The following is a 113161-nucleotide window of genomic DNA, read 5'->3' as shown; positions in this document are numbered from 1 at the left end:
AGACCTTCGCCTCGCAGGCCGCGCTCGCCCTGCGGCTGGCCGAGGGCCAGCGCGACCAGCAGCGCCTGGCCGTCTTCCAGGACCGCGACCGGATCGCCCGCGACCTCCACGACCTGGTGATCCAGCGGCTGTTCGCCACCGGGATGATGCTGGAGAGCGCGGCCCGGCGGGCGGTCGTCCCCGAGGTCAGGTCCGGCATCGGCAAGGCGGTGGACGAGCTGGACGCCACCATCCAGGAGGTCCGCACCACCATCTACGCCCTGCAGCACGACAACCACGGCGACGCGCCGGACACCCTGCGCACCCGGGTGCTGCGGGAGGCCAGCCAGGCCGCGGCCGCACTCGGCTTCAAGCCCTCGGTGAGCTTCGTCGGGCCGGTGGAGAGCCTGGTCGGCGACCAGACGGGACGCCAACTGCTCGCCGCACTGCGGGAGATGCTCTCCAACACGGCGCGGCACGCGCGGGCCTCCCGGGTCGGCGTGGAGATCGACGCGACCGTCCACCTGGGCGACGACGGCCGGCCGATGGGCGGCGACCCGGAGTCGCTGGACCGCGACGGCCGGCCGGGCGTGCTGCTGACCGTGACCGACGACGGGGTGGGCATCCCGGAGGGCGGGCGGCGCAGCGGACTGCTCAACCTGACCCGGCGCGCCGAGGTGCTCGGTGGGGACGCCTGGCACGAGCGGGGGCCGTACCGGAAGGGCGCGCTGGTGCGCTGGACGGCCCGGCTCTGAGTCCGGCTCTGAGCCCGTCTCTGAGCCCGGTTCCGGGCTCGGTTCCGGGCTCGTCGGAGGGGCCTTCGGCAAAGACATGTGAAAGTTAAACGAGAGAGAACTTCCCGACCAACAGCGCAAGTTGTGAACGTTCTGGGCTTTCGTCGGCTCTGTGTGCACACATAGCTTTGCTCCGCTCGGAGGGGAAACCGCAAGGTAACCGGACGGAGGGGCTGTGGACGCTTCCGGCCGCGGTCACACCGCAGCAGGGGCACGTCGAGGGGGGTTCCGCGCCGAACGGGCCGCGGACGGGCGCTACCGCTGGCAGCTCAAGGCGCCCAACGGCCGGGTGGTCGCGATCACCCCGGCCGCGTTCGAGACGGCCGGCGAGGCCGAGCGCGGCTTCGACGGGCTGCGCGCCGGAGCGGACGAGCTGACCGCGCGCATCACCCACTTCCGGGACGGAATCGGCTGGGTGTGGGTCATCCCCGGCTCGCGCAACCTCCCCGAGGTGCGCTCCAGCCGGGCGTACGAGCGCTACGCGACCTGCCAGAACGCCTTCCGGCGTTTCGTGGTGCTGCTGTCCAAGCAGCCGCCGCGCGAACTGCACGAACCCGCGGGGCCGTTGAGACGCACCGATGGCCGCTGAGCGGCGCGGTCCGCGACTGCTGATCGTGCCGGCGGGCGACCGCTGCGTCGGCTGGGCGCTGCGCGCCGCCAACGGCCGACCGCTCGGCGTCGGCGTACGGACGTACCGCAGCGAGGAAGAACTCGCCGAGGCCGTACGTGAGTTGCTGATCGAGCGGGCCGCGCTGCGGTGCTCGGTCGGGCAGTCCGAGGGGCGCCAGTGGGTCTGGGCCGCCCACCTGCCGGTGCGCAGCACCCGGCCGGGGGCGACCGCCGCCGTTCCGGTCGCCCGCAGCGCGCGCGGGTACCTGCGGCGGGACCAGTGCCAGGCCGGGATCGAGGGCTTCCTGGCCGGACTGCAGTGGGTGGGGCAGGAGTTGCGCCGGTCCGGGCGCGACGGTCACCGGCCGCTGTAGCCGTTTCCCGAGAGCCGTGCCAGGCCCTCCGTTCGTGCGTTTCCGGTGAAGCGCAGGTTTCCGGCAACACCCCGAGCAGCCTCCTGGAGAAGAACGTCGACGCCGCTCGTACACCCGCTCCCGCCCCTGCCGCGTCCACGCTGACCAGTGCCTAAACCTCGCTGAACCGATGAGTCGACATTCCGCTGCCCGGCTCGACCGCCCTTCCGGCGGAACCGGCCCGCCGGACAGGATCGGCACTGCCGGACGGGCCGCAGCGGACGCGGCCACCGGCCCCGAACTCCCGACCGGAGTAAGGGTTTCACGCGATGGACGTCTCTCCCACCGGAGGAAGAGAAACATGCGTAGGACCGCTGCCAACCTGATTGCCGCCGCCGCGCTGGCGACCTCGGTCGCCACCGTCTTCGCCGGCACCGCCGTCGCCGACCCGGCGAGCCTGCCGAACGCCCAGGACATCGTGGGCGTGGGCTCCGACACCACCCAGGCCGTGCTGAACAAGCTCGCCGCCGACTACAACGCGACCGTGACCAACCCGAGCGCCCCGCACCTGTACAGCTGGGACGCCATCCCCGCCGGCACCATCACCACCAAGTCGGGCGCCACCCCGATCACCCGCCCGAACGGCTCCGGCGCCGGCATCACCGCGCTGAACGCCAACACCAGCGCCACCGTGGACTTCGCCCGCTCCTCGCGCGCCCCGCAGCCGACCGACCCGACCACCGACGACTTCGTCGCGCTGGCCAAGGACGCCGTCGCCTGGGCCGCCCCGTCCACCGGCAACGCCCCGGCGAACCTGACCACGCAGAACCTGAAGGACATCTACACCTGCACGGTCACCAACTGGAACCAGATCAACGCGTCGCTCCCCAACGCCACGATCAAGCCCTTCCTGCCGCAGACCGGCTCCGGCACCCGCTCGTTCTTCCTGACCACCATCGGTGGCGGCACCGCCGTCAACCCGGGCGCCTGCGTGAACAGCACCGTCCAGGAGAACGAGGGCAGCGACACCCAGCTCTCCGACGTCAACGCGCTGGTCCCCTACTCCGTGGCCCACTACATCGGCCAGGTCTACTTCGGCAAGGGCAGCGGCGCCGACGTCCAGGGCCCGCTGACCATCCGCTCCGTCGACGGCGTCGCGCCGGTCGACACCGTGAACAAGACCATCAGCTCCGCCTTCGCCGCCACCCCGTACTCCCGTGTGGTCTACAACGTCTTCCGGGACGCCGAGTGGACCGCCACCGACACCCACGGCACCACCCTGCGCGCCATCTTCGGCCGCGGCGGCTGGATCTGCACCAACGGTGCCGCCGACCTGAAGAGCTTCGGCTTCCTGCCGCTGTCCTCCTTCGCCTGCGGCAGCGTCACCCACTCCTGAGCCCCACTCCTGAGCCCCACCTGCACCACACCGGCGGCCGCGGGGCCTCACCCCGCGGCCGCCGGGCCGGCTCCGGCGCCCGACCGGCCAACCCCCGTCCCTCTCCCAACCCTCCACCTCTCCCAAGGAGTTCGGCATGTCCAGAATGCGCGCCCGGCTGGCCTCGTCCGGTGCCGCCGTCGTCCTCGCCGTGACCGCCGCGGGCGGTGCGGCCGTCGCCGACACCACCCCCGTCACGCCGGCGGCCGGCCAGGCCGTGATCACCACCGACGTGAACTTCCTGTCGAACGCCGCGCTCAACGGCATCGTGGTCATTCCGCTCCAGCCCGCCAGCCCGTCGTACGACCAGACCGCCGGGCTCACCGTGACCTTCCCGGTGAGCGGTGGCGCCGCGAACATCCCGGCCTTCTACGGCGACGTGCAGTTCGGTGGCGGCCTGCTCTTCCTGGACCTCACCACCGGCAGGAGCGTGACCTTCAAGCAGCTCGACTTCTCCGTCGCCGACGGCTGGTTCACCGCCGTGCCGAACGGCTCCGGCACGCCCGTGCCGCTGCTGGACCCGGCCGGCGACAACGTGGTCAACCGCAACGGCCTGACCCAGAACCTGACCTCCTCCAGCTTCCAGCTGGACGCGGAGGGCGCGAAGTACCTCGACGCCAAGCTCGGCACCGGCTACTTCACCACCGGCCAGCAGATCGGCTCGCTCGCGCTGTCCTACACCCCGGCGCACTGAGCCCGGGCGTGCTCACCGCAGGCGGCGGGTCCGCCCCGCCGCCTGCGGAGTTCCCAACTCCGGTACGGAGTCGCCGCGTTGTGGTCTCGTACACCTGGCCGACCGGATCCCGCCATGTCCGGCTGGCCGAATGGTACGCACGGAATCGTCCGTCCCCCGCGCGCCCGACGCCCTCGCGCCGCCTCCCTCGGCGGCCCGCACCTCCCGGAGGCCAGGCCATGAGAAACCGCGTACCCGACCCGAGAGAGCGAGGGCGGTGGCGCCGTCGACTACCGGCCCTGGCACTCGTCAAGGCCGTGGTGGCGGCGCTCGCCGTGGTTCCGATCGGGCTGGGTGCGGCGCCCCAGGCGCAGGCCGACTCGGCCGTGACGGTGCCGGGCCCGAAGGTCTGGATTCCGGCCACCAAGTCGTACGGCCCGGCGGGCAGCGTGACCGTCTCCCAGACGGCTGACCTCACCAACCAGGTCCTGCAGGTCTCCTGGAGCGGCTTCACCCCGACCGTCGCGCTGGGCTCCAAGGCCCCGGTCGCGGTGGCGGTCAAGGAGTCGAACTTCATCCTCTACGCGGTGCGGGTCTACCAGTGCCGAGGCACCGACCCCGCGGTCACGGACTGCTACGGCAGCACGCTCTACGGCGGCGAGCGGTCGAAGGGCTTCGAGCAGCCGCCCCGCCCCACGCACTTGGAGACGCCCGAGTGGCCCACCAACCAGGTGATCGCCGCGACCGGGCCGGACGGCTCCGGCAGCGCCTCGATCGAGGTGTGGAGCGCCAAGGAGAGCGCCACGCTCGGCTGCGACGCGACCCACCCCTGCTCCCTGGTGGTCGAGCCGAACTACGGCGGTGACCCGCTGGACCTCTTCCAGGCCCACGACGGCGGGGCCGACTGCGAGTTCCACGACCTGGACGACGACCCGGACGGCTACACCGCCGCCGACGGCATCATGAAGCCCGGCACCGCCTTCCAGAACTGGAAGACCGGCAACCGCACCAGCGAACAGTGCGCCTGGCAGCACCGGACCGTGGTGCCGCTCAGCTTCGCCCCCACGGCGGATGCCTGTGCGGCGGCCGACCAGGCCTTCGGCGCGGCCGGGCTGGAGATGGCCAACCGGGCCGTGCAGCAGTGGCGGGCCGGACTCTGCCTGGGCAGCTCGCCGATGACCGTCGGCTACGTCCCGGCCGGCGGCGAGCCGCAGGCCCGGGCGGCGTTCCTCGGCGGCAGCAGCACCACTGAGGTCGCGCTGACGGCGCTCCCGGACCGCTCACCGCCGCCACGCCCGTACGTCTACGCCCCCTTCGCCACCACCGGCATCTCGGTCACCTACCTGGTCGACGACCCGAAGACCGGCCGGCAGATCCGCGACATGAAGCTGAACGCCCGGCTGATGGCGAAACTGCTGACCCAGTCCTACGCGTCGCCGGGCGCGGCGATCCCCTCCGTGGCCGGCAACCCGGTCTGCCTCTTCACCGACCCGGAGTTCAGGCAGCTCAACCCGGAGACCGACGCCAACGGCATCCACTGGCCGACGAGTTGCGGCGGGATCCTGACCGTCTACCCCGGCGTTCCCGGCGGCACCACCGACCTCACCTACCTGCTGACCTCGTGGGTGGCCGCGGACCCGGACGCGTACCGCTTCCTCGACGGCGAGCCGGACCCGTGGGGCATGCACATCGACAGCCTCTACCTGAAGCCGAAGTTCGCCGGCTACCCGACGGACGCCTTCCAGACCCAGGACTTCACCGGCATCGACCAGGACAGCACCACCGTCGACCTGCGGCACTGGAAGCAGTACGAGTGGAACCCGTCCCTCGACGGCATCGGCCGGGTGCTGCGCAACATGATGCAGAGCCAGCCCAACTGCCAGGACCCGAACATCGACCCGGTCAGCAACGGCCACAAGCCCTGCGCCGTGCAGGCCGTCGGCCAGCGCGCGATGCTCGCCGTCATGGACACCGCCCAGGCGAAGGCGTTCTCGCTGCCCGAGGCGGCACTGCTCAACCCGGCCGGCTCCTACGTGTCGCCCTCCACGGCCGGCTTCCAGGCCGCCGTCGCCGACATGCCCACCGACCCGGCCACCGGCGTCCAGCAACTGCCGTACGGCACACCCGACACCGCGTTCTCGCGCGACCCGCGCGCCTACCCGCTGAGCGTCGTCCAGTACGCGATGGTCCCCACCGGCGGGCTGCCCGCCGCCAAGGCGGCCGCGATCGCGCAGTTCCTCAAGACGGTGACCACCGACGGCCAGACCTACGGCATCGCGCCCGGCCGGCTCGCCCAGGGCTATCTCGCCCTCACCGGCGCCCAGCGGCAGCAGGCCCAGGAGGCCGTGCAGCACGTCGCCGCGCAGGACGGCAAGCTGCCCGGCAACCAGACCGCGCCGACGAACCCGGGCACCGACCCGGGCAGCACGGCGGGCGGGACGGACGGCGGCGCCTCGGGCTCGGGCGGTACGGGCGGCAGTGTCGGCGGTAGCGGCGTGGACGGCAACGCCGCCGGCAGCGGCCTCGGTTCGGCCGACGGGCTGTCCGGCGGCGGGCTCTCCGGGAGCGGGCTCTCCGGCGCCGGTTCCACCGGTTCCACCGGTTCCACCGGAACGGGTACGGCCGGCGGTGCGGCCTCCGGCGGTGCGGCGACGGCCGGGGGCGCCAAGCCCGGCGCGACCGCCGGCCCCTCCGGCCCCCCGCTCGCCGCGGCCCCCGTCGGCACCCCGGTGCCCGACCGGCCCGGCACCGCCCGGCTGCTGCTGCCCGTCGCGCTGATCGCCGGCCTGGTGCTGCTGGTCGGCGGCCCGGCCGCGCTGTTCCTCGGCGGCACCCCGGCCGGGGCGAAGGTGCTGGCCGGTGCCCGCACCCGGTGGTCGCGGCTGCGCCGCAGGTAGCAGGCCGTGCTCGGTGGGGCCGTTCCCTCCCGGCCCCGCCGAGCACGGCCCGGCCGCGCCCGCTCCTTCCCGAGGCCCCGCTCCTTCCCGAGGACCCGTTCCCGAACACGCCCGTTCCGAGCACGGAGAGCACACCATGACATCCGCCGCCCAGCCCGCGGCACCGTACGCGGGGGCGCCACGCCCACCCGACCACGGGCCCGACCAGGACGTCCCGCGCACCATCACCGCCCCCGCGACCCCCGGCGACCGGGTCTTCCGCGGCGTGCTCAGGATGGCCGGCCTCTCGGTCTTCGCGATCATGGGACTGATCGCCTTCTTCCTGATCCTGCGCGGCACCGACGCGCTGCGCGCCGTCGGCTGGTCCTTCCTGACCGAGCAGAAGTGGCAGACCGCCGCGCACAACTTCGGCATCGCCGCCGTCCTGCCCAACGGCCTGCTGATCGCCGTGATCGCGCTGGTCATCGCCGTTCCGGTGGCGCTCGGCACCGCGATCTTCATCTCCGAGTACGCGCCGGTGCGGCTGCGCGCCGCGCTGATCTCGCTCGTCGACCTGATGGCGGCGATCCCCAGCATCGTGTACGGCCTCTGGGGCCTGTTCTTCCTCCAGCCACGGATCATCGGCTTCGTCCGCTGGCTGGCCAACCACCTGGGCGACACCGTCCCCTTCCTCAAGGTGCGGATCGGCGACATCGGCACCTCGTACACCTCGTCGACCTTCATCGCGGGCGTGGTGGTCTCCCTGATGATCATCCCGATCATCACCTCGCTCAGCCGGGAGGTCTTCTCCCAGGCCCCGCAGGGCGAGCGGGAGGGTGCGTACGCGCTGGGCTCGACCCGCTGGGGGATGGTCCGCACGGTGGTGCTGCCGTTCGGCAAGGGCGGGGTGATCGGCGCGGTGATGCTGGGCTTCGGCCGGGCGATGGGCGAGACCATCGCGGTCGCGCTGATCATCTCGCCGAATTTCAAGGCCATCACGCACATCCTGGAGAACGGCGCCAACTCGATCTCCGCGCTGATCGCGCTGCGCTTCGGCGAGTCCGACGCGCTGTCGCTCTCCGCGCTGATGGCCGCCGGCCTGGTGCTGTTCGCGCTCACCCTGCTGGTCAACGTGCTGGCCGGGATCGTCATCAGCCGCTCGCGCTCCGGCGCCGCCACGGCGGACTGAACCATGACCATCCGTCAATCGCCGCGTCAGGCGGTCCGATTCACGAATCGCGAAAGGGTCGCCCGATGACCACGCTCGACCTGCCGCCGGTCGCGGAGTCCGGGGCCGCCGACCAGCCCGCATCCGGCGCCACTGCCGCGTCCGTTGCTGCCGCCGCCGGTGCCCCGCGCCCCGAGCAGAAGCTCCGGATCGGCGGCATCACCCGCGACGACGTCCTCACCGTGGCGGGCTCCCTGGCCGGCTCGCTCGCACTGGACTGGGTGCTGTACGAGCGGGTGCTCCCGTTCAGCGGCGCCCTCGGCTTCCTGCTCTGCTGGTACCCGCTCTTCCTGGGCGGCTACTACGCGCTCGGCCGGCTCCAGTGGACCCCGATGATGGTGCGGGACCGGCTGATCGCCGTGGTCGCCTGGAGCGCCGGGCTGCTGGTGGTCGCACTGACCGTCGACCAGATCGGCTACGTCGCCGGTCGGGGCTGGGAAGCGGCCCAGCACCTCAATTTCTTCACCGAGGCGATGGAGCACACCGGCCCGCTCGACCCGCTCACCTCCGGCGGCGCGCTCAACGCCGCCGTCGGCTCGCTCGAACAGCTGGGCCTGGCCACGCTGTTCGCCGTCCCGCTGGGCATCGCGGCGGCCGTCTTCATGTCCGAGGTCGGCGGCCGGATGGCCCGCCCGGTGCGCACCCTGGTCGAGGCGATGACGGCGCTGCCGTCCATCGTGGCCGGCCTGTTCGTCTTCGGCATCGTGATCATCACCTTCGGCTTCGAGAAGAGCGGCTTCGCGGCCTCGCTCGCGCTCACCGTGATGATGATGCCGATCGTCACCCGGGCCGCCGAGGTGGTCATCCGGCTGGTGCCCGGCACCCTGCGGGAGGCCTCGTACGCCCTGGGCGGCAGCCAGTGGCGCACGGTGTGGAACGTGGTGCTGCCGACCGCCCGGCCCGGCCTGATGACCGCGGTGGTGCTCGGCATGGCGCGCGGCGTCGGCGAGACCTCGCCGGTGCTGCTCACCGCCGGCTTCACCCCGCAGTTCAACGGCAACCCCTTCGACGGGCACCAGGTGTCGCTGCCGCTGTACATCTGGAACTACGTCAAGCAGCCGTACGAGGGCATGATCGCGCGCGGCTTCGCGGCCGGCCTGACCCTGATGGGCGTCGTGCTGGTCCTCTTCGTCACCGCCCGGCTGCTCGGCGGCCGCCGGCCCGGGCAGCTGACCCGGGCGCAGAAGCGCCGGATCGACCGGGACGCCCGCCGCCTGGAGGCGGCCGCCGTCGACGCGGCCACCCGCCCGTACGTCCTCCGACCGCGGGCCCAGCACTGATGTCCCGCTCAACCACCCTCCGTACCAGAGGAGTTCCCATGTTCCGGGAGGCCGCAAGGCGCTCCATGGCCCGGCTGCTGGCAGGGGCGCTGTCCCTCTCGCTCGCCACGGCCTCCCTGCTGCTCGGGCAGGCCCCGGCCCAGGCGGCCTCCGTGTCGCTGAGCGCGGACGGCTCCAGCTGGGCCGGCCCGGCCATCGACCAGTGGCGGCAGGACGTGTCCCCGCAGGGCATCCAGATCAGCTTCAACCCGGTCGGCTCGGCGGCCGGCCGCACCCAGTGGTCCAACGGGCAGGACGACTTCACCGCCTCCGACGTGCCGTTCCGGTCCACGCCGGACACCGGCCTCGGCCAGAACGGCCACGCGAGCGGCGGTGGCGACCGGGAGAACCCGGTCTACGGCTTCTCCTACGTCCCGATCACCGCGGGCGGCACCACCTTCATGTACAACCTGGTCGTCGGCGGCAAGCAGGTCCGCGACCTGCGGCTCTCCCCGCAGACCATCGTGGACATCTTCACCGGCAAGATCACCAACTGGAACGACCCGAAGGTCACCGCCGACTACGGCAGGGCCCTGCCCAATCTGCAGATCACCCCGGTCGTCCGCTCCGACGGCTCCGGCGCCACCGCGCAGTTCACCCGCTGGATGGAGCACACCCACAAGGACCAGTGGGACGCCTACTGCACCTCGGTCAACGGCGTGAGCTGCGGCGACTACACCGAGTTCTTCCCGCCGTCCGGCCGGATGGTCGCCCAGAACGGCTCCGACGTCGTCGCCGGGTACATCAAGTCCCCGGGCAACCTGGGCACCATCGGCTACGACGAGTACGCCTTCGCCAAGCGCAGCAACTGGCCGGTCGTGAAGGTGCTCAACCAGGCCGGCTACTACGCGCTGCCGACCGCCTCCAACGTCGCCGTCGCGCTCACCGCCGCCCGGATCCGCGGCGTGGACGACAGCACCCCGCCCGACGACCCCAACTACCTGCAGCAGAACCTCGACGGCGTCTACACCATGAACGACCCGCGCGCCTACCCGATCTCCAGCTACAGCTACCTGATCGTGCCGCGCGCCGGCGCCGCCCAGCCCCCGCCGCCGCGCTTCAACAACGACAAGGGCTCCGCACTCAGCCGCTTCCTCTCCTACGTGCTGTGCGAGGGCCAGGGCAAGGCCGACGACCTCGGGTACTCGCCGATCCCGCGCGGCCTGGTCAAGGGCGGCCTGCTGCAGACCAGGAACATCCCCGGCAACGCCAGCCCGGTCAACCCGGACACCCTCTCCAACTGCGCCAACCCGACCTTCAACCCGGCCGGCGAACTGACCGTCCTCAAGAACGCCCCGATGCCCAGCGAGTGCGACAAGCAGGGCGCGCCGCTCAACTGCGTCGTCCAGGGCGGCAAGGCCACCCAGGCCGGTTCGGGCGGCTCTGGCACCGGCAATGGCGCCGGCTCCGGCGGCGCGGGCGGTGGCGGAGGTACGGCGGGCAGCAGCGGCAGCGCCGGGGGCAGTGGCTCCGGCGGCAACGGATCCTCGACCGGCGGCGCCGGTACGGGCGGCGCCGCGGGCGCAGCGGGCGGCGACCCGAACGCCACCGGCGGTGCGGCCGCCGGCGACCCGAACGCGCCCGGCGGCGCCGGGGACGGCACCGAGGAGGTCATCGACCCGCAGACCGGCCAGGTCGTCGCCCGCGGCCGCGGCGGCGCCACCGAGGTCGCGGCCACCGTGGTCGAGGTCAGCGGCAAACCCGAGGACTGGACGCTGGCCACCCTCACCGCGGTGGAACTGCTCGCCGTGGTGCTCGTCCCCCCGCTGCTCGGCCGGCGCCTGCTGCGCCGCCGCAACGGCTCGGGCGGCGCCTCGTGAGCGCCCCGGTGCTGGCGAAGCCGACGCCACAGTCGGCCGTGCAGCTTCCGCAGGCCGCTGCACAGCAGGTCGCTGCCGTCGAGGGCGCTGCCGAGGCCCCGGCCCGTGCCGCCGTTCCGGCCGGGCGGCGGCGGTTCCTCCAGGGCGCCTGGGCGGCCAGCCTGGCCGCCGCCCTCGTCCTGGGCTTCGTCGGCTACCTGTTCACGCTCTCGCACGTCCAGCAGCGGCACTACCAGTCGGCCGCGTACAAGACCTTCCGCGACCAGCTGGCCCGGGCCGTCGCCCCGACCGGCGCGGCCGCCGACGGCGACCCGGTCGCCCTGCTGGACATCCCGGCCATCGGCCTGCACCAGGCCGTGGTCGTCGAGGGCACCACCGGCCGGGACCTGATGCGCGGCCCCGGCCACCGCCGGGACACCGCGCTGCCCGGCCAGGGCGGCGTCGCCGTGGTCTTCGGCCGCGGCGCCACCTTCGGCGCCCCGTTCGCCGAGCTCTCCCGGCTGCGGGTCGGCGACCGGATCGAAGCCACCACCGGGCAGGGCAGGTTCACCTACACCGTCAACGCGTACGGCGACGGCGACCACCCGATCAGCGACCCGGCCCGCAACCGGCTGGTCCTGGTCACCGGCGACTCCGACTGGATCCCCGGCAGCACCGTGCTGATCGGCGCCCGGCTGGAGGGCGACCCCCAGCAGAACCCCGGCGGCCGGCCCGCGACCGTCCCGTACGACAAGGCGCTGGCCGCCGACAAGGGCGCGCTGGCCACGCTGCAGCTGTGGTCGCTCGCCCTGCTCGGCGCGGTGCTCGGCGCGCTGCTGCTGTCCCGCCACTGGCGGCGCTCGGCCGCGTACCTGAGCCTCGCGCCGGTGGTCGGCGCGCTGCTCTGGGCGGTCTACGAGAACGCCGCCGCCCTGCTGCCCAACCTCTACTGACGCGCGCCCGGAGGACCGTACCGATGACCGACGCACCACAGACCGACCTGGCCGACCCGGCCGCCGACACCCTCACCCTGCCCCCGGTCGCCCCGACCGCCTCCGAGCCCGGTGGACCCCAGCCGGGTGGGCCGCAGCCCGACGCGCACCCCGACGGCGGGCCGCTGGCCGGGCTGGAGACCCGCGACGTCTCCGCCTGGTTCGGCAGCCGCAAGGTGCTGGAACGGGTCTCGCTGGCGATGCCGGCCGGCGAGGTCACCGCACTGATCGGCCCGTCCGGCTGCGGCAAGTCCACCTACCTGCGGGTCCTCAACCGGATGCACGAGATGGTGCGCGGCGCCGCCCTCGCCGGCGAGGTGCTGCTGGACGGGGACGACGTCTACCGGCCCGGGCGGCGCCCCGCCGAGGTGCGGCGCCGGATCGGCATGGTGTTCCAGCGGCCCAACCCCTTCCCGACGATGTCCATCCAGGACAACGTCTCCAGCGGGCTCAAGCTGGCCGGGATCAAGGTCTCCAAGGAGGAGCGCCGGCACCTGGTGGAGACCAGCCTGCGCCGGGCCGGCCTCTGGGACGAGGTGTCCACCCGGCTGCACACCCCGGGCGGCGCGCTCTCCGGCGGCCAGCAGCAACGCCTGTGCATCGCACGGTCGTTGGCCGTCTCGCCGGACATCCTGCTGATGGACGAACCCTGCTCCGCGCTCGACCCGACCTCCACCCGGCGGGTCGAGGAGACCATCGCCGAACTGCGCGGGCGGCTCACCATCGTGATCGTCACCCACAACATGCAGCAGGCCCAGCGGGTCTCGCAGAGCTGCGCGTTCTTCCTGGCCACCCACGACACCCCGGGCCGGATCGTCGAGGCCGGGCCGACCGGGCAGATCTTCGGCAGCCCGCACGACCAGCGGACCTCCGACTACGTCAACGGCCGCTTCGGCTAGGGAGCTTGGGTCTCCCCGGTCACGCCAGGCCGAGCAGGTCCTCCACCACCGCCGCGACGCCGTCCTGCTCGTTGCTCACCGTGTGCAGCGACACCGCCGCCAGCACCTGCGGGTGCGCGTTGGCGACGGCGTACGCGGTGCCGGCCCAGGCCAGCATCTCCAGGTCGTTCGGCATGTCGCCGAAGGCCACCACCTCGCTGCGGTCGATCCCGTGCCCGGCGCACCAGCGGGCCAGCGTGCTGGCCTTGGTGACGCCGGGCGCGCTGATCTCCAGCAGCGGGATCGGCGCCGAGCGGGTGATCTCGGCCAGGTGCCCGGCCGCCTCCCGGGCCTCGACGAGGAACTTGTCCGGGTCCAGGTCCGGGTGCTTGGCCAGCAGCTTGAACAGGCCCCGCACCGGCCCGCCGGCCCCCAGCAGCTCCTCCGCCGAGCCGACCGCGTGCTCCAGGTCGTCGCCCCACATCGGCACCGCGTAGCCGGTCTCGCGGGCCCAGCCGTCCGGGTACTCGAAGGCGAACGCGGTGCCGGGCAGCTTGGCCCGCAGCGCCTCGACCACCGCCAGGGTGGTCTCCGCCGGCAGCGGGAAGGACTCCAGCAGCTCGCCGCGCCGCACGTCCACCACCGCGCCGCCGTTCGAGCAGATCGCCACCCCGTGACCGCCGATGTGCGGGCTCACCTGCTGCATCCACCGCGGCGGCCGCCCGGTCACGAACACCACCTGCACCCCGGCCGCCTCGGCCGCCGCCAGGGCCGCGGCGGTGCGGTCGGTCACGGTGCCGCCGGAGCAGAGCAGGGTGCCGTCCAGGTCGGTGGCGATCAGGCGGGGAGCGGTACGGGGTTCGGTCACCGGTCCATCTTCGCCCATCGCCGCCCCCGGGTCACCGGTCGGTCGTCCGGGGCTCGATCCGGCCCTTCCTGCACCCATTCCGGCCGATCGACCCCCGCCCCGGGTGTCCGGCCCCACCCCGCCGGGCAGGAATTCCCACGGCAACCCCGTCGGCAGGAAGAGCCATGCCCACACGCCAGCTCCGCGACCAGCCGCCCGCGACCACCCACCCCGACCCCCAGGCCCCGGCCGCCCCCGACACCTCCCGCGACCCGGTGCTGCTCGGCGACGTCCTCTTCCACACCCTCGCCGACCTCGCCCGCCGCACCGACCCCCCGACCCTCCCCGCCCTCCCCACCCAACGCACCCGCCCCCACCCGTGACGCCCCTACGCCGGCCTGTGGCCGGAAGCGGTGGTGGGCGGAGTGGGGCGGTAGCCCAGTTGGGCGGCGAGGACGGCGAGTTGGGTGCGGTTGGCGGTGCCGGTCTTGGTGCGCAGGTGCCGCAGGTAGGTGTCGACGGTGTGCTGGCTTATGCCCAGTCGGCGGGCGATGCCCCGGTAGGTCTCACCTCCCGACAGGAGGACCAGTACCTGCTGTTCCCTCGGGGTGAAGGCGTGTGGCGCCTCGGTGGTGCGGGCCATGAGCGGACTCCTGGGGTCGGGTAGGACCGGGTCGGGTCGTGCGGACGTGGCGGGCGGGGCCGGGCCGGGTCAGCCGCCCCAGGAAGTGTCCTTGCGGTGAGGGCGCTCGGGGCGGTGCCGGCCGTCCTGGCCGTCGGGAGCGGGCTCGGCGGCGACGGTGGTGGCGGTCCCTGCCGCGGCCGCCCGGTTGACGGTGGATCCCGCGTCCGGAGCCGGCGCGGCCGCGGCAGCGGGGGCGGCCGGGCAGAGGAGGAGCAGCCCGGCGGCCACTGCGAGTCGGACGGGAAGGGACGGTCGCGCCATGGTGGTTCTCCTGTTCTCTCCCGGACCTGTCGTCCGGGGGTCGCCGGCTGTGGACGAACAACAGCCTGCCCCCGGCCCGGCCCCGTACGGCGCCACGCTCCCCGTCAGCAAACCCCCTGACAGCAAGAAGCCAGGCCGCATAAGGGGCGCTTCGTGACAGAGGAGGCACCGCCGCGCGCGGCCTGCCCCACGGGCACCGCCCGGCGCGCCTCCGTGCCGCGCGCCCCCCGGTGCCGCAGGCTGATCGACTGAACCGGACGGCTCTCCAAGGGGCCTGACAGATCGGTGGGGGGCAAGGCCATTGGGACCGAACGAGACGCTGGACGACGTCCAGGAACTGCAGGACTCCGACATAGCCGTCTACGGCTGGGTCCTGGAGCACGAGACCGCCGACACGGCCGCCATCGCCGCGGCCACCGGGGTCAGCCGGGAGGCCGTCGTCGCCGGCATCGGCCGCCTGCTGCGCGTCCGGCTGCTCCAGGGCAGCCCGGACGGCCCGTACGGGATCACCGCGGTGCCGCCCGACACCGCCGCGGCCCAGCTCAGCGCCCCCGTGGAGGCGCGGATCCGCGACTGCCGACGGCAATTGGACGTCATCGAACGGGAGTTGAACCGCTTCACACCGTCCTACGACCGGCACCGCTCCCGGTTCGGGGCGGTGGAAGTCCTGGCCAACGTCCACCTCGTGCGCAGCGCCCTCAACCGGGCGTCGGAGCGCTGCCGCCAGGAGGTCCTGACCAGCCAGCCGGGCGGCGGCTCCCGGGCCCCCGAGGCGATGGAGGAGGCCCTGGGCCGCGACCGGGCGATGCTGGAACGCGGCATCCGGCTCCGCACCCTCTACCACCACACCGCCCGCTTCAACGGGCCCAGCCAGGCGTACGTCGCCGCGGCCTCCGCCCTGGGCGGGGAGTACCGCACGGCGCACGAGCTGTTCGGCCGGCTGATCGTCTTCGACCGCGAGATCGCGTTCATCCCGGCCCAGGACGACAGTTGGGGGGCGGTGGTGATCCGCGAGCCGTCCACCGTGGCCTACTTGTGCGAGATCTTCGAGCAGACCTGGGACCGGGCCACGCCGTTCACCACCGCGGCCGGCCGCCAACTCGAAGAGGTCTCGCGGGAGATCGACGAGACGATCGTCCGGCTGCTCGCCGCCGGCCTGAAGGACGAGGCGGTGGCCCGCCGCCTGGGCATGTCGCTGCGCACCGCCCGTCGGCACATCGCCGACATCATGGACGAACTGGGCGCCGGGAGCCGGTTCCAGGCCGGTTTCCGGGCCGCCGCCCGGGGGCCGCTGGACAGGGAGCCGCCGGACGGGGCTCCGTTGGGCGGGACGTCGACCGAGCTGGCCGCCGCTCCCTGAAGACCCCCACCCGACCAGGTCCGGGAACGGATAATCGTGACTGCCCCCGGCCGGCCGGAACAGGAATGCTCGGGGCGGACGCGACGCAGCCCCGGACGGTCCGGGCCGCGCCGACACCACACGCACCGGGGGGCCCATGAACACCGCGCCATCGGCGACCGGCGACATCCCGCCCCACGTGCGGGAACTCGCCGGGTTCCTCGACGTACTGGGCCGCGGTGACGGCCCCGGCATCCTGTGGCCCGAGGAGGAACGCCCGGCCGACGGCCGCCCGGACGCCGTCGCCGCCCTCACGGCGGAGGCCCGCGCGCTCGAACGGCTGACCGGCACACCGGTCACCATCGAGACCCACCGCGCGGACGAGGGGGGAAACCGGCCGATGTCGGCCGGGTCCGCGGGCCGTCTCCTGGTGCGCCACACCGCCGGGGCCGGGTCCTGGACGCTGCTCACCGGAACCGGCAGGGCCGCACAGGACAGCTTCCGCTGCCGCCTGCGGTCCGACGAGGTGCTGTACGTGCCGCCCGGCTGGCGGTGGCACGCCCACCTCACCCCGCATGCACGGCTGACGCTGACCAGGCTCGGTCCGCCCGCAGCCCACCGGTGAGCCGGCGGCCGTCGTCCCGGGCGGCGAACAGCTCCTGACGGTCGAACCGGGCCTGGGTGAGGACGCCGCGCAGCCGGGCGTCCTGGGGCGCCTCGGTGGCGACCAGCAGCTCGACGCCGATGCCGAACGCCCAGCGCGCCAGCAGTTCGACGCCCCGCGTCGCGAGCGCCGCAGCCGGCCCGCCCGGGGCGAGGACGGCCCGCAGCTCGGCGCGACCGGCCCCGGGGGCCCGGTACTCCAGGGTCAGTTCGGCCGCCACCTGGCCCGCGGCGCCCACCACGAGCACGTCGGCGCGCTCGCCGGCCAGCCAGCGGGCCGGTGCCCGGGCGCAGTGCCGGGCGAGGTCGTCCCGGTCCTGCGGCGCGCCCGGTGCGCCGACCGGGGTGTGTCCGTGCAGCGCGGCGAGGGCGGCGACGTCGTCCGGGCCGACCGGGCGCAGGGTGACCATCGTGTCGGTCAGTTCGCCGTTCGGCAGGTCCGGCAGCCGCCGGGGGGTGGGGGCGTCGTCGGTCGGCAGCCGGGACCAGAGTGCGGCGGCGTGCCGCTCGGTGCCGGCTCCCGGCAGGACGGCGCGGAGCTCCCCCTCCCGGCGGAAGCCGGCGGCCAGCGCCACCCGCTGGCTGCGGACGTTCTCGTCCCGGATGAACAGCTCGACCCGGTGGAGGCCCCGGGCGAAGCACAGCTCGGTCAGGGCCCGGGCGAGCGTCGTCGCCACGCCGCGGCCCCGGGCGGCCGGGGCGACCCAGAAGCCCAGTTCGGCGCTGGAGCGGCGGCGGGTGAGGTGGACGACGGCACCGGCCAGCAACTCGTCGCCGTCCGGGTCGGCGACGGCGTAACCGAGCCGGTCGGGGTTCTGCCGGGCCCGGGACGCAGCCGAGGCCAGCAGGGCCCGCATGGTCTCGGCGGTGGCGGCGCCCGGGGTGCCGGACATGAAGCGCACGGTGTCGGGGTCGTTGCCGTTGGCCACGAGGACCGGCACGTCCGAGTCCCGGTAGGGACGCAGACGCAGCCCGCGGGCGTCGAAGGTGCTGGGGAAGTCCACGGTTGCTCCGATTCGTCTTCGTCTTCGGGTTCGGCTTTGGGTTCGGCTAGGAGAGGGGGTGCCGGGCCAGGCACTCGGGGGTGCCGTCGGTGACGCGCCAGAGCGCGATCCGTTGCCCGCCGCACCGGGGCCCAGGGAAGGTGCAGCGGTCGGCCGCGTCGCCCACCCGGCCGAGGGGGGTGGCCAGTTGCCACTGCCGGGCGGCCTCGCGGGCGCTGCGCAGTCGGCTGGTGAGCGCCGCCAGGGAGGTGCGCCAGTCGTCCGCGAGCAGCTGGGCCAGGTGTCGTTCGAGCGGGGCGGCGAGGTCGGCGGCGCGCCACACGACCATGTCGACGCGCTCGGCCCGGCCTTCGACGGTGGTGCGGCCGAGCGGCCGCAGGCCGTCGCCGGCCAGGTGGCCCACGATCGGACCCCGGCCGTCCAGCAGCGCGTCGAGGGCGAGCGACGGGGTGCCGCGCGGGCGCAGCAGGGTCACCGCCACCAGGCCGTCCAGTCCGTGCAGGCCGTCCAGGTCGCCGTGCTCGCGGAGCCCGTCGGGCACGGCGACGGCACCGCCGGAGGCCCGGGACGGCCCGCCGGCCGGCCGGTGGCGGTCGAGGGCCGCCCGCACGCCGTCGGCCGCGTCGGGCGGACCGGCGAGGAAGAGCCGGGCGTTGGCGCCCGAGTACCCCCGCTCGACCACCCCGTGCACGTCCGTCGGGGTGATCCGGCCGACGGACCGCGTGGTGGTGCGGCCGATGGCGTCCAGCCCCGGTTCGTCGGCCGCGGCGGCGGCGAGCACGGGCCCGAGCCGCAGGACGGGCCGGTGGTCCATGCGGCGGGTCTCCAGGAGCACCGCGTTCCGTTCGCCCTCGAAGACGTCCGGGGTGGTGCGGGGGCGGTGCCCGGACGCGATGCCGAGGAGGCGGCGCACCAGCCGTCCCGGGTCGTCCGGGTCGCCCGTGCCACGGAAGGTGGTCCGGTCGATGCCGGTCACCGCGTCCAGGGGGATGCCGCCGAGGTCGTCGGAGCCGTCGGGGCCGTCGGGGCCGTCGGGGCCGTCGGCCGAAGGGTCGGCGAGCACCTGGAGGTGCTCGGCCAGGTGGGCGGTGCCCTCCCGGCCCGCCGGGTCGTCGCGGGAGCCGCAGCCCACCACGAGGGCGGCGCCGATCGAGCGGGCCCACGGCAGGGCCTCCCACTCGACGCGGAGCCCGCCGGCGTCGAAGGACTCGACGGAGTCCGACGCGGGCCCCGGTACCGCCGGGGCCGCTTCCGTACCGTTCACCGGATCTCCTCGTAGGCTGCGGCGAGTTGCCGGCGGTGGTGCTCCTCGAAGGGGCCGACCGCCGCGACCGCTGGGGGCAGCGGGGTGAAGGACAGGCCCGGCAGGACGTCGAGGTCCGCCACCGCCGCCAGCCGCTCCCGGATGCCGCGCTGTCCGAGCGCGTGTCGGCGGAGTTCGTCGGCGGGGCCGTACGGGCCGTCGAGTTCGGCGAGCAGCCCGGCCCGGCACCGCCACCGCGCCGAGCGGGTCTCCTCGGAGCCGGCGCCGTCCGCCAGCCGGCGGAGGGCCGCCGTCAGTACGCGCAGCGCCGCCGCGGCGTGCTGCGGCGCCACCGTGGCGGTGGCGCTGATCGAGGTCAGGCCGTGCTGCCGGGCGCAGGCGGCGGTGAATCCGTAGGCCAGGTGGTGGCGGTGGCGCAGCTCGCGGTGGAGCCGCCCGTCGGTGCCGTTGCCCAGCACCTCCACCAGGAGGTCGAGGACCCCGGGCGGCGGGGCCTGCACGGGCAGGCGGACCGCGACCCGGGCATCGCTGTCGGCACGGACGGCGAGGTCGAGCCCGCCGTGCCACCGGGGTGCGTCGCCGTCGGCGAGCCGCACCGGCCCGGGCGACGGCCGGTGGCCGCCGTCCGGGGCCGTGGTGGCGTCGTACACCTGCGCCCGGGACACCAGCAGGTCGACCGACCGGGCCAGGTCGGCGGGCGTCACGCCGGCCGCGGTGCCACGGGTGGTGGCGCCCCCGGCGCCCCCGGCCCGCTCGTCCCCGACGGACCCCCAGGAAGCCCGTTCCAACTGACGCCTGACCAGGGCCAGCAGGGGCGCACCGTGTCCCGCGTCGGCCGCCGCCAGCCGGGCCCGCAGGCGGGCGAGCAGGTCCTCCCCGGCCGGACCGGCGGGCAGCCGGGTACCGCGCAGGTCGTGGACGACCGAGGCCAGGTCGGCGGGCCGGGGTGACCAGTACGCGAAGGACGAGCTGTGGTCGTCCAGGTGGTGCCGGGTGCGCCAGCCTTCGGCGGCGGCGCGCGCCGCGGCACCGCCGCACCGCGGTTCGTTCAGCACGGCGGCCAGCAGTGCGGCCAGGCCCGCCCGGCCCGGCGGGTCGTCGAGATGCCCCGCCGGAAGGTCCACGATGACCGCACCACCGGGACGGACGGCGGCCGCGGCACGAGCCCGGGCCGTACTCACCGGGCACCTCCCCCGGTCGGCAGCGCCACCCGGCCGGGGGAGCCCGCCGTCCGGGACGGCCCGTCGGCCCGCAGTGCCCGCCAGGCCCACGGGATCGCGGCCGCGGTCGCCAGCACACCGCCACCGGCGACCACCGCGAGCACCGGCAGCCACTGGGTCAGCAGGGCCGCGGCCCCGATGCCGGCGAGCTGCCACGTCGCCTTCCAGGCACGGCGGACGGCGGTGACGCGCCCGCGCAAGTGCCGCGCGGGGCGCTGCTGGCAGTGCAGGGTCGGGCCGATGACGATCAGGTACGCGTGCACGCCCAGCAGCAGTCCGGCGAGGACCACGCACCACACGGCGCCGTCGGCCGCGAGCCAGGCCACCGCCAGGGCCACCGGCGCGGTGCCGAGGACCGCGACCACGAACAGGGTTGCGGCCGGCACCTCGCGGCGGATCCGGGCGAGCACCAGGGTCACCGAGAGGCTGCCCAGGCCGGCGCCGAGCCCGAACAGCCCGGGGGCCTGCTTGAGCGCGGTCGCGCCGAAGTGCATCAGGACGAGTTCGCTCGCTGCGCCGAAGCACAGGTTCCAGGGCGCCTCGGCGGCCACGGTTGCCCGCAGCACCGGGTCGGTGCGGACCGCGGTCAGCCCCTGCCACAGCTGGGTGCGGACCTGCCCGAGCCCGGGTGCGTCCGCGTGGGCGGCGCTGCCGGGGGCCTTGGGCAGCATGCACGCGGCCGCCACCAGGTAGGAGAGCGCGTTGATCCACACGACCACGGTGATCGAGGAGTGCGTCAGCAGCGTGGTGCCGAGCAGCGGTCCGATGGTCACGGACGCTCCGGCCGAGACGTTGAGCAGGGAATTCGCGGCGAGCAGCCGGCCGGCGGGCACCACGTCGGGGAGCATGCCCAGGAATGCGGGGACGCTCAGTGCGGAGAGCACCTGGAGCAGGACGAGGTGCGGGTAGACCCAGCCCAGCCGGTGCGGGTCGATGCCCAGCGCCAGCGACGCGGCCACCGCGAAGGCGGCGAGGTCGACGGCGATCACCAGGCGGCGGCGGTCGAAGCGGTCGGCGAGCACCCCCGCGAAGGGGGCGCAGACGATTTGCGGCACGAAGTTCATTCCGAGGGCGAGGAGCCCGGCGACGGTCGAGCCGGAGACCTGCCGGATCCACAGCGGGAGCGCCAGGTACTGGACGTAGCCGCCCAGCAGGGACAGCGACCGCCCGGTCCAGATCAGCGCGAAGGCGCCGCCCAGCCGCGCGGGGACGGCGGCGCTACCCATCGGCCCGGCCGTCCCGGTCGGCCCGGTCGGCCTCGCGGCCGTCCCGGTCGGCTTCCCGAGCGAGCTGGGACTTGCTGCTGCGGTCCCGGGGCACGCCGAGCCGTACGTCCAACTCCCGTGCCAGCCGGTCGAGTCCGGCCAGCACGGCCGGGAGCGAAGAGTTGACCTCGATCTCGACGCAGTCATAGCGGCGGCGTTCGGCGCGGGGGGTGGTCGGGGCGCCGAACTCGACGTGGTCCAGGCTGCAGCAGACCTCGGTGCCGTCGGTGGTCCGCCCGTACCACTTGTACCTGCGCTGGACGGCTACACCGGCCGGTTGCAGCGCCCCGGTGACCAGGCCGAGCCTCCGCACGTGGGCGACGGGCAGCAGCGAGCCGTCGTGGAGGCGGGCGCCGACCTGCCGGTGCGGTACCCGCTGGCGCAGTTCGAGGCCGTCGCGCCAACCCCGGCGGTGGATCGTCTGCTTGCACACGACGACGCAAGTATCGGACGGGGCGCCACTGTTGACGACGATGCTCAGCGAGTGGCCGGCGCGGGCGAGGCTGCCGGAGGCGTCGTCCAGGTACAGCACCGACTGCAGGTAGTCCTGCGGCTCGGCGGCCGCGGCGACGAGCCCGGCGAACACCGCCGTCCGGGCGAAGGCAGCCGGGTCCGCGGCGGCGGCCGGCGGGAGCTGCCACTTGCACTCGTGCTCCACACCGATGTGGATGTCGTCGCTGTGGATGCCGCCGATGCGGATGTCGTCGTCGCAGGGGGCGGTGGCCGCGGCTGCCGTCTCCATCGGGTGACTCACCTTTCAACAGGTCGGGGGTGCCGTCGGTGGCGGCATGGTGAACACGTCGACGTCGGCGGGGCTGGGCAGCTCCAGGGCGCTCACCACCGCCCGGCGGGCCTCCACCGCGCAGGCGCGCGGCGGCCGGAAGTGCCCGGACTTCAGGTTGGCGGTGACGAAGACCTGCTCCGGCGAGCCCGTCACCACCAGTTCCCCGGCCGCCCTGACCCTGAGCCGGTCGGGGACGAGCATGGGGTGCACGACGCGGGGCTCCCCGACCGGGCGGCCCGGCGCCCAGCCGAACATCACGTCCGCCAGCCGGTGGGGCTGCGGCCACACCCACAGGGCACCCTCGTCGTCGACCGCATAGAGGTAGGAGGCCCCGGTGGTGAGCAGCGCGAGCGCCTGGTCCCGGTCGCGGAGCCGAACGGCGCGCCGGCCCAGGGCCTGCAGGGCGGGCCGGTACCGCGCCTCGAAGAAGCGGCGGTCGAACTCGATCACCGTGGGGTCCACGGACACCGTCCGGTGGCACTGCTGCGGCGGTGCGGGGGCCGCGGCCGCGTCGAAGCGGCGCTGGATGGCGGGCAGCAGCTCGGCTATCCGGCTCCGCACGGGGGCGCAGCCGAGGTCCCGGGCGAGCAGGGTCCGCATCGAGACCAGTTCCTCGTACAGCAGGAAGGTGATGGCCTGCGAGTCGGGCCCGTAGCGGGCCGAGGCGGTCTCGCGCACCCGGGCGAAGCGCTCCACCACCGGATGGGGGTCCGACCGGACCGGCATCGTTCGCACCTCTCTCTGATCGCCTGTCACCTGACGCCCGGTGCCGATCACTTGGCGCCGTTCACTTGGTGCCGATCGCTTGGCTCCGGTCGCCCGGCCTTCGTGGCTCGGCCGGGAGCCCGGAGGCGGCGCGACACGGGCCGCGCCGCCCCCGGAGCCGCGATCACATGTAGTCGGAGAAGGTGGCCTGGGTCATCGACAGGGCCTCGGTCCCGTACTCGGTGGCGTCGAGCTCCACCAGGTCCTGCACGATCGCGTCGACGCGCAGCAGCTCGTTGTTGGTGATCTCGCTCATGGCGTTCTCCCTCGGTCTCGGTTCGTTCGCCGGCAGCGTTCCTGCCGACACCAGGAACTCTGCCGAACGGCCGGACCGCGGCCCAGTCACGTCTTCGCGGGGGCGCGCTCCGGGTCACGGACCCGCGTGACCGCTGCCACGGGATGCCGGGAAGCCCGGGAAGCCCGGGGTACCACGGCAGTCCCGGGCAGCACAGCACTGCGGGGCCGCAGGCAGGAGTGCCTGCGGCCCCGCACAGGAGTCCGGATCAGGAAGGGTCGCCGTACTGCAGACCGCGCCCGTTGGTGCCGATGTAGACCCGGCCGTAGGTGTCGGGATCGCCGGTGACGATGCCCGCACCGGCGAAGTTGCCCCACTGGTGGGCGTCGTCGTTGATGCGCAGCCAGGTGGCGCCCGCGTCGGTGGAGCGGAAGACGCCGGCGACGCCCTTGACGGTGCCGATCAGGTACAGGGCCTGGTAGGAGGCGCCCGGCGCGGCCTTGCCGAAGCCGACGGCGGAGGCGGACTGCACCGACCCGAGGGTGGTGAAGCTGCGGCCGCCGTCGGTGGAGTGGAGCAGCCCCTTGCCGCCGCCGGCGATCCACAGGTCACCCGCGACACCGGGGACGGCGCTGAGCTTGCCGGCGGGCAGGTTGCCGGCGCGGGCTGCGAAGTTCGCGCCGCCGTCGGTGCTGGCGTAGAGCGTGCCGCCGACCAGCGAGTAGAAGGTGCCGGCGGAGGACCGGTCGGCGACGACCACGGCGTCGGTGCCCAGGCCGTTGACCCTCGACCAGCTCGCCCCCCGGTCGGTGGAGCGGTACGGGGCCTGGCCGGCCTCGGTCCAGACGATGCCGGAGCCGTCCGCCGCGATGGCGATGTGGCCGCTGTCGGCGCTGGGGACCGGCTCCGTCTTGAAGCCGTTCCAGGTGTGGCCGCCGTCGGTGGAGAGGGCGCCGTCCTGCTCGCCGCCCCTGCCGACCCGGACCACCAGCGAGGGGTTGGCCTGGGCGAAGTCGACGGAAGTGCTGTTGTAGATCGTCGGGTTGACCAGCCGCCCGGACGGCTCCTTCTTCAGGTCGTCGTACACGAATCCGCCCTGGTCGCCCATCGAGGTGATGAGGGCCGTGGCGCCGGGCGGGGAGACCGCGTCGTACAGCGCGGTCTCCTCCAGTCCGCGGGCTCCGATGGTCCAGTGACTGGTGCCGCCGTTGTCGGTGGCGTTGGCGTCCTTGCTGGCCCAGATGCCGTTGCCGGTGCCGTACAGCACGTGCCCGGAGTCGAACGGGTCGATGCTCAGGGCGGTCATCCAGTGCCCGATGCCGGTACCGAGGTACGGGGCGATGGAGGCGTCCCGCACCGACTTGTCGGCCTGGGTCTTCCAGGTCGCTCCGCCGTCGGTGGAGCGGTAGACCTCGTCCGCGGGCCACCAGCGGTCGAGGGTGGTGACCATCACCGTGGACGGCTTCTGCGGGTCGACGGCCAGACCGGCGAACCCGTAGTTGCCCTGGGACGGGGAGACGTTCTTCCACGTCCCGCCGTTCGTCGCGTACTTCCAGACCGCTCCCGCCGTCACGCCGTTGGGCCCGGGGTTGTTGGTGTACGTCACGTACAGCGAGCCGTCTGCGGAGAGCACGCCGTGCTGCGGCACGTAGCCGGTGGGCTGCCCGGAGACGGCCTGCCAGGTGGCGCCGCCGTCGGTGGAGCGGTAGAGGTTGGTGGACTTGTCGGCGACGCCGACGTAGACCGTGTTGCTGCCGGCCGGGCCGTAGGTCACGAAGGAGATGCCGGTGCCGAAGCTCGCCCCGTCCTTGACGGGGAACGAGGAGACCTGGTTCCAGGTCTTACCGGCGTCGGTGCTGCGCCACAGACCGTTCTTGCGGGTGCCCAGCAGCAGGGTGTCGTGGTTCGCGGGGTCGATCACCAGGCGTTCGCCCGCCCCGCGGCCGTCCTCGTTGCCGCCCAGCTTGAACGGCAGGTCGGTGCGCTGGAAGGTGCGGCCGCGGTCGGTGGAGCGCAGGATCGAGCCGTTCCCGGCCCAGTCGTTGGTGTAGGTGCCCGCCGCGAGGTAAAGCCGGTCGGGGTCGACGGGGTCGGTGGCCAGCGACTCGATGCCCAGCAGGTTCCAGTCCTTCCCGCCGACCCAGTCGGTCAGCGGGATCCACTGCTCGGCGCCGGTGTCCCAGCGGTAGGCGCCACCCATGTCGGTGCGCGCGTACAGCAGGCCCTTCTCCTTCTGGTTGAAGACCAGCCCGGTGACGTAACCACCGCCCGCCACCGGGGCGTTCTGCCACACGTACGAGCCGTTCCCGGAGGTCTGGGCCCCGCCCGACTTCACCAGCTTCCACTGCTGGTTGGCGCTGCCCTTGCCGGGCCACTGGATGACCTGCGTGCCCCGGTCCGCGGAGTACCCGAAGACGTCCAGCACCTGTCCGCTCCGGCGGGAGGTGAGGGTGACGGCGTCGGAACCGCTCACGGTGTCGATCCGCCACTGCTGGGAGCCCGAGGAGCGGTCCGTCTGCTGCTCGGCGGGAGCGCCCTGGCCGGTCGAGTCGCCGGTGATGCCCAGCACCTTGCCGCTGTTGCGGTTCACCAGCTCGTAGTAGCCGTCCCCGGTGGCCTTGAGCTTCCACTGCTGGTTGGCGGTGTCCTGGTCGGGCCACTGCTGGATGCGGGTGCCGTCGGCGGTGGCGCCGGCGTTGACGTCCAGCACCTGGCCGCTGCGTACGGAGACCAGCCGGTAGTAGGCGCCGTCGTCGATCGTCGCGGCCTGCGACTCCTCGTGCACGAAGAAGTACGACACGGCGGCGAGGGGCACACCGAGCAGCAGAGCGGTGGCGCCCGCACGACGGCGGTGACGCCCGCGTCGGCTGCCCTTCGGAGGAGTGCTCATGGGTAGACGTTCTCCTTGCGAACCGTTCACGGAAGAGGTGCGGGTCCGGCCGGCGGCACCGGCCGGATCCACCCCCTTGTGGTCACCGGATCCGCAAAGGTTGCCGCGAGCCGGGATTTCGTTTCCGGGTCGGCTCGACGAAACGTTCTTCCAGACCGCGGCAACCTTCCTGCGCGCGGCGGCAACTGACGGGCAACGAGGCCGATGTCGAGGCCCACCATGTCGGAGGGACAAGCCGTTGTCAGACCGGAACCGTGTTCATCGCCGCCGTCCGCCCACCCGCCGCGTCATCGCCGTCGCCGTGGCCCTCGCCGCGGTGGGCGCGGCCGTACCGCTGATCGCCCAGGCCGCGTTCACGTCGAACGCCGGCACGCCGACCACGCTGGGCGCGGCGGCGGCCGGCAGCGGCCGCTACTTCGGCACCGCGGTGGCCGCGGGCAGGCTCGGAGACTCGACCTACTCCACCATCCTCGACCGGGAGTTCAACACGATCACCCCGGAGAACGAGATGAAGTGGGACAGCACCGAACCGTCCCGGGGGTCGTTCAACTTCGGCCCCGGCGACACGATCGTCAACCACGCCGCCGCGCACAACCAGAAGATGCGCGGCCACACCCTGGTCTGGCACTCCCAACTGCCCGGCTGGGTCAAGTCCATCAACGACGCCGGCACCCTGCGCGGCGTGATGAACAACCACATCACCCAGGAAGCCACCCACTACAAGGGGAAGATCTACGCCTGGGACGTGGTCAACGAGGCCTTCGCCGACGACGGCAGCGGCCGCCACCGCAGCTCCGTCTTCCAGGACGTCCTGGGCGACGGCTTCATCGAGGAGGCGTTCCGCACCGCGCGCGCCGCCGACCCCGGTGCCAAGCTCTGCTACAACGACTACAACATCGAGAACTGGTCCGACGCCAAGACCCAGGGCGTCTACCGCATGGTCAAGGACTTCAAGTCCCGCGGCGTGCCCATCGACTGCGTCGGCTTCCAGAGCCACTTCGGCGCCGGCGGCGCCCCGGGGAGCTTCCGCACCACCCTGGCCGAGTTCGCCGCGCTCGGCGTGGACGTCCAGCTCACCGAACTCGACATCGCCCAGGCGTCCGCCGACGCGTACGCCAACGCCGTCCGGGCCTGCCTCGACACCCCGCGTTGCACCGGCATCACCGTGTGGGGCATCCGCGACAGCGACTCCTGGCGCACCGGCGAGAACCCGCTGCTGTTCGACAACAACGGCAACCGGAAGCCCGCCCACAACGCGGTGCTCACCACCCTGAACGCGAGCAGCGGCGGCACCCCGAACGGGGACATCACCTCCGGCGCGGTCTACACGCTCACCGGCACCGCCACCGGCCGCGTCCTCGACGAACCCGCCGGCCAGAACGGCAACGGCACCCCGCTCCAGGTCTGGGACGCCAACGGTGACGCCGCCAACCAGCAGTGGCGGGCGGCCCGCAACGGTGACGGCACCTACACGCTGACCAACGTCGCCAGCGGCCGGGTCCTGGACGAGCCGGGCAACCGGACCGGCAACGGGACGAAGATGCAGGTCTGGGACTCCAACGGCGGCGCCAACCAGCACTGGAAGGCCGCCCGCAACAGCGACGGCACCTACACCCTGACCAACGTCGCCAGCGGCCGGGTCCTGGAGACCCCCGGCGACCGGACCGCCAACGGCACGGCCGTCCAGATCTGGGACTCCTGGGGCGCCGCCAACCAGCACTGGAGCTTCAAGCCGTCCACGCCGACGGGCGGCAGCACCTGCGCCCTGCCGTCGACGTACCACTGGTCCTCGTCCGGCGCGCTGGCCCAGCCGGCCAACGGGTGGGCGTCGGTGAAGGACTTCACCGACGTGGTGTACAACGGCAAGCACCTGGTCTACGCCTCGAACGTGAACGGCTCCTCGTACGGCTCGATGATGTTCAGCCCGTTCACCAACTGGTCGGACATGGCCTCCGCCCCCCAGACCGGGATGAACCAGGCCGCGGTGGCGCCCACGCTGTTCTACTTCGCGCCCAAGAACATCTGGGTGCTCGCCTACCAGTGGGGCCAGTCGCCCTTCGTCTACCGCACCTCCAGCGACCCGACGAACCCCAACGGCTGGTCCGCGCCGCAGTCGCTGTTCACCGGCTCCATCCCCAACTCCGGTACCGGCCCGATCGACCAGACCCTGATCGGCGACGACCAGAACATGTACCTGTTCTTCGCCGGTGACAACGGCAGCATCTACCGGGCGAGCATGCCGATCGGGAACTTCCCGGGCAACTTCGGCTCCTCGTACACCACCGTCATGACCGACACCGTGAAGAACCTCTTCGAGGCACCGCAGGTCTACAAGGTCAAGGACCGGAACCAGTACCTGATGATCGTCGAGGCCCGCGGCGCCAACGAGCAGCGCTACTTCCGCTCCTTCACCGCCACCAGCCTGGGCGGCACCTGGACCCCGCAGGCCGCGAGCGAGAACACCCCCTTCGCCGGCAAGGCCAACAGCGGCGCCACCTGGACCGACGACATCAGCCACGGCGACCTCGTCCGCGACAACCCCGACCAGACCATGACCATCGACCCCTGCAACCTGCGCCTCCTCTACCAGGGCAAGTCCCCCGCTGCCACCGGCCCCTACGACCGACTCCCCTGGCGCCCGGGCCTGCTCACCCTCCAGCGCTGAGCAGTCCCCGATCCACCACCGGGAGCCGCGGCCGCCTCGGCGGCGTTCGGCCCCGTTCAGCCCCGCTCCGCCCGGTGCCGCCGGGCGGAGCGGGGCTGCCCGTTCAGGAGGAGAGGCGGTTCAGCGCTGCGGTGGCGATGCCTTCGACGTAGGTCGGGGCGTCGGTGGGCTGGCCGCTGAGCTCGACGATGGCGACCTTGGTGCCGCTGCGCAGGACCGCGACCCCGCCGGTGGCGGTGCCGTCGCCGTTGTAGGCCGGGTACCAGCGGGCATTGCCGCCGGTGACGGTCAGGGTGTGGGCCGCGCCGTAGTGCCAGTGGCCGGCGGGCTCGTCCTGGCAGTCCTGGACGAGCTCGACGAGCTGCTTCTCCCAGGTGTCGGCCGCGGTCCCGGTGGGGGCGCTCGCGGCCGACTCCATCAGCATGCCCTTGGTGTCGAAGGTCCAGTTCACGGACGCGTACGCGGTGGCCTGGCCCTTGGTCAGGTCGCGCATCGTCTCCTCGCCGGAGCACGCGGACAGCGCCTGGCCTCCGGTCAGCGCGACGGTCGCGCCGACCGGGTTCAGGCCCTGCCGGAAGTCCTCGCTCTGGACGAGGCGGGCGGAGCCGAGTGCGGGCGCGGCGGCCGCGGCCGGGTGGGCGGCGGTGGTCGACTGGGCGGCGGCCGCGGGGCGGTGTGCGGCGGTGTGCGCGGCCCCGTCGGCGGTGGCCGACTGGGCGCCGACGACGCTGACCGTGATCAGCGAGGCGGCGAAGCAGGCCGCGGCGGCGAGCCGGTTGCGGCGAACGGACTTCTGCTGGACGGTCTGGTTCTCGTTCATCTGGTCCCCCTGCTGGTCGGGACGCCTGTTGCGTCCTCGTACAACCGGGGAGATGCCGCCCACGGAGGGAAAGTTGGAGCCCCGACCCGCTGTTTCACAGCTGTGACAGAGCGGTCCTGACGACGCGGTCCATCGCGGCCGTGCCCAGGCAGGCGTGGACCTCCAGCACTCCGTAGTGGTTGCCGCTGCGCAGCACGGCGATGCCGCCGCAGGTCTCCTTGCCCTCGGGCGCTCTGCCGGTGGTGTTGAGCGATCCCTGGTAGTAGCCCATCCAGCTCGCGGTGACGTCCGGGGCGAGCTGCAGCGTCATGGTCCTTCCGTAGACCCAGTGCCCTGGAGGTTCCTCCTGGCAGGACACCGCCTCCAGCAGCAGGCGCTCGGCGAAGTTCTGCGCCAGGGACGGGCTCTGGGCCTCGGCGGCGACCTCGCGGGCGACCTGGTCGACGCTGTCGGCGGCCAGCGTGCGGTCGTCCGGGTCGGCGCGGGTGCTGGTCATCAGCCCGCGGAAGCGGGCACCGGGCCCGCCCAGGGTCTGAGTGAGGGTCTTCTCGCCGGTGCAGGCCGCGTTGGCGTAAGCCCCGTCGCCGTACCGGTCGATGACGTGGATCCGCTCGGTGCCGACGTCCGGGCTGAACGCCGCGGGTTCCAGAAGGTTCGCGATCGTCACCGGCCCGGTCGCACCGGTCGCACCGGCCGGCGCGGTCGGCGCGGCGGAGCCGGAGGCCGAGGACGCGCCCTGGGACGCCCCGCCGGCCGCGGCACCCGACTGCGCTGCCGCCTGCCCGGTGGCGCCGGTGGGCGCCGGCAGGACGAACCGGCCGGCCACCAGCCCGAGTGCGGCGGCCGCGACCAGGGCGGCGACGGCGGACCGGAGCCGGACGACGGTGTGGCCGCCGCCCGCCGCGGGACCGCGGTTCACAGGCCGGTGACCAGGCGCCCGCGCATGAATCGGCGGGCCTGGTGGATACGGTCCTTGACCGTGCCCAGCGGGGCGTCCAGCTGCTCGGCCACCTGGACGTAGGTCAGGTCCCCCAGGTCGCGCAGCACGAAGGACTCCACCAGGGCGGGGTGCTGCTGCTCCAGCGCGGCCAGCGCCTCCATCAGGTCGAGCCTGGTCCCGGCGATGACGCTGGTGGTGCGCGGGTCGACGGACTCGGGGAGGTCGGCGTGGCTGTCCTCGGCGCGCCGGCGCATCGAGCGGTAGGTGGACCGGGCGGCGTTCGAGGCGATCACCGTCACCCAGCCCAGGAAGGAGCCGTGACCGCCGTACCCGCCCAGGTGCGTGCTGATGGACAGCAGCGCGTCCTGCGCGGCCTCCTCCGCATCGGCGTGGTGGGGCAGGAAACGGGAGCAGCGGCGCAGCACCACCGGCCGCAGCTTGGCCAGCAGGTGCTCCAGCGCCCCCGGGTCGCCCGCCTGAGCAGCCGCCACGAGCCGTTCCAGCTCGGCTTCCTCGAACACCCGGATTCCCCCGTTTCGTCCCGCCTGGTACCCCACCCGCCGAACGGGAGTTCCACACTCCCGCCGACTCCGGCAGAATGCTGCCACATGCGCAAGCTCGGCCGTTACCTCCTCCTGGAGCGGCTCGGAGCCGGCTCCTTCGCGACGGTCTGGAAGGCCTACGATCCGGAGCTCGACACCGAGGTCGCGGTGAAGGTGCTGGCCGAGAACTGGGCCGCCAACGCCGATGTGCGCGAGCGGTTCCTGGCGGAGGCGAGGCTGCTGCGCCGGATCGCCAGCCCGCGGGTGGTCCGGGTGCACGACGTCGGCGTGCAGGAGGACCGGCCGTACTTCGTCATGGACTACGTCCGCGGCGGCACCCTGGCCGACCGGGTCGGGCAGTGCGACCGGCAGGAGGCGCTGCGGCTGGCGGCGGAGGCGGGCTACGCGGTCCAGGTCCTGCACGAGGCGGGCGTGGTGCACCGCGACGTCAAGCCGTCCAACCTGCTGCTCTCCACCGGCTCCGCGCCCGCCGCGGTGCTGGTGGCGGACCTGGGCAGCGCCAAGCAACTGGCCGACGCATCCGGGCTGACGGTGACCACGGGCACACCCGCGTACATGGCACCGGAACAGGCCTTCCAGACCGGCGGGTTCGACGGGAGGGCCGACGTGTACGCGCTGGCCGTCGTGGCCTACGAGCTGCTGACCGGGCAGAAGCCGTTCGGCTCGGGCGGACGCGCCACAGCCCTGATGACCGGCCAGCCGACCGCCACGACGCTGCCGGCGCTCCCGGCCGGAGCGGAGCTCCCACCGAACCTCGCCCTGCTGCTCCGGACCGCGATGTCCGTCGAGCCGGCGGACCGACCGCCCACCGCCCAGGCCTTCGCAGACGCGCTGCTGGCCCCGGTCCCGCAGTCCCAGCCCCCGGGGCCGGTCCGGGAAGGGCCCGGGTGGCTGACCCCGCGCGCGGTCTGGCTGGCGGCGGGCACGGTGTTCACGGCGACGACCCTGCTGAGCTGGCTGCAGCGCTGAATCCGACAGCGAGCCGCCTCCCGTAGGGTCGGTGGTATGCGTCTGAGCACGGTGATCCTCCCCATCCACCGGTGGAGCGAGGGACAGAAGATCTGGCGGCGGGCCGAGGACCTCGGGTTCCACGCCGCGTACACCTACGACCACCTGTCGTGGCGGTCGTTCCGGGACGAGCCCTGGTTCGGGGCGGTGCCCACGCTGACCGCCGCCGCGACGGCCACCGAGCGGCTGCGGCTGGGGACGCTCGTCACCTCGGTCAAGCCTCGTTCACCTATCGCGTGCTGATCTGATCGACTCGATCGGTCACCGCAGTGCGTCAGAAAGGGCTCATCTCGTCCAGGACGCGCTGAGCAAGCTCGGTGATCGCCTTCACCTTCGGGACATCGTTGGCCACGTCCTGGGCTTCGATCTCGGGTGCGTCCAGATCCGCGTACTCCGCCTGGTTCCGACGTCGGCGCATGCGGTCGAAGGGCCTGAGCGTCGCCCCAAGAGGTGGATCGAGCTGTGCACTGACCGCTTCCAGGACCGCGATGTGCCCCCCTCGGCTGGTCGGTCGCAACCCCTGGTTCTCCAAGACCGCGACCAGCGCCTTGCGCGCTGCGTCGTACAGCAGTTGGTAGGCGCCGATCGCATCGAAGGAAGCGACCGCCTCTGCTGCCTTGAGGTGGTTCGACGCTTGGGCCAGCAGGTTGTCCGCCTGCTCCCGGCTCGCGGGTACGCGCTCCAGCTCCTTGCGCGCCAACATGCTTTCGACTGCGGCGCGGCCCTGCTGCCACTTCATCCCTTGTGCTTCCTTTCGAACGCTTCGAGCTGAACTGTCGGCCGGCTTCTGACGCCCGTGAGGAACGGGTCCGTGCCCGGCTCGTGCCAGCGGGCCGACGAGATCCGGTGAACGTTGACGTCTCGGTCGAGCAGACGTTCCGCCTTGCGTGCAGCCTCGTACAGCTCGTCCTCGTCGGGGGTACCCACCACAAGGACATCGACGTCGTTGGGTACCCCGCCGCCCTCCCCGGTGTAACGGGCGGCCCAGGAGCCGTAGATGTGGGCTTCCTCTACGCCGGCGAGCGGTAGCAGCAGATCTCCGAGCACGGCGATCGGACCGTAGGTGAGGGCGAACAGCTCGGTCAGTGGGCCTGCCAGCCGCCCGGTGGCGTTGGCCCGCAGCAGCCGGAGGTTTCCGAGCCGTCGCTCTGTGATCAGTTCGGCCTCAACCAGCCGGTCCGCCTCGCGGCTGGCGGTTGCGGTCGAGACCCCGAAGCGTGCGGCAATGTCGGCAAGTGAGGTCTCTTCCTGCGGATGCAGATACAGCCAGGCCAGCATCTCCCCCTGGAACGGGGTGCGCAGGAGCGGCAGCAGTGCCGGCGGAGGAGTTTGCATAAGCCGCACAGTACCTTGCACCTTATGCAAATAGCCCCTGATGGGTCACTAATTCATCCCTACGAGTGATCGGAGGCCACGCGCCGTGCTCTGGTGAACTTCTGCCGTCCGGTGCCGGCGGCGAGCTCGCTGAGGCGCTCGCCGATCACGGAAACTCCCGGGCGGGGCTCCCGTGCGTAGTACCAGGACTTGCGCCGGAGCAGCAGCTCCTCGCCGTGCTCGTCCCAGGTGAATCCGGGCTTCCGCAGCAGTTTCCGGAACACCTCGTCGACGGTCTCCGGGTGGGCGGCGGCCAGGCGGCGGAGCGGCAGCGGTGCAATCGACTCCTCGCGCAGGTACACGCGCAGCAGGTCCTGGTGCTGCCTGCGGCCAGGGAGGGCCGGATCGGCGAAGAGGTCCCGCAGCATCCCGTAGTCCGGGTAGAAGTAGAGTCCGTCGACTTCGTCATAAATGGCACCGACCATTTCCGATTCCGCGAGTCCTCGCGGAAGTTCGAAGACCGGGAAATCAAGGCCGGGCAGCCGACTGCCCCGGGCCCGGACAGGCTGCCCGGCGACAGCCTGCCGGTGCCGGTAGTAGGCGTTGAGCCGGTCCTCGGCTTCGGCAGGGGGAAGGACCAGTTCGTCGCTGCCGAAGAACTCGATGAACGCGGCCCGGTCCTGGCGCATCGACTCCCATCCCTGCTCGATCTTCTCGGGGTTGCGGAAGACCAGTTCGGGTCGGCTGGTGGCCAGTTGGAGTGCGGCGCGGGCGATCTCGGTGGAACTGGACCTCGGGTACGACGACATCGCCCCGGAGACCAGCCACACCCCGTCCGCCGAGTGGACGGGAACCAGGCAGGCGAGGAGAAAGCCTCCCTTGGACACTCCGCGGAAGGCCGCCCGCCCGACGTTCGAGTACGTGCGGTACTCCAGGTCGTCGATCAGGTTCAGCAGGACGACGGCGTCCCCGTCCTTGCGCCGGACCTCGAAGATGCCCTCGACGGGGTCACGCCAGCCGAGCAGCATCTCCCGATCGGCGTCGTTCAAGTCCCGCCGTCCGGCGACGAACCGGTCCACCACGGTCGAACCGTCCGGCAGGCGGTGCCGCAGGATGAAGTTGTCGATGATCCGGATCGCATCGCCCTCCTCCAGCTGCCGCTCCGGGCCGGCGGCCTCCATCAGCAGCGGGGTCAGCCATCGGTCGAAGCGCGAGCTCTGAGCGAAGGCGACGAGTTCGTCCTTCAGCTCGGAGCATCGCTCGATCAGGCCCCGCAACGACGCCTCGTTCTCGGTCCGTACCACGACACCCATGCGGGTCCCTCTCGATCGTGAAGGTTCCGACGCTCAGTGCGCCCAGTAGTAGTGGTACGCCTCGACCCACTCCGCTCCGTCCGGAGCCGGATCCGGCAACGGAAGGTCCAGCAGCCCGATCGTCTGCCGGAACTCACCGTGGGTGCACAGGGCGACGATCCTTCCGTCCCGTGAGAGGTCGACGCCGCGCACGGTCACCTCGACGCCCAGCACCGACGTGCTGAACGGCATCGTCAGGTTCTCCTCGACGGCGGCGAACAGCGCCGACACCTCCTCGTGCTCGTCGTAGGTGTCGACCGTCGCCTCATCGACCAGCGCGGCCAGTTCTCGCTTGCTGAGCGTGCCCATGGCGCCACGCTAGCGGACCTGTTCACCGCTGGGTTGCGAGCGGTCCGAAGCCCCGCCGACTTGCGCGCGTATCGTCACAGCATGCGCTTGAGTACCGTTATCCTCCCCATCCACCGGTGGAGCGAGGGGCAGAAGATCTGGCGGCGGGCCGAGGACCTCGGTTTCCACGCCGCGTACACCTACGACCACCTGTCGTGGCGGTCGTTCCGGGACGAGCCCTGGTTCGGGGCGGTGCCCACGCTGACCGCCGCCGCGACGGCCACCGAGCGGCTGCGGCTGGGGACGCTCGTCACCTCGCCGAACTTCCGCCACCCGGTGACGCTGGCGAAGGAGCTGATCACGCTGGACGACGTGTCCGGCGGCCGGCTCACCCTGGGGATCGGGGCCGGCGGGATCGGCTTCGACGCGACGGCGATGGGGCAGCAGGCGTGGTCGCCCAAGGAGCGGGCGGACCGGTTCGGGGAGTTCCTGCCGCTGCTGGACGAGCTGCTGCGCCAGGACGCCACGACGCACGAGGGCACGTACTACTCGGCGGTCGAGGCCCGGAACATCCCCGGCTGCGTGCAGACCCCGCGGGTGCCGTTCTACGTCGCCGCCGCGGGCCCGCGCGGGATGCGGCTGGCCGCCGAGTACGGCCAGGGCTGGGTCACGTACGGAGACCCGAAGGGTCCGGCGGACGTGCCGGCCGAGCAGGCGCCCGGGGTGATCGCCGCGCAGATCGAGAAGCTGACGGCGGCCTGCGAGGTCAAGGGCCGGGACGTGGCCACACTGGAGAAGATGCTGCTCCAGGGCTCGACCGCGGAGAAGCCGCTGGCGTCGCTGGACGCCTTCGTGGACTGGGCGGGCACCTACCGGGAGCTGGGCATCACCGAGTTGGTGATCCACTGGCCGGTCCCCGACTCGATCTTCGCGAACGACCTCGCGGTCTTCGAGCGGATCGCCACCGAGGGCCTGGCCCAGCTGGGTTGATCGCCTCCCGCCGGGGTGCCCGGGGTCCGGGCGCTCCGGCGGCGTCGGGGCGAGGCGCTAGTCTGTCCGCCGCACCGCCAATCTGATCATGCGTTACAACGGGGGTTCCTTCGTCATGCCTGTTTCCAGGAGACTGCTCGCCACCGCCCTGGTCGCCGCCGCCGCGTTCGGTCTCGCGGCCTGCGGCCCGGACGACTCGTCGGACCAGGGTGCGGGAAGCGGGTCGAGCACCGCCACCGCCGCGCCGACCGCCGCCCCGACGGACGCCGCGCCCACCGCCGCCCCGGCCGGCACCGGCAAGCCCGTGCAGCCCGGCAGGACCGCGCCCAGCGCCACCCCGGCCGCCTCCGGCGAGCCCGAGGGCTTCTGCACCCACGGGCCGCTGCCCGCCGGGCAGAAGTGGATCTACCCGGTGAAGGGCACCAGCGCGACGACCCTGGTGTACAAGGACACCAAGGACGTCTGCGGCGTCGACGACGTCGGCTTCGACCCGGTGGGCGCCGACAAGACCGCCCCCATCGCGCCCACCGCCAAGGGCCACCTGAGCTCGGTGCTGGCCGCGCCGAAGGACGTCAACGTGACCGACCTGGTGAAGCACATCAACGAGTGCATCGCCACGCCGCACAACGAGAAGGGCTCGTACCCGTGCTCGCTCGGTGACTACAAGGTGGCGATCGACGCCTCCGGCAAGGTCACCGAGCTGTGGGAGCGCGCGCACAGCTGATCCGCCGCGCGGTTCACCACGTCCGGGCGCTGCCGACCCCTAGGGGCCGCAGCCCCGGACGTCATACCGCAGCAGCACGGGCCCTCGTCGTCCCGGCTCATGCCCCGTGCGGCGCAAGGCCGTTACGTTGAGGGCGTGTCCACAGCTGTCATCAAGACGGACGGCCTCACCAAGAGGTTCCCCCGGGTCACCGCCCTCGACCAGCTCACCGTCGAGGTGCGGCCCGGGGTGGTCGGGCTGGTCGGGTCCAACGGCGCGGGCAAGTCCACCCTGATCAAGATCCTGCTCGGGCTCGCCCCGGCGACCTCCGGCCGCGGCGAGGTGCTCGGCCTGGACGTCGCCACCCGGGGCTCCGAGATCCGCGAGCGGGTCGGCTACATGCCCGAGCACGACTGCCTGCCGCCGGACGTCTCCGCCACCGAGTTCGTGGTGCACATGGCCCGGATGGCGGGCCTGCCCGCCACCGCGGCCCGCGAGCGCACCGCGGACACCCTGCGGCACGTCGGCCTCTACGAGGAGCGGTACCGGCCGATGGGCGGGTACTCGACCGGCATGAAGCAGCGCGTCAAGCTCGCCCAAGCACTGGTCCACGACCCGAAGTTGGTGCTGCTGGACGAGCCGACCAACGGCCTCGACCCGGCCGGCCGGGACGAGATGCTGGCGCTGATCCGCCGGGTCCACTCCGACTTCGGCATCTCGGTGCTGGTCACCACCCACCTGCTCGGTGAGCTGGAGCGCACCTGCGACCACCTGGTCGTCATCGACGGCGGCAAGCTGCTGCGCTCCTCCTCCACCGCCTCCTTCACCGAGGCGACGGCCGTCCTCGCGGTCGAGGTCACCGACTTCCCGGAGGACCACGGCCGCGAGCAGCCCGGCGCGATCGGCCGCGAGCCCGGTGCGGCGGTCCGGGAGCGCCTTGCCGCGGCCGGCGTCGAGGCCCAGCCCGAGGGCTCCCACCTGCTGCTGGTCCGGCTCGCGGACGAGTCGACGTACGACACCGTCCGCGACACCGTCGCCGAACTGGGCCTCGGCCTGGTCCGGTTGGAACAGCGCCGGCACCGGGTCGCCGAACTCTTCACCGACGACAGCGACGACACCCACGACACCGACGACAGCCGCGACACCCAGCACAGCAGGGGAGGGACGGACGATGTCGCTGCCTCCTGAGACCGGGCCCGCCGACACCGGCGTCATCCACGACATCGGCTACCGCGGCTACGCCGGCCCCCGGCTCGGCCGCGCCTACGCGACCCGCTCGCTCTTCACCCAGAGCCTGCGCGCCGCCTACGGCCTCGGCCGCTCCGGCAAGTCCAAGGTGCTGCCGTTCCTGGTGCTGGGCGCGGTCACCGTGCCCGCCGTGCTCTTCGTGGCGATCGCGATCGCGATGAAGCGCGACGAACTGCCGGTCGAGTTCCCGGGCTACCTCTCCAGCCTCAGCCTGGTGGTCTCGGTGTTCCTCGCCTCCCAGGCGCCGGTGCTGCTCTCCCGGGACCTGCGGTACCAGACCGTGCCGCTCTACTTCTCCCGCCCGATCACCCGCACCGACTACGTCCGGGCCAAGTTCGCCGCCATGGTCTGCGCCCAACTGTTGCTGATGGCAGCCCCGTTGCTGGTGCTGTACGCGGGCGCGCTGCTCGGCGGGATGGATTTCGCGCACAACACCGGGCAGTTCCTGTACGGCCTGGCGGCGGCCGCACTGTACGCCGTGGTGCCCACCTCGGTGGCCCTGGTGATTGCGGCCGCCACCCCGCGCCGGGGCTTCGGGGTGGCCGCCATCATGGGCTACCTGGCGGTCAGCGCCGCGGTGGCCACCGTCGCGGTCGGCATCGGCAACCCGGGCACGACCGGCTCCGACAGCGCGCAGTGGACCTCGCTGATCTCGCCCACCGACCTGGTGGAGTCCCTGGTCAACGAGCTGTTCGGCCTCGGCGGCGGACTCGACCGCCGGCACGCGCCGGGCGGCCTCGGCCTGGCGGTGTTCGCGCTGGTCGCGGTCGCCATGGTGGTCGGCTCGTACCGGCTGCTGCTGAGCCGCTACAAGAAGGTTTGAGAGAGGGCGGCATGGCCACCATCAGCATCGACAAGGTCTCCCGCTGGTTCGGGAACGTGGTCGCGGTCAACGACGTCACCATGGCCATCGGCCCCGGCGTCACCGGTCTGCTCGGGCCCAACGGCGCGGGCAAGTCCACCCTCATCCACATGATGAGCGGCTTCCTTGCCCCGTCCGGCGGCGCGGTCACCCTGGACGGCACGCCGATCTGGCGCAACCAGCAGGTGTACCGGCAGATCGGCCTGGTCCCCGAACGGGAGTCGATGTACGACCACCTGACGGGCTGGGAGTTCGTGCTCGCCAACGCCGAACTGCACGGCCTGCCCCAGCCGGGCGCCGCCGCCCGCCGGGCCCTGGACCTGGTGGAGATGGCGCACGCCAAGGACCGCCGCACCGGGACGTACTCCAAGGGCATGAAGCAGCGGGTCAAGATGGCCTCCGCGCTGGTCCACGACCCGGCCGTGCTGCTGCTGGACGAGCCCTTCAACGGCATGGACCCGCGCCAGCGGCTCCAGTTGATGGAGCTGCTGCGCCGCTTCGGCGCGGACGGCCGCACCGTGCTGTTCTCCTCGCACATCCTGGAGGAGGTCGAGCAACTGGCCCGGCACATCGAGGTCGTGGTGGCCGGCCGGCACGCGGCCTCCGGCGACTTCCGCCGGATCCGTCGGCTGATGACCGACCGCCCGCACCGCTACCTGGTCCGCTCCAGCGACGACCGCCGGCTCGCCGCCGCACTGATCGCCGACGGTTCCACCACCGGCATCGAGGTGGACGAGCGGGAGCGGGCGCTGCGGATCGAGGCGGTGAACTTCCAGGGCTTCACCACCCTGCTGCCCAGGGTCGCCCGGGAGGCCGGGATCCGGCTGTACACCGTCTCCCCGGCCGACGAGTCGCTGGAGAGCGTCTTCTCGTACCTGGTCTCCGCGTGATGCCACCGATCATCCGGACCCAGGCCAACCGTGCCCAGGCCGACCGTGCCCAGGAAGGGGCCGACCGTCCATGAACCCCACCGTCGCCCGGCTGACCCTGCGCGGGCTGCTCGGCCGCCGCCGCGGCCTGCTGCTGCTGCTGGTGGTCCCCGCCCTGCTGCTGCTCGTCTCCGCCATCGCGAGCGGGTCGAGCGCCGACGCGCACGGCCTGACCGTCAAGATCCTCGGCCAGCTCGGCCTCGGCACCCTGGTCCCGCTGCTCGGCCTGGTGGTCGGCACCGGGGTCATCGCCACCGAGATCGACGACGGCTCGATCGTCTACCTGCTCGCCAAGCCGCTGCCGCGGTGGCAGATCGTCACCACCAAGCTGGCCGTCGCGATCGGTGTCACCTGGCTGTTCTCGGTCGTCCCGACGCTGCTGTCCGGGCTGCTGCTGTACGGCACCCGGGACGGCGTGGCGCTCGGCTACACCGTGGCGGTGCTGGTCGCCGGGGCCGCGTACAGCGCGCTGTTCCTGCTGCTCGGCGTGGTCACCCGGCACGCCGTGGTGGCCGGGCTGGCCTACGCCCTGATCTGGGAGTCGGTGGTCGGCAACTTCGTCGAGGGCGCCCGGACGCTGAGCGTCCAGCAGTGGGGCAAGGCGGTGGCCGAGGCGGTCGCCGGGGACACCGCGATCGGCGCCGACGTCTCGTTCGGGGCGGCCGTCCCGCTGCTGCTGGTGGTCACCGTCGGGGCGACGGTGCTCGCCTCGGTGAAGCTGGCCGGGCTGACCCTGGCCGGCGAGGAGTGAGCCGTGAACCCTCGGCGGGGGCTCAGAGCGTACGGTTGCGCCCCGCGCCCCAGCCGGCCGCGCCGACCACCAGGACCAGCACCAGCATCAGCGCCAGGGTGGCTTCCCACCCGCCGGTGAGCTGGTGCAGCGCGCCGGCGCCGACCGGGCCGGCCGCCGCGACCAGATAGCCGATCGCCTGCGACATCCCGCCCAGCTGGGCGGCGCCGGCCGCGCTGCCGGTGCGCAGCACGATGAACGCCAGGCCCAGGCCCAGCGAACCGCCCTGGGCCAGGCCGAGGACGGCCGCCGACGCCCACGCGGCGGAGACCGGCGCGACCAGCAGCATCGCGATGCCGAGCCCGTTCAGGACGGCCATGGTCACGGCCAGGGCGCGCTGGCTGGTCATCCGGCCCGCCATCAGCGGCACCAGGAAGGCACCGGCGACCTGCAGCAGGTTGGAGAAGGCGAAGACCAGTCCGGCCTGGCCGCGGTCCATGCCGTGGTCCGCCAGGATGGTCGGCATCCAGGCGACCAGGATGTAGACCAGCAGCGAGGAGATCCCCATGAAGAGGCTGATCTGCCAGGCCAGCGGGGACTTCCAGATGCCCTCGATCGGCTTGCCCGGCACGGCCGTCGCTGCTGCCGAGCCCGTCACCGCGCCCGCCGAGCCCGTCACCGCGCCCCGCTCCTGACGCGCCCGCAGCACCTGCGGCAGCCAGGCCACCGCCGCGACCACGGCGAGCAGCGACCAGGCGCCGAGCGAGGCCCGCCAGCCGCCGCCGAGCGCGTGCTCCAGCGGGACGGAGGTGCCGGCCGCGAGGGTGGCCCCGACCAGCATGGTGGTCGAGTAGACGCCGGTCATGGTGGCCGCGCGGTCCGGGAACTCCCGCTTGACCAGGCCCGGCATCGACACGTTCAGCACCGCGATGGCCACGCCGATCACCACGCAGCCCGCGTACAGCGCCGCCGCCGAGGGCAGCACCCGCAGCAGCACGCCCGCGCCGAGCACCAGCACCGCGCCCAGGACGACCCGCTCGGCGCCGAACCGGCGGGTCAGCCGGGGGGTGAGCGGGGCGCCGACGCCCTGGAACAGCACCGGCACGGTGGTGATCAGGCCGCTCGCGGTGGCGGAGAGGCCGAAGGTCCGCTGGATGTCGCCGACCATCGGGGAGACCGCGGCCAGGCAGGCGCGCATGTTCAGCGCGACCAGCACGATGCCGGTCAGCAGCAGGAGCGGATGGGCCAGCCGGGCGGCGGCGGGGAGCGGGGCGGGCGTGGTGACAACCGGCTGCTGGGCACGGGTGACGGCCATGGGTGTGCTGTTCTTTCCTGGATGTGCGTGGATGCGGGCGGGAAGGCGGAGGCTCGCGCCGTCCTACTTCCGGGCCGCGATGGCCGCGAGCAGCTGCTCGACGGCCGCGGTCGGGCCGGCGAGCAGCGCACGACACGCCGCCTCCGCCCGCTCCGGGTCACCGCTCTCGATCGCGTCGACCAGCGCCTCGTGGGTGGCGACGACCGCCTCGGGCATCTCGTGGTCGCCGAACGCGGACGTCATCGACTCGCGGACGGAGGCGCCGAAGTAGCGGTACACCTCGGCCAGTGCGGGGTTGTGCGCGGCCTCGACGACGGCGGTGTGGAACTCCAGGTCGTGCTCGACGGTGGCCTCGCGGCTCGCCCGCTCGGGGTGCGCAGCGAACACCTCGGCCTCACGGGCCAGCGCGGCCCGCATCCGCCGGATGTCCTCGGGGGTGTGCCGCAGCGCGGCCAGCCGGGCACCCTCGGTCTCCAGCGCCGCGCGGACCTCCAGGACGTCCCGGATCCCCGAGCGCTGGACGCCGCGCAGTACGGCCGCCGGGTCGCTGGTGGAGCGGACGAAGGTCCCCTCGCCCTGCCGGGAGACCAGCATCCCGGCGTGCACCAGCACCCGGATCGCCTCGCGGACGGTGTTCCGCCCGACCTGCAGCCGTTCGGCCAGCTCGTGTTCGGTCGGGATCTGCGATCCCACCGGCCAGGCCCCGTCGGCCAACTGCTCGCGCAGCTGGTCGATCGCGGTGTCCACCAGGGACCGCCGCCCGGCCGCCTGCAGGCTGCTGCCGTCACCGCTCATTCCGGGCCTCCCTCCGCACACCGCTTCACCGACCGGTCATCGGTCATCGGTCATCCTACAACCGCTTGCCCGGTCATCCTACAACCCTGGATGCGAACCGATCGTGAACATCCGGTACGGCGCGTCGCCCAGGGCCGTCGGGCCCGGTCAGCGGGCGGGGTAGAGGCGTTCCAGGACGGCTGCGACGCCGTCCTCGTCGTTGCTGGCGGTGACGGCGTCGGCGACGGCGAGGAGTTCCTCGTGGGCGTTGGCCATGGCGACGCCGTGGGCGGCCCAGCCGAACATCGGGACGTCGTTGGGCATGTCGCCGAAGGCGATGGTGTCGGCGGCGCGCAGCCCGAGGCGGCGGGCGGCGACGGCCAGGCCGGTGGCCTTGGACAGGCCCAGCGGCAGCAGCTCGACCACGCCGGCGCCGGCCATCACGACGCCGACCAGGTCGCCGGCGGCGCGGCGGGCCGCTTCGGCGAGGGCGTCGTCGGTCAGCGCGTGGTGCTGGATGTAGAGCTTGCCGAGCGGGGAGGCGAACAGCTCGCCGCGGTCGACCCGGACGACCGGCAGGTCGGAGCCGATCAGCAGTTCGTAGCCGGGGCCGGCCAGCACCTGGCCGTCGAGGCCGTCCTGGTTGGCGGCGACGGCGAGCGGGCCGGTCTCGGCCTCGATCTTCTCGATGGCGAGCGCCGCGAGCCGGCGGTCCAGGGTGAGGGAGGTGAGCAGCTTGTGCGCGCCGGCGTCGTAGACCTGGGCGCCCTGGCCGCAGACGGCTATCCCGGTGTAGCCGATCTCGTCGAAGACCGGGCGGGCCCAGACGGCCGAGCGGCCGGTGACGATGATGTGCAGCGCGCCCGCGCCGGTGGCTGCGGCCAGGGCGGCGCGGGTGCGCTCGGAGACGGTCTCCTCGCTGGTCAGCAGGGTGCCGTCGAGGTCGGTGGCGACCAGCCGGTAGGGCAGGCCGCCACCGCTTCGGGTGTCGTCCGGGGAGACGGGGCTGGGGCTGGTGGTGCTCATGGGCCGGTCGTCTCCCGGGAGTTGCGGGTGGAGCGGGTGGTGCGGTGGAACAGGTGGCGCGGCCGTACGGGTCGTACGGCCGCAACCGGTGTTACTTGACCGGTTCCAGGACGGTCCGTCCGCCGAGGAACGGCCGCAGCGCCTCGGGCACGACGACCGAGCCGTCGGCCTGCTGGTGGTTCTCCAGGATCGCCACGATGGTGCGCGGGATCGCGACCAGGGTGCCGTTCAGGGTGGCGAGCGGGCGGGTCTTGCCCTCCTCGCGCATCCGGATCGACAGCCGGCGGGCCTGGTACTCGGTGGTGTTGGAGGTCGAGGTGACCTCGCGGTACTTGCCCTGGGTGGGGATCCAGGCCTCGATGTCGAACTTGCGCGCGGCCGAGGCGCCGAGGTCGCCGGAGGCGACGTCGATCACCCGGTACGGCAGCTCCAGCGCGTTGAGGAAGTCCTTCTCCCACTGGAGCAGGCGGCGGTGCTCGTTCTCGGCGTCCTCGGGAGTGGTGTAGACGAACATCTCCACCTTCTCGAACTGGTGGACGCGGATGATGCCGCGGGTGTCCTTGCCGTAGGTGCCGGCCTCGCGGCGGAAGCAGGACGAGTAGCCGGCGTAGCGCAGCGGGAGCTTCTCGGCGTCGATGATCTCGTCCATGTGGTACGCCGCGAGCGGGACCTCGCTGGTGCCGACGAGGTAACGGTCGTCCTCGGCGAGGTGGTACACGTTCTCGGCGGCCTGGCCGAGGAACCCGGTGCCGTCCATGGCGGCCGGGCGGACCAGGGTCGGGGTGATCATCGGGGTGAAGCCGGCCGCGGTGGCCTGGGCGATCGCCATGTTGACCAGGGCGAGCTCCAGCAGCGCGCCGACGCCGGTCAGGTAGTAGGACCGGGCACCGGCGACCTTGGCGCCGCGCTCGGTGTCGATCGCGCCCAGGATCTGGCCCAGCTCGACGTGGTCGCGCGGCTCGAAGCCCTCGGCGGCGAAGTCGCGCGGGGTGCCGATCTCCTCCAGGGTGACGAAGTCCTCCTCGCCGCCGACCGGGGCGGCCGGGTCGATGAGGTTCGCCAGCGAGCGGAGCAGGCGGTCGGCCTCCTCCTTGGCGGCGCCCTGCTCGGCGTCCGCGGCCTTGACCTCGGCGGCCAGGTCCTTGGTGCGCTGCAGCAGGGCGGCCTTCTCGTCGCCCTTGGCCTGGGCGACCTGCTTGCCGAGCACCCGCTGCTCGCTGCGCAGTTCGTCGAAGCGGCTGCCCGAGGACCGGCGCCGCTCGTCGGCGGAGAGGAGGGCGTCGACCAGGTCGACGTCCTCGCCACGGACGCGCTGCGAGGCGCGCACTCGGTCAGGGTCCTCACGGAGCAGGCGAAGGTCAATCACAGGCCCAAGCGTACCGGGCGGGAGTTCCTCCACCGGTACCGGTTTTTCCCTGGGGATAACTCCCGTCGCCCTGTGGATAACTCCTGTGGGGAATCCGCCGGGGGCTGGTTATCCACAGGGTCGGGGCCAGGGCTGTGGATCGAAGGGGATGATCACCCTCCGCGTGACCGAACCAGGGAATTGAGGTTTCAAACCTCATTCGACCTTCCCGAGTGAGGGAATTGAAGCACTCGCACGGGTGGTTTGCTGGCAACCGGGTGACTCTGGTCCGATTAGTCATCTCTGCGACGCAAACCGATGATCCGACCAGTTCTGGGTAATGGCTATACCGGTTTGTCGACTCGTCCCCAGGCCTGTGGATAACTTCCGGCTGTGGACAGCGGGGAGGCCTGTGGACAGCGGCCCCCGGCGCCGGGCGGCCCTGTGGACGACGGGTGCGGTCACCCGACCCGGCATCCCATCCGTCTGATCAGCCCGGTCCGAAACGGTCGGAAAAGGTCAGAAAGACAACAGGTGTCGTCAGGTTGTCCCGCAGGGGAGGCGCGTACGGCTCAGATCTCCCCGCGACCGTCGAGCGCCCGCGAGAGCCAGTCCGCCGCCGAGGAGAAATCCTCGTCCGAGGTCCCCGGCCGCCGGTGGGTGGACACCTGGCGGTCGGCGCGCGGATAGGAGCCGAGGAAGCGCACCTGCGGACAGATCCGCTTCAGGCCCATCATCGCCTCGCCCACCCGGCGCTCGGACAGGTGGCCCTCGCAGTCGATCAGGAAGCAGTAGCTCCCCAGGCCCTCGCCGGTCGGGCGGGACTCGATCCGCATCAGGTTGATCCCGCGCACCGCGAACTCCTGCAGCAGCTCCAGCAGCGCACCCGGGTGGTCGTCCGGCAGCCAGACCACCATCGAGGTCTTGTCCGCGCCGGTCGGCGAGGAGACCCGGCCCGGGCGGCCCACCAGGACGAACCGGGTGGCCGCGCTCTTGGCGTCCGCGATGTCCTTGACCAGCGGGTCCAGCCCGTAGATCGGCGCCGCGAACTCGCCCGCGAACGCCCCGTCGTAGCGGCCCTCGGCGACCAGCCGGGCACCGTCGGCGTTGGAGGCGGCCGACTCCCAGGTCGCGTCCGGCAGGTTGGCCGCCAGCCAGCGGCGCACCTGCGGCTGGGCCACCGGGTGGCTGGTCACCGTCTTGATCCCGGAAAGCTCGGTGCCGGGGCGCACCAGCAGCGCGAAGGAGATCGGCAGCAGCACCTCGCGGTAGATCATCAGCGGCGTGCCGGCGGCCAGTTCGTCGTTGGTCGCGGTGACCGCGCCCTCCACCGAGTTCTCGATCGGCACGAACGCCCCGGCGGCCTCCCCGCCGCGCACCGCGTCCAGCGCCAGCGCCACCGAGGACAGCGGCACCAGCTCCCGGGTCGCCGCCTCGGGCAGGGTGTGCAGCGCCGCCTCGGTGAAGGTGCCGGCCGGGCCGAGATAGGTGTAGCGGGTGGCCGACATGACGCCTCCGGGTACTCGGTGCCGCACGAACAGGGTGCCGCTCGGACGGGTTCCGCGCGAACGGGTGGTGCCGAAACAGCCACCCTAACGATTCCGCGGCCCCGGCAGGAAAGCGTCCCAGTGGCCGGGACCGTGTGTGCTAGGGCGTGTCTTCAAACGCCGCAAACGCCCCGCACGCCGGAGGCGCCGGGGAACTACCCCTCCAGCAGCTGCTGCCCGAGGTAGCCGCCGGCCGGCGCGGACGGGGGTAGCGCGTACACCCCGCTCGCCTCGTGCCGCAGGAAGCGGGAGAGGCCGTCGCCCCGGGAGAGCTTGCGCTGCACCGGGGTGAAGCCCCGGCGCGGGTCGGCCTGGAAGGCGAGGAAGAGCAGCCCGGCGTCCGGCGAGCCGTCCGGCAGCAGCCCGTCGTGGTACGAGAAGCCGCGCCGCAGCATCGCCGCCCCGCCGTTGGCCGCCGGGGCGGCGACCCGGATGTGCGCGTCGGCGGGGACCGCCAGCGCACCGTCCGGGCCCTGCGCGGAGAGGTCGACGGGGGCGTGCTCGCCGGCCCCGGCGGGCGAGCCGAGCGGGGCGCCGTCCGACTTGCGCCGCCCGATCACCCGCTCCTGCCGGTCCACCGGCAGCGCCTCCCAGTGGTCCAGCAGCATCCGGATCCGCCGGAACACCAGGTAGGAACCGCCGGCCAGCCAGCCCGGCTGGTCCCCGCCGGCCGCGCAGAACACCTTGGCGGCGAAGCCGTCCTCGCCGGGCTTGGGGTTGTTGGTGCCGTCGACCTGGCCCATCAGATTGCGGCCGGTCACCGGCTGCGCGGCGGCGCCGGGGGTGCGGGCGAAGCCGGCCGACTGCCAGCGCAGCGCCGCCGTACCGGCCGCCAGCCGCTGCAGCACCCGCAGGGCGTGCACCGCCACCAGCGCGTCGTCGGCGCCGATCTGGACGAACAGGTCGCCGTCGCCGCGGGCGGGGTCGAGCGCGTCACCGGGGAAGGCGGGCAGCGGTTCGAGCCCGGGCGGGCGGCGGTCGGCCAGGGCGGCCTTGTCGAAGAGCGCGGCGCCGAAGCCGAGGGTGAGGGTGAGCGAGCAGGGCCCGGCGTCCAGGGCGATCTGGTTGTCGAACTCCTCGGCCGGCTCCCCGGCGGTCAGCCGCTCGGCCGCCTTCGTCCAGCGCTGCAGCAGGCCGCGCAGGCCGTCCCGGCCGGCGCCCTCGGCCAGGTCGAAGGCGGCCAGCTGGACCCTGGCCTGCTGCGGTTCGAGGATCCCGGCCTGGTGCTCGCCGCGGAACGGCACCCGGGCCGCGCCGAGCGCGCCGGCCGCGCCCGCCGCCCCGGCGGAGCGGTCGGAGCCGCCCAGGGCGACCGCCCCGGCGCCGACCAGCAGCCCGGCACCGGCGGTGCCGAGCAGCGCCCGCCGGGTGAAGCCCGTGCGGTCCGCCGACCCCTGCTCCACCGTCGTAACCTCGGTCGTCACGTCGTCCACCGCCGTCAGCCGATCTTGAACTGCTGGGTCGGCGTGGTCTGGTCGATGTCCGAGGAGCGGACCTGCACCGACACCACCCAGTTGCCCGCCAGCGGCAGCTGCGCGGTGCCGCTCCAGCGGCCGGTGCCCTCCGGGGTGAGCGCGACCGGCAGCGGGCCGAGGTCGCGGTCCGGCAGGGTGAAGGCGAGCTGCACCTCGGGGACGTCCACCGGCTGCCCGTCCGTGCCGTTCAGCGCGAGCTTCACCTCGTTCGGGCCGGTCCTGGCCGGGTTGAGAGTGACGGTCGCGGTGCCCCTGGCGTTCGGCGTCCGGCCCTTGGTGTCGTACGGGAGCTTGAGCTCGACGGTACGGCCCGGCTCGGTCTGCGGGGCCGCCGCGGCCGCGCCGGGGGCGGCAGCCGCCGCACCGGCCGAGACCTCGCTCGCCACCCGCCCGGGCGGGGAGTTGGTGAGCATCGTGGTGACCACCAGCACCGCCACCGCGACCAGTGCCTCCACCAGCACCGAGCGGCGCAGCCCGGCCCGGGTCGGGGTCAGCCCGCGCTCGCGCCCGGCGCTCTCCCGGGCGGCCTTCTGCCGGGCCAGCTGCGCCCGGCGGACCGGGTCCTCGCTGTGCGCCGCGACGGCGACCGGCTCCGGCACCTCGGTCCGCTCGACCTCCGCCGCCTCGGCCGGGGCCGAGCGCAGCCGGGCCAGCCAGGCCCGGGACATCCAGGCGACGCCGAGCATCACGACCACGCAGCCGCTCTTCACCAGCAGCAGCCGCCCGTACTCGGTGCCGGTCAGCGCGCCCCAGCTGCCCAGGCCCCGCCAGGACTGGTAGATCCCGGTGCCGGCCAGCACGGCCACCGAGCCGAAGGCGATCCTGGAGAAGCGGTCCACCACCTCGGCGCCGACGCCCTCGCGCAGCGCGACCAGCAGCGCGGCCAGGCCGCCCAGCCAGAGCGCCATCGCGATCAGGTGCAGGATGCCGAACGGCAGCGCCAGCCAGACCTGGATGCCCACCGAGGCGTGGTCGGCGCCGACCCAGGTCGCGGCGAGGGCGACCGCCAGGACCAGCCCGGCCACACCGAGCCCCAGCCTCGTCTCCCGCTGTGGCCGCTCGGCGGCCCGCCGCTCCAGCTCGCGCAGCTCGGCGGCCTCGGCGTCCTCGCTCTCGTCCTTGCCCTCGTCCGCGCCGGAACCCGCGGTGCCGCCCGCGGCCGCCAGGGGCTTCGCCGGAACCGGCCGCGGCGGCTGCCCCAACTGGCCGACCAGCAGCGACAGGAACACCCCGCCCGCCGCGAGCAGCAGCAGCCGGGCCGCCAGCGCGGTGCCGATCCGCTCGTCCAGCGTGGCGCGCACCAGCGTCAGGTCGAAGGCCTGCCCGACCCCGGAGCCGCGCTCGTACGGGCCGCGCAGCAGCAGCACCGCGACGGTGGAGACCAGCAGCGCCGTCCAGCCGGTCATCAGCAGTCGCTGCACCGGGCGCCGGGCGGTCCCGGCCGGCCAGCAGACCAGCACGAAGGCGGCGACGCCGGCCAGCAGCGCGAACGCGGCGTAGGCGACGGTGCGCCCGGTGCCGTACAGGGCGGCGACCAGGCCGTCGGCCTTGGCGCCCTGCAGGGCGGTGGCCGACACCGAGGTGTCCGAGGGCGCGCCGACGGAGAAGGTGAACGCGCCGCCGACCGGGTGCGAGTCCTCCGAGACGGCCCGCCAGGCCACCGTGTAGGTGCCGTTGGCGAGCCCGCTCCGCAGGCCGACCCGGGCGGTGTTGCCCCGGCCGTCGGCGTGCGCCGGGTTGCCGGTGTCCACGGCCTGGCCGGCCGGGTCGAGCACCCGGACGGAGTCGGAGGAGAGCGAGACGGCCTCGCTGAAGGTCAGCGTGACGGCCTGCGGGGCGGTGGCGACCACCGCGTTCTGCCGGGGATCGGTGGAGTCCAGGGTGGCGTGCGCGGAGGCCGGTCCGGCGCCCGCGAGCATCAGCGCGAGCAGCGCGCCGAGCATTCCGAGCACCCCGGCGATCCGGCGGTGGGAGGCCTTCTCCAGGCCGGCCGACTGCATGCTGGCGGTCCCCTTAACTCTGGCCGGGGCGGTAGGTGAGCTCCTTGACCGGCACCTTGACCGAGATGGTGCCGGACTTGGCGAAGGTGAGGTCGAGCTCCAGCTCGTCGCCGACCGCCGGGGTCTTCTCCCAGCCCATGATCATCAAGTGGGCGCCGCCGCGGGCGAACTGCAGCGACCCGTGTGCGGGAACGTCCAGGCTGGCGACCTGCTCCATGCTGGACGCGGTCGAGCGGTGCATGGTGACCGACTCGGCGCCCGGGCTGGTCACCTTGACCAGCTGGTCCTGCCCGCCGTCGTTGCGGACGGTCAGGTAGCCGGCCGCCATCCCGCCCGCCGGGGGCAGCGGGATGTAGGAGTCGGCGACGCTGAGCCTGGCCGGGCCGGCGGCGGCTGCGCCCTGGCCGCCCGTCCCGCAGGCGGCCAGTATCGCGCCGCCGCCCAGGGCGGTCGCGACCACGGCGCCCAGCAGCGCGCTGCGGCGGAACCGGCGCGTCCCGGTCGGCACCGCGACGCTCCCGTCGCTGACCTCGCTCCGCTCGCTCATGCCGCGACACCCTTGGCGAGCAGCGGCAGGTCGTGCTCGTAGGTCTTCTCCTCGGTGCCGCTCATGTAGAGCACGTGCGCCTTGTCGTCCGAGGGGAGGAAGGCCAGCACCTGCGCGCCGTGGGTGGAGGTGACCGTCCCGTCCGCGTTGACCACCGGGTCCTCGATCATGATGCCGAGCGACTTGGCCGCGGTCTTCACCTTGGCCAGGTCGCCGGTGAGGCCTATGAAGTCACTGCCCATCGAGTCCAGCCAGGTGCGCAGCACCTTCGGGGTGTCGCGCTGCGGGTCGGTGGAGACGAAGACGACGTTGATCTTCTGCCGCTCCTCCGCCGGGAGCGCCTTCATCGCGACGCCGATGTCGCCCATGGTGGTCGGGCAGACGTCCGGGCAGCTGGTGTAGCCGAAGAACAGCAGGGTGGCCTTGCCGTTGGTCTGCTGCCGCAGGTCGAAGGGCTGGCCGGAGGTGTCGGTCAGCTGGAGGTCCGGCTTCTCGAAGTTCTTGGCCAGCTTGGTGCCCTGGTACGGGGTGTCCTCCTTCTGCTGGGTGACCTTCGCGGCGGTGGACCCGCCGCCGGAGGAGCCGCAGGCGGACAGCGTCAGGGCGGCGGCCAGCGCGAGGGCGGCGGCGCCGGCCAGCCGGGTGGTGCGGGTGGTGCGGGGCATGGGGAGTTCCGATCGTGCGCGGTGGGACCGCCGGCGGGGCCGCACCGTCGGCTTCGGTGCGGCCCCGCCGGCGCGGGGGTCAGGAGGCGGAGCCGCCGTTCTTGCGGCGCAGGCCGAGCACGCCGACGGCGGTGCCGAGCACGCCGACCACGATGCCGATCACGCCGAGGGTGCGGGCGGTGGAGTCACTGCTCTTGCCGTCGGCGTCGGAGCCGGCGGCGTGGTCCGAGCTGTCCCCGTGGGCGCCCGCGGCGGGGGAGGCGGTGACGCCGTGGCTGTCGCCGTCGCCGTCGCCGTGGCCGTCGCCGCCCTCGGCCTTGGTGAGCTTCAGGACGGGCGCGGGCTTGGCCGGCTCGGGCTGGCCGTCCTTGGACTCGTCGATCCAGCGGACGACGTCACCGTTGTCGTAGGTCTGCAGGGCCTTGAAGACCAGGCTGTCCGAGTCGGTCGGCAGCGGGCCGAGCGAGACCCGGAACTCCTGGAACTGGCCGGGGGCGATCTTGGTGCCCGCGTCGGCGGTCCAGGTGATCTTGGAGACGGCCTCGTTGACGTCGCTGCCGTGCACCTTGATCGGCTTGTCCAGCTTCGACTTCTCGATCGCGGCGGTCCAGCCCGGCATCGGCAGGGTGCGGACGGAGGCCAGCGGGTGGTCCAGCGGGAGGTTGACCTCCAGCTTCACGGTGCTCGCGGTGTCGCTCTCGTTCGGCACCCGGAAGTCGACGGCCGTGTAGCCGCCCTGCGGGGCCGCACCCGGGTTCACGGTGACGTGCGCGAAGGCGGGGCCGGCCAGCGCCACCACGGAGGCGGCGGCGGTCAGGGCGACGGCGGCGAGACGGCGGGTGGGAAGGGAACGCATGATGCGGGTCTCCGATCGGAGCTCGGCGGCAGGCAGGGACCGGGCGACGGACGGTGCCGCGCCTCGGCGGTGCCCCGGTGGTGCCGCGCGTGGGGATGTGTGGGGGCAGAGCCTCGGGAACGCCCCCGGTGTGGTCGGGGAACGGCCCGGACGGTGCGCACACCCGCGCCCGGGTACGGCCCGCAGGCCGCCGGGAACGCGGATCAGTGCGCGAAGGCCCCGCACGGCGGCCCGCGCCGCACCACGCTGTGCCGCAGCACGGCACCCGCCGGGAACGGGCTCTCCCCGCCCCCGCGCCGAACCGGCGGGCCGGACCGGCCACGCCGAACAGACCGCGCAGCAGCGCGGCCACCAGTGCGAACGCCGACCGCAGCGGCGCCGCCCAGTGCTCCCGGGCCGCCGACGCGGCCACCCGCAGCAGCCGCCACAACGCCGCCTCGCCGCGCCGCAGCCACCAGCCCGCCACCAGCGCGGCGGCCAGGTGCCCGGCCAGCATCGACGGCGTCATGCCCAACACGCCGCCCTGCCACCAGGGCGCGGCGGCGTACGCGTGCGGATCCAGACCCGCGGAGGAGACCAGCTGCTCCGCGGACGGACTGCCGGGCAGGCCGACCAGCGTCCCCGGGTGGGCCTCGTTGCAGATCAGCCGGCCGGCCACCTGCGGCAGGGTCAGCGGACCGGAGCCGCCGTGCATGCCGGCCATGCCGGTCATGCCGGTCATGGAGCCGCCGAGGCCGTGGCCGTTGAAGCCGTGGAAGAGGCAGTGCAGCGCGAGCTGCCCCGCGCCCAGCGCCCCGGCGATGCCCGCCAGCGAACGCTCCCGTCCACCGCAGGCCGCCGCGAGGCCCAGCACCGCGACGAAACCCACCGCCAGCGCGGTCGGCGGCACGTCGCCGCCTCCGGCCAGGGCGTGCCCGGCCGCCGCGATCAGGGTGCAGACCAGCGCGAACGGGACCGCCCGGGCAAGCCGCAGGTCCCAGGCGGCGGCCCCCACCGGCTGGGCCGGTCCGGGGGCGCCCGGGAGCGGGGCGGCAGCGAGGGCAATCATGGCCGGGCCATCCTCTCATTGCGTACGCCGCGGACACGGGCAGGGTGGGAAATCCCTACGAATGCCCCTTTCGGCAGCGGCGTGCGGGTCCGGGTGCGCGCTGCCCGGCACAGACCCCGTCCCCCAGTCCATCCGCCGAACGGGCGGTACCGGCCCCCGCGCACGGTTCACCACCGAATCGCCCGGAGATACCTAGTTGTATGTGGAGCCGCAGCCAGGAGGGACCTCCCGTGGACATCTGGTGGACTCTGCACCTCAAGCGCGACCCGGCCAGCGTTCCGCTGGCCCGGCGCATCCTGCTCGGTGCCATGGCGACGGCGGGCGTCGACCCGCAGATCGCCGACGACCTCGGCGTCGCCCTCAGTGAGGCCTGCGCCAACGCCGTCGAGCACGGCGCCACCGGGCGGCCCGACGACGGCTTCCAGGTCACCGCCTCGATCAGCGGCGACCGGCTGCGGATCGAGGTCACCGACTCCGGCCCGGGCCTGCCCGCCGCCGCACCGGTCCGGCGCCCGGCCGCCGCGGCCCCCACCCGCCCCGCCGCGAGCGGCCACGGGCCCGGCCGCTCCCGCCGCGGCCGCGCCACCGTCCCGGCCCGCGTCCTCACCGCCCACCGGGCCCGCCGCGACGGCCACCCGTACGACACCCACGTCCTCCCCTGTCGCCCCACTGCCCCCACCCTGCGCCCGGTCGACCTCGACACCCTCCCCGACCTCACCGCCGAATCCGGCCGCGGCCTCTTCCTGATCCACGCCCTCACCGACCACGTCCAGCTCCGCAACCACCCCCTGCGGGGGGCGATCGTCAGCTTCGACAAGATCCTCAAGTGGCAGGACGGGGCGCTGCTGCAGGCGGCTTCGTAGGGCTTGCAGCTCTCTGACCTGTACGAATGGCCTCTTCCTGGGCCCAGGTCGCGGAGAACGCGAGGCCGGAATCAGGCCGCCAGGGCACACGTGGGGCACATGCCCTCGGATTTCGGCGCGCTGTGCCCCGCCTTCGCACCAGGAAGCACCCGGTCGATCGCCGAGCGGGTCCGCGACTCGCTCGTCGGCATCAGGTGGGTGTAGGTCCGGAGCGTGAAGCCAGGGTCGCTGTGGCCGAGGTAGGCCGCGAGCGCCTTGATCGGCTCGCCGGCATCCAACAGCACCGAGGCGTAGGCATGCCGCAGGGCGTGCATGCCGTCGTCCGGGGCCGCTTGGGAGTACTTCGCCCCCTTCTCGCGCGGCGGGATCACCCCGGACGCGACGAGCGCCAGCTTCCAGTCGCCCGCGTTGAAGACGCTGCGGTGGTACGGCTTGGAACTGTCGTCGGTGAAGAGCAGGTTCGTCTTGTGGTCGTCGCCATCGGCGAGACGCCAGGGGAGCGTGACCCGAGTCGGCGGGAACTTCTTCATGTGGGCCTTCAAGGCCCTCGCCAGCCCATCGGGCAGCGGGACCTGCCGGACCTTGCCGCCCTTCGGCAGCGCGAACACCATCGTCTTGGCCACGAAGCGCACCTGTCGACGTACCGTCACCATGTGGCGGCGGAAGTCGGTGCCGTCGACGGAGAGTGCGAAGACGTCATGCCGGTGAGCGACCGCGCTGCCGACACGTGGGAACCGCTGGCGATCGTCGCCGACCTGGCCGGCGGACACTGGCCTGCCACCGCACGCGCCGCGTGCGCGGCGATGTGCGCCCACGAGGCCGGTCTGGACGACGACGGGGACGGCGCCAAGATCCGGATCCTGCAGGACATCCGGACCGTGTTCGGCACCCTCGGCGATCCGCCCGCGCTCGCCACCGCCACACTCCTCGCCCAGCTGAGGGCGCTGGAGGAGGCGCCATGGGCGGAGTTCGGCGTCAGTGGTCTGACCGCCCGCGGACTGCAGCTCCTGCTCAAGGACTTCGGCGTCTCCTCGTCCAACATCCGCTTCCCCGACTCCCGGCAGGCCAAGGGCTTCGTCCGGAACGACTTCCTCGACCCGTGGCGTCGCTACTGCCCCGAGCCCGCACCGCCGCAGGCCGAAGGCGACAGCGCGGCCTGACCCAGCCCCGCTGAGCCCGTCCCACTCGTCCCACCCTCTGCGCTCTCGCGCCCGTCCGGCCTGCCCGGGGACGAGTGCGACGAGTGCAACCGGTCCGCCGTACCGCCGCCCTGGCCTCCGAGCAGGCCCGGGGCGGCACCCCGACCACCTCCCCACTGCACCGCCAGTACCTGAAGATTCGCCGCCGTAACCGCTGCCATCCGGTCTTCAGCGACGAGGAATGGGCCGACGTCCAGGCCGCCGCCTCCGCGAGCGACCTCAAGCCCGGCGGCTACGCCGCCGCCGTCACCGTGGCCGCAGCCCGCAGCGACAACCCCGAGGCCGCCGTCGCCGACATCCGCCGCCTGTTGGAGGAACTGATGGAGGCCGACCGGCAGGGCCGCCGCCATCGGCAACAACCTCAACCAGATCGCCCACAACCTGTGGGTCGGCTGCACACCTCCGCCCCACCTGCAGCATGTCTTCGACCGCCCACGCGCCGACGCTGACTCCAACGATGACCGTAGAGACCCCCCACCGGACGGGCGCCGAGCGCAGGTTCGACGGGGGACGGGGAGCCGTAGGGGCATGTCTTTCCTTTGAGACAGAGGTGCAGGCTCCGCTTCGGGGGAAGGTTCGTGTGGCCCTGTGGCCGGCCGGGTGCCCCGTGCCGGAATATCCCGTTATTGGGTCCGGTACGAAACCTCTTTTGAGGGGCGATGGCGGAATTATTCGAGCATGCGCGATCATGTGGAATCAAAGAGTCCCCCAAGAAAATCTGGACAATCGGAGCATGGTCGACCGGTTATTAACGTCCTGCAGATCAAAAAGTTCGTGCCAATCACTCCTCTGGCGTGTACGTTCGAATCATTCGCCGCACTTGAGGCAGGGGGCCTCAGATTTTTCGCGGCCAAGAGGGGGTTACAGCTCAATGCGTACACGCCGTTCCGTGGCTGCTGTCAGCGCCACGGCACTCGCACTCACGCTCGCCGGCCTGGTGGGCGCCACCGGCGCCCAGGCCGCTCCGCAGACGGGGTCGGCCGGCCAGGCGTCCCGGGGCGGCCGATGTCGTCCAGCGGGCCACTGGGACCGCGGACGTCGCCCGTAGCACCGCCGGCGCGGGGGGCGCCAAGGCTCAGGTCTCGAAGTCCGGTGGCACCGTCGTGGTGACGGCGCCGACCACGGCCTCCGGGAACGTCGCGGTCACCGCCGCGAACGGCAGCACGGTGACGGTCGCGCTGCCGGCCACGACCGGCGCGGCCGGTGTCACCACGGCCGAGGGCACCACCGTCTACCCGGGCGCGGCCCGGGGTACCGACCTGGCGGTCCAGGCCACCACCGACGGCGGCGCCCGTGCTCTCGTCACCCTGAAGGATTCCAGCGCCTCCACCGAGCAGCGCTTCGACCTCGGGCTGCCTGACAACACCCGCCTCGTCCCGGCCGAGGGCGGCTACGACATCGTGCAGACGGGTGCCTCCGGAGGCGCCTTTGCAATGGGCCACATCGACGCGCCGTGGGCCAAGGACGCCACCGGCAAGTCCCTGCACACCAGCTACCGTCTGGACGGCAACACCCTCGTCCAGTCCGTTGAGACCGACAAGAACACGGCATACCCCGTCGTCGCGGACCCCAAGTGGACCTGGGGCTGGGTCACCGGGACCGTGTACTTCGACAAGAACGAGACCGGCCACACGGCAGCGGATTCCGCGTTCGTGGCGGCTGTCTTCGCTTTCGCCCCGCCGCCGTTCGACGTTTACGGTGTCCTGAACGCCGCGAACATTTCGCGCGTAGCCTGGAACGCCCAGAACGACAACCAGTGCGTGGAAATCAAGATTCCGACCTTCCAGGCCTACGAGTACAGTGGCGGGTACTGCAACTAGCAGTCCAGAAGGGCGAAGGCTATGGGGATATCCGCGCACGTGATTGCACCGCCGCTCGTTGTGGTGGCGGTAGTTTTGCTTGCTGTGAAGTGGGCCCGGCGGCGACGGAACGGTAAGCCCGTTCCGCTGCTGCCGCGATCGCCGCAGGCCTGGGCGGTCGCGGCAGTCGTGATTGCCCTGGCGGTGGTCTCCGGGGCGATGGCCGGCCAGCTCTGGGCGGCGGTCGTACCCGCCGTCGCGCTCGGCGGGCTGGCGGGTGCCTTCGTGGACCTCCGCTACGGTTCCCCTCGCTGACGCTCATCCAAGGGTGTGGCCCAGACGCTTCGACCGTCCGGGCCACACCCTTGGCGCTTCACCAAGAGCCAGTGCCAGCCCTGCCCGGTCCGGGCCAAGTGCACCAGCTCCGCGACGCCCACCGAGGTCGCGGCCCAGCTCGCAGATCTCCTGCGCCCCTCCGCGGCTGCGGCGCAGGACGCGGAGGTCGAACCCGAGCGCACGGAAGCAGCCGCACAGGAGCAGGTCTCATTCGACGATCTCCCGAGTGGGTGCGCCGACGACGTGTCCGGCCTGATCCCGGAGCCCTTCGCCTGGGAGAACCACGTCAGCACTCTCCGCAAGGCCGCCGTGGTGAAGACCGTCTCGATCTCCTGCCACCCCGAGACGTGGGACTTCCTGGCCGCGCAGGTCGAAGGCACCGACCACTTCTCGAAGCCGGTCAACGACAGCAATGAGGACACGGTCTTGTCCGGCCGGAGCACCCTCGCCCTTCTCAACGCGCTCCGGGAAACCGTGTGCAGCGGCCTTGGCAAGGACACCGGCATCGAGACTTGGACCCTCGCCGTCACCAGCTACGAGCGCATCGCCGCCGTCATCAACAGCACCCGACCCGCCGACGGCGAGGTCGGCAACGACCGCCTGCAGCAGCCGCACATCGTCCTCGACGACCGCAGCAGTAGCGGTTCGCCCTCCGCCGGCTGACCTGCTGATTAGCAGCCCCCAGCCTCCCTGCAAGGCGCCGAAGCGGTGCGAAACGAGGGCACACCTGGGGCACATGAGGGTCAAAAGTGCCGCTGACCAGTGCGAACCACTGAAGGTAGTTTCGCCTGGTCAGCGGCACTTTTCTGGTTGAACCCGCAGGTCACGGGCTTGCGGGGGTCAAAAGATCCTCAAGTGGCAGGACGGGGCGCTGCTGCAGGCGTCGTGAGGGTCGGTGCGTCTTGAGCGGGGGCGGGCCGGGGTCCGGTTGCCGGGGGACGAGGGGGTCGGACGATGGGGGGATGATGCACCAGATGCGAGCCGAGTACGGCGCCGGCGGTGCGGCCGAGGGGGTGCGGCTGTGGCACGTGGTCCGGGGCGAGGAGAGCGCCGCGATGTGCGGGCGGGAGCTCGACCCGCAGGCGCAGCTGCGGTCCGCGGTGGACTGGGGCAAGACCCCGGAGCTGTGCTGCCACACCTGCGGGGCGTACTTCCTGCGCGAGGCGCCGTACCTGGCGGCCGAGCACCAGTGAGTCCGGTCCGCCGTGATCCGGTCTACCGTGATCGGCATGGAGGAACCTCTCGTCCGACCGACGTCGTTGACCCGTGAGGCCGCCGGGCTGCGGGCCGGGACGCCCGGGCTGCCCGAGTACGTCGACCGCCTCTGCGCGCTGGTCGAGCGGGTGGACCCGCTGATCCACGCGTTCGTTCCGGAGCCCGGGCGGCACGGCCGACTGCGGGCGCAGGCACGGGAGTTGGCCGCACGGTACCCGGCGCCGGCCGGGCGGCCGCCGCTGTACGGGGTGGCGGTGGGCGTCAAGGACATCGTGCACGTGGACGAGCTGCCCACGCACGGCGGTTCGGCGCTGCCGCCCGGCGTGCTGGCCGGGCCGCAGGCCGCGGTGGTGGACCGGCTGCGGGCGGCGGGGGCGCTGGTCGCGGGCAAGACGGTGACCGCCGAGTTCGCGGCGACCGCCCCCGGCCCGACTCGCAATCCGCACCACCCGGGGCACACCCCGGGCGGCTCCAGCAGCGGTTCCGCGGCGGCGGTCGCCGCGGGGCTGGTGCCGCTGGCCGTCGGCACCCAGACCGTCGGCTCGGTGATCCGCCCGGCCGCGTACTGCGGAGTGGTGGGCTTCCGGCCGACGTACGGGCGGATCCCGGTGGACGGGGTGATCCCGAACGCGCCGAGCCTCGACACCCTGGGGGTGTTCACCGCCGACCTGGCCGGCGCGGCCCTGGCGGCCTCGGTGCTGTGCGACGACTGGCGCCCGGTGGCGGAGGGCCCGGAGCCGGTGCTGGGGGTGCCGGACGGGCCGTACCTGGAGCGGGCGGAGCCGGCCGCACTGCGCGCCTTCGAGGAGCAGCTGGAGCGGCTGGCGGCGGCCGGGCTGGCGGTGCGCCGGGTCGGGCTGTTCCCCGACTTCGCCGAGCTCGTACGGCAGTTGCAGTTCGTCAACCGTTTCGAGCTGGCCCGCAGCCACGCCGACTGGTTCGCCCGCTTCGGCGGCCTCTACCGGCCGGAGACGGTGGCGAGCATCAGGGTCGGTCAGGCCGTCGCGGCCGAGGACCGGGCGGCGGCGCTGCGGTTCCGGGAGCGGCTGCGCGACCGCGTCGCGGCGGCGGGCGCGGCGGCCGGGGTGGACCTCTGGCTCGCGCCCTCGGCGACCGGTGGGGCGCCGGAGGGCCTGCACAGCACCGGGGACGGGGCGATGTCGCTGCCGTGGAGCTTCCTCGGGCGGCCGGCGTTGAGCCTGCCGGCCGGGCGTACCCGGGAGGGGCTGCCGTTGGGGCTCCAGGTGGTCGGTGCGGCGGGCGACGACGAGCGCCTGCTGGCCCAGGCCGCTGTGCTGGAGCGGGTATTGACCGGACGTTAGGGGGGCGCTCGTCGGCCGAGAGTGGATGATCGAGTTTCTCGGCGCGGGCCCGCGAGGCGCGGCCGGGCGAGTACTGTCGGTCGGATGGACCTCATCGAACTGCACGCACGCTCACTGAAGTTGGCGGGCGAGGTGGTGGACACCGTCCGGCCGGAGCAGCTGGACCTGGCGACCCCGTGCGCGGACTGGACGCTGCGGCAGCTGCTGGAGCACGAACTCGGGCAGCGTCACGGCTTCGCGGCGGCCGCCCGCGGGGCCGGACCGGACCTCGCGCTGTTCGCGCCTGCCCCGCTCGGCACGGACCCGGTCGGCGCCCTCGGCCGGGCCGGCGCCGAACTCACCGACGCGTTCCGGGAGGCGGCCGGGGCGGGTCGGGCGCTGTGGCTGCCGGAGATCCGCGACGGCGGCCCCTTCCCGCTCGACCGCGCGGTCGGCTTCCACCTGCTCGACACCCTGGTGCACGGCTGGGACGTCGCCACCGCGCTCGGCGACCCGGCGGGCATCGGCGCGGCCGTGGAGCGCGACGAGGCACTGATCGCCACGCTGGTGGCGGTGGCCGAGGCCGTCCCGGACACGCCGGAGGCCCGGGCTCCCGGCAGGGCCTTCCGCCCGGGCGTGCGGTCGGACGCCGTCGCGGGCCGGTTCGCGCGCGTCCTGGCGCTGCTCGGCCGCGACCCGGCCTGGACGTAGGTCAGGTCCGGTCGCGCTGCTCGTCGGGGAAGCGCGGGCCGCCGATCAGGAAGAGCAGGGCGGCGGTCGGAAAGCCGAGTGAGGCGGCCAGTACCACGATGAACTGCCAGAACATCTTCTGCTCCTCGTCAGTCGCGGGCCGCTGGGCCACCCGAAGGTGCTGCCAAACCTGACCCGCCCCGATTGGCCGAATTGTCCGGTCACCTTCCGACGGTATGGCCGAATCGGCCCGGCTGCCACCGGGCGCCGCGGAGCGGGCCCGCGCCACACCGGCGCACGGGGCTGGGCGCGGGCCTGGGACGGCGGCCACACTGTCGGGATGCAGCTACAGCTCGCAGGGGAAGCACGGCGGCCCGACCGCGAGAGCGAGGACTTCGCGGTGGCCTCGCCGGAGGCGCTGGTCCTGCTGGACGGCGCGAGTTCGCCGGCCGGCCTGGAGTCCGGGTGCCGGCACGGAACGGCTTGGTACGTACGGCGGTTGGGCGTGCACCTGCTCGCCCGGCTCACCGACCGGTCGGATCGCTCGATCGCCGAGTGCCTGGCCGACGCCATCGTGGAGACGGCCGCGCTGCACGGCGGCCGCTGCGACCTGGCCCACGCCAACACGCCCGCCGCGATGGTGGTCGCGGCCCGGCGGCACGGCGAGTCGCTGGAGTACCTGGTGCTCGGCGACTCGCTGCTGGTGCTGGAGTTCAAGGACGGCCCGCCGAAGGTCATCGGGGACAACCAGCGCTTCCCCGGCGGGGAGGAGCTGCGCCGCCAGGTGTGGGCGACCGTGCCCGGCTCGGCCGAGCGGGCGGCGCTGCACCTGGAGTACGCGCTGGCCGTCCGCGCCGCCCGCAACCGGGGCGCCGGGCCGTGGATCGCCGCCGCCAGCCCGCGCGCCGCCGAGCACGCCGAGACCGGCTTCGTCCGGCTGAACCGGCTGCACGCGCTGGCCGCCCTCACCGACGGCGCCTCGCGCTACACCGAGCGCTTCGGGCTGGGCAGTTGGGGCGACGTGCTGCGGCTGCTGGCGGAGTCGGGCCCGGCCGAACTGATCGCCCAGGTGCGGGCCGTGGAGCGGGCGGACGCCACCTGCGAGCGCTGGCCGCGGGGCAAGACGCACGACGACGCCTCGGCCCTCTACGCGCTGGTCTGAAGCCTGCCGCGGGGATGGGAAACGGCGGGGCAGCCGCAGGTGGGAACCTGCGGCCGCCCCGCCGGGTGGGGGACGGTTCTCAGTGGGCGTCGGTCGGGACGGTGCCGAGGCGGCCGGCCTGGAAGTCCTCCATGGCCTGCTGGAGTTCGCGGTGGCTGTTCATCACGAACGGTCCGTACCAGGCGACCGGCTCGCGGATCGGCTGTCCGCCGAGCAGGACGACCTCGAAGTTGGCGCTGCGGGAGTCCTGGTTCTCGTCGGCGCGGATGGTGATCGAGTCGCCGTCGCCGAACAGGACCGCCTGGCCCATGCCGAACGGGCGGCGCTCGGGGCCGGCCGAGCCCTTGCCCGCGAGACCGTAGGCGAGGGCGTTGAAGTCGGAGCGCCAGGGCAGGGTGACCTGGGCGCCGGGGCTGACCGAAGCGTGGATCATGGTGATCGGGGTGTGGGTGGCCCCGGGCCCCTGGTGGCCGTCGAGTTCGCCGGCGATCACCCGGAGCAGGGCGCCGCCGTCCTCGGTGCTGAGGAGCTTGACGCTGCCGCCGCGGATGTCCTGGTACTTCGGGGCGATCATCTTGTCCGAGGCGGGCAGGTTCACCCAGAGCTGGAGGCCGTGGAAGAGGCCGCCGGACATCACCAGCGACTCCGGCGGGGTCTCGATGTGCAGCAGGCCGGAGCCGGCCGTCATCCACTGGGTGTCGCCGTCGGTGATGACGCCGCCGCCGCCGTGCGAGTCCTGGTGCACGAAGGTGCCGTCGATGATGTAGGTGACGGTCTCGAAGCCGCGGTGCGGGTGCCAGGGGGTGCCCTTGGGCTCGCCGGCCGCGTAGTCCACCTCGCCCATCTGGTCCATCATGATGAACGGGTCGAGGTGCTTGGTGTTGATCTTGGCGAAGGCGCGGCGGACGGGGAAGCCCTCGCCCTCGTAGCCCTCGGGGGCGGTGACCACGGTGAGGACCGGCCGGGCGTTCGTGACGGCGGCGTCCGGGGTGGTGACGCGGGGGAGGGTCAGCGGGTTGTCGACGGTCACGGCGGGCATGTCGGCCTCCTTCGAGGGGGGTTCTGCGGCCTACGTCCCTCAGGTTAGTTCAATCCTCAACAACAAGCAAGTTGAAAATTGAACTATGTGTGGACGGAGGAGCGCGGGGCTCCTCGTCCAGGATGGGTCAGCCGTCGGTGGGCCGCTCGTCAGCCATCTGCGAAGCAATGGCCGACGGCCGCGCAACGGTCGTCAGCCATACATCCGGCGCATGGTGAAGTCGACCATCTGCTCGACGGCCTTGGCGTCGAACACCATCCGGTGCTCGCCCTCCATGTCCAGCGCGAAGCCGTAGCCGGTCGGCAGCAGGTCCAGGACCTCGGCGCCGGTGACGGTGAAGTGCTTGGAGTCCTTGCCGGCGTAGCGGCGCAGCTCCTTCAGGGAGCTGAACATCGGGATCACCGGCGTCGGGGTGTTGTGCAGCGCGAGGAAGCCGGGGCGGTCGCCGCGCGGGCAGTGCACCTTCGAGGTGATGAAGATCGCCTGGAAGTCCTCGACCGCCATCGAGCCGGTGGTGAAGGCGCGAACGGCGTCCGCCAGCGAGGGCGGGGACGGCTCCGGGTAGAGCGACTGCTGGTCGCCCTGCGGCTGCGCGCCGTAGGCGTCGGGTCCGGGCATGCCGTTCATGCCCGGCTGCGGTCCCGCCTGCTGCTGGTAGGGGTCGCCCGGGTATGCGTTCTGGTCATATCCGTACACACGGACAGGCTAGCGGGAGCGCACCCGCCCGCGCTGGCGCAGATCCTGACAAGGAGTGGCCGTCCCGGCTTGTGGGACGTGACCACGTTCATAGCGGATTAACCGTCGGGGGCTTGCCCAAGTTACCGCTGGGTAGCATCATTACGCCTACTGGTGGGTACGGGACGCCGGAACGCGGCGGTCTCCCGGAAGCGACGAACCGGAGATAACGGCCATGGGTCACTACAAGTCCAACCTGCGTGACGTGGAGTTCAACCTCTTCGAGGTGTTCGGCCGCGAGCAGGTCTACGGCACCGGACCGTTCGCGGACATGGACGTCGAGACCGCGAAGAACATCCTCAGCGAGATCTCGCGCCTCGCCGAGAACGACCTCGCAGCGTCCTTCGTCGATGCCGACCGCAACCCGCCGGTCTTCGACCCGGAGACCAACACCGCCCCGATCCCGGCGTCCTTCAAGAAGAGCTACCAGACCTTCATGGACGCCGAGTGGTGGCGCCTGGGCATCCCGGAGTCGATCGGTGGCCAGGTCACCCCGAACTCGCTGATCTGGGCCTTCGCCGAGCAGATCCTGGGCTCCAACCCGGCCATCTGGATGTACTCCTCCGGCCCGGCCTTCGCCGGCGTCATCGCCGAGGAGGGCACCGAGGAGCAGCTGGAGGTCGCCAAGCGGATGACCGACCGCCTGTGGGGCTCCACCATGGTCCTCACCGAGCCCGACGCGGGCTCCGACGTGGGCGCCGGCCGCACCAAGGCGATCCAGCAGGAGGACGGCTCCTGGCACATCGAGGGTGTGAAGCGCTTCATCACCTCGGGCGAGCACGACATGTCCGAGAACATCATCCACATGGTGCTGGCCCGCCCCGAGGGCGGTAAGCCGGGCACCAAGGGCCTGGGCCTGTTCATCGTCCCCAAGTTCGACTTCGACTGGGAGACCGGCGAGCTGGGCGAGCGCAACGGCGTCTACGCCACCAACGTCGAGCACAAGATGGGCCTCAAGGCCTCGAACACCTGCGAGATGACCTTCGGTGCCAAGCACCCGGCCAAGGGCTGGCTGCTGGGCGAGAAGGTCGACGGCATCCGCCAGATGTTCAAGATCATCGAGTTCGCCCGCATGATGGTCGGCACGAAGGCCATCGCCACCCTCTCCACCGGCTACCTGAACGCCCTGGAGTACGCCAAGGAGCGCGTGCAGGGCGCCGACATCTCGCAGTTCCTGGACAAGACCGCCCCGCGCGTCACCATCACCCACCACCCGGACGTGCGCCGCTCGCTGCTGACCCAGAAGGCCTACGCCGAGGGCATGCGCGCGCTGGTCCTGTTCACCGCGTCCACCCAGGACGACATGCTGGCCGCCAAGCTGCGCGGCGAGCGCGACGAGGCCGCCGAGCGCCTGAACGACCTGCTCCTGCCGATCGTCAAGGGCTACGGCTCGGAGAAGTCCTACGAGCAGCTCGCCCAGTCCCTGCAGACCTTCGGTGGCTCCGGCTACCTGCAGGAGTACCCGATCGAGCAGTACATCCGGGACGCCAAGATCGACACCCTGTACGAGGGCACCACCGCCATCCAGGGCCAGGACTTCTTCTTCCGCAAGATCGTCAAGGACGGCGGCCAGGCGCTCACCGCGCTGTCCGAGCAGATCCAGAAGTTCATCGGCTCCGCCGCCGGCGGCGACGCCCTGGCCGCCGAGCGCGACCTGCTCGCCAAGGCCGCCGGCGACCTGGAGGCCATCATCGGCAAGCTGCTGGCCGACCTCTCCTCGGTCGAGCAGGACGTCAAGAACATGTACAAGGTGGGCCTCAACACCACCCGCCTGCTGATGGTCTCCGGCGACGTCGTCGTCGGCTGGCTGCTGCTGCGCCAGGCCGCGGTGGCCCTGGCCAAGCTGGAGGCCGGCGCCTCCGAGAAGGACGTCCCGTTCTACCAGGGCAAGGTCGCGGCGGCCCGCTTCTTCGCCAAGAACGTCCTCCCGACCGTCGCCCCCCAGCGGGTGATCGCCGAGGGCATCGACAACGAGATCATGGAGCTGGCGGAGGAGGCCTTCTAAGGCACGCCTCCCACCCGTCACCCGCCACCACCCTTCCTGGGACGCGGCGGGTGACACCTCTCTGACCGCCTGACGAAAACCCTCACACCGAAGGGCCCGGCTGCCACCGGGCCCTTCGGTGTTTCCGCCTCCGTGCCCGCTGCTTTTCCGCCTCCGTGCCCGGCGCGTTCCCGGCTTCGTGCCCTTGCCGGTACCGAATGCCCTGTCCGTGTACGGGCATATGCTCAACGTGCGAAGCCGACTCCCCCTCCGGCTTCGGCCCTCCCTCGACTCAGGAGCAGTATGTCGACCGCCGCCCGCCAGGCATTCTTCGACCGGACGCACAGCGACGATCTGATCGCGTTCCTCGGCACCTCGCCGTCCCCGTACCACGCGGTCGCGAGCGCCGCGGAGCGGCTGGAGAAGGCGGGCTTCCGGCAGGTCGCCGAGACGGACGCCTGGGACGGCTCCGCCGGCGGGCGCTACCTGATCCGCGGCGGTGCGCTGATCGCCTGGTACCTGCCGGAGGGTGCGGGCCCGGAGACCCCGTTCCGGATCGTCGGCACCCACACCGACTCGCCCAACCTGCGCGTCAAGCCGCTGCCGGACACCGGCTCGGCGGGCTGGCGGCAGGTCGCGGTGGAGATCTACGGCGGCGTCCCGCTGAACACCTGGCTGGACCGCGACCTCGGCATCTCCGGCAGACTCGCGCTCAAGGACGGCACCGTCCGCCTGGTCCAGCTGGACGAGCCGCTGCTGCGCGTGCCGCAGCTCGCCATCCACCTGGACCGCCAGGTCAACGAGGGCATGAAGCTCGACAAGCAGCGCCACCTCACCCCGATCTGGGGCCTCGGCCCGGTCGACGAGGGCGCGCTGATCTCCTACGTCGCCGAGCGGGCCGGGGTGGCCGCCGCCGACGTGGTCGGCTGGGACCTCATGACGCACGACGTCCAGCCCGCCTCCTACCTGGGCCGGGACCGCGAGCTGCTGGCCGGCCCGCGCCTGGACAACCTGCTCTCGGTGCACGCGGCCACCGCCGCGCTCGCCGCCGTCGCCACCGCCGACGGTGCCGCCGAGCTGCCGTACATCCCGGTGCTGGCCGCCTTCGACCACGAGGAGACCGGCAGCGAGTCCGACACCGGCGCGCAGAGCCCGCTGCTCGGCAACGTCCTGGACCGTTCGATCCACTCGCGCGGCGGCACCCCGGAGGACCGCGCCCGGGCGCTCGCCGGCACCGTCTGCCTCTCCTCGGACATGGGCCACGCCGTCCACCCGAACTACAGCGAGCGGCACGAGCCGGGGCACCACCCGATGCCGAACGGCGGGCCGATCCTCAAGGTCAACGTCAACAACCGCTACGCGACCGACGGTGTCGGCCGGGCGGTGTTCGCGGCCGCCTGCGAGAAGGCGGGGGTGCCGTGGCAGTCCTTCGTCTCCAACAACGCGATGCCCTGCGGTACGACGATCGGCCCGATCACGGCGGCGCGGCTGGGCATCAAGACGGTGGACTGCGGCATCGCGGCGCTGTCCATGCACTCGGCGCGCGAGCTGTGCGGCGCGGAGGACCCGTACCTGCTGGCGAGCGCGATCAAGGCCTTCCTGGAGGGCTGAGCCCCCTCCCTCGCATGCGCCGGGGCCCGGCGGACGATTCGGTCGTCCGCCGGGCCCCGGCGTCTGTGGGAGGGGACTCCCCGGGCTGCTCGCTACTCCATCCCGGCCAGCACCAGCGGGAGGCGGCGGGCGCCGTCGGCGACCAGCTTCACCGGCACGCCCCAGTCCTGCTGGTGGACGTGGCAGGCCGGGAACTCGATCTCCGGGGCGTCGTCGCAGGAGGCGGCCATCGCCGAGACGTGCAGCACGCCCTCGGTGACCTCGTCGGAGAGCACCAGCTCGCGCGAGAGGTCGCTGTCCGCGCCCGCGCCGGAGACCAACAGCTCGGGCGGGGTCGAGCTGACCAGCAGCCGCGTGGACGGCCCGTAGCGCTCGTCCAGCTTCTGGCCGCTCGGCGCCGAGAAGACCACGTCCAGCCGGAAGGCGCCCGGCGCGACCTCGGTGGCCGCGCGCTGGGTGCGGTGCGCCACCGCGTCGACCCGCACCGCCTCCTCCGGCAGCCGCAGCCTGGTCAGCCGGTGCCGGGCCGACTCGACCACCACGATGTCGCCGTCCACCAGCACCGCCCCGGAGGGCTCGCGCAGGTCGGTGGCCAGCGTGCTGACCTCGCCGGTCGCCGGGTCGTAGCGGCGCAGCGCGTGGTTGTAGGTGTCGCTGACGGCCACCGAGCCGTCCGGCAGCACGGTGACGCCCAGCGGGTGCTGGAGCAGGGCCTGGTCGGCGGCGCCGTCGCGGTGGCCGAAGTCGAACAGGCCGGTGCCGACGGCGGTTTCGACCCTCCCTGTTTCACGTGAAACCAGGCGCAGCGCGGAGGTCTCGGAGTCGGCGACCCAGAGCTTCCCGCCGTCCGCCGAGACCGCGAGGCCGGAGGGCTGGGCGAACCAGGCCTCGGCGGCGGGCCCGTCCACCAGGCCCTCGTTGGTGGTGCCCGCCGCGACGCCGACCGTGCCGGTGGCCGGGTCGTACGCCCACAGCTGGTGCACGCCCGCCATCGCGATCCACACCCGGCCGTCGAACCAGGCGACGTCCCACGGCGAGGACAGGTCCACCTCGCGGGCCGGGCCCTCGGTGGCCGAGCCCTGCCACCACTGGCGGCCCGTGCCGGCCAGCGTGGTGACGCTGCCGTCGGCCAGCCGCAGGCCGCGCAGGGCGTGGTTGACGGTGTCGGCGACGACCACGTCGTACGCCGAGCCCTCCGGCAGCAGCGCCAGGCCCTGCGGCTCACTGAACCGGGGGCTGGTGCCGTCCACCAGGCCGCGCTGCCCGTCACCGATCCGGCGCACCACCGTCTCGCCGTCCTCGGCCAGCTCGACCAGCGAGTGGTGACCGGAGTCCGCGACCAGGAAGTGGCCGTTCGGCAGCCGGACCGCCTTGCCGGGGAACTTCAGGTCCCCCGCGGTCGGCTCGGGCGCCACGTACGGGCCGTCGCCGCGGCGCAGCGTGCCCTTCGCGGCGTGCTCGGCCTCCAGCTCCTCGACCAGCCGGGCGATCGCATGGGCGTGGCCCTCACCGGCGTGCTGGGCGACGACGTAACCCTCCGGGTCGATCACCACCAGCGTCGGCCAGGCCCGGACGGCGTACTGCTTCCAGGTGGCCAGCTCCGGGTCGTCCAGCACCGGGTGGTGCACCTCGTACCGGTCGACGGCGTCCACCACGGCCTGGTGGTCGGCCTCGTGCACGAACTTCGGCGAATGCACCCCGACGATCACCACGGTGTCGCGGTGCTTCTCCTCCAGCTCCCGCAGCTCGTCCAGGACGTGCAGACAGTTGATGCAGCAGAAGGTCCAGAAGTCCAGGATGGTGATCTTGCCCCGGAAGTCGGCGAGCGTGAGCTCCTTGCCGCCGGTGTTCAGCCAACCGCCAGCCCCGACCAGTTGGGGGGCGCGTACGCGTGCACGAGATGCCATGCCCCAATGAAACCGCACGCCCGCTGTCCGCATTCCGGGCGTCCCGGGTTCACCGGCTGAGGTCAGCCTGCCAGCGGGTTTCGCCGTCGTTCTGGTCGGCGGTGGGGTGGAGGCCGAGGGCGCGGGCGATGGCGGCGGAGGCGTGGTGGTCGGGGTGGATGTGGGCGACGGCGGTGGGGGTGCCGGCGGCGGTGAGGTGGGCGAGGAGGGTGCGGGCGGCCTCGGTGGCCAGGCCGCGGCCCTGCCAGGGGGTGCCGACCACCCAGGCGAGTTCGGCCAGGGCGGGGCGGATCGTGGCCTGGACGTAGCCGGTGAGGGCGCCGTCGGCGCGCAGCCGCAGGACCCAGTTGCCCCAGGCCTCGGCCGGGTCGGGGGAGCCGGCGGCGAGCCGGGCGCAGCGGGCGCGCATCTCCTCGACGGTGGCGGGGCGGCCGCCGGTGAAGGCGTGCAGGGCCGGGTCGGCGAGCGCTGCCGCCAGCTCCTCGGCGTGCTCGGGGGCGATCGGCAGCAGGTCGAGGCGCTCGCTGCGCAGCGGGACGGCGGTGAGGTCGGGGCGCATGGCGCCATTGAAGGCGATCGGGGCCGCGCGGTGCGACGGGGTTTCCCGCGGGTGCTTCGTGGCGGTGCTTTTCGGCGGGGTGGCGCTCGGGGTCGAATGGGCCGACGTCCACACGGGGACGTCCACACGGAGGAGGCCCACGGTGCGGTACCTGGTCAGGGAGAAGCTGTTCGCGGTCGGCGACGACTACTGGATCGAGGATGACCGGGGCCACAAGGCGTACCTGGTCGACGGCAAGGTGCTGCGGCTGCGGCACACCTTCGAGCTGAAGGACGCGCACGGCCGGGTGGTCGCGGTGGTGAAGGAGAAGATGCTGACCGTCCGCGACGCGATGAAGATCGAGGACGCCGACGGCGAGGTGATCGCGACCGTACGGGAGAAGCTGTTCACCCCGTTCCGCGACAAGTACCTGGTGGAGCTGGCCTCCGGGGGCGAGCTGAAGATCCACGGCGACCTGATCGACAAGGACTACCGGATCGAGAACCAGCACGGCGACGAGCTGGCCCGGATCAGCCGCAAGTGGTTCCGGATCCGCGACACCTACGGGGTGGAGATCGCCGACGGCGCGGACACCGGCCTGCTGCTGGCCGTCGCGGCCTGCGTGGACCACCTGGTGCACGAGGAGGACTGAGCCGTCCCCGGTTCCCGGATCCCCGGTCCGAGCCTCATCTGCGTGGGGTATCTTTTGCCAACCCTTGACCAGGTCGGTCGGGGCGTAGGCGAGAGCGGACCGGGGGCTGGAACCACGATGAACGACATCCTGCACGGGCTCGGCGCGGCGGCGGCCTACGGTGTCCTCGGGGTGGTGCTGCTGCTCCTCGGCGTCGGCCTGGTGGACCTGCTCACGCCCGGCCGGCTCGGCCACCAGATCTGGGTCGAGCGCAACCGCAACGCCGCGGTCCTGCTCAGCTCCGCGTTGCTCGGCATCGGCGGCATCGTCTTCACCGCGATCCTGTACACCTACGCCGACTTCGCCAAGGGCCTGGTCTCGACGGCCTGTTACGGCGTGCTCGGGCTGGTGCTGATGGCCGTCGCGTTCTGGCTGGTGGACCTGCTGACGCCCGGGCGGCTCGGGGCGATCCTGGTCGAGCCGGAGCCGCACCCGGCGGTGTGGGTGTCGGCCAGCTGCAACCTCGCGGTGGCGGCGGTGGTGTCGGCCGCGATCGCGTAGCGGCGGGTCGGGGTGACGGCGTCTCACGCCAGATGCGTCACTCCGGGCGTGTCACTCCGGGTACGTCACTCCAGGCGCGTCACACCCGGTGGGGCGCATCGTCCAGGACGTGCTCCCGGCCCCACGCGCCCAGCGGCAGCAGCGCCGTGTTGAGGCGCCGCCCCACCTCGGTCAGCTCGTACTCGACCCGGGGCGGCACCTCGTCGTACGCCTCCCGGCGCACGATGCCGTCCGCCTCCAGTTCGCGCAGGTGCGCGGCCAGCACCTTCTCGGTGATCCCCGGCACCAGGCGGCGCAGTTCGCCGAAGCGGCAGCTCCCGTGGTGGTCCAGCGCCCAGAGGATCAGCACCTTCCACTTGCCGCCGATCACGGCCATCGCGGCGTCGATCCCGCAGACGTACGTCCCCGGCCTCGGCACGGTTGCCATGCCCACCCCTTCCGACCTGGATACTGACCCCAGGGTAACCACCCACTCCGAAGTGCGTACTTGATCGTTTCCGGGTGCGGCGCGGAGGCTGACTCCCATGACGAACAAGCTCGTTGAGAGCGCCTCCAAGACCCCGCTCACCCCGCTCACTCCGCTCACCCTGCTCGGCCTCGGCGCGATGGGCACCGCGCTCGCCGAGGCCTGGCTCACCGCCGGCCACCCGCTGACCGTCTGGAACCGCACCGCCGCCCGGGCCGACGCGCTCGCCGTCCGCGGCGCCGTCGTCGCCCCCACCGTGGCCGAGGCCGTCGCGGCGAACCGCCTGGTCGTCGTCTGCCTGCTGGACGACGCCTCCGTGGAGGAGGCGCTGGCCGGCGTCGACCTGACCGGCAAGGACCTGGTCAACCTGGTCACCAGCACCCCCGGGCAGGCCCGCGCCCGCGCCGCCTGGGCCGAGCGGTGCGGCGCCCGCTACCTGGACGGCGGGATCATGGCCGTCCCGCCGATGATCGGCGTCCCGGCGGCCGGGCCGTACGTCTTCTACAGCGGTTCGACCGAGCTGTTCGAGGAGCACCGGGCGGCGCTCGCCGCGCCGGCCGACACCCGGTACGTCGGCGAGGACGCCGGGTACGCGGCCCTGCACGACGTGGCGCTGCTCAGCGCGATGTACGGCATGCTCGCCGGGGTCGCGCACGCCTTCGCGCTGGTCCGCGGGGAGGCCGTCGCCCCGGGCGACCTCGCGCCGATGCTCAGCGACTACGTCACCGCGATGAGTCAGACCATCCCCGTCACCGCGGAGCAGTTGGAGAGCGGCGACTACACCAAGGGCGTGGTGTCCAACCTGGCGATGCAGGTGGCCGGCAAGCGCACCCTGCTGGGCACCGCCGAGGAGCAGGGGGTGAGCGCCGAACTGCTGGAGCCGTACTTCCGGCTGATGGAGCGCAGGCTGGAGGTCGGCAGCGGCGAGGAGGACCTGGCCGGGGTCGTCGACCTGCTGCGACGGTGAGGGCCGGCCGGTAACGTACCGGCATGGCAGACCTTGAAGAACGCGCCGATGACGTCGCGTCCGGCTCACGGCAGACCGGGGCAGGGGTGGTGGTCCGACCTCGCCGCGGCGACGACCTCGCCGACTGCGTCCGGGTGCTGGGCGACGTCCACACCGCCGACGGCTACCCCGCCGACTGGCCCGACCGCCCCGCCGCCTGGCTCACCCCGGACGGCCTGCTCGCCGCCTGGATCGCCGAATCGCAGGGCCGGCTCGCCGGCCACGTCGGCCTCGCCCGCAGCGCCCCGGGCGACCTCGCCCCCGCCCTGTGGAGCCACCGCACCGGAGGCCCGCCGGCGCTCTCCGCCGTGATCGGCCGCCTCTACGTCGCCCCCGGGGCGCGCGGCCAACACATCGGCGCCCGGCTGCTCGCCCGCGCCGTCCTCCACGCGCGGGCGCTCGGCCTGCACCCCGTCCTGGACGTCCTCGCCACCGACACCGCGGCCGTCGCCCTCTACCGCCACCTCGGCTGGACCCACCTCGGCAGCGGCGACCAGCAGTGGGCCTCGGGCCGCACCGTCACCGTGCACTGCTTCGCCGCCCCGAGGGGATAGCCCCGCCCCTGGCCCCGGTCCGCCCCCAGCTCGCCCGCCCGCCCGACCACCGCGGGCGGGCGGGCGCGTTACACCGGGATGACCTCGATCCCGCGCTCCAGGCCGGTGAAGTCGGCCGCGTTCCGGGTGTAGAGCGGCAGGCCGTGGGCGGCGGCGTGGCAGCGATCATCAAGTCCATGCGTCGAGGTCGAGGGTCGCGCTTGGCTTGAATGGTGAGTGCGACGAGTGTTCCGAACCGCCGGGCGGCCTCACGGTCGAACGGGAGGGCGGCCACGGGTCGTCGCCGCCTACTCGGTCCTCGTCGCCGTAGAACGCGTCGGCCTCGGCCCGCATCTGCGCCGCGTCGACTGCGGGAGCGCTCTGCCACTTGGGCTGCAGTTCGTCCACGGGGACGCATCGTCGGCGGTTGCTGATCGGCCGAACCTCGGCGATCTCGGCGCCGTTACGCGGGATGTGGTAGATCTCGCCGGCTTCGACATCGCTCGTACTGGCGGCGGACGGCGGTGTGACCGGCGCGGTTTGCTGAGGCGGCAACAAAGCTTGCCGGGGGTGGGTGGCCGGTCGCAGCCTGGCCGTGGAGGTGAGCGCGATGAGCGGGACGAGGACGACGGCTGCCGCCTTCGCGCTCGACCGCGACCTCACGGAGGAGGAGGTCGGGCGGGCGGTGGCCCGGTACCGCGCGTCCGGCGCCGCCGTGCCCGCCTGAGCCGGGAAGCTTTTCGTCAAACGCGAACGGAGTGCAGAGACATGACGGCAGATCAGCACGAGAGCCGGCACCAGAACGGCCACCACCACGGTCACGGCCACGCCCCCTCCGCCGACTTCGACTGGGACGCGCTCGCCGCGCACCTGGAGCACGAGGCCGACCTGAGGTCCGACGTCGTCGCCGAGGCCGCGCAGTGGCTGACCGGCCTGTACGGGGCCGGGGCCTGGGCCGGGGACGGACGCGGGTACAGCACGGTCCGCCGGGTCCTCGACGTCGGCAGCGGGCCGGGGGTGATCGCCGGACTGCTGGCGGACGCCTTCCCGACGGCCGAGGTGGTGGCCGTCGACCAGTCGGCGGCCCTGCTGGAGCGCGCCAGGACCCGCTCGAACGGCCGCCTCGGCACCCAACAGGCCGACCTGCCAGCCGAGTTCGACAAGCTCGGCGAGGCCGACCTGATCTGGTCCGGCAACGCGATCCACCACCTGGGCGACCAGCAGGCCGCGCTCACCTCCCTCGCCGGGCTGCTGCGCCCCGGCGGGCTGCTCGCCGTCGCCGAGCGCGGCCTGCCACCGCGCTACCTCCCCCGCGACTTCGGCCTCGGCCGTCCCGGCTTCCAGGCCCGGCTGGACGCGGCCCACGAGGACGGCTTCAGCACCATGCGGGCCGACCTGCCCGGCAGCGTCGACGAGATCGAGGACTGGCCGGCCATGCTGACCCGGGCCGGACTGGTCCCGAGCGGCACCCGCACCTTCCTGGTCGACCACCCCGCCCCGCTCGACCGCCCCACCCGCGCGTACCTGCACACCCAGCTCAGCCGCCTGCACGACCGGCTCGCCGACGTCCTCACGGACGAGGACCGCGTCACCCTCGAAGCCCTCCTCGCCGAGGACGCCCCCACCGGCATCCTCCACCGCCCCGACGCCTTCTACCTCTCCGCCATGACCGTCCACACCGCCCGCAAGCCCTGACCGACCGAGCTGCCCGCCCCGGCGGTACCGTCGGCGCATGACAGCGAGCGAGCAGCGCTTCGTCGTGGTGACCACCACCCACGAGAGCGAGGAGCGGGCCCGGGCCCTGGCGTCCGCCGTGGTGCGGGAGCGGCTGGCGGCCTGCGCCCAGGTGTACCCGGTACGGTCGGTGTACTGGTGGGAGGGCGAGGTGCAGGACGCCGAGGAGTGGCGGATCGACCTCAAGACCCGGGCCGAACTCGCCGATCGGCTGGGCGAGTTCGTCGCCGAGCGGCACTCGTACGAGACGCCCGAGGTGATCGCCGTGCCGGTGGTGGCCGGCAGTCCCGGCTACCTGGACTGGGTGGCGACGGAGACGGCGCCCTGATCGACGGGGACGGCGCCCCGAACCGGGGTTCGGGGCGCCGTCTCCCGCGCTGGGCCTCCGACGTGCTCAGCCCTCCGACGTGCTCAGCCCTCCGAGCCGCCGAAGCGCGCCGTCCAGGCCGCCAGGTCCTCGTCCGTGATCTTGGCGAACAGCACGGGCGGCACCGTGAACGCCGTCCCGGCCGGCACCAGGTCCAGCGCCCGCGCCTCCTCCGGGCCCACCCAGTCGCGGGTGGCCGCCGGGGCGTCCGCGGGCAGCGCGAAGGCGCCGCGCATCGCCGCCGCCGCGGTCGGGATGAACGGCTCGGAGACAACCGCGTACAGGTGGATCAGGTTCATCGCCGTGCGCAGGGTGAGCGCCGCCGCCTCCGGGTCGGTCTTCACCTGCAGCCAGGGCGCCTTCTCGTCCAGGTAGGCGTTGCCCGCGCTCCACAGGGCGCGCAGAGCCTGCGCCGCCTTGCGGAAGTTGAGGGCGTCCAGCTGGGCCTCGTACTCGGCGAGCAGTTCGGCGATCTGCTCGCCGAGGCGCTGCTCGGCCTCGCCCGGCGCGTGGCCGCCGGGGACGTCGTCGCCGAAGCGCTTGCGGCTGAAGGACAGCACCCGGTTGACGAAGTTGCCGAGGGTGTCGGCGAGGTCCTTGTTGACGACCGAGGCGAAGAGGTCCCAGGTGAAACTGGAGTCGTCGGACTCGGGGGCGTGCGCCATCAGGAAGTAGCGCCAGTAGTCGGCGGGCAGCAGTTCCAGGGCGACGTCGGTGAAGATGCCGCGCTTCTGGCTGGTGGAGAACTTCCCGCCGTAGTACGTCAGCCAGTTGAAGGCCTTGACGTAGTCGACCTTCTTCCACGGGCGGCGCGAGCCGAGGATCGTCGCCGGGAACATCACGGTGTGGAAGGGGACGTTGTCCTTGGCCATGAACTCGGTGTAGCGGACGGTCTCGTCGGCCTCGTACCACCAGGACTTCCAGTCCCGCAGCTGCCCGGCCGGGGCCGCGTCCGCCCACTCCTTGGTGGCGCCGATGTACTCGATCGGGGCGTCGAACCAGACGTAGAACACCTTGCCCTCGGCGGCCAGTTCGGGCCAGACGTCGGCCGGCACCGGGACGCCCCACTCCAGGTCGCGGGTGATCGATCGGTCCTGCAGGCCCTCGGTGAGCCACTTGCGGGCGATGGAGGAGGCCAGCACCGGCCAGGAGTCGCCGTGGGCGGCGATCCAGTTCTCGACCTCCTCGGTGAGCTTCGACTGCAGCAGGAACAGGTGCCTGGTCTCCCGGACCTCCAGGTCGGAGCTGCCGCTGATCGCCGAGCGCGGCTCCAGCAGGTCGGTCGGGTCCAGCACCCGGGTGCAGTTCTCGCACTGGTCGCCGCGCGCCTTGTCGTAGCCGCAGTGCGGGCAGGTGCCGACGATGTAGCGGTCCGGGAGGAAGCGGCCGTCGGCGTTGGAGTACACCTGGCGGATCGCGCGCTCCTCGATGAAGCCGTTGCGCTGCAGCTCGCGGGCGATCTCCTGGGTGATCTCCCGGTTCTGCGGCGAGGAGCTGCGGCCGAAGTGGTCGAAGGAGAGCCCGAAGCCGTCGTACACCGCCTTCTGCGCCTCGTGCGCCCGGGCGCAGAACTCGGCGACCGGCAGTCCGGCTTCCTGGGCGGCCAGCTCGGCGGGGGTGCCGTGCTCGTCGGTGGCGCAGATGTACAGCACCTCGTGGCCGCGCTGCCGCAGGTAGCGGGAGTAGACGTCCGCCGGGAGCATGGACCCGACCATGTTGCCCAGGTGCTTGATCCCGTTGATGTAGGGAAGGGCGCTGGTGATCAGGTGCCGAGCCATCCTCGGATGCTCCGATTTCTCCCGCACACGCTCCCCACCCGGGGTGCGGTGCCAGGCGCAGGGGTCCACTGTGGGCTGCCAAGCCTACCGCCGCCACGGGCCCCGACGGCCGGCGTCACGTCCGGGCGGAGTCGGCGTACCGGTCGAACTCCCCGGCCTTCACCCCGCGGAGGAAGGCGGCCCACTTGCGCGGCGTGGTCCGTACGACCACCTCGGGCAGGTCCGACTCGCGGATCTCCACCAGGCCGCCCGCCGCCCTGACCTCGACGCAGTCGGTGCTCTCGCCGCTGGCCGATGCCTTGCGCCACGTACTCATGCGACTCATGTGAAGTCTTTCAGTAAGGCCCGGATGAAGTCCCGGGACTCGTCCGACCCGAGCGCGATCGCCGCGGTCTCCTCCTTGATCCGGCGGTAGGAGGCCAATTCGGTCTGGGTGTGCACGAATGTCGGCCCGTGGGAGAGGTCGATCTGGACGGTGTCGAGCTCGGGGACCGGCCCGCGGGCGAGGTACAGGCTCTCCCCGGAGCCGGTGTAGGTGGGCACGCTGAACGGGATCACCCGGATCTCCACCCCTGGCCGTTCGGAATTCTCCAGCAGGCTCTGCAACTGCTCGCGCAGTACTTCGGGGCCGCCGAACTGCATGCGCAGCGCGGATTCGTGCAGGAATGCGCTGTACGGCTTGGGGCGGTCGACGAAGATCTGCTGGCGCCGAATCCGGAACGCCTTCCGGTCCGCCGCCTCCTGCCGGTACTGCGGGGGCAGCCGCTCGAACACGGCGACGGCGTACTCCGGGGTCTGCAACAGGCCGGGGATGAAGGTGCTGTTCAGGATGGACAGCGAGGTGGCGTGGTGCTCCATCTCCGCGATGTCGATGATCGCGTTCGGCAGCCGGCCGCGGTAGCTGTCCCACCAGTACTTGCGCCGGTCCTGCGTCATCGCCAACAGGGCGTCCAGGTACGGGCCGTCCTCGCAGCCGCAGGTTCGGGCCCAGATCCGCAGCCGCTCGGCGCTGATGCCCGACTTGCCGTTCTCCATCTGGGAGATCTTGGGCAGGTCGGTGCCGATGGTGACGGCGAGGCTCTTGGGCGTCACGCCCACGCGTTCGCGCATCCTGCGCAACTCGATCCCGAGGCGCTGCTGGCGCACGGTCGGCGACAAGCGGGGTGGCATGACTCTCTTCTCCGGATCGCGGCTTCGGTCGATGCTTCCGGTGAAGTGTGCCGTGCATACCGGGCGCTAGCTACTGAAATGGGGGATACCCCACGATGGAGTGAACGTTCTCCTGCTCGGTAGCAACTCTGGCACCCCGACCCTAGGGTCATCCGTGTCACTCGCTGACTTGTTGCCGTCTAAACAGTCCCCGATCAGGCCTCAACCAGCCCTCAATCAGCCGTCATTACACACCAGATGCATGGTCGCGGCGCCCCGACATCACCGACCGGAGACAGCCATGCCCCTTTCCCCGCCTCTCCGTCTTCCCCGCCACCCCCACGCTCCCCGCCGCATTTCCGTATTCCGGTGAATGCGCTTCTCGTCGCCGCATTGTCCGCACTCCTGCTCGCCGTGCTATTCGTCGGCTGGCTGGTCTGGTTGGTCAACCTCCAACCCCGCCAGCCCCGTTCGGCGAAGCGCGGGATCGCGGCCGGCCATTCCGCGGGCGGCGAGCGGGAATAGCGTTCCCCGCCCGCCCATTGGCCCGCCCGCCCGCCGACCCCGCGGCCCGAGCGCTCCTCAGCCCCGCGAAAGCCGTTCCGCCAGACGGGACTTGGCGGCCGGCCACTCGTCGGCGAGCATCGAGAAGTAGGCGCTGTCCCGCCAGGTGCCGTTGGCGCGGTGCCGGTCGCGGCGGTGGATGCCCTCGAACCGGGCGCCGAGCCGCAGGATCGCATTGCGGGAGCGGTCGTTGAGCGCGTCCGTCTTCCAGAACACCCGGCCCATGCCCAGGTCCTCGAAGGCGTGGGTGAGCAGCAGCAGCTTGGCCTCGGTGTTGACGGCGGTGCGCCAGACCGAGCGGGCGTACCAGGTGCCGCCGATCTCCACCAGCTCGTCCTCGGCGCTGAAGTCGTAGTAGCCGGTGATGCCGACGGCCCGCCCGCTCGCCAGGTCGATGACGGCGAACTTCACCGCCGTCCCGCTGGCGACCTCCGCGAGGCGGACGTCGAGGATGGCGCCCAGCTCCTCCTCCGAGGTGGGCGGGAGGAAGGGGATCCAGCGCCAGACCTCGGGGTCGGGGCCCACGGTGGCCCAGAGGTCGGGCAGGTGGCGCCGCTCCAGGGGCTCCAGGCGGATGTGGCGGCCGGTGAGGGTGAGGGGCGAGGGCAGCTTCGCGGTCATGGTCCGAACGTACTGGCGAGTTGCACTAGATGCAAGAGATATCTGCACTAGTGCAAAATTCGGAGGCCGGCGAAGCGAAGGGCCCCGCGGGACGAATCCCGCGGGGCCCTCGAAGCGATCAGTGATCAGCGATCGGCGATCGGCGACCAGCGATCAGGCTCAGATGAACGAGTTGATCTGGATCGTCTCGTCCCGGCCCGGGCCGACGCCGATGGCGGAGATCGGCGCGCCCGACATCTCCTCCAGCGCCTTCACGTACGCCTGGGCGTTCTTGGGCAGCTCGGCGAAGGTCTTGGCCTTGCTGATGTCCTCGGTCCAGCCCGGCAGCGTCTCGTAGATCGGCTTGGCGTGGTGGAAGTCCGACTGGTTGTAGGGGAGTTCCTCGACCCGCCGGCCGTCGATCTCGTACGCGACGCAGACCGGGATCTGCTCCCAGCCGGTCAGCACGTCGAGCTTGGTGAGGAAGAAGTCGGTGAGGCCGTTGACCCGGGTCGCGTAGCGCGCGATCACGGCGTCGAACCAGCCGCAGCGGCGGTCACGGCCGGTGGTGACACCGCGCTCGCCGCCGATCCGGCGCAGCGCCTCGCCGTCCTCGTCGAGCAGCTCGGTCGGGAACGGGCCGGAGCCGACGCGGGTGGTGTAGGCCTTGAGGATGCCGATGACCCGGTCGATCTTGGTGGGGCCGATGCCGGCGCCGGTGCAGGCGCCGCCCGCGGTCGGGTTCGACGAGGTCACGAAGGGGTACGTGCCGTGGTCGACGTCGAGCAGGGTGCCCTGGCCGCCCTCCAGCAGGACGACCTTGTTGGCCTTCAGCGCCTCGTCCAGGACGAGGGTGGTGTCGGAGAGGAAGGGCTTGATCTTCTCCGCGTAGCCCAGGTACTCCTCGACCACCAGGTCGGCCGGGATGGTGCGGCGGTTGTAGAGCTTGACCAGGACCTGGTTCTTGTCGTGCAGCGCCGCCTCGATCTTCTGGCGCAGGATCGACTCGTCGAACAGGTCCTGGACCCGGATGCCGACGCGGTTGATCTTGTCCGCGTAGGTCGGGCCGATGCCGCGGCCGGTGGTGCCGATCCGGCGCTTGCCGAGGAAGCGCTCGGTGACCTTGTCGAGGGTGCGGTGGTACGGCGTGATCAGGTGGGCGTTGCCCGAGATCAGCAGCTTGGAGGTGTCGATGCCGCGGTCGTTGAGACCGGCCAGCTCGGAGAGCAGCACGGCCGGGTCGATCACGACGCCGTTGCCGATGACCGGCGTGACGTTCGGGCTGAGGATTCCGGAAGGGAGCAGGTGCAGGGCGTACTTCTGGTCGCCGATGACCACCGTGTGACCGGCGTTGTTGCCGCCCTGGTAGCGGACGACGTAGTCGACGGAGCCGCCGAGGAGGTCGGTGGCCTTCCCCTTGCCCTCGTCCCCCCACTGAGCGCCAACGAGCACGAGTGCCGGCACAGGCGTACACCCCTTCCGGTTGGGGCATCCTGCGTAGGCCGCAGTCTGCCCCGAGATAGACGAAGCCCCTGGCGCAATGGCGCAAGGGGCTCTTGCACCGAGAGATTACCTGAGGAAGGACCGGTCGTGTCGTCCCTGTCCACGCCTGGAACCGGCGGCCCCGAGCCGCTCCTGCTGCTCCTCGACCCGGTGGCCCGGCAGACCGACGGCGAGTCGGTGCGGATCGCGAAGGACGTGCTGTGCGGGGGCGCGGACGTCAAGGTGGCCTACCCGGAGAGCCCTTCCGAGCTCGACCGGGTGCTTTCGCACCGGGGCCGGCGGCGACCGGTGGTGATCGGTTCCGACCTCGCCCTGCAGCGGGTGCTGCAGGCGCTGCACCGGCAGCGTGAGCTGGGCACGGAACCGGTGGGGATGGTTCCGGTCGGTCGGGCGGCGGAGCTGGCGACGGCCCGCGCGCTCGGCGTCCCGGGGGAGCCGGTCCAGGCCGCCCGGGCGGTGCTGTCGGGCGCGCCGCGCCGGCTGGACCTGCTGGTGGACGACGGTGGCGGGGTGGCGCTGGGCGGGGTGCGGATCACCGGTGGCGGCTCGCACCGCCTGGGCCGTTCGAGCGGCTGGCGTTCGCTATGGGCGAAACTGGCTGCGGCCGAGCAGGCGAACGCACTCACTCCGGAGGCGGTCGACCACAGCTCCCGGGTCCGGGTCGAGGCCGACGGCCGGCTGCTCGCGGACGTCCACCGGCCGGTCCGGCTGGTCCAGGTCACGCTCCCGTCCGGGGTCTCGGACGGGACGGGCGAGATGGACGTCGTCGTCCGCGCCTCCGGCGCCCTGGTGCGCGCCCGGGCGGCGAGCGTCTCGGTGGTCGGCCGCGGCTTCGGCTACGAGGCGGACGGCCACCCCGTCGGCCCGGTCCGCGCCCGGACCTGGACGGTGCACCCGGGCGCCTGGGGACTGCTGCTTCCGGCCGCGTGAAGCCGGAGTGAACGCCGGGTGAGCAGGCTCACGTTCGGCTCCGCCCCGCCCTCCGCCGCTCCGCACACGGAACTCCCCAACAGGCGCGAACCACAAGGCCAACCGCCGCCCGCCGGAATTGCGACGGCCCGAAATCCCCACCCCGTAAGGGGTTTTGTCTACGCGCGTTACTCGCGGATCGTCCAACAATCCCGGCATCCCGGGTTCCGGAAGCCTGTGCCAACTGCCCTAGACTCGAAGGCGTGCCACGTGGTGACGGAAGACTCAACCACGATCTTCTTCCCGGCGAGAAAGGCCCCCAGGACGCTTGCGGCGTCTTCGGTGTCTGGGCTCCCGGCGAGGAGGTCGCCAAGCTCACGTTCTTCGGCCTTTACGCCCTGCAGCACCGCGGTCAGGAATCCGCGGGCATCGCAGTGAGCAATGGCTCCCAGATTCTCGTCTTCAAGGACATGGGACTCGTCTCCCAGGTCTTCGACGAGGCCTCGCTGGGATCCTTGCACGGGCATATCGCCGTCGGACACGCCCGCTACTCGACCACCGGTTCCTCGGTCTGGGAGAACGCCCAACCGACCTTCCGGGCGACCGTGCACGGTTCGCTGGCCCTCGGGCACAACGGAAACCTGGTGAACACCGCCGAACTGGCGGCCATGGTCGCCGAACTGCCCGGAGAGGAGCACGTCTCCCGCTCGGGCCGGACCGCCGCGACCAACGACACCGACCTGGTGACGGCCCTGCTCGCCGGCCACCCGGACCTCTCCATCGAGGAGACGGCCAAGGTCGTGCTGCCCAAGGTCAAGGGCGCGTTCTCGCTCGTCTTCATGGACGAGCACACCCTCTACGCCGCCCGCGACCCGCAGGGCATCCGCCCGCTGGTGCTCGGCCGGCTGGAGCGCGGCTGGGTGGTCGCCTCCGAGACGGCGGCGCTGGACATCTGCGGCGCCTCCTTCATCCGCGAGGTCGAGCCCGGCGAGCTCATCGCCATCGACGAGAACGGCATGCGCACCTCCCGCTTCGCCGAGGCGAAGCCCAAGGGCTGCGTGTTCGAGTACGTCTACCTGGCCCGCCCCGACACCTCCATCGCCGGCCGCAACGTGCACCTCTCCCGCGTGGAGATGGGCCGCCGCCTGGCGAAGGAGGCCCCGGTCGAGGCCGACCTGGTGATAGCGACGCCCGAGTCCGGCACCCCCGCCGCGATCGGCTACGCCGAGGCCAGCGGCATCCCGTACGGCTCCGGCCTGGTGAAGAACGCCTACGTGGGCCGCACCTTCATCCAGCCCAGCCAGACCATCCGCCAGCTCGGCATCCGGCTCAAGCTCAACCCGCTGCGCGAGGTCATCGCCGGCAAGCGCCTGGTGGTCGTGGACGACTCGATCGTCCGCGGCAACACCCAGCGCGCGCTGGTGAAGATGCTGCGCGAGGCGGGCGCCGCCGAGGTGCACATCCGGATCTCCTCGCCGCCGGTGAAGTGGCCCTGCTTCTTCGGCATCGACTTCGCCACCCGCGCGGAGCTGATCGCCAACGGCATGACCATCGAGGAGATCGGCCGCACCCTCGGCGCCGACTCGCTCGCCTACATCTCGATCGACGGCATGATCGAGGCCACCAAGCAGCCCAAGGACCGGCTCTGCCGGGCCTGCTTCGACGGCGAGTACCCGATGGAGCTGCCGGACCCGGCACTGCTCGGCAAGCTCCTGCTGGAGGCCGAGATCAAGGGCGGCCAGCAGCAGCCGGCCGTCCGCGGCAAGCCGACCAGCGGCAGCGACCTGGACGGCGTCCAGTCGCTGCTCGGCGGGGCCGGCGCGGCCGACGCGCTGCGTCGCCCGTAACGACCCGTGGTGGGGTCCCGCGAACCGGGGCCCCACCGCTGTTTCCGAACCACCCCCACCTGACCCGAGAGGGCCGCAGTGACCAGCTCCAACCAGAACGGCGCCACCTACGCCGCCGCCGGTGTCGACATCGAGGCGGGCGACCGCGCCGTCGAGCTCATGAAGCAGTGGGTGAAGAAGGCCAACCGCCCCGAGGTGGTCGGCGGTCTCGGCGGCTTCGCCGGGCTCTTCGACGCGTCCGCCTTCAAGAACTACGAGCGGCCGCTGCTGGCCTCGGCCACCGACGGCGTGGGGACCAAGGTGGCCATCGCCGCCGCCATGGACAAGCACGACACCATCGGCCACGACCTGGTCGGCATGGTCGTGGACGACCTGGTGGTGTGCGGGGCCGAGCCGCTGTTCATGACCGACTACATCTGCGTCGGCAAGGTCGTCCCGGAGCGGGTCGCCGCGATCGTCAAGGGCATCGCCGAGGGCTGCGCGCTGGCCGGCTGCGCCCTGGTCGGCGGTGAGACCGCCGAGCACCCGGGCCTGCTGGGCCCGGACGAGTACGACGTGGCGGGCGCCGGCACCGGTGTCGTGGAGGCCGACGCGCTGCTCGGCGCGGACCGGGTCCGGGCCGGCGACGTGGTGATCGCGATGGCCGCCTCCGGCCTGCACTCCAACGGCTACTCGCTGGTCCGCCACGTGCTGCTGAACGAGGCCGGCTGGAAGCTGGACCGCAAGGTCGAGGAGTTCGGCCGCACCCTCGGCGAGGAGCTGCTGGAGCCGACCCGGATCTACTCGCTGGACTGCCTGGCGCTCGCCCGCGCCACCGAGGTCCACGCCTTCTCACACGTCACCGGCGGCGGCCTGGCGGCCAACCTGGCCCGGGTCATCCCGGACGGCCTGCACGCCCGCCTGGACCGCGGCACCTGGACCCCGCTGCCGGTCTTCCGGACCGTCGCCGAGGTCGGCAAGGTGGCCACCCTGGAGATCGAGAAGACGCTCAACATGGGCGTCGGCATGGTCGCGGTCGTCCCGCCGCACTCGGTGGACGTCGTGCTGTCGATCCTGGAGGACCGCGGCGTCGAGTCCTGGCTGCTCGGTGACATCGTCGAGCGCACCGACGAGCACGAGGGCGGAGCGGCCCTCTACAACTCCTACGAGGGCTTCCGGGCCTGACCCCGGCCATCCCCGGCCGCGAACGACGAGAGGGCCCCTCCGACGCACCGGAGGGGCCCTCTCGCATACGGTCACCCGCCTGCCCGCCCCGGAGGCGAGCGGGCGAACACAGGGAACGCCGAAGACCGGCCCGGCGCCTGGGCGCCCGGACCGGTCCGGCGAAGCTGCTGGTTACGAGCGGCGGGAGGCCTGCGAAGCCCCGGCGCCCGGCTCGGTGTCGTCCTCGTCGTCGAGGTCGGCGTAGCGGGCGGCGTACTCCGCGTACGGGTCGTCGTCCTCTTCCTCCTCGATCGGCTCGGGGTCGATCGAAGCGGTGGACGGCGATACGCCCAGCTCGTTGGACAGACGGTTAGCGTCGAACCCGCCGCTGTTGTACTTCAGCTCGCGGGCGACCTTCGTCTGCTTGGCCTTGGCCCGGCCGCGCCCCATGGGTCGACCCCCTCAACGATGGGGCTCACGGCCCCGAGTCTGACACGTGTTCATGATCAGGACCGGCCTGCCCGAATGGGAGGACCGTCCCTTGGAGCATTAACGGTACCTGTTTCCGCCGCTGGACGGTACGTCGTCGGTGTGACGTGGCGCGCACCGACCGCACCCGAGACCAGGTCTTCCCAGGTCAGGGGAGGTTTTGCGGCGTTTTGCGCGCTGTCCAGAGGTGTCTTCGGTCCGTCGTTCCAGGACTGATTATCCCCCCTAGGGGGGCGTTGGATCACCCGATCGGGCGCAGAAGTGAGAATCCGGTTCCACATCGTGATGCGCGGGGGGCCACTGGGACGGCCCCCCGCGCGTACCGGGTCCGGAGGGTGCCGGATCAGGCGCGGCGGGCGCCCGGCAGCAGCACCGTGCGCAGCGCGCTGATCTCCCGCATCCGCTTCTCGGCCAGGCGGTCGGCGGCGACCGCCGGCGGGATGCCGTCGGCGGCGGCGCGGGTGAAGATCTCCAGGGTGGTGTCGAAGATCTTCGTGGCCTTGTTCTTGGCCCGCTCGAAGTTGAAGCCCTCGATCTCGTCGGCGACCTGGATGACGCCGCCGGAGTTCACCAGGTAGTCGGGCGCGTAGAGGATGCCGCGGTCGGCGAGGTCCTTCTCGACGCCCGCGTGCGCCAGCTGGTTGTTGGCCGCGCCGCAGACGATCGAGGTGCCGAACTCGCCCAGCGCGGCGACCACGTCATCGGTCAGCGCGCCGCCGAGGGCGCAGGGGGCGTAGACGTCCAGCTTGGCCTGGAGCAGGGCGGCGGTGTCGGCGACGACCTCCACCTCGGGGTGGGCGGCGCGCACGCGGTTGACGGCGGCCTCGAACGGGTCGGTGACGACGACCTCGGCGCCGTCCGCGACCAGGTGGCCGACCAGGTAGTGGCCGACCTTGCCGACGCCCGCGACACCGACCCGCTTGCCGCGCAGGGTCGGCTGGCCCCAGCGGGCCTGGGCGCTGGCGCGCATGCCCTGGAAGACGCCGAAGGCGGTCAGGATGGACGAGTCACCGGCGCCGCCGTGCTCGGGCGAGCGGCCGGTCACGAACGAGGTCTCGCGGGCGACGACGTCCATGTCCTGGACGTAGGTGCCCACGTCGCACGCGGTGATGTAGCGGCCGCGGAGGGACTCCACGAAGCGGCCGTAAGCCCGGAGCATCGCCTCGTTCTTGTCCTTGTTCGGGTCGCCGATGATGACGGCCTTGCCGCCACCGAGGTCCAGCCCGGCCAGCGCGTTCTTGTAGGACATCCCGCGGGACAGGTTCAGCGCGTCCTCCAGCGCCGCCTCCTCGGAGGCGTACGGGAAGAAGCGGGTGCCGCCGAGGGCCGGGCCCAGGGCGGTCGAGTGGATGGCGATGATGGCCTTCAGGCCGGAGCTGCGGTCGTGGCAGAGGACGACCTGCTCGTGGCCGTCGCCGGGGGCGCCGTCCTGCTCGGTACGGAAGATCCTGCTGAGCACGCCGGGTGCGGGGTGCGTGGCGGGGGTCTGTACGTCGGTCACTGTGGTGACTCCAGTAGGGAAGGCCCGCTGCTGTGGTGCGGGCGCCTAAGGCAGAGAGTAGTCGCGCGCGGGCCGCCGATCCGCCCTCTTGTCCGAGCTTGTGCCGGTTGTCCGAAGGGTGAGACGGGAGGTGGTGCGCGGTGCGGGCGCGAACGGTTCGCGGGCGCGCCCTCCCGGGGCCGGACGGCGCGTGCGACCATGCAGGACGTGACCGTCGTACGCACTTCCGTACACCCGCCCTACGCCGCCCACCTGCGGGTGTACGAGCCGCTGGGGGCCTATCCGGAGCCGGAGCGGGCGCACTGGCAGGGCTACGCGGCGGAGCACGGGCCGGACGCCGGGGAGGCGGCGCAGCCGGTCGCCGCGGCGGTGCTGGAGGAGCAGCGGGAGGCGCTGGCAGGGCTTGCCTCGCGGACGCCCCGGGCGCTGCCGGAGCGGGAGAGCGGGCGGGCGTACCTGCGGCTGGTGGACGGCGTACTGTACGTCTGCCCGTGGGCGACGAGGCTGCGCAGCTGGCAGGCGCTGGAGGAGCTGCGGGCCGGGGCGCCGGTGGCGCTGCTGGACACCGCGCTGCCGCCGACGGCCCGGGAGGCCGCCGAGGCGGACCGGGAGCGCTGGCGGGCCGAGCACCCGGACGCCCGGCCGTGGATCCTCACCAGCCGGTGGGAGGTGCCGGTGCGCTGGTTCCTGCCGTTCGGGGACGAGGACCGCTGCTTCGTGCCGGGCGGGGAGCCGGCGGAGGGGGAGGCGGAGCGGGGCGGCCGGCCGGCGGCGCTGTTCTACCTGGTGCCGATGGCGCAGGCGCGCCGGCGGGTGGCGCGGGCCTACCGGGCGCTGCGCGAGGCGGTGCCGGCGGGGGAGTTGGTGCGGGGGCGGAGCAGGTCGGGCGGTGGCTGGAGGAGTTCCACCCGCGGTCGCTGGTGGAGCTGGACTACGGGGGGCTGGTGCATCTGCTGGGGCCGGAGCGGCTGCTGGCGGACCGTTCGGCGCGGGAGCTGGAGGAGGGGCTGCGGGCGCTGCGGGCGGGGGACACCGCGGAGGCGCTGCGGGTGTACGGGGAGCTGACGGTGCGCTGGCGCCGGGTGCTGGCGCTGCGGAACGCGAACTGACGTCCGACCGCCCGTGTATGACTGTAAGAGTCCTAGGGACCGCAACGGCGATGACCAAGGTCCCGGTTCGGGTCAATAGCTGTCGAACGTGACACTACTCACCGTTGACGCGAACTTACCCCTATGTGCAAAAATGGGACAACCAGCCCAACTTCACGTGAGCGTGCCCACTTTTGGGTGGTTCTGGAGTCGATGCGTGCTTTGCGGGGAAACGGAGGGTCTGGTCCCCTCGTAACCGGATGTCATCGTCGCGTGACTGTCCGTTATGGGGTGGTCCATCGCCATCCGTCGGCCTTGAACCCGTGAGGGGTCAATTTTGGCGGTTTGGTCGATAGGGCTGGACGGATGGTGTAGTTGTAGACACCAGGACAAGCCGTTCGTCCTATAACCGACTCGGCCCGTCTATGCCATTTCGGGCATCGCGGGCCAAGGTGCAGAATTTGAAGGATAGAACCGCCCTGGTTCGGTTCTCCCGAGGAGGCCGCTCATGACCGCTCGTACCCCTGATGCTGAGCCGCTGCTGACGCCGGCAGAGGTTGCCACCATGTTCCGCGTGGACCCGAAGACGGTCACCCGCTGGGCCAAGGCGGGCAAGCTGACGTCGATCCGCACGCTCGGTGGTCACCGCCGTTACCGTGAGGCGGAGGTGCGCGCCCTGCTGGCCGGGATTCCCGCCCAGCGCACTGAGGCCTGATAGGCCAAAGGCTCTTTAAAGGGGCCGCTTACCGGACTCCGCCGGGTCCGGTAAGCGGCCCCTTTGTCGTGCTTCCGGGCTCCCCCGGATCTGTCGGAATGTTGAACTCCGGATAACGATTTGATGCTCATGAGGCGGGGGGGATTTACAGTGAATAGCAGTGCAATTTTACATATTAAATTAGTGGCCTCTTGGGCAGGGCGGGGCGCGCCGGGGTTCGGGGAAACATGAGTGACGACCGTCACGCGCTCTGTCACTTGTGGTCTAGACCTAGTCCGGGGTAAAGGCCGGACGGCGAAAACGCGAGAGGCCCGGAACCTGACGGTTCCGGGCCTCTCGCACTGCGGCGATCCCGACGGGACTTGAACCCGCGACCTCCACCTTGACAGGGTGGCGAGCTAACCAACTGCTCCACGGGACCAGAGTTTTCTGATCTCGTTCACTCGCTTGCCGCGCTGCGAACAAGACAGACTGTAGCCCATGGTGGGCCTCCAGGTCGAACCGGCTCCCGACCGGCTCCCGAAGGCCCACCCGCAGCTCAGAGCGGCGCCCGGGTCAGAGCGTCGCCCGCGCCGCCTCCATCGCCTTCATGATCCGCTTCTCCGACACCGGGCTGGGCGTGCCCAGCGACTGGGCGAAGAAGCTGACCCGCAGCTCCTCGATCATCCAGCGGATCGCCCGCACCTCCTCCGAGGGCTGCCGCCCGGCCGGCACCGCCGCCAGCAGCTCCCCGTACGCCTGCTGCACCTGCTGCACCTTCAGCAGCTGCTGGGCGTCCCGCTGCGGGTGGTTGGGCAGCGCCTCCAGGCGGCGGTCCACCGCCAGCAGGTAGCGCTTGAGGTCCGGCAGACGCTGCCAGCCGGTGGCCGTCACGAAGCCCGAGTGCACCAGCGAGGCCAGGTGCAGCCGGACGTCGTTCACCGCGTTCAGCAGCACCGGGCTGCTCACCGACTTCAGCCGGGTCGAGGCCTTGTGGAAGGCGATCAGTGCGGTGGCCGTCTTCAGCGTGGCGTCCGCGGACAGGTCGTACAGGTCCGCGCGGACCTTGTCGTGCAGCTTGACGAAGGCCGCCTCGTCCCAGGCCGGGCCGCCGGCCAGGGCCATCAGGCGGTCCGTCGCCGCGGCCACCACGTCGTCGAACAGGGCGTTGATCGAGCCGTGCGGGCTGTGCGAGAGCGCCAGCTTCGCCTGGTTGCCCAGCCGGCCCTGGATCGACTTGGCCGGTGAGGTGGTGGTCAGCATCAGCAACCGCCGGGTGCCCTCCCACATCGCCTGCGCCTGGGCCTCCGGGGTGTCGAACAGCTTCACGCCGACCGTGGCGCCCTCGTCCACCAGGGCCGGGTAGGCGCGCAGCGCGTGGCCGCGCGAACGCTGCTCGAAGGTGCGCTGCAGGACCGGCAGGGAGGCCGGCCAGGCGGTCAGCCCGCTCTGCTCGATCCCCTGGCCGGAGGCGGCCGAGGACAGCGTCTCCTTGAGCTTCGGCTTGAGCTTCAGCCGCAGCTCCTCCAGGTCCTTGGACTCGGCGAGCTTGCGGCGCCCGTCCACCACCCGGAAGGTCACCCTGAGGTGGTCCGGCACCCGCTCGTCGTCCCAGGCCTCCGGCGGCACGGTGACGGCCGTCAGGCGCTTCAGGGCGCGCTCCAGCGAGGGCAGCAATGGCTCCTGGCGGTCCTTCAGCGAGCGCAGCGCCGCCTTGGCGAAGTCCGGCGCCGGCACGAAGTTGCGCCGGATCGCCTTCGGCAGCGACTTGATGTACGCGGTGACCAGCTCCTCCCGCAGACCGGGGATCTGCCAGTCGAAGCCCTCCGCGGTGACCTGGTTGAGCACCGGCAGCGGGATGTGCACGGTCACGCCGTCCGCATCGCTGCCGGGTTCGAACTGGTAGGTCAGCTTGAAGCGCAGCTTGCCCTGCTGCCAGTGGTCCGGGTAGTCGGCCTCGGTGACGCCGTCGGCGGCGTCGTTGATCAGCATCGACTTCTCGAAGTTCAGCAGGTCCGGCTGCTCGTGCCGGGCCTTCTTCCACCAGGAGTCGAAGTGCCGGGTGGAGACGACGTCCTCGGGCAGCCGGGAGTCGTAGAACTCGAACAGGGTCTGGTCGTCCACCAGGATGTCCCGGCGGCGGGCCCGGTTCTCCAGCTCCTCGACCTCGCCGAGCAGCTTGCGGTTCTCGGCGAAGAACCGGTGGTGGGTCTCCCAGTCGCCCTCGACCAGCGCGTTGCGGATGAACAGCTCGCGGCAGAGCTCCGGGTCGATCTTCCCGTAGTTGACCTTGCGCTGGGCGACGACCGGCATCCCGTAGAGGGTGACCTTCTCGTACGCCAGCACCGCGCCGGCCTTCTTCTCCCAGTGCGGCTCGCTGTAGCTGCGCTTGATCAGGTGGCCGGCCAGCGGCTCGACCCACTCCGGCTCGATCTTGGCGTTGATCCGGGCCCAGAGCCGGGAGGTCTCCACCAGCTCGGCCGACATCACCCAGCGCGGCGGCTTCTTGAACAGGCCGGAGCCCGGGAAGACCGCGAAGCGGGCGCCGCGCGCACCGCCGTACTCGCGCTTCTCCACGTCGAACAGGCCGATGTGGGAGAGCAGTCCGGCCAGCAGGGACTGGTGGATCCGGTCGGCGTCCGGCTCGGCGTCGGGGTGTGGTTCCTCGATGGTGACGCCCAACTGCTTGGCGACGGTGCGCAGTTGGGTGTAGATGTCCTGCCACTCCCGTATCCGCAGGTAGTTGAGGAACTCCGTCTTGCACATCCGGCGGAAGGCCGAGGAGGAGAGCTCCCGCTGCTGCTCGCGGACGTAGCGCCACATCGCCAGGTAGGAGAGGAAGTCCGAGGTCTCCGAGGTGAACCGGCGGTGCCGGTCGTCGGCGGCCTGGCGCTTCTCGGCGGGGCGCTCGCGCGGGTCCTGGATGGAGAGCGCGGCGGCGATCACCATGACGTCGCGGACGCAGCCGTTGCGGTCCGCCTCCAGCACCATCCGGGCCATCCGCGGGTCCACCGGGAGCTGGGCGAGCTTGCGGCCGAGCTGGGTGAGGCGCTTGCGCGGGTCCTTCTCGTCCGGGTCGAGCGCGCCCAGCTCGTGCAGCAGGTGGATGCCGTCCTTGATGTTGCGCGAGTCCGGCGGGTCCAGGAACGGGAAGGCGGCGATGTCGCCGAGGCCGGCCGCGGTCATCTGCAGGATCACCGAGGCCAGGTTGGTGCGCAGGATCTCGGCGTCGGTGAACTCGGGGCGGGCGAGGAAGTCCTCCTCCGAGTACAGCCGGATGCAGATGCCGTCCGAGGTACGGCCGCAGCGGCCCTTGCGCTGGTTGGCGCTGGCCTGGCTGATCGCCTCGATCGGCAGCCGCTGCACCTTGGTGCGGTGGCTGTAGCGGGAGATCCGGGCGGTGCCCGGGTCGATCACGTACTTGATGCCGGGGACGGTGAGCGAGGTCTCGGCCACGTTGGTGGCCAGCACGATCCGGCGGCTGTTGGAGCGCTGGAACACCCGGTGCTGCTCGGCCGAGCTGAGCCGGGCGTACAGCGGCAGGACCTCGGTGTTGCGCAGCTTCAGCCGGTTCAGGGCGTCGGCGGTGTCGCGGATCTCGCGCTCGCCGGAGAGGAAGACCAGGATGTCGCCCGGGCCCTCGGCCTGCAGCTCCTGGGCGGCGTCGCAGATCGCCTGGACCTGGTCCCGGTCGCGGTCGACCTCGTCCCCGTCGTCCTCGGCGTCGTCGACGATCGGGCGGTACCTGACTTCCACCGGGTAGGTGCGGCCGGAGACCTCGACGATCGGGGCGTCGCCGAAGTGCCGGGCGAAGCGCTCCGGGTCGATGGTCGCGGAGGTGATCACGACCTTGAGGTCGGGGCGGCGGGGGAGCAGCTGCTTGACGTAGCCGAGGATGAAGTCGATGTTGAGGCTGCGCTCGTGCGCCTCGTCGATGATCAGCGTGTCGTACTGGTGCAGATCGCGGTCGGTCTGGATCTCGGCGAGCAGGATGCCATCCGTCATCAGCTTGACCAGGGTGTCCTGGCCGACCTGGTCGGTGAACCGGACCTTCCAGCCGACCGCCTCGCCCAGCGGGCTGTCCAGCTCCTCCGCGACCCGCTCGGCCACAGTACGGGCGGCGATCCGGCGCGGCTGGGTGTGGCCGACCAGCCCGCGCACGCCGCGGCCGAGCTCCAGACAGATCTTCGGGATCTGGGTGGTCTTGCCGGAGCCGGTCTCGCCCGCGACGATCACCACCTGGTGGTCCCGGATCGCCGCCAGGATCTCGTCCTTCTTCTGGCTGACCGGCAGCTCGGCGGGATACGTGATCGGCGGGACGGCGCTGCGGCGCTGCTCGACCAGCAGCTCGGCGCGGTCGATGTCCTTGGCGATCTCGGTGGCGATCTTCTGCCGGGCCTCGGGCTTGCGCACCCGGCGGGCACCCTCCAGCCGGCGCCCGATCCGCACCTGGTCGCGCAGGGTCAGCTCGGGCAGACGGGCGGCCAGCTCACCGATGCCGGGCCCCTCGGCGGGCGCGGGCGCGGGGGCGGACTGGACTGCGGGAGAACTCACTGCGGGCATCCCTCTAGGTTCGCAAGGAGGCACGGCGGAGCGCACCTAGGTTTTCGAGCCCCTCCAGTGTCACAGCCGCCGGTGGCGAATCGCGAACGACGGGCGACGGCAACGACGGGTGGCCCCGCCGGGGGCGGGGCCACGGTCGTCCTCTCGCCTACTTGAGCGCTGAACCGCCCGAGTTGCGGTACGCGATCGTCTTGTTGATCAGGTTTCCGCCGTCGGTCTCGGGCGTGGTCTGTTCCTGCTGCCCCGAGCCGAACAGCAGGCCGGCGATGTGCGCGTTCGCCACCTGGTCCATGTGCGCGAAGAACCAGTCCACCTTGTCGTCCTTGTAGTGGTTGAGCGTGTTGTTCTGCGCCATGTTGCCCACGGGGATCTGCCACAGGACCACCGGCTTGCCCACGGACTCGGCCATCGTCTTGTAGAACGACAGCTGGGCGGCGGCCTTCTGGTCGGTCCAGAACTTGTCGAGGCCGCCGTGGGCGGGCTGCGCGTACCAGCCCGCGTCGCGGTCCGACACGTCGGTGGCCAGGAAGTCGGCGTTCTGTGCGCCGAGGTGGGCGTAGTCCTTGACGCACTGCGCGGTGTTCTGCTCCCAGTCGAAGCAGGACAGGTGCATGCCGACGGCGGTGTTCGGAGCGTACTTGTGCGCCATCGAGATCAGGCACTGGGCGAGTCCGGCGGCGCTGTTCTCCTGCGATCCGCAGTCCGTCGGGTCCGCGGCCGTGACCTGCGCGGCGACCTGGTGCGGGTCGCCGAGCGACCGGACGTAGCCCCAGAAGTCGGGTTCGAGGTCGATCATGTCGTGCGAGGTGCCGATCTTCTGGAGGAAGAAGCGGTAGTCGTTCAGGTACCGGGTGAGCAGGTCGGCCCGGTTGATGGCCTTGACCTCGCCCGGACCGTCGCCCTGGCCCGCCGCGTCGCCGAGGTCGCGCAGCGAGTACCAGGTCCAGAGGAACTTCTGCGGGCGCGGCTTGCCCTGGTAGGTCTCCTGGGCCGCCTTGGCGTCCCGCCAGGTCACGTACGTGCCGGGCGCCGTGGTGCTGCCGTTCCAGCAGCCCCACCAGCCCGTCCACGCGTCCTGGCAACGGGCCGCCGTGTAGTAGTCCGAGGAGGGCGCGGGCTGGCTGTGCACGTAGGCGTACTGCACGTCGAACGGCGCGGCGCCCGCCGAGGCGTCGGACATCGAGCCGCCGACGAGCACCGTGTTGCTGCCCATGAAACTCTTCGCCGGGTTGGTGCCGCCTCCGGCCGGCACCGCCGGCGGCGCCGACGTCGGGTGGTTACCGCCCGGGGCCTGGCCCGTGGGAGCGCTGCCGCCCGGGGCGGCAGGTGTGGTGGGCGTGGCGCTGCTGCCGGAGCCCCCCGTGCTCCCGGAGCCCCCCGTGCTCCCGGAGCCCCCCGTGCTCCCGGTGCTGCCGGTGCTGCCGGTGCTGCCGACCGGGACGAGCTGCCACTGCTGGTTGGCGCCGTTCCAGTCGTGGTACTGGGCGATCTGGCCCCCGTCGGCCTTGGAGCCGAGCGGGACCTCGACGGCCTTGCCGTTGAAGCGGTTGATCAGACGTACGTAGCCGTCCGACGACTTTTCCAGGTGGAACTGCTGGTTGGCGCCGTTCAGGTCACTCCACTGCCGCACCTGGGAGCCTTCGGCCTTCGACCAGCCGTAGTCGTCCAGCACCTTGCCGGAGTGCCGGTTCTGCAGCCGGTAGTTCCCGTCGCCCGCGTCGAGGAACTTCCACTGCTGGTTCGCCTCGCCGGTGCGGCTCCACTGCACCACCGGAGCGCCGTCGTACGCGCCGTAGCCGTAGTCGTCCAGCACCTGGCCGGTGCCGCGGTTGACCAGCAGGTACCAGGGGCTCGTGTCCACGGCCACGGTGCCCGCCGAGGCCGTGTTGATCACGGCCACCGAGGCGCCCACGACCGCCAGGCCGACAGCCGCCCAGAAACCCCGGCGCCGGTACAGCCGGCGGGCGCGATGCGACGGACGGGCTCCGCGCCCGTGGCCGCCCGCCCGTGCAGCGCCACTGACGACGTGGGGTGGGCGAGGGACGTCGCTGTGCTCTCGTTCAAGGGACACGTCTGTGCTCTCTCTCAGCCGTCGCATCTGACCGAACCACTTGGCCGGACACCGCTGAGTGGCCGCGGAGGCCGAAAAGGTTGCCGCGACGAACCGGAGATTTTCCGCCGTGACCGCCTTCCGTCCGTAGCGGAGGCGTCGAACGGCACGAAAAAGCCCCCGTAGCGAATTCGCTACGGGGGCTTCTCTGTTGTGGCCAGGGCCGGGGTCGAACCGGCGACCTTCCGCTTTTCAGGCGGACGCTCGTACCAACTGAGCTACCTGGCCGTACTGCACCGTCTCTTGCGAGACGAGCGATCCCGACGGGACTTGAACCCGCGACCTCCACCTTGACAGGGTGGCGAGCTAACCAACTGCTCCACGGGACCTCGGAGTGGCGAACCACCCGCGGTCTTGCGCACTGCACTGTACTACGGTACTGCGTGCCCCCAACGGGATTCGAACCCGTGCTACCGCCTTGAAAGGGCGGCGTCCTGGGCCACTAGACGATGAGGGCTTGCGGCCTGTCCCGCTGTTTCCAGCGTTCGGGGACGTCGAGAAGCATATGGGATGCCGGGCGGATCGCCAAAACGGGTTTCGGCCGGGTGGGGGGCGGGGGTTCCGGGGCGGGGTCAGGACCAGCCGAGTTCGTCCAGCTCGTGGTCGTCGAAGCCGAAGTGGTGGGCGACCTCGTGGATCACGGTGGTGCGGACCTCCTCGACCACCTGCTCGCTGCTCTCGCAGTGGCGCAGGGTGGGGCCGCGGTAGATCAGGATGCGGTCGGGCAGGACGCCTGCGTACCACTCGCCGCGTTCGGTCAGCGGGGTGCCCTCGTAGAGGCCGAGGAGTTCCGGGTCGCTCGGGTCGGGCTCGTCCTCGACGAAGATCGCGACGTTGTCCATCATGGCCGCGAGCTGCGGCGGGATCTGGTCGAGTGCGTCGCTGACCAGCGTCTCGAACTCTTCCCGGGTCATCTCCACCGGATCATTGTCGGGCCTGGGGTGATGGTGTGCCAGGTGGCGGAGGCCGGTGTTTGATGGGTTTGTGACGACATCGGAGGGCGCGTTGGACGACGCCGTGGACGGCTCCGCCGGGACGCGGCCGGCGGTCGCGGCACCGGTGCGGAACCGGCCGCCGGTGCTGCGCGGGCAGGGGCCGGCGGTGGGGGTGGTCGCGGTCGGCGGGGCGATCGGGGCGGTCGCCCGGTACGCCGCCGGGCTCGGCTGGGAGACCGGGCCGACGGCCTTCCCGTGGACGACGCTGCTGGTCAACGTGGTCGGCTGCGCGGTGATCGGGATGTTCCTGGTGGTGATCACCGAGGGACGGCAGGCGCACCCGCTGGTGCGGCCGTTCTTCGGCACCGGCGTGCTGGGCGGGTTCACCACCTTCTCGACGTACGCGGTGGACGTCCGGCGGCTGCTGGAGGAGGGCCGGCTCGGGCCGGGGCTGGCGTACCTGGGGCTGACGCTGGTGGGAGCGCTGGGCGCGGTGTGGCTGGCGGCCGGGCTGACCCGCCGTCTGGTCCACCGGGCGGCCCGTCGCGAGCCCGCGACGGGCGCCGCGACGGGCGGGGGCGTGCGGTGAGCCGGCTGAGCGGCCCGGCGCTGCGGCTGACGGTGCTGGTCGGCGAGAGCGACCGGTGGCACCACCGCCCGCTGTACAGCGAGGTGGTGCACCGGGCGCGGGCGGCCGGGCTGGCCGGGGCGAGCGTGTTCCGGGGGATCGAGGGGTTCGGGGCGTCGTCGCTGGTGCACACGACGCGGCTGCTGTCGCTGAGCGAGGACCTGCCGGTGGCGGTGGTGATCGTGGACGAGGAGGAGCGGGTGCGGGCGTTCCTGCCGCAGCTGGACGGGCTGGTGGCGGAGGGCCTGGTGCTGCTGGACCGGTGCGAGGTCGTGACCTACGCGGGGCGCGGCCCCGGCGGGGCGGGGGAGCCGCGGTGAACTGGCTGCTGGTGGTGGCGGGCGCGGTGGTCGGCGCGCCGCTGCGGTACCTGACCGACCGGGCGGTGCAGTCCCGGCACGACTCGGTGTTCCCCTGGGGGACCTTCGCGGTGAACGTGGTCGGCTGCCTGATCCTCGGGCTGGTCACCGGGGCGGTGGCGGCGGGTGCGGCCTCCTCGCAGGTGCAGCTGCTGCTGGGGACGGGGCTCTGCGGGGCGCTGACGACGTACTCGACCTTCTCGTACGAGACGCTGCGGCTGGCCGAGACCGGTGCCGGGCGGTACGCGCTGGCGAACGTGGCCGGCAGCGTGGCGGCCGGGCTGGCCGCGGTGTACGCGGGGGCGGAGCTGGCCTCGGCGCTCTGGGGCTGAGGCGCGCCACGGGGCGGGGGAACTGCCGGGCTGCCCGTGTCCCGCCGGGCCGGGCGCGCGTTGGGCACCGAAAGCGGTCGCGCGTGAGGGCGGACCGGGTGGGGCGGTAGAGAGGGACCTCGGTGGCTTCGGTGCGGGCGGTACGAGCGGTTCGGGACGTGCGGGCGGTGCGGGCGGTCCAGGGCGCCCGGGCGGTGCGTTCGCGCGCCGTACGGGCGGCGGCGGTGCTGACGGTGGCCGGGCTGGGGCTGACCGGGTGCATGTCGGTCCGGCCGGCGGCGGAGGAGAGGCACGGCGGGGTGGCGCCGGTCGGGCTGGCCGGTCCGGCGGGCCGGCCGGGTGCCACCGGCGGGCCCTCGGCCGCGCCGGGCGCCGGGCACCCGGGGGGCGCGTCGGGGCGCGCGGAGCGCCCGGGCGGCCTGCAGGCCGAGAACGCGCCGGGTGGGGCCACCGTCACCGCATCAGGCGAGGTGCTGCCCGGTGCGAACGGCGCGGTGACCGGCGTGGTCCCGGTGCCGGGCTCGGGGGCGCCCGAAGGGTCGCCGGGCGGCGGTGCCGCGGGCGAGGTGAACACCAGTCCCGCGCCGCACCCGGGCGGGTCGTCCTCCGGGGCCGGCGGAACGGCGGGCTCCGGCGGTACGGGAGGGGCGGGCGGCACCGGTGAGGGCCGCTCGGGCGGCTCGGCCGGCACGCCCTCGGCCAGCCCGAGCAGCCGCCCGTCCGCCACCCCGGAGCCGGAGCACAGCTCACCGCCCGCGACCGTCCCGCCCGTACCGGAGCCCACCGCCGGCAGTTCCGGTTCCTCGGCCCCGAGCCCGCGTGCGGGGGGTCAATAGGGCGTTGTGCAGGGCATTTGCCTCCGATCCCATGGGTCCTCTATGGTGGTAGATCGTTCGTTTGATTCATTTGACTGGCGCCCTAATCCCATCTGGCGCCCTTGGCGCGTTCCGGCGATCCGTGGCTGACCGCATAGAGGCGGTTGTGAAACAGAACCCCGGACTTTGGCGCGTGCCACTTCCGGAAGGTTCTGCATGTCTCTCGTTGACGACGCCCGCTTCGCCATGCCCGCGAACGAGGCCGCCGCCGATGTCACCGACACCACCGACACCATCGACACCGCCGCCGACGAGGTGATCGCCGAGGCCGTGGAGGCCACCGAGGAGGCGGCCGCCGAGCCGACGATCACCTTCGGCGACCTGGGCCTGCACGACGACGTCGTGCGTGCCCTCGCCAAGCGCGGCGTCACCACCCCGTTCCCGATCCAGGCCGCGACCATCCCGGACGCCCTGGCCGGCAAGGACGTGCTGGGCCGCGGTCGTACCGGCTCCGGCAAGACCCTCAGCTTCGGCCTGCCGCTGCTGACCCGCCTCGCCGACGGCGAGCGCACCAAGCCCAAGCACCCGCGCGGCCTGATCCTGGTCCCGACCCGCGAGCTGGCCATGCAGGTCGCCGACGCCCTGGAGCCGTTCGGCTCGGTGCTCGGCCTCAAGCTCAAGGTCGTCTGCGGCGGCACCTCGATGTCGAACCAGATCTACGCGCTGGAGCGCGGCGTCGACATCCTGGTCGCCACCCCCGGCCGACTGCGCGACCTGCTGAACCGCGGCTCCGCCAAGCTCGCCGACGTCCGGACCGTCGTCCTCGACGAGGCCGACCAGATGGCCGACATGGGCTTCCTGCCCGAGGTCACCGAGATCCTCGACCAGGTGCCGGCCGGCGGCCAGCGCCTGCTGTTCTCCGCCACCCTGGAGAACGAGATCGACACCCTGGTCAAGCGCTACCTGAAGAACCCGGTCACCCACGAGGTCGACCCGTCGGCCGGCGCGGTCACCACCATGACCCACCACATCCTCGTGGTGAAGCCCAAGGACAAGGCGCCGATCACCAACGCGATCGCCGCCCGCAAGGGCCGCACGATCATCTTCGTCCGCACCCAGATGGGCGCCGACCGCGTCGCCGAGCAGCTGATCGAGGCCGGCGTGAAGGCCGACGCGCTGCACGGCGGCATGACCCAGGGCGCCCGCACCCGCGTCCTCGGCGACTTCAAGGACGGCTACGTCAACGTCGTCGTCGCCACCGACGTCGCCGCCCGCGGCATCCACGTCGACGGCATCGACCTGGTCCTCAACGTGGACCCGGCCGGCGACCACAAGGACTACCTGCACCGCTCCGGCCGCACCGCCCGGGCCGGCCGCTCCGGCGCCGTCGTCACCCTGGTGCTGCCGCACCAGCGCCGCGGCGTCTTCCGCCTGATGGAGGACGCGGGCGTCGACGCCAGCCGCCACATCCTGGACCACGCCTTCGACGCGGAGGTCGCCCGGATCACCGGCGCCCGCTCGCTCACCGAGGTCCAGGCGGAGAGCGCCGCCAACATCGCCGGTGCCGCCGAGCGCGAGCTCGCCGAGATGACCCGCCAGCTGGAGCGCGCGCAGCGCCGCGCCGCCGAGCTGCGCGAGGAGGCCGACCGCCTCGCCGCCCGTGCGGCGCGCGAGCGGGCCGAGCTGGGCATCGAGGACGAGGAGCCCGCCGCCGAGGAGACCGGCGAGCAGGCCGCCGCGGAGGCCGCTCCGGCCGCCGCCGAGGCCCCTGCTGCGCCGCAGGCCGAGGAGCGCGCCCCGTCGTACCGCGAGGCGCGCAGCGAGCGTCCGGCGTTCAACCGCGACCGTGACGACCGCGGTGGCCGTTCCGGTGGCTTCAACCGTGACCGTGACGACCGTGGTGGCCGTTCCTTCGGTGACCGTGACGACCGTCGCTCGGGTGGTTTCAACCGCGACCGCGACGACCGTGGCGGCCGCTCGGGTGGCTTCAACCGTGACCGTGACGACCGTGGTGGCCGTTCCTTCGGTGACCGTGACGACCGTCGCTCGGGTGGTTTCAACCGCGACCGTGACGACCGTGGCGGCCGTTCCGGTGGCTTCAACCGTGACCGTGACGACCGTGGTGGCCGTTCCTTCGGTGACCGTGACGACCGTCGCTCGGGTGGTTTCAACCGCGACCGCGACGACCGCGGTGGCCGTTCCGGTGGCTTCAACCGTGACCGTGACGACCGTGGTGGCCGTTCCTTCGGTGACCGTCCGGCCCGCACCTTCGGTGACCGCCCGTCCTTCGGCCGGGACCGCGACGAGCGCGGCGGCAGCAGCCGTCCGTTCGCGCGCCGCGACGACCACCGCTCCGGCGGCCGTCCGCAGGCCGACCGCGGTGGCTTCAACCGTGACCGCGGCGGTTTCGACCGCGACCGCGGTGGCAGCGGCTTCAACCGCGACGACCGCAAGCCGCGCTGGAAGAACTGACGCCGCACCGGCGGTGATCCACCGCCGGCCGCGCTGAACGTAACGAAGGGCCCGCTCCGTCCCCCGGAGCGGGCCCTTCGCGTTCCCCCCGGCACCCCCCCGGGTACCCCCCGACACCTCGTCCTGCTCCCCCCGAGGTGTTGTTCTGGAAGTGAGAATAACCTGTGGCGCCCGGCGGCGGTAGTCCCGTAGCCTCCGGGGCATGAGCAGCAGACTGCATGACGTGGCACGGGTGAACGAGGAGATCGCCGGGCGGGGGAGCTACCGGACGGCCGGGGGCGAACTCGTGCAGGTGGGGGAGCAGTTGACGGCGGCCAGGGCCGGGACGGTGTCCTACCCGCCGCAGGCGCTGGACGCCCTGGTGGCGGCGGGCGAGCCGGGGCCCGGGCCGAAGGCCGGGGCGGAGGCCGGGGCGGGGGTCGGGTCGAGCGGGGTTGTCGAGGTGACGGCCGAGGGGAGCATCGAGGCCGCCCGGCGGCTGGTCGCGGCCGGGGCCGGCCCGGTCGGGGTGCTGAACTTCGCCTCCGCCCGCAACCCCGGCGGCGGCTACCTGCGCGGCGCCCGCGCCCAGGAGGAGGACCTGTGCCGCAGCGCGCTGCTGTACAGCTGCCTGGTGGAAGCCCCGGACTACTACGAGGCGCACCGGGCCTCCACCGACCTTCGGTACAGCCACCGGGTGATCGTCTCGCCGGACGTGCCGGTGATCCGGGACGGGCGCGGCGAGCTGCTGGCGCAGCCGTACCCGGTCACCTTCCTGACCTCGCCCGCCCCCAACGCCGGTCAGCTGGAACGGCGTTCGCCCGGCACCGACGTCCGGGGCGTGCTCGCCGAGCGGGCGGTGCGGGTGCTCGCGGCGGCCGCCCGGCACGAGGTGCGCACGCTGGTGCTCGGCGCCTGGGGCTGCGGGGTGTTCGGCAACGACCCGGCGCAGGTCGCCGAGGCCTTCGAGGGCGCGCTGGCCCGGTACGGGGCGGCCTTCGAGCGGGTGGTGTTCGCGGTCTGGGACCGCACGCCGGTCTCCCCGAACCGGGCCGCCTTCGAGGCCCGGTTCGGGACGGCAGCGGGAGCGGGGCGCTGAGGGGTGTGCGGCTGCCGCGTTGCGGCTAGGGCCTGTCCGGCGGATCTTGCCGGGCGCACGACGCCGGATCATCCCGCCTGGACGCACGCCCGAATCGTCCAAGTACACCCAGTACGAGGGCGATTCGGGCGCACGCCCAGACGGGCGCCCGACGCCGCGCGCTGATCCGACAAGATCCGCCGGACAGGCCCTAACGCTTGCGGGCGGAGAGCACCGTTGCGGCCGTGGAGGCGGCCGCGACCACGCCGGTGACGGCGAAGACGGACGGCCAGGCGCCGATCCGCTTCGCCAGCGGGTGCGAGCCGCCGAAGGCCGCCACGTACAGGCCGGTCAGTGCCGCCGCGGTGCCCGGGCCCGAGCTGCGACGCCACTGCGCGGCCGCCCCGGCGCCGGCCACCGCCAGCACCGCGCCGCCCAGGTGACGCCGGCCGGTCCAGCGGGCGACGCCGTAGCCGCCGACCAGACCGCTCGCCGCGGTCAGCGCGGCGGGCGCGGCCGCCGCGAGTACGTTCGGAACCTTCGCCATCGTCGACTCCACTCGTCACAGGTGAGGCTGCCAGGGCCGGTCTTCGGGCCCGTCGGCTTCCGACCCTAACCCGGCCCCGATCCGGCCGGGTCGGCGGTCTTCGGAGGCCGCCGCCCGCCGGACGGCACCGCCCGCCGGGCACCGCTCAGCGGAAGGCCTGCTCGACGGAGTAGCCCGGGACGGTGCGGGCCAGCAGCTCCGCCGCCTCCGCCGGGGCGAGCACCCGCTCCAGCCGCAGGTCGCCCGGGACCTCCTGGATGAAGCGCCCGGCCGCCCAGCTGCGCTCGTACGGCAGCGGCTCCAGGACCAGGGTGCGCACGCCGTCCAGCAGCGGGACGTCGCTCGGGGTGCCCTCGTTCCAGAGCCAGGAGCCGTCCGGCGCGACCAGGTTGAAGGCGCCGGTCGCGATCACCCGGCGGCCGTCCAGGAACGCCGAGCGGGCCAGCGCCACCACCTCCGGGTCCTGCGGGACGCCGGGCAGGTGGCCGCCGCCGATCAGCACGTCGGCGAGCAGGGTGTGCAGCTGGAAGGTGTCGCTCAGGCCGCTCATCCGCAGCAGGTAGCCGGTGCCGGTGGGGCGGTCGAGCACCAGCAGCGGCTCGTCGTCCAGCATCAGCGCCAGGTGGGCCAGGCCCTTGAAGTCGTGCCGCTCGCCGCCGTACCGGCCGAACAGCTCCACGAGCACCCCGGTCACGCCCGAGGCGCGGGCCTCGGCCCGCACCGGCGCGTGCGCGTACACCGCCCAGGACGCCTGCTGCCACAGGTGCAGCGTCCACCAGCCGACCACGGCCAGGTGCGCGTGCCACTCGTCCAGGACCGCCGGGTCGGCGATCCGGGCGTGTGCCCCGGCCGGATCGTCCTCCTCCGGGTCCGGCAGCGGGCCGCCGCCGGTCTCGGCCCAGCGTCGCAGCAGCAGCTCCGTCCCGGTCAGCGCGCCGCGCAGACCGGCCAGCACCGGGCCGGCACAGGCCACCGGGTCGGCGCCGTGCTCGACGCAGGCGCCCACCACCATGGCCAGGTGCGAGCGGGGGAACGGCGGGGCGTCCGGCAGCAGCGCGGCCAGCCGGGGGCCGGCCGCCACCCGCTCCTCCGGCGTGGCCGGGCCGAACAGCCCGCCGACCCGGCCGAGGGCCGGGCCGAAGTCCTCGTCGTCCCCGGCGGCGACCACCGCCTCCAGGTCGGCCACCGCTGCGAGGAGGGCGGGCTGCTGACGGTGCGACGGGGTCGGCTGACGGTGCGGCGGGGTCTGCTCGGTGGACATTCGCCGCAGCATAGGCGGCGGGGCGGGCCCGGTCGAAACGCCCCCGCGACCCGGCCGGGTGGCCTGTCGGTAGGCGGTGGCAGACTGCGAGCGTGACTGACTCCGCCGGCTCCGCCGACACCGCCGCTTCCGCCGGCTCCGCGATCACCGACGGCAGCTTCCTCGTCCGCAACGTCGGCAGCGGCCTGCTGCTGCAGGTCGCCGGCGCCTCCCGGCGCAGCGGCGCCCGGATCGTGCTGGGCCCGGACGACGGCACCGACAACCAGCTCTGGCACCTCACCGCCGTCCACCCCGGCGGCGCGCTCTTCCACATCGAGAACGCCGCCAGCGGCAAGCGCCTCGACGTCACCGGGGCCTCCCCGGACGACGGCGTCCCGATCCAGCAGTGGGGCGCCAACGCCTTCGGCGCCCAGGAGTGGCTGCTGGAGGGCCACGTGGACGCCCCGGGCACCTACACCGTCACCAGCTTCATCAGCGGCAAGCCCCTGACGGCGCCGGAGCCCCCGGAGGAGGGCGTCCGGCAGTGGGAGGACACCGACTCCCCGACCCAGTGGTGGCGGTTCGAGTGGCGGGGGTAGCCGGCGGTCAGGCCGAGAGGTTGGTGCGGACGGCGGCCAGTTCGGCTTCGGTGGCGCCGTGGTGGCGGAGGTAGGCCGGGATCGTGCCGTGGTGGGTGTGGATCCAGGCGAGGGAGGAGGCGATGAGTTCGGCGCTGATCGGGCGGGAGACGCGCTCGGTGCCGGTCTCGTCGATGTACGGGGCGGGGCCCTTGTCCAGGCCGAGGCCGATGTTGGAGAGCAGGAAGTCGGCGGTGATGTCGGCTTCGGAAGCGCCCAGCAGGGACTGCAGGACGGCGATGGTGAGGCCGGTGCGGTCCTTGCCGACGGCGCAGTGGACGACGGCGGCCAGGGACTCCGGCGCGGCGAGGCGGCGGATGACGGCGGCGAGCGAGGGGCCGGCCGTCTCGGCCATGAACGGGTAGAGCGAGGCCTGGTCCTCGGGCCACGGCCGGTCGACGTCGCCGCGGTCGGCGGGCAGCGTGGGCAGGCTGAGGGACTCGTGGTCGAGGCCGTGCCGCTGGTCCGGCCAGACCTCCAGCTCGAACGGGCTGCGCAGGTCGAACACCGTGCGCAGGCCGAGCGCCTTGAGTCGCCGGGCGCCCTCCTCGGTGAGCGTGTGGAAGGAGCCGGAGCGGTACAGCACGCCCCGGCGGAGGGCGCCGATCCCGCCCGCGTCACGGAAGTTGCGCACACCGGGGATGTCGATGAAGGCGTCGGTCATGACCTCCACCGTACGGGCGGGGGCGGGCGCGGGGAAGGAAACCGGAGGGGGCCGTTCGGTGGCGGGCGAACGCTGTCCGAAAGCGGCCCCTCCGCAGGGCGGGGACGGCTCTCAGCGGCCGCCGGAGACCTCCAGGAACGCGCCCGTGGTGTACGAGGCGGCCGGGGAGAGCAGGAAGAGGATCGCCTCGGCGACCTCCTCCGGCTGTCCGCCACGCTGCATCGGCAGGCCGGGGGCGACCCGGTCGACCCGGCCGGGCTCACCGCCGAGCGCGTGGATGCCGGTGTGGATCAGTCCCGGCCGCACCGCGTTGACCCGGATCCCCTCGGCCGCGACCTCCAGGGCGAGGCCGCGGGTCATCGAGTCCACCGCGCCCTTGGCGGCCGCGTAGTCGACGTACTCGTTCGGCGAGCCGATCCGGGAGGCGGCCGAGGAGACGTTGACGATGGCGCCGCCGCGCCCGCCGTACCGGGTGGACATCCGGCGGACGGCCTGGGCCGCGCAGAGGAACGGGCCGGTGATGTTGGCGGCCCAGATCCGGTTCAGCCGCTCCTCGTCGATCTCCTCCAGCCGGCACTGCCGCTCCAGCGTGCCCGCGTTGTTCACCAGGCCGGTGAGCGGGCCGAGTTCGGTGTCCACGGTGGCGAACAGCCGCTCCACCTCGGCCGTGCGGCTGACGTCCGCGCGCACGGCGAGGGCGGTGCCGCCCGCGGCCCGGATCGCGTCCACGACACCGGCCGCCGAGGCCTCGTCCGTACGGTAGTTGACGCAGACCCGGTAGCCGCGGCGGGCGGCCAGCAGGGCGGTGGCGGCGCCGATACCGCGGCCGGCGCCGGTGACGATCAGGACCTCGTCGGTGACGGCCGGGGAGCCGGCGGCCTGGGCGGTGGCGGGCCGGGTGGCGGCGGACGCGTCGGGCGTGGTGGTCGACATGTCCCGTACGCTACCCGGCCGTTCGGCCGAGCCCGCCCGCGCCGGCCGCCCGTAGCGCGGCGATCCTGGGCGCCCGGCTCTTGGGCGAGTCGAGGCTGAAGCCGCGGGCGTCGCCGAGCTCGTCGCGGACGAAGGCCTCGGTGCGGGCCACCGCCGCCCGCAGGGCGTCGTCCGGCGGGACGAAGGGCAGCAGGACGATCTCGGCCCGCTCGGGGTCGTACTCCCAGAGCCCGACGATCCGGCCGCGGTCGAGCACCAGGTGGGTCTGCGGGTCGGCCTCGCCGCCGAAGGTGCGCCCGGCTCGGCCGACGGGCAACGGGCGGGCGGCGTCGGCGGGGTCGAGCAGCCGGGGCAGGTCGCGGTGCAGCAGGTGGATGCCGTCGATGCCGGCCAGCAGGGTGTAGTGGGGTTGCCGCGGTGTCGTGAACTCGGCGAATTCCTCGGCGAGTTCGGGTGGCAGGAGGAACTCCGAGCCGGGCGCGAGCGGGACCAGGCCCGCCTCGGCGACGGCCCGGCGGGCGGTCGCGGCGGTGAAGCCGGAGAACCAGCGGAAGTGCCGCAGGGTGGCCGGGCCGGCCCAGGAGAAGTAGCGGCGGGCGAGGTCGACCGCGGCCCCCGCGACCGGCTGGTCCCAGCCGGCGTAGCCGTAACGCTGCTGGTCCAGACGGCCGTTGACGGGCACCCGGCGGACCCGGCCGCGCGACTGCAGCAGCCCGAGGGCGAGTGGCAGGGTGGTGGCCAGGCCGCGCTTCCTGCCCGCCTCGCCGAGCGGCCGGACGGCGTCGCCGACCGCCTCCCGGATCGTGGTCGGATCCAGCGGGCCGCCCTCGGCCAGCACCCGCTCGATGGCCAGGCAGAGCTTCTCCACCTCGTCCCGGCCGACCCCCAGGTGCTTCTCCGCGGCGGCGAGTTCGCCCTCCGGGGCGGCCGCGCCGGAGGCCAGGCCCAGCGCGAAGTCGGCGGCCGGCAGCAGGTAGGTGCAGCCCCGCGCGGACGGCAGCTCGTGCACCTCCAGCCGGGCCACCGCCTCGTCCACCGCGGCCCGCCCCAGCCCGGCCCGGGCGAACAGGCCCAGGTAGGGCGCCGCGCCGCCCACCGAGCGGGCCCAGCCGGTGGCGGCCAGCACCTCGGCGGCGGACGCGCCGGTGTGCGGGCGGTCCAGCCACTGGCGGTGCGACCACCAGGCGCGCAGCTTCTCGACGTCGACGGGCGCCGGGTGGTCCGGGGCCGGGTGGGGATCGTGCTCCATGCGGCCAGTATCGGCGGCCGGGACTGCGGCGGACCGGAAATCGCTCGCCCGGCGCGGCCCGCTCCGGAGAGGATGCCCGGTACCCGTCCGTACGGCTCCCGGGAGGAGACCGCCCATGCCCGCCGCTGCACCTGCCGCCGTGCCCGCCGGCACCGTTCTGCTGTCCGGGATCGTCGGATCCACCGCGTACGGCCTCGCGCACGCCGGCTCCGACGTCGACCGGCTGGGCCTGTTCGCCACCCCCACCGAGGAGTTGCACGGCCTGCACCGCCCGGCCGAATCGCACGTCACCACCGCGCCCGACCTCACCCTGCACGAGGCCGCCAAGTGGTGCCGGCTGGCGCTGGGCTGCAACCCGACCGCGTCCGAACTCGTCTGGCTGCCGGACGACCTGTACGAGACCCGCACCCCGCTCGGCGACGAACTGATCGGCATCCGCGAGGCCTTCCTCAGCGCGCCGGCGGTACGGAAGGCCTATCTCGGCTACGCCGACCAGCAGTTCCGCAAACTGCTCACCCGCGACCGCGCCGAACCGGCCGCCCGCCGCCGGGCCGCCAAGCACGCCCGGCACCTGGTCCGGCTGGTCGAGCAGGCCGTCCGGCTGCACGAGACCGGCCGCAGCCTGATCCGCCTGCCCGACCCCGAACACGTCCGCGAGTTCGGCGAACGCATCGCCGACCGGCCCGCCGTCGCCGAGGCGCTGCTCGCCGACGCCGCCGACCGCCTCGGCCGCCCCGGGGTCCTGCCCGCCGCCCCCGACCCGCGCCCCGTCGAGGCCTGGCTCCGCCGCGTCCGCGCCGCCCACTACACCCCGCCCGTCGGGCCGCCCCGGGGGCCGCTCCACGCACCCGGCGCGCCCGCGCAATCCACTGGCGGAGCCCTGGGCCCTACCGGGTAGGATCACCGTGGCCCTCCCAGCAGGTACCGACAGGTACCGCCGGGACCACGGGGCCGCGGGGCACTAGCTCAATTGGCAGAGCTGCGGACTTTTAATCCGTAGGTTCAGGGTTCGAGCCCCTGGTGCCCCACCCGGGATGAGGCGGTCACGCCTGTTCCGACCTGCAGCGCAGCACCCCGGCCGGGTCTTCGGCCGGGGTGCTGCTGCGTTTCCGGGCGGCATGGCCGGCGGGGCGGTCGGTCGAGTCGGTCGGTCGGGTCGGTCGGGGCGTTCACCGGCGGGCGCGCCAGAGGCCGTAGAGGCCGACACCGGCGCCGGTGATCACCGAGAAGCCGCCGCTGCCCGCCGTCAGGTAGACCCCGGTGGCGATCACCAGGAGGGTGACGAGGGCGATCAGGTCCAGCGTCCGCTGCCGGGTCGAGCCTGCGGGGGCGTCGGCGCGGTCGGGGCGGTCGGGGCGGTCGGGGAGGGGGCGGGAGTCTTCGTCCGTCATGGTCCGAGCCGACCAGAAGTCCCGCCGTCGGGCCCAGGCAGCCGTACGGGCCCGCCGGATCCCGGACGGGGGCGCCGGGGAGTCGGACGCCGGGGTGCCGTTCCTGAACGGCGGGCCCGTCGGCAGGCGTTCGAGAACGTTCAGGACCGTCCGAGGATGTTCGAAGTAGGCTGTGGCGGAAGGGGACTGAGGCAGCGTCGACAGGGGGAGCCGTGACGGACCGACCGGTGGAGACCGACCCGGGGGATCTCGCGGCCGTCGCCGCGTACGACGAGCGGTTCGCCGCCTTCGTGGCCGAGCTGAACCGTCTGCACATCGAGTACGGCGCCCCCTCCTACGGTGAGATCTGCGGTGCGGCGCAGGTCTTCAAGCTGACCAAGGCGGGGATCACCGACCTCCTCACCGGCAAGCGGCTGCCCTCGATGAGCTTCCTGCTGGAGTTCGTCCGGGTGGTCAGCAACCCGCTGCCGGTGGACGGGCGCACACCGCGCGGCCACAAGGCGCACCCGGAGCTGATCGAGCACTGGCGGCGTCGGTGGGTGGAGCTCAAAGCGCTCAACCGGCAGGTCCAGTCCCCGTTGGGCCGCCTCCGGAACGCCGGCAAGCAGCTGGTCGAGGAGGCGGAGCGGGCGGCGGCGGAGAAGGCCGGTGCGGCCGAGGAGCAGGCGCGGCAGATCCGCTCCCGCGCGGAGGCGGAGGCGGCGGCCGTCCTGGAGGAGGCCCGACGGCAGGCCGCGCACCTGGTGGAGGAGGCCGAGGCGCGCGCCGAGAGCGTGCGGGCGGAGGCGGAGCGGGCCCGAGCCGAGGCCATCCGGGTCGCGGTGGCGCGCTCGGCCGAGGCGGACCGTCTGCTGCGCACGGCGCGGGAGGAAGCCGAGGCCGTACGGCGGGCCGCGCAGACCGAGGCGCAGGAGATCGTGGACGAGGGGCGGCGGGTGAGCCGGCTGCGGACGCCGGCGGCCCTGCGGGAACTCCGGGAGGCTGCGGAGCGGATCACCGGGACGCACCTCCCCGAACTGCTCCGGACGATCACCACCGACCGACTCCCGGAGCAGGGAGGCAGCTTGACGCTGCCGTCCGTCGGCCTGCACGGCCGGGACGACGTGGGGCGGCTGGCCCGCTGCTTCGACACCCTCCACCACGGGCTGGCGACCCTCGCCGCCGAGCAGGCCCTCCGGTTCGACACCACCAACACGGTGTTCACCACCCTGTCGCGCCGCACCGCCGGCCTGGTCCAGCGCCAGCTGTCGCTCCTCGACGAACTGGAGCGCAGTGAGCCCGAACAGGAGCAGCTGGACGGCCTGTTCGAGCTGGACCACCTGGCGACGCGGATGCGTCGGCACTGCGAGAACATGCTCATCCTCGCGGGCGAGGAGTCGGGCCGCCGCTGGAAGCGTCCCGTCCCGCTGGTCGACGTGTTCCGGGCCGCCGCCGGCGAGGTGGACCAGTACCAGCGCATCGACATCGCCGCCGTACCGGAGATCGAGGTGGTCGGCGCCGCTGTCACCGACCTCGTCCATCTGCTCGCCGAGCTGCTGGAGAACGCCGCCTCGTACTCCCACCCGGGCACCACGGTTCAGGTGACGGCCCGCGCCCTGCCCGACGGCCAGGTGATGGTCGGGGTCCTCGACGAGGGGATCGGCATCGCGTTCGACGAGGTCGTCGCCCTCAATGACCGCCTCGCCCACCCGGCGCCGGTGGACCTCTCGGTCTCCCGCCGTACGGGCCTCTTCGTCGTCGGCCCGCCTCGCCGGCCGCCACGGTGTCCGGGTCTGGCTGACGCCCGCCGAGACCGGCGGGGTCATCGCGTCGGTGGTGCTCCCGGCCGAACTGGTGGAGGCGGAAGGGCCGGCCTGAGCCGTCGGCGTCAGGCGGGCCGGTGCGGGCCGAAGAGGGCGTCCAGCCTCGACGGCCAGTCGCCGTCGGCGAGTTCGGCCGACATCAGGAGGTCCCGCCAGTCGGTCTGCAGGAGCTGGATCGCCTCGTGCAGCCGGTCCGGGCTGCCGTCCGCCAGGACCACCAGGGCGGCGGTGATCCGTTCGCGGTCCTGCCCGTGCTGCACCCGCGCCTCGGCCTCCTCCAGCAGGGCGGCGGTGGCGCCGGCCTCCTGGCCGAAACGGTCGGCGAGCCTGGCGGCGACGCGGTCGGTGAGTGCCATGCGTCCTCCGGGAGTTCGACGGATCGACCGATGGTGGCAAGGTCGGTTGATGCGGGTCAAGAGGCGGCCGGGAGGACTTCCACGCCGGGGGTGAGGTGGAAGGGAACGGTGTCCTCGACGTGGCGGCGGTCGGCGGGGGAGAGCTGGTCGCGGCGGTCCAGCCAGACCGTGAGGCGGGACAGGGCGCTGCGGTCACGGTCGGCAGGGTCGGCGTCGGCGGGGCCGGACTCGCGCAGCAGGACGCGGGCGGGGCGGCCCGCCGGGTCGGTCCGGTCGGACGGGGTGGTGGCGAGGACGGTGAAGGTGGTGCCGGGGGTGAAGGTGACCTGCGGCTCGGTGCCGCTGCCGAAGGCGGCAGTGCGTCGGCCGGTGGCCGACCAGATGAAGAACTCTACGGTGGAGCCTGGGAGTTCGACGGCGGGCGCGGACAGGCCGGTGACCGGGGCGGGCTCGGTCAGCCGCTGACCGGCGCGGTAGTGGGCCAGCAGGGCCTCCGGGTCGAGGCCGGGCGGGGCGCAGAGCAGGACCGCGCCGTGGTGGCTGGGGAGGCGGCGCAGGCCGGAGCCCAGGCAGCGGAGGAAGGGGGCGAGCGTCGGATCGCCGGAGCGCGCGGCTGCCACCAACTCGGCGCGGGGGACCGGGACTCCGGTGTCGCCGTGGTGGAGGAGGACGGCGGCGAGGTCGGGCTTGATGTCGTCCTTGGCCGTGGAGCGCAGCCCGGGCAGCCGGGTGGCGACCTGGTCGACCCGGCCGGAGCAGCGCTGGTAGTGCTCGCCGAGCAGGGTGCGGACGGCGTCGCGGTCGTGCGGGCTGCTGACGGGTGCGGCGGTTCCGGTGGCGGGGGACGCCTCCGGGGTGAGCAGGCGGGTCTGCGGCGCGGCGGGCGGAGGGACCGGGGTCGGGGTCGGGTCAGGGTCGTCGCCGTCCGGGGCGGGGTCCTCGCCGTCCGGGGCGGGGTCCTCGCCGTCCGGGGCGGGGTCCTCGTCGGGCGCCGGGACGGGTGCGGGGACAGGCGTGGTGACGGGTGCGGCGGGGGGAGCTTCGGTCGGCTCCTCGTCCGGGGCGGGGGTCGGGTCGGCTTCCGGTGCCGGGACGGGGGGTGGGGCGGTCGGTTCGGTGGCCGGTTCGGTGGCCGGTTCGGGCCGATGACCGCCCTCGGTCGCGGCCGCAGCCGTGCAGGACGGAACGGCGGGCGTCGAGCCGTACGTGGCCGGGGCCACCGGCCTGCGGGGGCCGGCGGCGGGTTCGTCCGGTCCGCCGCTGGTCGAGGTCCGGATGGGCGGGCCCACGGCGGCGGGAACTGGCCGGGGTGTCGGGTCGGGGAGCGGGGCGGCTACCTCGACCTCGGGTTCGGCTTCGGGTTCGGCTGCGGGCTCGGCTACGGGCTCCTCGGGAGCAGCGGTCAGGGCCGCCGGGGTCGCCTGGGTCGCCGGTCCCGCGATGGCCGCGGCGGCGGGGGCGGAGGCGGTGACGGCGGCCGGGCGCGGGGCGGCGACGGGCGCCGCCTGCGGCACCGCCTCCGGCCGGGCCGCCGGGCCGATCCCGTACGCCACCGGCGCCACGCCCGGGACGGCTCCGACGGGCTGTTCCGGGCCGAGCCAGTCCAGTTCGTGCATCCGGGCGACGAAGCGGGCGATCCGTTCGGTGGCCGGTTCCAGCAGTCCGTGGACCAGCAGCCCGAACCCCTGGGCTGCGGCCTCCGGGAGGCGGTCGAGCAGCTTGCCCAGCTCCTCGAAGACCTCGGCGTCGACCGGCCGGTCCCGCTCGCCGACGATCAGCAGCGGGCGGGCCGACTCGGGCCGGCGGAAGCGGGGGGTGAGGATGTGCGGGGGCTCCGGGCGCAGCCAGAGGCCGGCCGGGACGGCCTCCAGGGCCCAGTACGGGAACGCGTCGAAGACGGCGGGGCCCGCGGTGTGCCAGCTCGCGCCGCCGTTGCGCCAGCCGGAGGGGACGGTGCCCAGGCCGGGGGCGGCGGCGAGGCGCAGCAGGTAGGGCTCCCAGCAGGCGCGGCCGTGGGTGTCGAGGACGTACGAGGTGGGGCCGCCCGGACCGATGACGGGCAGGCCGATCGCGGCGTTCACCGGCCGGGCCAGCCGGGCGGACAGCGCGCCGGTGAGGGTGGCGAGTTCGGCGGGGGCGGCCCAGGGGGCGCTGACCAGCAGCCGGGCCGATCCGAGGGGCAGGGCGGCCACGGTGTCCGCGAAGTCCTCGGGCAGCAGGACCGGCAGGGCGGGTGTCCCGACGACCAGGACGACGGTGCCGGGCGGTGCGCCGGCCAGCGTGAGGTCGGGCCGCGGGGCGGACGGCCGGACGGCGGGGTGGGTGAGCCAGTAGCCGACGGGCAGCCGGTGCACCTGGACGGCCGGGGCCCGGGAGCCGGCGGGGGCGGCCTGAACGGCGGGAACCGCAGGAACCACAGGGACGGCAGCAGCCGTGGGGACGACGGCCGGAACCGTGGGGAGGAGCGGGCCGGCGGCGTGGTGCGGCTCGATCGGGGCGGTGGCGCCGATGGTCTCGCGCACCGGGCGTGGTGCGGCGCCGGGGGCGCAGTGCCACCAGGTGGCCCCCTCGGGGGCGCCGTCGGGGGCGATGACCTTGAGGTTGCCGTCCTGGGTGATCTCCACCAGGCCGTCCGGCGCGACCACCGGCAGGCCCGCCCGGTCGGCGACGACCTCGGCGGGGCGGCGGCCGTTGGGGGCGAGCGCGGCGAGGCCGGAGGCGGCGAGCACCAGGCTGGTGGCGCCGCGGGAGCGGGCGATGACGCCGAGGTCGGCCATCCGGTCGCGCAGCACGGGGGCCGAGTCGGGGGCGGCGGCGACCACGATGATGCTGTCGGGCACCGGGCGCAGCGCCCCGACGGCGGCGGACAGTTCGTCCTGCCCGGCGGTGGACGGCGCGATGACGAAGTGCGGGCCGACCGGCCGCAGTTCGGAGCGGATGACGGTCGGGGCGCCGCCCTGC

Annotated in this window: 105 protein-coding genes, 5 tRNA genes and 2 pseudogenes (2 of these 112 only partly in view); 56 read left to right on the top strand and 56 right to left on the bottom strand. The window is 72.9% G+C overall.

The window, feature by feature from the left end; all coding sequences use genetic code 11:
• The 11 genes from CRP52_RS14970 to CRP52_RS14920 form a co-directional block, all read left to right on the top strand.
• Positions 1-734: the 3' portion of a sensor histidine kinase gene (locus CRP52_RS14970; RefSeq protein ID WP_097236855.1), read on the top strand. 1075 nt of this gene lie to the left of the window's left edge; the window shows 734 of its 1809 coding nt (coding positions 1076-1809); its start codon lies beyond the left edge, outside the window; the stop codon is at positions 732-734.
• A 214-nt stretch (positions 735-948) separates the two neighbouring features.
• Positions 949-1362, top strand: a complete 414-nt coding sequence (locus tag CRP52_RS14965; protein ID WP_097236854.1) for a hypothetical protein — start codon at positions 949-951, stop codon at positions 1360-1362.
• Positions 1352-1756 (top strand): hypothetical protein, encoded by a 405-nt coding sequence (locus CRP52_RS14960; protein ID WP_097236853.1) that lies wholly within the window; start codon positions 1352-1354, stop codon positions 1754-1756. The genes CRP52_RS14965 and CRP52_RS14960 overlap by 11 nt, the downstream gene beginning before the upstream one ends.
• 340 nt (positions 1757-2096) lie before the next feature.
• Positions 2097-3131: a PstS family phosphate ABC transporter substrate-binding protein gene (locus CRP52_RS14955; RefSeq protein ID WP_097236852.1), complete on the top strand. Its 1035-nt coding sequence runs from the start codon at positions 2097-2099 to the stop codon at positions 3129-3131.
• Between the two features lie 136 nt (positions 3132-3267).
• Complete coding sequence (locus CRP52_RS14950; RefSeq protein WP_143685748.1) at positions 3268-3864, top strand: hypothetical protein; 597 nt, start codon at positions 3268-3270, stop codon at positions 3862-3864.
• A 218-nt stretch (positions 3865-4082) separates the two neighbouring features.
• The gene (locus CRP52_RS14945; RefSeq protein WP_143685747.1) at positions 4083-6740 is read left to right on the top strand and encodes a hypothetical protein; all 2658 of its coding nucleotides are present in this window, start codon (positions 4083-4085) and stop codon (positions 6738-6740) included.
• Positions 6741-6876: 136 nt separating this feature from the next.
• Positions 6877-7908: a phosphate ABC transporter permease subunit PstC gene (pstC, locus tag CRP52_RS14940; protein WP_097236849.1), complete on the top strand. Its 1032-nt coding sequence runs from the start codon at positions 6877-6879 to the stop codon at positions 7906-7908.
• A 65-nt stretch (positions 7909-7973) separates the two neighbouring features.
• Positions 7974-9227 (top strand): phosphate ABC transporter permease PstA, encoded by a 1254-nt coding sequence (gene pstA, locus CRP52_RS14935; protein WP_097236848.1) that lies wholly within the window; start codon positions 7974-7976, stop codon positions 9225-9227.
• Between the two features lie 38 nt (positions 9228-9265).
• Positions 9266-11086 carry a phosphate ABC transporter substrate-binding protein PstS gene (locus CRP52_RS14930; RefSeq protein ID WP_257032495.1) on the top strand — a complete coding sequence of 607 codons (1821 nt, stop codon included), beginning with the start codon at positions 9266-9268 and terminating at the stop codon, positions 11084-11086.
• A gap of 38 nt (positions 11087-11124) precedes the next feature.
• Entirely contained in the window at positions 11125-12018 is an 894-nt protein-coding gene (locus CRP52_RS14925) for a class E sortase (RefSeq protein ID WP_257032494.1), read from the top strand.
• A 23-nt stretch (positions 12019-12041) separates the two neighbouring features.
• Positions 12042-12956 carry a phosphate ABC transporter ATP-binding protein gene (locus CRP52_RS14920; RefSeq protein ID WP_097236845.1) on the top strand — a complete coding sequence of 305 codons (915 nt, stop codon included), beginning with the start codon at positions 12042-12044 and terminating at the stop codon, positions 12954-12956.
• Positions 12957-12975: 19 nt separating this feature from the next.
• Here the strand turns inward: CRP52_RS14920 and CRP52_RS14915 are convergent, their stop codons facing one another.
• Positions 12976-13821 carry an HAD family hydrolase gene (locus CRP52_RS14915; protein ID WP_097236844.1) on the bottom strand — a complete coding sequence of 282 codons (846 nt, stop codon included), beginning with the start codon at positions 13819-13821 and terminating at the stop codon, positions 12976-12978.
• A 146-nt stretch (positions 13822-13967) separates the two neighbouring features.
• On the opposite strand from CRP52_RS14915, the gene CRP52_RS14910 reads away from it, so the two are divergent.
• Positions 13968-14165, top strand: a complete 198-nt coding sequence (locus CRP52_RS14910; RefSeq protein ID WP_097236843.1) for a hypothetical protein — start codon at positions 13968-13970, stop codon at positions 14163-14165.
• Between the two features lie 5 nt (positions 14166-14170).
• Here the strand turns inward: CRP52_RS14910 and CRP52_RS14905 are convergent, their stop codons facing one another.
• Together CRP52_RS14905 and CRP52_RS14900 are read right to left on the bottom strand one after the other, a co-directional pair.
• Positions 14171-14425: a response regulator transcription factor gene (locus tag CRP52_RS14905; protein ID WP_097236842.1), complete on the bottom strand. Its 255-nt coding sequence runs from the start codon at positions 14423-14425 to the stop codon at positions 14171-14173.
• A 69-nt stretch (positions 14426-14494) separates the two neighbouring features.
• Positions 14495-14728: a hypothetical protein gene (locus CRP52_RS14900; protein WP_143685746.1), complete on the bottom strand. Its 234-nt coding sequence runs from the start codon at positions 14726-14728 to the stop codon at positions 14495-14497.
• Positions 14729-15029: 301 nt separating this feature from the next.
• On the opposite strand from CRP52_RS14900, the gene CRP52_RS14895 reads away from it, so the two are divergent.
• The gene (locus tag CRP52_RS14895; protein WP_257032493.1) at positions 15030-16088 is read left to right on the top strand and encodes a helix-turn-helix transcriptional regulator; all 1059 of its coding nucleotides are present in this window, start codon (positions 15030-15032) and stop codon (positions 16086-16088) included.
• 136 nt (positions 16089-16224) lie between these two features.
• Entirely contained in the window at positions 16225-16692 is a 468-nt protein-coding gene (locus CRP52_RS14890) for a hypothetical protein (protein WP_097236840.1), read from the top strand.
• Here the strand turns inward: CRP52_RS14890 and CRP52_RS14885 are convergent.
• The 8 genes from CRP52_RS14885 to CRP52_RS14860 all read right to left on the bottom strand — a co-directional run bounded on the left by CRP52_RS14885 (position 16634) and on the right by CRP52_RS14860 (position 26157).
• Positions 16634-17734: a GNAT family N-acetyltransferase gene (locus CRP52_RS14885; protein ID WP_101948202.1), complete on the bottom strand. Its 1101-nt coding sequence runs from the start codon at positions 17732-17734 to the stop codon at positions 16634-16636. The two genes, CRP52_RS14890 and CRP52_RS14885, sit on opposite strands and share 59 nt — an antisense overlap.
• Before the next feature lie 46 nt (positions 17735-17780).
• Positions 17781-18998 carry an insulinase family protein gene (locus CRP52_RS14880; protein WP_097236838.1) on the bottom strand — a complete coding sequence of 406 codons (1218 nt, stop codon included), beginning with the start codon at positions 18996-18998 and terminating at the stop codon, positions 17781-17783.
• On the bottom strand, positions 18995-20179 hold the full coding sequence (locus tag CRP52_RS14875) for an insulinase family protein (protein WP_097236837.1): 1185 nt from the start codon (positions 20177-20179) through the stop codon (positions 18995-18997). The genes CRP52_RS14880 and CRP52_RS14875 overlap by 4 nt, the downstream gene beginning before the upstream one ends.
• Positions 20176-21444: an MFS transporter gene (locus CRP52_RS14870; RefSeq protein WP_101948199.1), complete on the bottom strand. Its 1269-nt coding sequence runs from the start codon at positions 21442-21444 to the stop codon at positions 20176-20178. The genes CRP52_RS14875 and CRP52_RS14870 overlap by 4 nt, the downstream gene beginning before the upstream one ends.
• Complete coding sequence (locus tag CRP52_RS36975) at positions 21437-22225, bottom strand: hypothetical protein (protein ID WP_101948197.1); 789 nt, start codon at positions 22223-22225, stop codon at positions 21437-21439. Before CRP52_RS36975 ends, CRP52_RS14870 begins: the two co-directional genes overlap by 8 nt.
• 15 nt (positions 22226-22240) lie before the next feature.
• A complete protein-coding gene (locus CRP52_RS14865) occupies positions 22241-22993 on the bottom strand; it encodes a hypothetical protein (protein ID WP_097236835.1) in 753 nt (250 codons plus the stop codon).
• A 163-nt stretch (positions 22994-23156) separates the two neighbouring features.
• Positions 23157-23288, bottom strand: a complete 132-nt coding sequence (locus CRP52_RS39550) for a hypothetical protein (protein WP_257032492.1) — start codon at positions 23286-23288, stop codon at positions 23157-23159.
• 247 nt (positions 23289-23535) lie between these two features.
• Entirely contained in the window at positions 23536-26157 is a 2622-nt protein-coding gene (locus CRP52_RS14860; RefSeq protein WP_097236834.1) for an RICIN domain-containing protein, read from the bottom strand.
• A 238-nt stretch (positions 26158-26395) separates the two neighbouring features.
• Here CRP52_RS14860 and CRP52_RS14855 point away from each other — a divergent pair, with 238 nt between their 5' ends.
• A complete protein-coding gene (locus tag CRP52_RS14855) occupies positions 26396-28822 on the top strand; it encodes a non-reducing end alpha-L-arabinofuranosidase family hydrolase (protein ID WP_257032491.1) in 2427 nt (808 codons plus the stop codon).
• Positions 28823-28925: 103 nt separating this feature from the next.
• On the opposite strand, the gene CRP52_RS14850 is transcribed toward CRP52_RS14855, so the two are convergent.
• The 3 genes from CRP52_RS14850 to CRP52_RS14840 all read right to left on the bottom strand — a co-directional run bounded on the left by CRP52_RS14850 (position 28926) and on the right by CRP52_RS14840 (position 31103).
• A complete protein-coding gene (locus tag CRP52_RS14850) occupies positions 28926-29642 on the bottom strand; it encodes a hypothetical protein (RefSeq protein WP_097236833.1) in 717 nt (238 codons plus the stop codon).
• A 94-nt stretch (positions 29643-29736) separates the two neighbouring features.
• A complete protein-coding gene (locus CRP52_RS14845; RefSeq protein ID WP_097236832.1) occupies positions 29737-30561 on the bottom strand; it encodes a hypothetical protein in 825 nt (274 codons plus the stop codon).
• On the bottom strand, positions 30558-31103 hold the full coding sequence (locus tag CRP52_RS14840; RefSeq protein ID WP_179852799.1) for an RNA polymerase sigma factor: 546 nt from the start codon (positions 31101-31103) through the stop codon (positions 30558-30560). Before CRP52_RS14840 ends, CRP52_RS14845 begins: the two co-directional genes overlap by 4 nt.
• A gap of 87 nt (positions 31104-31190) precedes the next feature.
• On the opposite strand from CRP52_RS14840, the gene CRP52_RS14835 reads away from it, so the two are divergent.
• On the top strand, positions 31191-32114 hold the full coding sequence (locus CRP52_RS14835; RefSeq protein WP_097236831.1) for a serine/threonine-protein kinase: 924 nt from the start codon (positions 31191-31193) through the stop codon (positions 32112-32114).
• A 36-nt stretch (positions 32115-32150) separates the two neighbouring features.
• A pseudogene (locus tag CRP52_RS14830) lies at positions 32151-32387 on the top strand (LLM class flavin-dependent oxidoreductase); the annotation flags it as partial.
• A 40-nt stretch (positions 32388-32427) separates the two neighbouring features.
• Here the strand turns inward: CRP52_RS14830 and CRP52_RS14825 are convergent.
• The 4 genes from CRP52_RS14825 to CRP52_RS14810 are packed head-to-tail and all read right to left on the bottom strand — an operon-like array spanning position 32428 to position 35128.
• On the bottom strand, positions 32428-32892 hold the full coding sequence (locus tag CRP52_RS14825; protein ID WP_097236830.1) for a hypothetical protein: 465 nt from the start codon (positions 32890-32892) through the stop codon (positions 32428-32430).
• Positions 32889-33488: a MarR family transcriptional regulator gene (locus tag CRP52_RS14820; RefSeq protein WP_097236829.1), complete on the bottom strand. Its 600-nt coding sequence runs from the start codon at positions 33486-33488 to the stop codon at positions 32889-32891. Before CRP52_RS14820 ends, CRP52_RS14825 begins: the two co-directional genes overlap by 4 nt.
• 59 nt (positions 33489-33547) lie before the next feature.
• Positions 33548-34780, bottom strand: coding sequence for a hypothetical protein (locus tag CRP52_RS14815; RefSeq protein WP_097236828.1), 1233 nt, complete (start codon positions 34778-34780; stop codon positions 33548-33550).
• A 33-nt stretch (positions 34781-34813) separates the two neighbouring features.
• Positions 34814-35128, bottom strand: a complete 315-nt coding sequence (locus CRP52_RS14810; RefSeq protein ID WP_097236827.1) for a hypothetical protein — start codon at positions 35126-35128, stop codon at positions 34814-34816.
• Between the two features lie 81 nt (positions 35129-35209).
• On the opposite strand from CRP52_RS14810, the gene CRP52_RS14805 reads away from it, so the two are divergent.
• From CRP52_RS14805 to CRP52_RS14780, 6 genes are all read left to right on the top strand, one after another.
• On the top strand, positions 35210-36097 hold the full coding sequence (locus tag CRP52_RS14805; RefSeq protein WP_097236826.1) for an LLM class flavin-dependent oxidoreductase: 888 nt from the start codon (positions 35210-35212) through the stop codon (positions 36095-36097).
• A gap of 88 nt (positions 36098-36185) precedes the next feature.
• Positions 36186-36821 carry a hypothetical protein gene (locus CRP52_RS14800; protein ID WP_097236825.1) on the top strand — a complete coding sequence of 212 codons (636 nt, stop codon included), beginning with the start codon at positions 36186-36188 and terminating at the stop codon, positions 36819-36821.
• Between the two features lie 99 nt (positions 36822-36920).
• Positions 36921-37988 (top strand): ABC transporter ATP-binding protein, encoded by a 1068-nt coding sequence (locus CRP52_RS14795; RefSeq protein WP_097236824.1) that lies wholly within the window; start codon positions 36921-36923, stop codon positions 37986-37988.
• Positions 37972-38871, top strand: a complete 900-nt coding sequence (locus CRP52_RS14790; RefSeq protein ID WP_097236823.1) for an ABC transporter permease — start codon at positions 37972-37974, stop codon at positions 38869-38871. Before CRP52_RS14795 ends, CRP52_RS14790 begins: the two co-directional genes overlap by 17 nt.
• An 11-nt stretch (positions 38872-38882) precedes the next feature.
• Entirely contained in the window at positions 38883-39800 is a 918-nt protein-coding gene (locus tag CRP52_RS14785; RefSeq protein WP_097236822.1) for an ABC transporter ATP-binding protein, read from the top strand.
• 70 nt (positions 39801-39870) lie between these two features.
• Positions 39871-40590 (top strand): ABC transporter permease, encoded by a 720-nt coding sequence (locus CRP52_RS14780; protein WP_097236821.1) that lies wholly within the window; start codon positions 39871-39873, stop codon positions 40588-40590.
• Between the two features lie 22 nt (positions 40591-40612).
• Here CRP52_RS14780 and CRP52_RS14775 read toward each other — a convergent pair whose 3' ends face one another.
• The 10 genes from CRP52_RS14775 to CRP52_RS14730 form a co-directional block, all read right to left on the bottom strand.
• Complete coding sequence (locus CRP52_RS14775) at positions 40613-41884, bottom strand: CynX/NimT family MFS transporter (protein WP_097236820.1); 1272 nt, start codon at positions 41882-41884, stop codon at positions 40613-40615.
• 63 nt (positions 41885-41947) lie between these two features.
• Positions 41948-42679, bottom strand: a complete 732-nt coding sequence (locus CRP52_RS14770) for a FadR/GntR family transcriptional regulator (RefSeq protein ID WP_097236819.1) — start codon at positions 42677-42679, stop codon at positions 41948-41950.
• 147 nt (positions 42680-42826) lie between these two features.
• The gene (locus CRP52_RS14765; protein ID WP_097236818.1) at positions 42827-43684 is read right to left on the bottom strand and encodes an HAD family hydrolase; all 858 of its coding nucleotides are present in this window, start codon (positions 43682-43684) and stop codon (positions 42827-42829) included.
• Positions 43685-43775: 91 nt separating this feature from the next.
• Entirely contained in the window at positions 43776-45050 is a 1275-nt protein-coding gene (gene serS / locus CRP52_RS14760) for a serine--tRNA ligase (protein WP_097236817.1), read from the bottom strand.
• A 551-nt stretch (positions 45051-45601) separates the two neighbouring features.
• Positions 45602-46537, bottom strand: coding sequence for a prephenate dehydratase (pheA, locus tag CRP52_RS14755; protein WP_097236816.1), 936 nt, complete (start codon positions 46535-46537; stop codon positions 45602-45604).
• A gap of 194 nt (positions 46538-46731) precedes the next feature.
• On the bottom strand, positions 46732-48000 hold the full coding sequence (gene efeB, locus CRP52_RS14750) for an iron uptake transporter deferrochelatase/peroxidase subunit (protein ID WP_257033068.1): 1269 nt from the start codon (positions 47998-48000) through the stop codon (positions 46732-46734).
• A 14-nt stretch (positions 48001-48014) separates the two neighbouring features.
• Positions 48015-50051: a copper resistance CopC/CopD family protein gene (locus CRP52_RS14745; protein WP_097236814.1), complete on the bottom strand. Its 2037-nt coding sequence runs from the start codon at positions 50049-50051 to the stop codon at positions 48015-48017.
• Between the two features lie 13 nt (positions 50052-50064).
• Positions 50065-50598, bottom strand: a complete 534-nt coding sequence (locus CRP52_RS14740) for a copper chaperone PCu(A)C (RefSeq protein WP_097236813.1) — start codon at positions 50596-50598, stop codon at positions 50065-50067.
• Positions 50595-51263 (bottom strand): SCO family protein, encoded by a 669-nt coding sequence (locus tag CRP52_RS14735; protein WP_097236812.1) that lies wholly within the window; start codon positions 51261-51263, stop codon positions 50595-50597. The genes CRP52_RS14740 and CRP52_RS14735 overlap by 4 nt, the downstream gene beginning before the upstream one ends.
• A 79-nt stretch (positions 51264-51342) precedes the next feature.
• On the bottom strand, positions 51343-52119 hold the full coding sequence (locus CRP52_RS14730; protein WP_097236811.1) for a YcnI family copper-binding membrane protein: 777 nt from the start codon (positions 52117-52119) through the stop codon (positions 51343-51345).
• Positions 52120-53397: 1278 nt separating this feature from the next.
• On the opposite strand from CRP52_RS14730, the gene CRP52_RS14725 reads away from it, so the two are divergent.
• Positions 53398-54030: an ATP-binding protein gene (locus CRP52_RS14725; protein WP_097236810.1), complete on the top strand. Its 633-nt coding sequence runs from the start codon at positions 53398-53400 to the stop codon at positions 54028-54030.
• A gap of 71 nt (positions 54031-54101) precedes the next feature.
• Here CRP52_RS14725 and CRP52_RS14720 read toward each other — a convergent pair whose 3' ends face one another.
• Positions 54102-54653: a tyrosine-type recombinase/integrase gene (locus CRP52_RS14720; protein ID WP_373560494.1), complete on the bottom strand. Its 552-nt coding sequence runs from the start codon at positions 54651-54653 to the stop codon at positions 54102-54104.
• On the opposite strand from CRP52_RS14720, the gene CRP52_RS14715 reads away from it, so the two are divergent.
• The 9 genes from CRP52_RS14715 (at position 54561) to CRP52_RS14675 (ending at position 61732) form a co-directional block, all read left to right on the top strand.
• On the top strand, positions 54561-55190 hold the full coding sequence (locus CRP52_RS14715; RefSeq protein ID WP_373560493.1) for a DUF3631 domain-containing protein: 630 nt from the start codon (positions 54561-54563) through the stop codon (positions 55188-55190). The two genes, CRP52_RS14720 and CRP52_RS14715, sit on opposite strands and share 93 nt — an antisense overlap.
• An 83-nt stretch (positions 55191-55273) precedes the next feature.
• Positions 55274-55678 (top strand): hypothetical protein, encoded by a 405-nt coding sequence (locus tag CRP52_RS37625; RefSeq protein WP_143685745.1) that lies wholly within the window; start codon positions 55274-55276, stop codon positions 55676-55678.
• 654 nt (positions 55679-56332) lie between these two features.
• The gene (locus CRP52_RS14705; RefSeq protein ID WP_143685744.1) at positions 56333-57049 is read left to right on the top strand and encodes a hypothetical protein; all 717 of its coding nucleotides are present in this window, start codon (positions 56333-56335) and stop codon (positions 57047-57049) included.
• Between the two features lie 168 nt (positions 57050-57217).
• Complete coding sequence (locus tag CRP52_RS39545; protein WP_257032488.1) at positions 57218-57343, top strand: hypothetical protein; 126 nt, start codon at positions 57218-57220, stop codon at positions 57341-57343.
• 264 nt (positions 57344-57607) lie between these two features.
• On the top strand, positions 57608-58027 hold the full coding sequence (locus tag CRP52_RS14695; protein WP_097236806.1) for a hypothetical protein: 420 nt from the start codon (positions 57608-57610) through the stop codon (positions 58025-58027).
• 299 nt (positions 58028-58326) lie between these two features.
• A complete protein-coding gene (locus tag CRP52_RS14690) occupies positions 58327-58557 on the top strand; it encodes a hypothetical protein (RefSeq protein ID WP_097236805.1) in 231 nt (76 codons plus the stop codon).
• Positions 58558-58593: 36 nt separating this feature from the next.
• Positions 58594-59901 (top strand): amidase, encoded by a 1308-nt coding sequence (locus CRP52_RS14685; RefSeq protein ID WP_097240092.1) that lies wholly within the window; start codon positions 58594-58596, stop codon positions 59899-59901.
• Positions 59902-59985: 84 nt separating this feature from the next.
• On the top strand, positions 59986-60591 hold the full coding sequence (locus tag CRP52_RS14680) for a TIGR03086 family metal-binding protein (RefSeq protein ID WP_097236804.1): 606 nt from the start codon (positions 59986-59988) through the stop codon (positions 60589-60591).
• A gap of 319 nt (positions 60592-60910) precedes the next feature.
• Positions 60911-61732 (top strand): protein phosphatase 2C domain-containing protein, encoded by an 822-nt coding sequence (locus CRP52_RS14675; protein WP_097236803.1) that lies wholly within the window; start codon positions 60911-60913, stop codon positions 61730-61732.
• A gap of 79 nt (positions 61733-61811) precedes the next feature.
• Here CRP52_RS14675 and CRP52_RS14670 read toward each other — a convergent pair whose 3' ends face one another.
• Together CRP52_RS14670 and CRP52_RS14665 are read right to left on the bottom strand one after the other, a co-directional pair.
• Positions 61812-62771 carry a pirin family protein gene (locus CRP52_RS14670; RefSeq protein ID WP_097236802.1) on the bottom strand — a complete coding sequence of 320 codons (960 nt, stop codon included), beginning with the start codon at positions 62769-62771 and terminating at the stop codon, positions 61812-61814.
• Between the two features lie 192 nt (positions 62772-62963).
• Positions 62964-63467: an SseB family protein gene (locus CRP52_RS14665; RefSeq protein WP_373560492.1), complete on the bottom strand. Its 504-nt coding sequence runs from the start codon at positions 63465-63467 to the stop codon at positions 62964-62966.
• Between the two features lie 214 nt (positions 63468-63681).
• Here CRP52_RS14665 and CRP52_RS14660 point away from each other — a divergent pair, with 214 nt between their 5' ends.
• Both CRP52_RS14660 and CRP52_RS14655 read left to right on the top strand, forming a co-directional pair.
• Positions 63682-65511 (top strand): acyl-CoA dehydrogenase, encoded by a 1830-nt coding sequence (locus CRP52_RS14660; protein WP_097236800.1) that lies wholly within the window; start codon positions 63682-63684, stop codon positions 65509-65511.
• A 282-nt stretch (positions 65512-65793) separates the two neighbouring features.
• On the top strand, positions 65794-67101 hold the full coding sequence (locus tag CRP52_RS14655) for a M18 family aminopeptidase (RefSeq protein ID WP_097236799.1): 1308 nt from the start codon (positions 65794-65796) through the stop codon (positions 67099-67101).
• 92 nt (positions 67102-67193) lie between these two features.
• Here the strand turns inward: CRP52_RS14655 and CRP52_RS14650 are convergent, their stop codons facing one another.
• Positions 67194-69008, bottom strand: coding sequence for an NHL domain-containing thioredoxin family protein (locus CRP52_RS14650; RefSeq protein WP_097236798.1), 1815 nt, complete (start codon positions 69006-69008; stop codon positions 67194-67196).
• 49 nt (positions 69009-69057) lie between these two features.
• Positions 69058-69567 (bottom strand): GNAT family N-acetyltransferase, encoded by a 510-nt coding sequence (locus CRP52_RS14645; protein ID WP_097240091.1) that lies wholly within the window; start codon positions 69565-69567, stop codon positions 69058-69060.
• Positions 69568-69709: 142 nt separating this feature from the next.
• Here CRP52_RS14645 and CRP52_RS14640 point away from each other — a divergent pair, with 142 nt between their 5' ends.
• Together CRP52_RS14640 and CRP52_RS14635 are read left to right on the top strand one after the other, a co-directional pair.
• Positions 69710-70198 carry an LURP-one-related/scramblase family protein gene (locus CRP52_RS14640; RefSeq protein WP_097236797.1) on the top strand — a complete coding sequence of 163 codons (489 nt, stop codon included), beginning with the start codon at positions 69710-69712 and terminating at the stop codon, positions 70196-70198.
• 117 nt (positions 70199-70315) lie between these two features.
• Positions 70316-70738 (top strand): DUF350 domain-containing protein, encoded by a 423-nt coding sequence (locus CRP52_RS14635; protein ID WP_097236796.1) that lies wholly within the window; start codon positions 70316-70318, stop codon positions 70736-70738.
• Positions 70739-70817: 79 nt separating this feature from the next.
• Here CRP52_RS14635 and CRP52_RS14630 read toward each other — a convergent pair whose 3' ends face one another.
• Complete coding sequence (locus tag CRP52_RS14630; RefSeq protein WP_097236795.1) at positions 70818-71165, bottom strand: winged helix-turn-helix transcriptional regulator; 348 nt, start codon at positions 71163-71165, stop codon at positions 70818-70820.
• A gap of 97 nt (positions 71166-71262) precedes the next feature.
• On the opposite strand from CRP52_RS14630, the gene CRP52_RS14625 reads away from it, so the two are divergent.
• Positions 71263-72171, top strand: coding sequence for an NAD(P)-dependent oxidoreductase (locus tag CRP52_RS14625; RefSeq protein WP_097236794.1), 909 nt, complete (start codon positions 71263-71265; stop codon positions 72169-72171).
• A gap of 23 nt (positions 72172-72194) precedes the next feature.
• On the top strand, positions 72195-72764 hold the full coding sequence (locus tag CRP52_RS14620; protein WP_097236793.1) for a GNAT family N-acetyltransferase: 570 nt from the start codon (positions 72195-72197) through the stop codon (positions 72762-72764).
• A gap of 168 nt (positions 72765-72932) precedes the next feature.
• On the opposite strand, the gene CRP52_RS39540 is transcribed toward CRP52_RS14620, so the two are convergent.
• Positions 72933-73151 (bottom strand): hypothetical protein, encoded by a 219-nt coding sequence (locus CRP52_RS39540; protein WP_257032484.1) that lies wholly within the window; start codon positions 73149-73151, stop codon positions 72933-72935.
• A gap of 360 nt (positions 73152-73511) precedes the next feature.
• Here CRP52_RS39540 and CRP52_RS14605 point away from each other — a divergent pair, with 360 nt between their 5' ends.
• Complete coding sequence (locus CRP52_RS14605; protein ID WP_097236792.1) at positions 73512-74438, top strand: class I SAM-dependent methyltransferase; 927 nt, start codon at positions 73512-73514, stop codon at positions 74436-74438.
• 37 nt (positions 74439-74475) lie between these two features.
• The gene (gene cutA, locus CRP52_RS14600; RefSeq protein ID WP_097236791.1) at positions 74476-74805 is read left to right on the top strand and encodes a divalent-cation tolerance protein CutA; all 330 of its coding nucleotides are present in this window, start codon (positions 74476-74478) and stop codon (positions 74803-74805) included.
• Between the two features lie 83 nt (positions 74806-74888).
• Here cutA and metG read toward each other — a convergent pair whose 3' ends face one another.
• From metG to CRP52_RS14575, 5 genes are all read right to left on the bottom strand, one after another.
• On the bottom strand, positions 74889-76622 hold the full coding sequence (gene metG / locus CRP52_RS14595; RefSeq protein WP_097236790.1) for a methionine--tRNA ligase: 1734 nt from the start codon (positions 76620-76622) through the stop codon (positions 74889-74891).
• Positions 76623-76737: 115 nt separating this feature from the next.
• The gene (locus CRP52_RS14590) at positions 76738-76938 is read right to left on the bottom strand and encodes a DUF397 domain-containing protein (protein ID WP_097236789.1); all 201 of its coding nucleotides are present in this window, start codon (positions 76936-76938) and stop codon (positions 76738-76740) included.
• Between the two features lie 5 nt (positions 76939-76943).
• Positions 76944-77792, bottom strand: coding sequence for a helix-turn-helix domain-containing protein (locus CRP52_RS14585; protein ID WP_097236788.1), 849 nt, complete (start codon positions 77790-77792; stop codon positions 76944-76946).
• A gap of 561 nt (positions 77793-78353) precedes the next feature.
• On the bottom strand, positions 78354-78956 hold the full coding sequence (locus CRP52_RS14580) for a GNAT family N-acetyltransferase (protein ID WP_097236787.1): 603 nt from the start codon (positions 78954-78956) through the stop codon (positions 78354-78356).
• A 159-nt stretch (positions 78957-79115) separates the two neighbouring features.
• Complete coding sequence (locus tag CRP52_RS14575) at positions 79116-80399, bottom strand: adenylosuccinate synthase (protein ID WP_097236786.1); 1284 nt, start codon at positions 80397-80399, stop codon at positions 79116-79118.
• A gap of 126 nt (positions 80400-80525) precedes the next feature.
• Between CRP52_RS14575 and CRP52_RS14570 the strand changes: the two genes are divergently transcribed.
• The 3 genes from CRP52_RS14570 to purM all read left to right on the top strand — a co-directional run bounded on the left by CRP52_RS14570 (position 80526) and on the right by purM (position 84358).
• Positions 80526-81368: a diacylglycerol kinase family protein gene (locus tag CRP52_RS14570; RefSeq protein WP_097236785.1), complete on the top strand. Its 843-nt coding sequence runs from the start codon at positions 80526-80528 to the stop codon at positions 81366-81368.
• Between the two features lie 242 nt (positions 81369-81610).
• Entirely contained in the window at positions 81611-83194 is a 1584-nt protein-coding gene (gene purF / locus CRP52_RS14565) for an amidophosphoribosyltransferase (protein ID WP_097236784.1), read from the top strand.
• Between the two features lie 78 nt (positions 83195-83272).
• Positions 83273-84358: a phosphoribosylformylglycinamidine cyclo-ligase gene (gene purM, locus CRP52_RS14560; RefSeq protein WP_097236783.1), complete on the top strand. Its 1086-nt coding sequence runs from the start codon at positions 83273-83275 to the stop codon at positions 84356-84358.
• A 171-nt stretch (positions 84359-84529) separates the two neighbouring features.
• Here purM and CRP52_RS14555 read toward each other — a convergent pair whose 3' ends face one another.
• Both CRP52_RS14555 and CRP52_RS14550 read right to left on the bottom strand, forming a co-directional pair.
• On the bottom strand, positions 84530-84787 hold the full coding sequence (locus tag CRP52_RS14555; protein WP_097236782.1) for a DUF3073 domain-containing protein: 258 nt from the start codon (positions 84785-84787) through the stop codon (positions 84530-84532).
• Between the two features lie 382 nt (positions 84788-85169).
• A complete protein-coding gene (locus CRP52_RS14550) occupies positions 85170-86327 on the bottom strand; it encodes a Glu/Leu/Phe/Val dehydrogenase dimerization domain-containing protein (protein WP_097236781.1) in 1158 nt (385 codons plus the stop codon).
• Between the two features lie 198 nt (positions 86328-86525).
• Here CRP52_RS14550 and CRP52_RS14545 point away from each other — a divergent pair.
• Together CRP52_RS14545 and bldC are read left to right on the top strand one after the other, a co-directional pair.
• Positions 86526-87436, top strand: a pseudogene (locus CRP52_RS14545) (hypothetical protein).
• 487 nt (positions 87437-87923) lie between these two features.
• Positions 87924-88130, top strand: a complete 207-nt coding sequence (gene bldC / locus CRP52_RS14540) for a developmental transcriptional regulator BldC (protein ID WP_014137253.1) — start codon at positions 87924-87926, stop codon at positions 88128-88130.
• A gap of 347 nt (positions 88131-88477) precedes the next feature.
• Here bldC and CRP52_RS14535 read toward each other — a convergent pair.
• From CRP52_RS14535 to CRP52_RS14505, 7 genes are all read right to left on the bottom strand, one after another.
• Positions 88478-88551: transfer RNA gene (locus tag CRP52_RS14535), tRNA-Asp, on the bottom strand.
• A gap of 134 nt (positions 88552-88685) precedes the next feature.
• Positions 88686-92672, bottom strand: coding sequence for an ATP-dependent RNA helicase HrpA (gene hrpA / locus CRP52_RS14530; RefSeq protein ID WP_097236780.1), 3987 nt, complete (start codon positions 92670-92672; stop codon positions 88686-88688).
• A 148-nt stretch (positions 92673-92820) separates the two neighbouring features.
• Positions 92821-94584: an RICIN domain-containing protein gene (locus CRP52_RS14525; RefSeq protein ID WP_257032482.1), complete on the bottom strand. Its 1764-nt coding sequence runs from the start codon at positions 94582-94584 to the stop codon at positions 92821-92823.
• Between the two features lie 352 nt (positions 94585-94936).
• Positions 94937-95010, bottom strand: a tRNA-Phe gene (locus CRP52_RS14520).
• 27 nt (positions 95011-95037) lie between these two features.
• Positions 95038-95111 (bottom strand) — tRNA-Asp (locus CRP52_RS14515).
• Between the two features lie 55 nt (positions 95112-95166).
• Positions 95167-95239, bottom strand: a tRNA-Glu gene (locus tag CRP52_RS14510).
• A gap of 115 nt (positions 95240-95354) precedes the next feature.
• Entirely contained in the window at positions 95355-95696 is a 342-nt protein-coding gene (locus CRP52_RS14505) for a metallopeptidase family protein (protein WP_097236779.1), read from the bottom strand.
• A gap of 70 nt (positions 95697-95766) precedes the next feature.
• On the opposite strand from CRP52_RS14505, the gene crcB (CRP52_RS14500) reads away from it, so the two are divergent.
• The 6 genes from crcB (CRP52_RS14500) (at position 95767) to CRP52_RS14475 (ending at position 101401) form a co-directional block, all read left to right on the top strand.
• On the top strand, positions 95767-96306 hold the full coding sequence (crcB, locus tag CRP52_RS14500) for a fluoride efflux transporter CrcB (protein WP_373560491.1): 540 nt from the start codon (positions 95767-95769) through the stop codon (positions 96304-96306).
• On the top strand, positions 96303-96665 hold the full coding sequence (locus CRP52_RS14495; protein WP_097236777.1) for a DUF190 domain-containing protein: 363 nt from the start codon (positions 96303-96305) through the stop codon (positions 96663-96665). The genes crcB (CRP52_RS14500) and CRP52_RS14495 overlap by 4 nt, the downstream gene beginning before the upstream one ends.
• A complete protein-coding gene (crcB, locus tag CRP52_RS14490) occupies positions 96662-97036 on the top strand; it encodes a fluoride efflux transporter CrcB (protein ID WP_097236776.1) in 375 nt (124 codons plus the stop codon). Before CRP52_RS14495 ends, crcB (CRP52_RS14490) begins: the two co-directional genes overlap by 4 nt.
• Positions 97037-97158: 122 nt before the next feature.
• Entirely contained in the window at positions 97159-97872 is a 714-nt protein-coding gene (locus CRP52_RS37620) for a hypothetical protein (protein ID WP_143685743.1), read from the top strand.
• A gap of 195 nt (positions 97873-98067) precedes the next feature.
• Positions 98068-100323 (top strand): DEAD/DEAH box helicase, encoded by a 2256-nt coding sequence (locus CRP52_RS14480; RefSeq protein ID WP_097236774.1) that lies wholly within the window; start codon positions 98068-98070, stop codon positions 100321-100323.
• A 202-nt stretch (positions 100324-100525) separates the two neighbouring features.
• Positions 100526-101401 carry a TIGR02452 family protein gene (locus CRP52_RS14475; RefSeq protein WP_097236773.1) on the top strand — a complete coding sequence of 292 codons (876 nt, stop codon included), beginning with the start codon at positions 100526-100528 and terminating at the stop codon, positions 101399-101401.
• A gap of 190 nt (positions 101402-101591) precedes the next feature.
• Here CRP52_RS14475 and CRP52_RS14470 read toward each other — a convergent pair whose 3' ends face one another.
• Together CRP52_RS14470 and CRP52_RS14465 are read right to left on the bottom strand one after the other, a co-directional pair.
• Positions 101592-101927, bottom strand: coding sequence for a hypothetical protein (locus tag CRP52_RS14470; protein WP_097236772.1), 336 nt, complete (start codon positions 101925-101927; stop codon positions 101592-101594).
• A 145-nt stretch (positions 101928-102072) separates the two neighbouring features.
• Positions 102073-103188, bottom strand: coding sequence for a hypothetical protein (locus tag CRP52_RS14465; protein ID WP_097236771.1), 1116 nt, complete (start codon positions 103186-103188; stop codon positions 102073-102075).
• Positions 103189-103280: 92 nt separating this feature from the next.
• Between CRP52_RS14465 and CRP52_RS14460 the strand changes: the two genes are divergently transcribed.
• The gene (locus CRP52_RS14460; RefSeq protein WP_257032480.1) at positions 103281-103766 is read left to right on the top strand and encodes an RICIN domain-containing protein; all 486 of its coding nucleotides are present in this window, start codon (positions 103281-103283) and stop codon (positions 103764-103766) included.
• A 7-nt stretch (positions 103767-103773) separates the two neighbouring features.
• Here the strand turns inward: CRP52_RS14460 and CRP52_RS14455 are convergent, their stop codons facing one another.
• The 3 genes from CRP52_RS14455 to CRP52_RS14445 form a co-directional block, all read right to left on the bottom strand.
• Entirely contained in the window at positions 103774-104469 is a 696-nt protein-coding gene (locus CRP52_RS14455) for a tyrosine-protein phosphatase (protein WP_097236770.1), read from the bottom strand.
• Between the two features lie 111 nt (positions 104470-104580).
• The gene (locus CRP52_RS14450) at positions 104581-105402 is read right to left on the bottom strand and encodes an SDR family oxidoreductase (protein WP_097236769.1); all 822 of its coding nucleotides are present in this window, start codon (positions 105400-105402) and stop codon (positions 104581-104583) included.
• Between the two features lie 10 nt (positions 105403-105412).
• A complete protein-coding gene (locus CRP52_RS14445) occupies positions 105413-106651 on the bottom strand; it encodes a DNA glycosylase AlkZ-like family protein (protein WP_097236768.1) in 1239 nt (412 codons plus the stop codon).
• 115 nt (positions 106652-106766) lie between these two features.
• On the opposite strand from CRP52_RS14445, the gene CRP52_RS14440 reads away from it, so the two are divergent.
• Entirely contained in the window at positions 106767-107549 is a 783-nt protein-coding gene (locus tag CRP52_RS14440; protein ID WP_097236767.1) for a DNA polymerase beta superfamily protein, read from the top strand.
• A 57-nt stretch (positions 107550-107606) separates the two neighbouring features.
• Positions 107607-107679: transfer RNA gene (locus tag CRP52_RS14435), tRNA-Lys, on the top strand.
• Positions 107680-107820: 141 nt separating this feature from the next.
• On the opposite strand, the gene CRP52_RS37615 is transcribed toward CRP52_RS14435, so the two are convergent.
• Positions 107821-108042 carry a hypothetical protein gene (locus CRP52_RS37615; protein ID WP_097236766.1) on the bottom strand — a complete coding sequence of 74 codons (222 nt, stop codon included), beginning with the start codon at positions 108040-108042 and terminating at the stop codon, positions 107821-107823.
• A gap of 212 nt (positions 108043-108254) precedes the next feature.
• Here CRP52_RS37615 and CRP52_RS38195 point away from each other — a divergent pair, with 212 nt between their 5' ends.
• The gene (locus tag CRP52_RS38195; protein WP_179852798.1) at positions 108255-110294 is read left to right on the top strand and encodes an ATP-binding protein; all 2040 of its coding nucleotides are present in this window, start codon (positions 108255-108257) and stop codon (positions 110292-110294) included.
• Here the strand turns inward: CRP52_RS38195 and CRP52_RS14420 are convergent.
• Positions 110257-113161 carry the 3' portion of a hypothetical protein gene (locus CRP52_RS14420; protein WP_097236764.1) on the bottom strand. It continues 173 nt past the right edge of the window, so the window shows 2905 of its 3078 coding nt (coding positions 174-3078); its start codon lies off the right edge, out of view; its stop codon occupies positions 110257-110259. The genes CRP52_RS38195 and CRP52_RS14420 overlap by 38 nt on opposite strands.

Origin of the sequence: Streptomyces sp. 1331.2, from assembly GCF_900199205.1 — a bacterium.
In the GTDB taxonomy this organism is placed as follows: domain Bacteria; phylum Actinomycetota; class Actinomycetes; order Streptomycetales; family Streptomycetaceae; genus Kitasatospora.
This window is presented reverse-complemented; position numbering and strand designations above follow the sequence as displayed.

Bases quoted from the DNA above. Each gene is read 5' to 3' on its own strand.
- CRP52_RS14960 (WP_097236853.1), top strand. From the start codon at position 1,352: ATGGCCGCTGAGCGGCGCGGTCCGCGACTGCTGATCGTGCCGGCGGGC.
- CRP52_RS14955 (WP_097236852.1), top strand. From the start codon at position 2,097: ATGCGTAGGACCGCTGCCAACCTGATTGCCGCCGCCGCGCTGGCGACC.
- CRP52_RS14950 (WP_143685748.1), top strand. From the start codon at position 3,268: ATGTCCAGAATGCGCGCCCGGCTGGCCTCGTCCGGTGCCGCCGTCGTC.
- CRP52_RS14945 (WP_143685747.1), top strand. From the start codon at position 4,083: ATGAGAAACCGCGTACCCGACCCGAGAGAGCGAGGGCGGTGGCGCCGT.
- pstC (WP_097236849.1), top strand. From the start codon at position 6,877: ATGACATCCGCCGCCCAGCCCGCGGCACCGTACGCGGGGGCGCCACGC.
- pstA (WP_097236848.1), top strand. From the start codon at position 7,974: ATGACCACGCTCGACCTGCCGCCGGTCGCGGAGTCCGGGGCCGCCGAC.
- CRP52_RS14930 (WP_257032495.1), top strand. From the start codon at position 9,266: ATGTTCCGGGAGGCCGCAAGGCGCTCCATGGCCCGGCTGCTGGCAGGG.
- CRP52_RS14920 (WP_097236845.1), top strand. From the start codon at position 12,042: ATGACCGACGCACCACAGACCGACCTGGCCGACCCGGCCGCCGACACC.
- CRP52_RS14915 (WP_097236844.1), bottom strand. From the start codon at position 13,821: ATGGGCGAAGATGGACCGGTGACCGAACCCCGTACCGCTCCCCGCCTG.
- CRP52_RS14910 (WP_097236843.1), top strand. From the start codon at position 13,968: ATGCCCACACGCCAGCTCCGCGACCAGCCGCCCGCGACCACCCACCCC.
- CRP52_RS14905 (WP_097236842.1), bottom strand. From the start codon at position 14,425: ATGGCCCGCACCACCGAGGCGCCACACGCCTTCACCCCGAGGGAACAG.
- CRP52_RS14900 (WP_143685746.1), bottom strand. From the start codon at position 14,728: ATGGCGCGACCGTCCCTTCCCGTCCGACTCGCAGTGGCCGCCGGGCTG.
- CRP52_RS14890 (WP_097236840.1), top strand. From the start codon at position 16,225: ATGAACACCGCGCCATCGGCGACCGGCGACATCCCGCCCCACGTGCGG.
- CRP52_RS14870 (WP_101948199.1), bottom strand. From the start codon at position 21,444: ATGGGTAGCGCCGCCGTCCCCGCGCGGCTGGGCGGCGCCTTCGCGCTG.
- CRP52_RS36975 (WP_101948197.1), bottom strand. From the start codon at position 22,225: ATGGAGACGGCAGCCGCGGCCACCGCCCCCTGCGACGACGACATCCGC.
- CRP52_RS14865 (WP_097236835.1), bottom strand. From the start codon at position 22,993: ATGCCGGTCCGGTCGGACCCCCATCCGGTGGTGGAGCGCTTCGCCCGG.
- CRP52_RS39550 (WP_257032492.1), bottom strand. From the start codon at position 23,288: ATGAGCGAGATCACCAACAACGAGCTGCTGCGCGTCGACGCGATCGTG.
- CRP52_RS14860 (WP_097236834.1), bottom strand. From the start codon at position 26,157: ATGAGCACTCCTCCGAAGGGCAGCCGACGCGGGCGTCACCGCCGTCGT.
- CRP52_RS14850 (WP_097236833.1), bottom strand. From the start codon at position 29,642: ATGAACGAGAACCAGACCGTCCAGCAGAAGTCCGTTCGCCGCAACCGG.
- CRP52_RS14835 (WP_097236831.1), top strand. From the start codon at position 31,191: ATGCGCAAGCTCGGCCGTTACCTCCTCCTGGAGCGGCTCGGAGCCGGC.
- CRP52_RS14825 (WP_097236830.1), bottom strand. From the start codon at position 32,892: ATGAAGTGGCAGCAGGGCCGCGCCGCAGTCGAAAGCATGTTGGCGCGC.
- CRP52_RS14820 (WP_097236829.1), bottom strand. From the start codon at position 33,488: ATGCAAACTCCTCCGCCGGCACTGCTGCCGCTCCTGCGCACCCCGTTC.
- CRP52_RS14815 (WP_097236828.1), bottom strand. From the start codon at position 34,780: ATGGGTGTCGTGGTACGGACCGAGAACGAGGCGTCGTTGCGGGGCCTG.
- CRP52_RS14810 (WP_097236827.1), bottom strand. From the start codon at position 35,128: ATGGGCACGCTCAGCAAGCGAGAACTGGCCGCGCTGGTCGATGAGGCG.
- CRP52_RS14805 (WP_097236826.1), top strand. From the start codon at position 35,210: ATGCGCTTGAGTACCGTTATCCTCCCCATCCACCGGTGGAGCGAGGGG.
- CRP52_RS14800 (WP_097236825.1), top strand. From the start codon at position 36,186: ATGCGTTACAACGGGGGTTCCTTCGTCATGCCTGTTTCCAGGAGACTG.
- CRP52_RS14795 (WP_097236824.1), top strand. From the start codon at position 36,921: ATGCCCCGTGCGGCGCAAGGCCGTTACGTTGAGGGCGTGTCCACAGCT.
- CRP52_RS14790 (WP_097236823.1), top strand. From the start codon at position 37,972: ATGTCGCTGCCTCCTGAGACCGGGCCCGCCGACACCGGCGTCATCCAC.
- CRP52_RS14785 (WP_097236822.1), top strand. From the start codon at position 38,883: ATGGCCACCATCAGCATCGACAAGGTCTCCCGCTGGTTCGGGAACGTG.
- CRP52_RS14780 (WP_097236821.1), top strand. From the start codon at position 39,871: ATGAACCCCACCGTCGCCCGGCTGACCCTGCGCGGGCTGCTCGGCCGC.
- CRP52_RS14775 (WP_097236820.1), bottom strand. From the start codon at position 41,884: ATGGCCGTCACCCGTGCCCAGCAGCCGGTTGTCACCACGCCCGCCCCG.
- CRP52_RS14770 (WP_097236819.1), bottom strand. From the start codon at position 42,679: ATGAGCGGTGACGGCAGCAGCCTGCAGGCGGCCGGGCGGCGGTCCCTG.
- CRP52_RS14765 (WP_097236818.1), bottom strand. From the start codon at position 43,684: ATGAGCACCACCAGCCCCAGCCCCGTCTCCCCGGACGACACCCGAAGC.
- pheA (WP_097236816.1), bottom strand. From the start codon at position 46,537: ATGTCGGCCACCCGCTACACCTATCTCGGCCCGGCCGGCACCTTCACC.
- CRP52_RS14745 (WP_097236814.1), bottom strand. From the start codon at position 50,051: ATGCAGTCGGCCGGCCTGGAGAAGGCCTCCCACCGCCGGATCGCCGGG.
- CRP52_RS14740 (WP_097236813.1), bottom strand. From the start codon at position 50,598: ATGAGCGAGCGGAGCGAGGTCAGCGACGGGAGCGTCGCGGTGCCGACC.
- CRP52_RS14735 (WP_097236812.1), bottom strand. From the start codon at position 51,263: ATGCCCCGCACCACCCGCACCACCCGGCTGGCCGGCGCCGCCGCCCTC.
- CRP52_RS14730 (WP_097236811.1), bottom strand. From the start codon at position 52,119: ATGCGTTCCCTTCCCACCCGCCGTCTCGCCGCCGTCGCCCTGACCGCC.
- CRP52_RS14690 (WP_097236805.1), top strand. From the start codon at position 58,327: ATGATGCACCAGATGCGAGCCGAGTACGGCGCCGGCGGTGCGGCCGAG.
- CRP52_RS14685 (WP_097240092.1), top strand. From the start codon at position 58,594: ATGGAGGAACCTCTCGTCCGACCGACGTCGTTGACCCGTGAGGCCGCC.
- CRP52_RS14680 (WP_097236804.1), top strand. From the start codon at position 59,986: ATGGACCTCATCGAACTGCACGCACGCTCACTGAAGTTGGCGGGCGAG.
- CRP52_RS14675 (WP_097236803.1), top strand. From the start codon at position 60,911: ATGCAGCTACAGCTCGCAGGGGAAGCACGGCGGCCCGACCGCGAGAGC.
- CRP52_RS14670 (WP_097236802.1), bottom strand. From the start codon at position 62,771: ATGCCCGCCGTGACCGTCGACAACCCGCTGACCCTCCCCCGCGTCACC.
- CRP52_RS14660 (WP_097236800.1), top strand. From the start codon at position 63,682: ATGGGTCACTACAAGTCCAACCTGCGTGACGTGGAGTTCAACCTCTTC.
- CRP52_RS14655 (WP_097236799.1), top strand. From the start codon at position 65,794: ATGTCGACCGCCGCCCGCCAGGCATTCTTCGACCGGACGCACAGCGAC.
- CRP52_RS14650 (WP_097236798.1), bottom strand. From the start codon at position 69,008: ATGGCATCTCGTGCACGCGTACGCGCCCCCCAACTGGTCGGGGCTGGC.
- CRP52_RS14645 (WP_097240091.1), bottom strand. From the start codon at position 69,567: ATGCGCCCCGACCTCACCGCCGTCCCGCTGCGCAGCGAGCGCCTCGAC.
- CRP52_RS14635 (WP_097236796.1), top strand. From the start codon at position 70,316: ATGAACGACATCCTGCACGGGCTCGGCGCGGCGGCGGCCTACGGTGTC.
- CRP52_RS14630 (WP_097236795.1), bottom strand. From the start codon at position 71,165: ATGGCAACCGTGCCGAGGCCGGGGACGTACGTCTGCGGGATCGACGCC.
- CRP52_RS14625 (WP_097236794.1), top strand. From the start codon at position 71,263: ATGACGAACAAGCTCGTTGAGAGCGCCTCCAAGACCCCGCTCACCCCG.
- CRP52_RS14620 (WP_097236793.1), top strand. From the start codon at position 72,195: ATGGCAGACCTTGAAGAACGCGCCGATGACGTCGCGTCCGGCTCACGG.
- CRP52_RS14605 (WP_097236792.1), top strand. From the start codon at position 73,512: ATGACGGCAGATCAGCACGAGAGCCGGCACCAGAACGGCCACCACCAC.
- cutA (WP_097236791.1), top strand. From the start codon at position 74,476: ATGACAGCGAGCGAGCAGCGCTTCGTCGTGGTGACCACCACCCACGAG.
- metG (WP_097236790.1), bottom strand. From the start codon at position 76,622: ATGGCTCGGCACCTGATCACCAGCGCCCTTCCCTACATCAACGGGATC.
- CRP52_RS14590 (WP_097236789.1), bottom strand. From the start codon at position 76,938: ATGAGTACGTGGCGCAAGGCATCGGCCAGCGGCGAGAGCACCGACTGC.
- CRP52_RS14585 (WP_097236788.1), bottom strand. From the start codon at position 77,792: ATGCCACCCCGCTTGTCGCCGACCGTGCGCCAGCAGCGCCTCGGGATC.
- CRP52_RS14580 (WP_097236787.1), bottom strand. From the start codon at position 78,956: ATGACCGCGAAGCTGCCCTCGCCCCTCACCCTCACCGGCCGCCACATC.
- CRP52_RS14555 (WP_097236782.1), bottom strand. From the start codon at position 84,787: ATGGGGCGCGGCCGGGCCAAGGCCAAGCAGACGAAGGTCGCCCGCGAG.
- bldC (WP_014137253.1), top strand. From the start codon at position 87,924: ATGACCGCTCGTACCCCTGATGCTGAGCCGCTGCTGACGCCGGCAGAG.
- hrpA (WP_097236780.1), bottom strand. From the start codon at position 92,672: ATGCCCGCAGTGAGTTCTCCCGCAGTCCAGTCCGCCCCCGCGCCCGCG.
- CRP52_RS14505 (WP_097236779.1), bottom strand. From the start codon at position 95,696: ATGACCCGGGAAGAGTTCGAGACGCTGGTCAGCGACGCACTCGACCAG.
- CRP52_RS14480 (WP_097236774.1), top strand. From the start codon at position 98,068: ATGTCTCTCGTTGACGACGCCCGCTTCGCCATGCCCGCGAACGAGGCC.
- CRP52_RS14475 (WP_097236773.1), top strand. From the start codon at position 100,526: ATGAGCAGCAGACTGCATGACGTGGCACGGGTGAACGAGGAGATCGCC.
- CRP52_RS14470 (WP_097236772.1), bottom strand. From the start codon at position 101,927: ATGGCGAAGGTTCCGAACGTACTCGCGGCGGCCGCGCCCGCCGCGCTG.
- CRP52_RS14465 (WP_097236771.1), bottom strand. From the start codon at position 103,188: ATGTCCACCGAGCAGACCCCGCCGCACCGTCAGCCGACCCCGTCGCAC.
- CRP52_RS14455 (WP_097236770.1), bottom strand. From the start codon at position 104,469: ATGACCGACGCCTTCATCGACATCCCCGGTGTGCGCAACTTCCGTGAC.
- CRP52_RS14450 (WP_097236769.1), bottom strand. From the start codon at position 105,402: ATGTCGACCACCACGCCCGACGCGTCCGCCGCCACCCGGCCCGCCACC.
- CRP52_RS14445 (WP_097236768.1), bottom strand. From the start codon at position 106,651: ATGGAGCACGATCCCCACCCGGCCCCGGACCACCCGGCGCCCGTCGAC.
- CRP52_RS14440 (WP_097236767.1), top strand. From the start codon at position 106,767: ATGCCCGCCGCTGCACCTGCCGCCGTGCCCGCCGGCACCGTTCTGCTG.
- CRP52_RS37615 (WP_097236766.1), bottom strand. From the start codon at position 108,042: ATGACGGACGAAGACTCCCGCCCCCTCCCCGACCGCCCCGACCGCCCC.